The organism is Bacteroides sp. HMSC067B03 (assembly GCF_001811315.1).
Lineage (GTDB): Bacteria > Bacteroidota > Bacteroidia > Bacteroidales > Bacteroidaceae > Bacteroides > Bacteroides faecis.
Genome location: NZ_KV804509.1, coordinates 1 through 102374 on the forward strand (window position 1 = coordinate 1; position 102374 = coordinate 102374).

Annotated in this window: 88 protein-coding genes and 2 tRNA genes; 73 read left to right on the top strand and 17 right to left on the bottom strand. The window is 44.0% G+C overall.

The annotated features are described in order from the left end of the window. Positions 1-193 precede the first annotated feature (193 nt). The 5 genes from HMPREF2794_RS26385 to der all read left to right on the top strand — a co-directional run bounded on the left by HMPREF2794_RS26385 (position 194) and on the right by der (position 4393). Positions 194-772 (top strand): YceD family protein, encoded by a 579-nt coding sequence (locus HMPREF2794_RS26385; RefSeq protein ID WP_010536475.1) that lies wholly within the window; start codon positions 194-196, stop codon positions 770-772. A 12-nt stretch (positions 773-784) separates the two neighbouring features. Beyond that, the gene (gene rpmF, locus HMPREF2794_RS28275; protein WP_002562387.1) at positions 785-970 is read left to right on the top strand and encodes a 50S ribosomal protein L32; all 186 of its coding nucleotides are present in this window, start codon (positions 785-787) and stop codon (positions 968-970) included. An 86-nt stretch (positions 971-1056) separates the two neighbouring features. Then, positions 1057-2064, top strand: coding sequence for a beta-ketoacyl-ACP synthase III (locus HMPREF2794_RS26390; RefSeq protein WP_010536476.1), 1008 nt, complete (start codon positions 1057-1059; stop codon positions 2062-2064). Positions 2065-2149: 85 nt separating this feature from the next. Beyond that, positions 2150-3031, top strand: a complete 882-nt coding sequence (gene era / locus HMPREF2794_RS26395; RefSeq protein WP_008760765.1) for a GTPase Era — start codon at positions 2150-2152, stop codon at positions 3029-3031. A 48-nt stretch (positions 3032-3079) separates the two neighbouring features. Further along, positions 3080-4393, top strand: coding sequence for a ribosome biogenesis GTPase Der (gene der / locus HMPREF2794_RS26400; RefSeq protein WP_010536477.1), 1314 nt, complete (start codon positions 3080-3082; stop codon positions 4391-4393). Positions 4394-4506: 113 nt separating this feature from the next. On the opposite strand, the gene lptB is transcribed toward der, so the two are convergent. Then, positions 4507-5274, bottom strand: a complete 768-nt coding sequence (lptB, locus tag HMPREF2794_RS26405) for an LPS export ABC transporter ATP-binding protein (protein WP_010536478.1) — start codon at positions 5272-5274, stop codon at positions 4507-4509. Between the two features lie 75 nt (positions 5275-5349). On the opposite strand from lptB, the gene HMPREF2794_RS26410 reads away from it, so the two are divergent. Both HMPREF2794_RS26410 and HMPREF2794_RS26415 read left to right on the top strand, forming a co-directional pair. Next, positions 5350-6093, top strand: coding sequence for an MlaE family ABC transporter permease (locus HMPREF2794_RS26410; RefSeq protein WP_008760768.1), 744 nt, complete (start codon positions 5350-5352; stop codon positions 6091-6093). Continuing rightward, the gene (locus tag HMPREF2794_RS26415; protein WP_010536479.1) at positions 6090-6860 is read left to right on the top strand and encodes an ABC transporter ATP-binding protein; all 771 of its coding nucleotides are present in this window, start codon (positions 6090-6092) and stop codon (positions 6858-6860) included. The genes HMPREF2794_RS26410 and HMPREF2794_RS26415 overlap by 4 nt, the downstream gene beginning before the upstream one ends. 86 nt (positions 6861-6946) lie before the next feature. Here the strand turns inward: HMPREF2794_RS26415 and HMPREF2794_RS26420 are convergent, their stop codons facing one another. Further along, positions 6947-7192, bottom strand: a complete 246-nt coding sequence (locus HMPREF2794_RS26420) for an RNA recognition motif domain-containing protein (protein WP_004297160.1) — start codon at positions 7190-7192, stop codon at positions 6947-6949. A 398-nt stretch (positions 7193-7590) separates the two neighbouring features. Between HMPREF2794_RS26420 and tig the strand changes: the two genes are divergently transcribed. From tig to HMPREF2794_RS26485, 13 genes are all read left to right on the top strand, one after another. After that, positions 7591-8946 carry a trigger factor gene (tig, locus tag HMPREF2794_RS26425; RefSeq protein WP_010536480.1) on the top strand — a complete coding sequence of 452 codons (1356 nt, stop codon included), beginning with the start codon at positions 7591-7593 and terminating at the stop codon, positions 8944-8946. A 143-nt stretch (positions 8947-9089) separates the two neighbouring features. Continuing rightward, positions 9090-9752 (top strand): ATP-dependent Clp endopeptidase proteolytic subunit ClpP, encoded by a 663-nt coding sequence (clpP, locus tag HMPREF2794_RS26430; RefSeq protein WP_004297164.1) that lies wholly within the window; start codon positions 9090-9092, stop codon positions 9750-9752. 2 nt (positions 9753-9754) lie between these two features. Further along, complete coding sequence (clpX, locus tag HMPREF2794_RS26435) at positions 9755-10999, top strand: ATP-dependent Clp protease ATP-binding subunit ClpX (RefSeq protein WP_010536481.1); 1245 nt, start codon at positions 9755-9757, stop codon at positions 10997-10999. Between the two features lie 169 nt (positions 11000-11168). Continuing rightward, on the top strand, positions 11169-13349 hold the full coding sequence (gene recQ, locus HMPREF2794_RS26440; RefSeq protein ID WP_008764112.1) for a DNA helicase RecQ: 2181 nt from the start codon (positions 11169-11171) through the stop codon (positions 13347-13349). Between the two features lie 87 nt (positions 13350-13436). Next, complete coding sequence (gene guaB / locus HMPREF2794_RS26445; protein ID WP_010536489.1) at positions 13437-14915, top strand: IMP dehydrogenase; 1479 nt, start codon at positions 13437-13439, stop codon at positions 14913-14915. A gap of 97 nt (positions 14916-15012) precedes the next feature. Continuing rightward, positions 15013-16554, top strand: a complete 1542-nt coding sequence (locus tag HMPREF2794_RS26450; RefSeq protein ID WP_168166640.1) for a peptidylprolyl isomerase — start codon at positions 15013-15015, stop codon at positions 16552-16554. Between the two features lie 54 nt (positions 16555-16608). Beyond that, positions 16609-17454, top strand: coding sequence for a peptidylprolyl isomerase (locus tag HMPREF2794_RS26455; RefSeq protein ID WP_029425272.1), 846 nt, complete (start codon positions 16609-16611; stop codon positions 17452-17454). A gap of 9 nt (positions 17455-17463) precedes the next feature. After that, complete coding sequence (locus tag HMPREF2794_RS26460; protein WP_010536492.1) at positions 17464-18846, top strand: peptidylprolyl isomerase; 1383 nt, start codon at positions 17464-17466, stop codon at positions 18844-18846. 22 nt (positions 18847-18868) lie between these two features. Continuing rightward, on the top strand, positions 18869-20614 hold the full coding sequence (locus tag HMPREF2794_RS26465) for an OstA-like protein (RefSeq protein ID WP_010536493.1): 1746 nt from the start codon (positions 18869-18871) through the stop codon (positions 20612-20614). Between the two features lie 3 nt (positions 20615-20617). After that, positions 20618-20920: a hypothetical protein gene (locus HMPREF2794_RS26470; RefSeq protein WP_010536494.1), complete on the top strand. Its 303-nt coding sequence runs from the start codon at positions 20618-20620 to the stop codon at positions 20918-20920. Between the two features lie 15 nt (positions 20921-20935). Further along, positions 20936-22858 (top strand): DNA mismatch repair endonuclease MutL, encoded by a 1923-nt coding sequence (gene mutL, locus HMPREF2794_RS26475; protein WP_010536495.1) that lies wholly within the window; start codon positions 20936-20938, stop codon positions 22856-22858. A 102-nt stretch (positions 22859-22960) separates the two neighbouring features. Continuing rightward, positions 22961-24145, top strand: a complete 1185-nt coding sequence (locus tag HMPREF2794_RS26480; RefSeq protein ID WP_055271795.1) for an OmpA family protein — start codon at positions 22961-22963, stop codon at positions 24143-24145. Positions 24146-24420: 275 nt separating this feature from the next. Further along, positions 24421-26724, top strand: coding sequence for a DUF2339 domain-containing protein (locus tag HMPREF2794_RS26485; protein ID WP_070753141.1), 2304 nt, complete (start codon positions 24421-24423; stop codon positions 26722-26724). A gap of 127 nt (positions 26725-26851) precedes the next feature. On the opposite strand, the gene trpS is transcribed toward HMPREF2794_RS26485, so the two are convergent. Further along, the gene (gene trpS / locus HMPREF2794_RS26490; RefSeq protein WP_010536498.1) at positions 26852-27952 is read right to left on the bottom strand and encodes a tryptophan--tRNA ligase; all 1101 of its coding nucleotides are present in this window, start codon (positions 27950-27952) and stop codon (positions 26852-26854) included. A gap of 380 nt (positions 27953-28332) precedes the next feature. Here trpS and carB point away from each other — a divergent pair, with 380 nt between their 5' ends. Further along, positions 28333-31554: a carbamoyl-phosphate synthase (glutamine-hydrolyzing) large subunit gene (gene carB / locus HMPREF2794_RS26495; RefSeq protein ID WP_010536499.1), complete on the top strand. Its 3222-nt coding sequence runs from the start codon at positions 28333-28335 to the stop codon at positions 31552-31554. 681 nt (positions 31555-32235) lie between these two features. Here carB and HMPREF2794_RS26500 read toward each other — a convergent pair. Continuing rightward, positions 32236-34221 carry a family 20 glycosylhydrolase gene (locus HMPREF2794_RS26500; RefSeq protein WP_070753143.1) on the bottom strand — a complete coding sequence of 662 codons (1986 nt, stop codon included), beginning with the start codon at positions 34219-34221 and terminating at the stop codon, positions 32236-32238. Between the two features lie 146 nt (positions 34222-34367). Between HMPREF2794_RS26500 and yaaA the strand changes: the two genes are divergently transcribed. Together yaaA and HMPREF2794_RS26510 are read left to right on the top strand one after the other, a co-directional pair. Continuing rightward, positions 34368-35141: a peroxide stress protein YaaA gene (gene yaaA, locus HMPREF2794_RS26505; protein ID WP_070753145.1), complete on the top strand. Its 774-nt coding sequence runs from the start codon at positions 34368-34370 to the stop codon at positions 35139-35141. 5 nt (positions 35142-35146) lie between these two features. Continuing rightward, a complete protein-coding gene (locus HMPREF2794_RS26510) occupies positions 35147-35698 on the top strand; it encodes a sugar O-acetyltransferase (RefSeq protein ID WP_070753147.1) in 552 nt (183 codons plus the stop codon). Positions 35699-35707: 9 nt separating this feature from the next. Here the strand turns inward: HMPREF2794_RS26510 and HMPREF2794_RS26515 are convergent, their stop codons facing one another. Next, positions 35708-38017 carry a carboxypeptidase-like regulatory domain-containing protein gene (locus tag HMPREF2794_RS26515; RefSeq protein ID WP_070753149.1) on the bottom strand — a complete coding sequence of 770 codons (2310 nt, stop codon included), beginning with the start codon at positions 38015-38017 and terminating at the stop codon, positions 35708-35710. Positions 38018-38246: 229 nt separating this feature from the next. On the opposite strand from HMPREF2794_RS26515, the gene HMPREF2794_RS26520 reads away from it, so the two are divergent. The 12 genes from HMPREF2794_RS26520 to tsf all read left to right on the top strand — a co-directional run bounded on the left by HMPREF2794_RS26520 (position 38247) and on the right by tsf (position 47622). Then, positions 38247-38324, top strand: a tRNA-Val gene (locus HMPREF2794_RS26520). A gap of 29 nt (positions 38325-38353) precedes the next feature. Next, positions 38354-38428 (top strand) — tRNA-Val (locus HMPREF2794_RS26525). A gap of 120 nt (positions 38429-38548) precedes the next feature. Then, the gene (locus tag HMPREF2794_RS26530) at positions 38549-38989 is read left to right on the top strand and encodes an HI0074 family nucleotidyltransferase substrate-binding subunit (RefSeq protein WP_070753151.1); all 441 of its coding nucleotides are present in this window, start codon (positions 38549-38551) and stop codon (positions 38987-38989) included. Beyond that, positions 38989-39294: a nucleotidyltransferase domain-containing protein gene (locus HMPREF2794_RS26535; protein WP_070753153.1), complete on the top strand. Its 306-nt coding sequence runs from the start codon at positions 38989-38991 to the stop codon at positions 39292-39294. The genes HMPREF2794_RS26530 and HMPREF2794_RS26535 overlap by 1 nt, the downstream gene beginning before the upstream one ends. 118 nt (positions 39295-39412) lie before the next feature. After that, positions 39413-40759: an adenylosuccinate lyase gene (purB, locus tag HMPREF2794_RS26540; protein WP_070753155.1), complete on the top strand. Its 1347-nt coding sequence runs from the start codon at positions 39413-39415 to the stop codon at positions 40757-40759. Positions 40760-40833: 74 nt separating this feature from the next. Continuing rightward, positions 40834-42327, top strand: a complete 1494-nt coding sequence (locus HMPREF2794_RS26545) for a pseudouridine synthase (RefSeq protein WP_070753157.1) — start codon at positions 40834-40836, stop codon at positions 42325-42327. Positions 42328-42354: 27 nt separating this feature from the next. Next, positions 42355-43758: an asparagine--tRNA ligase gene (asnS, locus tag HMPREF2794_RS26550; protein ID WP_070753159.1), complete on the top strand. Its 1404-nt coding sequence runs from the start codon at positions 42355-42357 to the stop codon at positions 43756-43758. A gap of 140 nt (positions 43759-43898) precedes the next feature. Next, positions 43899-44390, top strand: a complete 492-nt coding sequence (locus HMPREF2794_RS26555; protein WP_010536507.1) for a DUF4488 domain-containing protein — start codon at positions 43899-43901, stop codon at positions 44388-44390. A gap of 306 nt (positions 44391-44696) precedes the next feature. Then, complete coding sequence (gene rplM / locus HMPREF2794_RS26560; RefSeq protein ID WP_008760800.1) at positions 44697-45158, top strand: 50S ribosomal protein L13; 462 nt, start codon at positions 44697-44699, stop codon at positions 45156-45158. Positions 45159-45164: 6 nt separating this feature from the next. Next, the gene (gene rpsI / locus HMPREF2794_RS26565; protein ID WP_008760801.1) at positions 45165-45551 is read left to right on the top strand and encodes a 30S ribosomal protein S9; all 387 of its coding nucleotides are present in this window, start codon (positions 45165-45167) and stop codon (positions 45549-45551) included. Between the two features lie 121 nt (positions 45552-45672). Then, complete coding sequence (gene rpsB / locus HMPREF2794_RS26570) at positions 45673-46509, top strand: 30S ribosomal protein S2 (protein ID WP_008760802.1); 837 nt, start codon at positions 45673-45675, stop codon at positions 46507-46509. A gap of 120 nt (positions 46510-46629) precedes the next feature. After that, positions 46630-47622, top strand: a complete 993-nt coding sequence (gene tsf / locus HMPREF2794_RS26575; protein ID WP_055271291.1) for a translation elongation factor Ts — start codon at positions 46630-46632, stop codon at positions 47620-47622. 59 nt (positions 47623-47681) lie between these two features. On the opposite strand, the gene HMPREF2794_RS26580 is transcribed toward tsf, so the two are convergent. Beyond that, positions 47682-48032 carry a translation initiation factor gene (locus tag HMPREF2794_RS26580; protein WP_010536509.1) on the bottom strand — a complete coding sequence of 117 codons (351 nt, stop codon included), beginning with the start codon at positions 48030-48032 and terminating at the stop codon, positions 47682-47684. A 111-nt stretch (positions 48033-48143) separates the two neighbouring features. Between HMPREF2794_RS26580 and HMPREF2794_RS26585 the strand changes: the two genes are divergently transcribed. The 5 genes from HMPREF2794_RS26585 to HMPREF2794_RS26605 all read left to right on the top strand — a co-directional run bounded on the left by HMPREF2794_RS26585 (position 48144) and on the right by HMPREF2794_RS26605 (position 53775). Next, the gene (locus HMPREF2794_RS26585) at positions 48144-50753 is read left to right on the top strand and encodes a DUF5686 and carboxypeptidase regulatory-like domain-containing protein (RefSeq protein ID WP_070753180.1); all 2610 of its coding nucleotides are present in this window, start codon (positions 48144-48146) and stop codon (positions 50751-50753) included. An 88-nt stretch (positions 50754-50841) separates the two neighbouring features. Then, complete coding sequence (locus HMPREF2794_RS26590) at positions 50842-51504, top strand: redox-sensing transcriptional repressor Rex (protein ID WP_022300870.1); 663 nt, start codon at positions 50842-50844, stop codon at positions 51502-51504. Then, positions 51504-52118, top strand: coding sequence for a fumarylacetoacetate hydrolase family protein (locus tag HMPREF2794_RS26595; protein ID WP_010536512.1), 615 nt, complete (start codon positions 51504-51506; stop codon positions 52116-52118). Before HMPREF2794_RS26590 ends, HMPREF2794_RS26595 begins: the two co-directional genes overlap by 1 nt. A gap of 39 nt (positions 52119-52157) precedes the next feature. Beyond that, complete coding sequence (ispF, locus tag HMPREF2794_RS26600; RefSeq protein ID WP_010536513.1) at positions 52158-52637, top strand: 2-C-methyl-D-erythritol 2,4-cyclodiphosphate synthase; 480 nt, start codon at positions 52158-52160, stop codon at positions 52635-52637. 130 nt (positions 52638-52767) lie between these two features. Next, the gene (locus HMPREF2794_RS26605) at positions 52768-53775 is read left to right on the top strand and encodes a metallophosphoesterase family protein (protein WP_010536514.1); all 1008 of its coding nucleotides are present in this window, start codon (positions 52768-52770) and stop codon (positions 53773-53775) included. Here HMPREF2794_RS26605 and HMPREF2794_RS26610 read toward each other — a convergent pair. Further along, positions 53750-54628, bottom strand: a complete 879-nt coding sequence (locus HMPREF2794_RS26610; RefSeq protein ID WP_010536515.1) for an exodeoxyribonuclease X C-terminal domain-containing protein — start codon at positions 54626-54628, stop codon at positions 53750-53752. The two genes, HMPREF2794_RS26605 and HMPREF2794_RS26610, sit on opposite strands and share 26 nt — an antisense overlap. A gap of 360 nt (positions 54629-54988) precedes the next feature. Here HMPREF2794_RS26610 and mnmA point away from each other — a divergent pair, with 360 nt between their 5' ends. From mnmA to HMPREF2794_RS26650, 8 genes are all read left to right on the top strand, one after another. Continuing rightward, entirely contained in the window at positions 54989-56077 is a 1089-nt protein-coding gene (gene mnmA / locus HMPREF2794_RS26615; RefSeq protein ID WP_022300866.1) for a tRNA 2-thiouridine(34) synthase MnmA, read from the top strand. Between the two features lie 24 nt (positions 56078-56101). Then, positions 56102-57457 (top strand): S8 family peptidase, encoded by a 1356-nt coding sequence (locus tag HMPREF2794_RS26620; protein ID WP_010536517.1) that lies wholly within the window; start codon positions 56102-56104, stop codon positions 57455-57457. Between the two features lie 42 nt (positions 57458-57499). Further along, entirely contained in the window at positions 57500-58735 is a 1236-nt protein-coding gene (gene xseA / locus HMPREF2794_RS26625) for an exodeoxyribonuclease VII large subunit (protein ID WP_070753161.1), read from the top strand. A 93-nt stretch (positions 58736-58828) separates the two neighbouring features. After that, entirely contained in the window at positions 58829-59038 is a 210-nt protein-coding gene (gene xseB / locus HMPREF2794_RS26630) for an exodeoxyribonuclease VII small subunit (protein ID WP_010536519.1), read from the top strand. Positions 59039-59086: 48 nt separating this feature from the next. After that, positions 59087-60106 carry a branched-chain amino acid aminotransferase gene (locus tag HMPREF2794_RS26635; RefSeq protein WP_010536520.1) on the top strand — a complete coding sequence of 340 codons (1020 nt, stop codon included), beginning with the start codon at positions 59087-59089 and terminating at the stop codon, positions 60104-60106. A 40-nt stretch (positions 60107-60146) separates the two neighbouring features. Further along, on the top strand, positions 60147-60770 hold the full coding sequence (locus HMPREF2794_RS26640) for a DUF975 family protein (RefSeq protein ID WP_055271283.1): 624 nt from the start codon (positions 60147-60149) through the stop codon (positions 60768-60770). Positions 60771-60878: 108 nt separating this feature from the next. After that, complete coding sequence (gene trmB, locus HMPREF2794_RS26645; RefSeq protein WP_010536522.1) at positions 60879-61637, top strand: tRNA (guanosine(46)-N7)-methyltransferase TrmB; 759 nt, start codon at positions 60879-60881, stop codon at positions 61635-61637. A gap of 90 nt (positions 61638-61727) precedes the next feature. Continuing rightward, on the top strand, positions 61728-62828 hold the full coding sequence (locus tag HMPREF2794_RS26650) for an Mrp/NBP35 family ATP-binding protein (protein ID WP_010536523.1): 1101 nt from the start codon (positions 61728-61730) through the stop codon (positions 62826-62828). A 120-nt stretch (positions 62829-62948) separates the two neighbouring features. Here HMPREF2794_RS26650 and HMPREF2794_RS26655 read toward each other — a convergent pair whose 3' ends face one another. The 3 genes from HMPREF2794_RS26655 to HMPREF2794_RS26665 all read right to left on the bottom strand — a co-directional run bounded on the left by HMPREF2794_RS26655 (position 62949) and on the right by HMPREF2794_RS26665 (position 67224). After that, a complete protein-coding gene (locus HMPREF2794_RS26655) occupies positions 62949-64871 on the bottom strand; it encodes a TlpA disulfide reductase family protein (RefSeq protein WP_070753163.1) in 1923 nt (640 codons plus the stop codon). 140 nt (positions 64872-65011) lie between these two features. Continuing rightward, positions 65012-66841: a M56 family metallopeptidase gene (locus HMPREF2794_RS26660; RefSeq protein WP_070753164.1), complete on the bottom strand. Its 1830-nt coding sequence runs from the start codon at positions 66839-66841 to the stop codon at positions 65012-65014. A gap of 17 nt (positions 66842-66858) precedes the next feature. Next, entirely contained in the window at positions 66859-67224 is a 366-nt protein-coding gene (locus HMPREF2794_RS26665) for a BlaI/MecI/CopY family transcriptional regulator (protein ID WP_010536526.1), read from the bottom strand. 391 nt (positions 67225-67615) lie between these two features. Between HMPREF2794_RS26665 and HMPREF2794_RS26675 the strand changes: the two genes are divergently transcribed. Further along, complete coding sequence (locus HMPREF2794_RS26675; RefSeq protein ID WP_010536527.1) at positions 67616-68176, top strand: porin family protein; 561 nt, start codon at positions 67616-67618, stop codon at positions 68174-68176. A gap of 169 nt (positions 68177-68345) precedes the next feature. On the opposite strand, the gene HMPREF2794_RS26680 is transcribed toward HMPREF2794_RS26675, so the two are convergent. From HMPREF2794_RS26680 to HMPREF2794_RS26695, 4 genes are all read right to left on the bottom strand, one after another. Next, a complete protein-coding gene (locus tag HMPREF2794_RS26680) occupies positions 68346-69605 on the bottom strand; it encodes an ABC transporter permease (RefSeq protein ID WP_010536528.1) in 1260 nt (419 codons plus the stop codon). Next, positions 69605-70786: an ABC transporter permease gene (locus tag HMPREF2794_RS26685; RefSeq protein ID WP_070753166.1), complete on the bottom strand. Its 1182-nt coding sequence runs from the start codon at positions 70784-70786 to the stop codon at positions 69605-69607. Before HMPREF2794_RS26685 ends, HMPREF2794_RS26680 begins: the two co-directional genes overlap by 1 nt. Before the next feature lie 2 nt (positions 70787-70788). After that, the gene (locus HMPREF2794_RS26690; protein WP_008764160.1) at positions 70789-71781 is read right to left on the bottom strand and encodes an HlyD family secretion protein; all 993 of its coding nucleotides are present in this window, start codon (positions 71779-71781) and stop codon (positions 70789-70791) included. A gap of 78 nt (positions 71782-71859) precedes the next feature. Beyond that, positions 71860-73314, bottom strand: coding sequence for a TolC family protein (locus tag HMPREF2794_RS26695; protein WP_010536531.1), 1455 nt, complete (start codon positions 73312-73314; stop codon positions 71860-71862). Positions 73315-73550: 236 nt separating this feature from the next. On the opposite strand from HMPREF2794_RS26695, the gene HMPREF2794_RS26700 reads away from it, so the two are divergent. Genes HMPREF2794_RS26700 through HMPREF2794_RS26720 form a run of 5 tightly spaced genes read left to right on the top strand, consistent with a single transcriptional unit; the run spans position 73551 to position 80823 of the window. Continuing rightward, positions 73551-74879 carry an SWIM zinc finger family protein gene (locus HMPREF2794_RS26700; protein WP_022300853.1) on the top strand — a complete coding sequence of 443 codons (1329 nt, stop codon included), beginning with the start codon at positions 73551-73553 and terminating at the stop codon, positions 74877-74879. Continuing rightward, positions 74866-76341: a DUF5691 domain-containing protein gene (locus tag HMPREF2794_RS26705; RefSeq protein ID WP_070753168.1), complete on the top strand. Its 1476-nt coding sequence runs from the start codon at positions 74866-74868 to the stop codon at positions 76339-76341. The genes HMPREF2794_RS26700 and HMPREF2794_RS26705 overlap by 14 nt, the downstream gene beginning before the upstream one ends. Before the next feature lie 18 nt (positions 76342-76359). Continuing rightward, on the top strand, positions 76360-77439 hold the full coding sequence (locus HMPREF2794_RS26710) for an ATP-binding protein (protein ID WP_008760828.1): 1080 nt from the start codon (positions 76360-76362) through the stop codon (positions 77437-77439). A 14-nt stretch (positions 77440-77453) separates the two neighbouring features. Next, a complete protein-coding gene (locus tag HMPREF2794_RS26715) occupies positions 77454-79682 on the top strand; it encodes a DUF5682 family protein (protein WP_070753170.1) in 2229 nt (742 codons plus the stop codon). 10 nt (positions 79683-79692) lie between these two features. After that, on the top strand, positions 79693-80823 hold the full coding sequence (locus HMPREF2794_RS26720) for a vWA domain-containing protein (protein WP_010536536.1): 1131 nt from the start codon (positions 79693-79695) through the stop codon (positions 80821-80823). A gap of 87 nt (positions 80824-80910) precedes the next feature. On the opposite strand, the gene mdh is transcribed toward HMPREF2794_RS26720, so the two are convergent. Beyond that, positions 80911-81852, bottom strand: coding sequence for a malate dehydrogenase (gene mdh, locus HMPREF2794_RS26725; RefSeq protein WP_008760830.1), 942 nt, complete (start codon positions 81850-81852; stop codon positions 80911-80913). A 183-nt stretch (positions 81853-82035) separates the two neighbouring features. On the opposite strand from mdh, the gene HMPREF2794_RS26730 reads away from it, so the two are divergent. The 5 genes from HMPREF2794_RS26730 to HMPREF2794_RS26750 all read left to right on the top strand — a co-directional run bounded on the left by HMPREF2794_RS26730 (position 82036) and on the right by HMPREF2794_RS26750 (position 86984). Further along, positions 82036-82908 (top strand): hypothetical protein, encoded by an 873-nt coding sequence (locus HMPREF2794_RS26730; protein WP_008764168.1) that lies wholly within the window; start codon positions 82036-82038, stop codon positions 82906-82908. A gap of 108 nt (positions 82909-83016) precedes the next feature. Further along, positions 83017-83592 (top strand): DUF5034 domain-containing protein, encoded by a 576-nt coding sequence (locus HMPREF2794_RS26735; RefSeq protein WP_008760832.1) that lies wholly within the window; start codon positions 83017-83019, stop codon positions 83590-83592. 11 nt (positions 83593-83603) lie between these two features. Then, positions 83604-84506 carry a hypothetical protein gene (locus HMPREF2794_RS26740; RefSeq protein WP_070753172.1) on the top strand — a complete coding sequence of 301 codons (903 nt, stop codon included), beginning with the start codon at positions 83604-83606 and terminating at the stop codon, positions 84504-84506. A gap of 782 nt (positions 84507-85288) precedes the next feature. Then, on the top strand, positions 85289-86239 hold the full coding sequence (locus HMPREF2794_RS26745) for a tyrosine-type DNA invertase cluster 3b (protein WP_008760835.1): 951 nt from the start codon (positions 85289-85291) through the stop codon (positions 86237-86239). A 553-nt stretch (positions 86240-86792) separates the two neighbouring features. Further along, a complete protein-coding gene (locus tag HMPREF2794_RS26750) occupies positions 86793-86984 on the top strand; it encodes a hypothetical protein (protein ID WP_008760836.1) in 192 nt (63 codons plus the stop codon). Between the two features lie 308 nt (positions 86985-87292). On the opposite strand, the gene HMPREF2794_RS26755 is transcribed toward HMPREF2794_RS26750, so the two are convergent. After that, entirely contained in the window at positions 87293-88201 is a 909-nt protein-coding gene (locus HMPREF2794_RS26755) for an NAD kinase (RefSeq protein ID WP_070753174.1), read from the bottom strand. A 112-nt stretch (positions 88202-88313) separates the two neighbouring features. Between HMPREF2794_RS26755 and HMPREF2794_RS26760 the strand changes: the two genes are divergently transcribed. The 14 genes from HMPREF2794_RS26760 to folE all read left to right on the top strand — a co-directional run bounded on the left by HMPREF2794_RS26760 (position 88314) and on the right by folE (position 99946). Further along, positions 88314-89027 carry a pyridoxine 5'-phosphate synthase gene (locus HMPREF2794_RS26760; protein ID WP_008760838.1) on the top strand — a complete coding sequence of 238 codons (714 nt, stop codon included), beginning with the start codon at positions 88314-88316 and terminating at the stop codon, positions 89025-89027. Continuing rightward, positions 89027-89746, top strand: coding sequence for a MotA/TolQ/ExbB proton channel family protein (locus HMPREF2794_RS26765; protein ID WP_010536542.1), 720 nt, complete (start codon positions 89027-89029; stop codon positions 89744-89746). The genes HMPREF2794_RS26760 and HMPREF2794_RS26765 overlap by 1 nt, the downstream gene beginning before the upstream one ends. A gap of 45 nt (positions 89747-89791) precedes the next feature. After that, positions 89792-90208, top strand: coding sequence for an ExbD/TolR family protein (locus tag HMPREF2794_RS26770; protein ID WP_055268523.1), 417 nt, complete (start codon positions 89792-89794; stop codon positions 90206-90208). A 42-nt stretch (positions 90209-90250) separates the two neighbouring features. Next, positions 90251-91129 carry a TonB family protein gene (locus HMPREF2794_RS26775; RefSeq protein ID WP_008760841.1) on the top strand — a complete coding sequence of 293 codons (879 nt, stop codon included), beginning with the start codon at positions 90251-90253 and terminating at the stop codon, positions 91127-91129. Positions 91130-91154: 25 nt separating this feature from the next. Further along, complete coding sequence (locus HMPREF2794_RS26780) at positions 91155-91706, top strand: DJ-1 family glyoxalase III (protein ID WP_010536543.1); 552 nt, start codon at positions 91155-91157, stop codon at positions 91704-91706. A gap of 7 nt (positions 91707-91713) precedes the next feature. Next, entirely contained in the window at positions 91714-92373 is a 660-nt protein-coding gene (locus tag HMPREF2794_RS26785; RefSeq protein ID WP_070753176.1) for a 2-C-methyl-D-erythritol 4-phosphate cytidylyltransferase, read from the top strand. Then, positions 92374-94470, top strand: a complete 2097-nt coding sequence (gene recG / locus HMPREF2794_RS26790) for an ATP-dependent DNA helicase RecG (RefSeq protein WP_070753178.1) — start codon at positions 92374-92376, stop codon at positions 94468-94470. It abuts the gene before it with no gap. A gap of 223 nt (positions 94471-94693) precedes the next feature. Continuing rightward, positions 94694-95158, top strand: coding sequence for a nucleoside-diphosphate kinase (gene ndk, locus HMPREF2794_RS26795; protein WP_008760845.1), 465 nt, complete (start codon positions 94694-94696; stop codon positions 95156-95158). 18 nt (positions 95159-95176) lie between these two features. Continuing rightward, entirely contained in the window at positions 95177-96049 is an 873-nt protein-coding gene (locus tag HMPREF2794_RS26800; RefSeq protein WP_010536546.1) for a peptidoglycan DD-metalloendopeptidase family protein, read from the top strand. Positions 96050-96157: 108 nt separating this feature from the next. Beyond that, positions 96158-96700, top strand: coding sequence for a DUF1599 domain-containing protein (locus tag HMPREF2794_RS26805; RefSeq protein ID WP_010536547.1), 543 nt, complete (start codon positions 96158-96160; stop codon positions 96698-96700). Then, positions 96690-98006 carry a BT_3928 family protein gene (locus tag HMPREF2794_RS26810; protein WP_022301369.1) on the top strand — a complete coding sequence of 439 codons (1317 nt, stop codon included), beginning with the start codon at positions 96690-96692 and terminating at the stop codon, positions 98004-98006. The genes HMPREF2794_RS26805 and HMPREF2794_RS26810 overlap by 11 nt, the downstream gene beginning before the upstream one ends. A 28-nt stretch (positions 98007-98034) precedes the next feature. Next, entirely contained in the window at positions 98035-98793 is a 759-nt protein-coding gene (gene tpiA, locus HMPREF2794_RS26815; protein WP_010536549.1) for a triose-phosphate isomerase, read from the top strand. Positions 98794-98898: 105 nt separating this feature from the next. Continuing rightward, positions 98899-99348, top strand: coding sequence for an SPOR domain-containing protein (locus tag HMPREF2794_RS26820; RefSeq protein WP_008760850.1), 450 nt, complete (start codon positions 98899-98901; stop codon positions 99346-99348). Positions 99349-99355: 7 nt separating this feature from the next. Next, a complete protein-coding gene (folE, locus tag HMPREF2794_RS26825) occupies positions 99356-99946 on the top strand; it encodes a GTP cyclohydrolase I FolE (RefSeq protein ID WP_008760851.1) in 591 nt (196 codons plus the stop codon). Positions 99947-100059: 113 nt separating this feature from the next. On the opposite strand, the gene dnaG is transcribed toward folE, so the two are convergent. Further along, positions 100060-102228, bottom strand: a complete 2169-nt coding sequence (gene dnaG / locus HMPREF2794_RS26830; RefSeq protein WP_022301368.1) for a DNA primase — start codon at positions 102226-102228, stop codon at positions 100060-100062. Positions 102229-102374: the final 146 nt, after the last annotated feature.

Below are 102374 nucleotides of genomic sequence, written 5' to 3' on the forward strand. Positions count from 1 at the left end.
ACCTGGAGGGCTTTCTTGTTTTTGATACCTTAGGGATACCTTCGGAATTTGTGGCATCATTTTTAACAGCAATAATCCTCATAATACCTATTAAAAAAGTGAATATTTACTGGTAATTTGTATGTTATGAGGATATTTATTTGTATCTTTGTCGCCCGAATTGTAATCTAACGATTAAAAAAAGAGAGAAGCTTTGGGAAAGTTTGATAAATACAAAATTGATTTGAAAGGCATGCAAACAGACTCTGCTAAGTATGAGTTTGTTTTGGATAACCTTTACTTCGCCCACATTGATGGTCCTGAAGTTCAGAAAGGAAAAGTAAATGTTACTTTGACTGTAAAAAGAACCTCTCGTGCTTTCGAATTGAGCTTTCAGACGGACGGTATGGTATGGGTACCATGCGACCGTTGTTTGGACGAAATGGAGCTACAGATCACATCATCTGATAAACTGATGGTGAAGTTTGGACATGAATATGCAGAAGAAGGTGATAACTTGATTGTAATCCCCGAAGAAGAGGGAGAAATCAATGTAGCATGGTTCATGTATGAATTTGTGGCGCTTTCCATCCCTATGAAGCATGTACATGCTCCGGGTAAGTGCAACAAAGCTGTTACTAGTAAGTTGAGTAAGCATCTCAAAACAGATGCTAATGAAGATAGCGATGAAGTCTTTGACACAGGTGGAGATGATATCGTAGTAGAGGAGGAAATGGAGGAACAAATTGATCCCCGTTGGAATGAATTAAAAAAAATATTAGATAATAATTAAAGTTTTAAGAAAATGGCACATCCTAAGAGAAGACAATCAAAAACAAGAACAGCAAAGAGAAGAACTCATGATAAGGCAGTAGCTCCTACATTGGCTATTTGTCCGAATTGCGGAGAATGGCATGTTTACCACACTGTATGTGGCGCATGTGGTTACTACAGAGGTAAGCTCGCTATCGAAAAAGAAGCAGCTGTATAATTAGTACAGTATACTCAAGACAGCCGAGGGGGAAAACTCTCCGGCTGCTTTAAGTATTATAGTATTGCTAATTTAAAATAGGTTTGATGGAAAAAATAAATGCAGTAATCACAGGAGTTGGAGGCTATGTACCCGATTATATCTTGACTAATGAAGAGATATCAAGAATGGTAGATACCAACGACGAATGGATTATGACTCGTATCGGAGTAAAGGAAAGACATATTCTGAATGAGGAAGGATTAGGTAGCTCATACATGGCACGCAAGGCTGCCAAGCAGTTGATGAAAAAGACTGGAGCCAATCCTGACGATATCGATTTGGTTATTGTTGCTACCAGTACTCCTGACTATCACTTCCCTTCTACAGCTTCTATTCTTTGCGATAAACTCGGACTGAAAAATGCGTTTGCTTTCGACTTGCAAGCTGCATGTAGTGGCTTTCTGTATCTGATGGAAACTGCTGCGAATTTCATTCGTTCGGGAAGATATAAGAAAATTATCATTGTCGGTGCCGATAAGATGTCGTCAATGGTTAACTATACAGATCGTGCTACTTGCCCTATCTTTGGTGACGGTGCTGCTGCTTTTATGCTGGAGCCCACTACGGAAGATCTGGGTATCATGGATTCGATACTGAGAACAGATGGTAAAGGTCTGCCTTTCCTCCATATGAAAGCTGGTGGTTCGGTTTGTCCTCCGTCTTATTTCACAGTAGACAATAAAATGCACTATCTGCACCAGGAAGGAAGAACAGTGTTCAAATATGCAGTTTCAAGTATGTCGGATGTATCTGCTGCAATCGCAGAAAAGAATGGTCTGACAAAAGATAACATTGACTGGGTGGTTCCCCATCAGGCGAATGTTCGTATCATCGAAGCTGTGGCTCATCGCATGGAACTCCCAATGGATAAAGTGCTGGTGAATATTGAACATTATGGTAACACAAGTGCCGCCACACTTCCCCTGTGTATCTGGGATTATGAAGATAAACTCAAGAAAGGTGATAACATTATATTTACAGCATTCGGCGCCGGATTTACATGGGGTGCGGTTTATGTAAAATGGGGTTATGACGGAAAAAAGGAATCGTAACGTAAGTTACTGAACTATAACACAAAAAACGCATCTTATTTCGATTCGATGCGTTTTTTTGTCTCAACCAATAAAATAAAGAGAAATGCATAAAGCAGGTTTTGTGAACATCGTAGGGAACCCGAATGTCGGAAAATCGACATTGATGAATGCTTTGGTGGGAGAACGTATATCAATTGCCACCTTCAAAGCACAGACTACCCGTCACCGGATTATGGGAATTTATAATACGGATGATATGCAGATTGTTTTTTCTGATACTCCGGGAGTATTGAAACCTAACTATAAGTTGCAGGAGTCGATGCTGAACTTCTCGACTTCCGCACTGACGGATGCGGATGTACTGCTTTATGTGACCGACGTGGTGGAAACGCCGGACAAGAACAACGAGTTTATGGGAAAGGTGCGTCAGATGACCGTCCCTGTCCTGTTGCTTATAAACAAAATAGACCTCACGGATCAGGAGAAGCTAATAAAGTTGGTCGAAGAGTGGAAGGAGTTGCTTCCACAGGCTGAGATTATTCCTATTTCCGCCGCATCAAAGTTCAATGTGGATTATGTGATGAAGCGTATTCAGGAATTATTGCCCGATTCTCCTCCTTACTTCGGCAAAGACCAGTGGACGGATAAGCCTGCCCGCTTCTTTGTGAATGAAATTATCCGTGAAAAGATCCTGCTATACTATGACAAAGAGATCCCCTATTCGGTGGAAGTAGTGGTAGAGGAATTTAAAGAGGAAGCGAAAAAGATCCATATCCGGGCGGTGATTTATGTGGAACGGGACTCGCAAAAAGGAATTATTATCGGCAAGCAAGGAAAAGCTCTGAAGAAAGTGGCTACCGAGGCACGCCGGGAATTGGAACGTTTCTTTGGAAAGACTATTTTCCTGGAAACCTATGTGAAGGTTGATAAAGATTGGCGCAGTTCGGATAAGGAACTGCGGAACTTTGGTTATCAGTTAGATTAAGAGTATTCATGCGACTGGGATAGTCGTGAAAAAACAAGGTATTGAGCTATGAATAATTTAGTTGCAATTGTAGGACGCCCCAATGTGGGCAAGTCTACCTTATTTAACCGTCTGACGAAAACTCGTCAGGCTATTGTGAATGAAGAAGCGGGGACGACCCGCGACAGGCAGTATGGCAAGTCCGAATGGCTGGGCCGTGAGTTCTCCGTGGTAGATACCGGCGGATGGGTGGTGAATTCTGATGATATCTTTGAAGAGGAAATCAGGAAGCAAGTATTGCTGGCAGTAGAAGAAGCGGACGTTATTCTGTTTGTAGTGGATGTGATGAACGGAGTGACGGATCTGGATATGCAGGTGGCGGCTATCTTGCGGCGTGCCAATAGTCCGGTGATTATGGTGGCCAATAAAACGGATAATAATGAATTGCAATATAACGCTCCTGAGTTTTATAAATTAGGATTGGGCGATCCGTATTGTATCTCTGCTATCACAGGAAGTGGTACAGGTGATTTGATGGACTTGATTGTCAGTAAATTCAGTAAAGAGAATTCAGAAATTCTGGACGATGATATCCCTCGCTTCGCTGTAGTGGGACGTCCGAATGCAGGAAAATCTTCTATTGTAAACGCGTTTATCGGAGAAGACCGTAACATCGTGACGGAGATTGCCGGAACAACCCGCGACTCTATCTATACACGTTACAACAAATTCGGTTTCGATTTTTATCTGGTAGATACAGCCGGTATCCGTAAAAAGAATAAGGTGAACGAGGATCTGGAATATTATTCGGTAGTTCGTTCGATTCGTTCGATTGAGAACGCGGATGTCTGTATTTTGATGCTCGATGCAACGAGAGGCGTTGAGAGCCAGGATTTGAATATCCTTTCTCTGATACAGAAAAATCAGAAAGGCTTGGTGGTTGTGATTAATAAGTGGGATCTTATAGAGGATAAAACGGCGAAAATGATGAAAGAGTTCGAGGCAACTATCCGTTCACGCTTTGCTCCGTTTGTGGATTTTCCGATTATATTTGCTTCTGCATTGACCAAACAGCGTATCCTGAAAGTGCTTGAAGAAGCTCGTAGCGTATATGAAAACCGTACAACAAAGATACCGACTGCCCGCTTGAATGAAGAAATGCTTCCGCTGATCGAGGCATATCCGCCCCCATCAAATAAAGGTAAGTATATCAAGATTAAATATATCACGCAGTTGCCGAATACCCAGGTGCCTTCTTTTGTCTATTTTGCAAATCTGCCGCAGTATGTGAAAGAACCGTACAAGCGTTTCTTGGAAAACAAAATGCGTGAGAAGTGGAATCTTACCGGTACACCGATCAATATTTATATCCGACAGAAATAAAGGTATATTCATATGAATAAAAAGAAATCGCCCGGCAGTGGAATGTTGCCGGGCGATTTATCTTTTATACTGAACAGATCTCCGTTTTGTTTTGAACCGGTGATTCGCAAAGATTATTCGTCTTTGTTTAACTGGAAATCTTTACGGCGCAATACGAAGCTGTTACTCAGATATTTCTCACGCACGATCTTGTTTTCAGCCAGCTCTTCCGGTGTGCCCTGAAACAGGATCTTTCCTTCAAACAGCAGATAAGCGCGGTCGGTGATACTTAATGTTTCCTGTACATTGTGGTCGGTAATCAGGATGCCGATATTTTTATCCTTTAGCTTCCATACAATTTGCTGGATATCTTCTACCGCGATAGGGTCGACTCCGGCAAATGGTTCATCAAGCATGATGAACTTCGGGTCGATGGCAAGACACCGGGCGATTTCCGTACGGCGGCGTTCACCTCCGGACAGTTGGTTACCTTTGTTCTTGCGTACCTTTTGAAGACGGAACTCTGCAATCAGGCTTTCGAGCTTCTCCTTCTGATAATCCTTAGGCTTATTGGTCATCTCGAGTACAGAAGCGATATTGTCTTCTACACTCATCTGACGGAATACGGAGGCTTCCTGTGCAAGGTACCCGATACCCGTCTGCGCCCGTTTGTATACTGGAAATTTGGTAATCTCAAGGTCGTCGAGGAAGATCCGGCCTTCATTAGGCGTGATCAGTCCTACGGTCATATAGAATGAAGTCGTCTTACCGGCACCGTTCGGTCCCAGCAAACCTACAATTTCACCTTGCTTCACGTCAATGGATACATGGCTTACAACGGTTCGTTTTCCGTACTTTTTAACCAGGTCTTCCGTGCGAAGCACCATCTTGCTTTCTTCCATATTCTAGTTATTTTGCGGCAAATGTAGTAAAAATAAGCTGAAATAATGTACATTTGCAGACAAATAGTGTGAGTTATGATAAAAGCATTGAGAACCGTCGGACGATATATCATGCTGATGGGACGTACTTTTTCCCGTCCCGAGCGTATGCGTATGTTTTTCCGGCAATACCTTAACGAGATGGAGCAACTGGGTGTAAACTCCATCGGTATCGTGTTGTTGATTTCGTTTTTCATCGGCGCGGTGATTACCATTCAGATTAAATTGAACATTGAAAGTCCATGGATGCCTCGCTGGACAGTGGGGTATGTGACACGTGAAATCATGTTGCTGGAATTTTCCTCTTCTATTATGTGTCTCATCTTGGCGGGAAAGGTTGGCTCGAACATCGCTTCGGAACTGGGAACGATGCGGGTGACGCAACAGATTGACGCGCTCGAGATCATGGGTATTAATTCTGCCAATTATCTGATATTACCCAAAATTACGGCAATGGTGACTGTGATTCCTGTATTGGTGACATTTAGTATTTTTGCCGGAATCATTGGAGCCTTTTGTACTTGTTGGTTTGCGGGTGTGATGAATGCAGTTGATTTGGAATATGGATTGCAGTATATGTTTGTCGAATGGTTTATCTGGGCGGGTATCATCAAATCCCTCTTCTTTGCCTTTATTATCGCGAGTGTTTCTGCCTTCTTCGGTTATACGGTAGACGGCGGTTCGATTGCCGTGGGAAAGGCTTCTACGGATGCTGTGGTAAGCAGTAGTGTGTTAATTCTGTTTGCAGATTTGGTATTAACTAAACTTTTGATGGGATGATTGACGTTAGAGGACTTTATAAATCATTTGAAGATAAGACGGTATTGAGTGATATCAATGCCTCTTTTGAGAATGGGAAGACAAACTTGATTATCGGTCAGAGTGGGTCCGGTAAAACGGTATTGATGAAATGTATCGTAGGATTACTTACTCCCGAGAAGGGGGAAGTGCTTTATGACGGACGTAATCTTGTCCTGATGGGTAAGAAGGAGAAAAAGATGCTTCGCAAGGAGATGGGGATGATTTTTCAGAGTGCTGCCCTTTTCGACTCGATGTCGGTGCTGGATAATGTGATGTTCCCGCTGAATATGTTTAGTAATGATACATTGCGCGATCGTACCAAACGTGCCATGTTCTGTCTGGAACGTGTGAATCTGACTGAAGCAAAAGATAAATTTCCGGGTGAAATCAGTGGTGGTATGCAGAAGCGTGTGGCTATTGCCCGTGCTATCGCATTGAACCCGCAGTACCTGTTCTGTGATGAGCCGAACTCCGGACTGGACCCAAAAACGTCATTAGTTATCGATGATCTCATTCATGACATTACTCAGGAGTATAATATGACGACTATTATCAATACCCATGATATGAACTCTGTGTTGGGGATTGGGGAGAAAGTGATTTATATTTATGAAGGACACAAGGAATGGGAAGGAACGAAAGATGATATCTTTACTTCTACCAATGAAAGGCTGAATAACTTTATCTTTGCTTCTGACCTGCTCCGCAAGGTGAAGGATGTGGAAGTACAGAGCATGGAAGGTTGATTGGAAATAAATAAAAGGACATAAAAAAACTTCTGTCATCAGGTGGCAGAAGTTTCTTTTTTTCTTAGCTATATTAGCGTCGGCAATTAAGCTCTGGGTCTAGCTTCTTTAACTACCATTGTACGGCCCATGTATTCAGCACCGTTCAATTCTGCGATTGCTTTAGCAGCTGCAGCGTCGTCTTCCATTTCAATGAAAGCAAATCCTTTGGATTTACCGGTTTCACGATCCATAACTACTTTAACTGATGATACTGCTCCGTAATCTTCCATCACTTGTTGCAGATCTCCTTCCTTAACACGGTAGTTAAGGTTTCCAACATAAATGTTCATAATGAAAATGATAAAAAAATAAATAAATGAATAAAACTCTCTGGATAGATGGTTACTAATAAAAAGATTAAAACGACAGAGAGTTTACAAATGCGTTTTCGAAACAGAAGTAAAAACCTTGTAATCAAATCGAGAAACTAATGGTCCATCAATCCGCAGCAAAGAAAAGAATAATTTTTGGATTGACCATCTTTTTCTTACTTTAATTTGCAGACAATGAGAAAAAAAGAAGGATGTGTGGTTAGCGAACCATTGCCTGTCATGCAATTGTCATTTATATATTCCATAATAGATGCGAAATAAATCTGCAATGTCTTTTGAAAATTGAAAGATTAGCACTAATTTTGCACCCTCGTTTGAGTTAGAACAAAGTATAAATCAAATAAATAATTGTCAGAATGAACGTTTCATTACAAAACATTGACAAAGTAAGCGCACAGCTTACTGTAAAGCTTGAGAAAGCCGACTATCAGGAGAAAGTAGACAAATCGTTGAAATCATTCCGCCAGAAGGCGCAGATGCCGGGATTCCGTAAAGGAATGGTTCCGATGAGCCTGGTTAAGAAGATGTATGGTAAATCAGTGATTGCAGAAGAAGTGAATAAAGTATTGCAAGAAGCTGTTTACAACTATATTAAAGAAAATAAGGTGAACATGCTGGGCGAACCGTTGCCTAACGAAGAAAAACAGCAGATGATCGACTTCGATACAATGGAAGAATTCGAATTTGTATTCGATATCGCTCTGGCACCTGAATTTAAAGCAGAAGTAAGTGCTAAAGATAAAGTAGATTACTATACAATCGAAGTATCGGATGAAATGATCGATAACCAGGTGAAGATGTATACTCAACGTACTGGTAAATACGATAAAGTAGACGCTTACGAAGATAACGATATGCTGAAAGGCCTGTTGGCTCAGCTGGATGAAGAAGGTAATACGAAAGAAGGCGGTATTCAGGTAGAAGGTGCAGTATTGATGCCTTCTTATATGAAGAACGACGATCAGAAAGCAATCTTCGCTAATGCAAAAGTAAACGATGTATTGGTATTCAATCCGAATGTTGCTTACGACGGACATGCTGCTGAACTTGGCTCTCTGCTGAAGATCGACAAGGAAATCGCTAAAGACGTGAAGTCTGATTTCAGTTTCCAGGTAGAAGAAATCACTCGTTTTGTACCGGGTGAACTGACTCAGGAAGTATTTGACCAGGCATTTGGTGAAGGTGTAGTGAAGACTGAAGAAGAATTCCGCGCTAAGATCAAAGAAGAAATCGCAGCAAGATTTGTGGCTGACAGTGATTATAAATTCCTGATCGACATTCGTAAAGTGATGATGGACAAAGTAGGCAAGCTGGAATTCTCTGATGCATTGCTGAAACGTATCATGTTACTGAACAACGAAGAAAAAGGTGAAGAATATGTAGCTGAGAACTACGATAAGAGCATCGAAGAACTGACTTGGCACCTGATCAAGGAACAGTTGGTAGAGGCAAACGATATCAAAGTAGAACAGGAAGATGTGCTGAAGATGGCGAAAGAAACAACGAAAGCACAGTTTGCTCAATACGGAATGTTGTCTGTACCTGAAGACGTACTTGACAACTATGCACAGGAAATGTTGAAGAAGAAAGAGACAATCAACAATCTGGTAAGCCGCGTAGTAGAAGTGAAGTTGGCTGCAGCCCTGAAAGCTCAGGTAACTTTGGAGAACAAGAGCGTTTCTATGGAAGAGTTCAATAAAATGTTTGAATAATCGTTCGGTTGAATAGAACATAAAGTCACAGAAACACAGAGTTTTTATAAAATTATAACTCTGTGTTTTTTTGTGTCTATGTGTTCTTTTTCGTTTCTTTGCACTTACGTTTATTATAAATTTAATTAGAAAGGAACCATAACATGGATGATTTTAGAAAATACGCAACCAAGCATTTAGGAATGAATGGCATGGTGCTGGACGATGTGATTAAATCGCAAGCCGGGTATTTGAATCCCTATATTCTCGAAGAGAGACAGCTGAATGTAACTCAGCTCGATGTATTCTCCCGACTGATGATGGACCGCATTATTTTTCTGGGTACACAAGTAGATGACTATACGGCAAATACGCTTCAGGCGCAGTTGCTCTATCTGGACTCTGTAGACCCGGGCAAGGATATTTCCATCTATATCAATTCTCCGGGTGGCAGTGTATATGCCGGACTGGGTATTTATGATACCATGCAGTTTATCTCAAGTGATGTTGCGACGATCTGTACAGGTATGGCAGCTTCGATGGCTGCTGTATTGCTGGTAGCTGGTGCTGAAGGTAAACGTTCGGCGTTGCCGCATTCACGCGTTATGATTCACCAGCCGATGGGAGGTGCTCAGGGACAGGCTTCGGATATTGAAATCACAGCCCGTGAGATTCAGAAATTGAAGAAAGAACTTTATACGATTATCGCCGATCATTCGCACACAGACTTCGATAAAGTATGGGCCGACTCAGACCGTGATTACTGGATGACAGCTCAGGAAGCGAAAGAATACGGTATGATTGATGAGGTATTGATTAAAAAATAAAAATGGCTGATTCAAAGACAAAGAAAAAGTGTAGCTTCTGCGGTCGGTCGGAGAATGAGGTCGGATTCCTGATTACAGGAATGAACGGCTATATCTGCGACAGCTGCGCTACTCAGGCTTATGAGATAACTCAGGAAGCACTGGGTGAAAGCAGAAAAGGCGCCGGAGCTACCAAACTCAATTTAAAAGAACTGCCCAAACCGGTAGAAATAAAGAAATTCCTCGATCAGTACGTAATTGGACAAGACGACGCGAAGCGTTTTCTTTCGGTATCGGTTTACAACCACTATAAGCGCCTTTTGCAAAAAGACAGTGGCGATGATGTAGAGATTGAAAAATCAAACATTATCATGGTGGGAAGTACCGGAACCGGAAAAACCCTCTTGGCGCGTACAATTGCCAAGTTGCTTCATGTTCCGTTTACGATTGTAGATGCTACGGTGTTGACGGAAGCCGGTTATGTGGGTGAAGATATTGAAAGCATCCTGACTCGTTTGCTTCAGGTGGCAGATTATAATGTACCGGAAGCTGAACAGGGAATTGTGTTTATTGATGAGATAGACAAGATTGCCCGTAAAGGAGATAATCCTTCCATTACCCGCGACGTAAGCGGGGAGGGAGTACAGCAGGGGTTGCTGAAATTGCTCGAAGGTTCGGTTGTGAACGTTCCCCCTCAGGGAGGCCGTAAGCATCCCGACCAGAAAATGATTCCGGTGAATACTAAAAATATTCTCTTTATCTGCGGAGGTGCTTTCGATGGCATTGAAAAGAAAATTGCCCAACGGCTGAATACACATGTGGTAGGCTATACCGCTTCACAGAAGACAGCTGTAATTGATAAGAATAATATGATGCAGTATATTGCTCCTCAGGATTTGAAGTCATTCGGACTGATTCCCGAAATTATCGGTCGTCTTCCGGTGCTGACTTATCTGAATCCGCTGGATCGTAATGCACTCCGTGCTATTCTTACCGAACCGAAAAACTCTATCATCAAACAATATATCAAATTGTTTGAAATGGATGGTATCAAGCTGACATTTGAGGATTCTGTTTTCGAATATATCGTTGACAAGGCCGTAGAATATAAGCTGGGTGCCCGTGGATTGCGTTCTATTGTGGAAACGATCATGATGGATGTCATGTTTGAAATCCCTTCAGAAAGCAAGAAAGAGTATAAGGTAACGTTGGATTATGCAAAACAACAGCTGGAAAAAGCGAATATGGCAAGGCTGCAAACTGCTTAATATCAAATAGTAAGGCTACTGGAAATGATTGTTTCTGTTTTTTCTTGAAAATATTAGTCGTATTTTGCTTGGTAATTACGAAGTTGTTTATAACTTTGTTTGGCTCTCTTGCAATAGAGGGCTTTACTTAAAGTTAAACCATGAACTGAATAAAACAACCTAAGTTAAGATGGCAGGGAAGATTAATTTAACAGATGAACTGAAAAAGTATTTCGGATTTAATAAGTTCAAGGGAAACCAGGAAGCAATCATTCAGAATTTGCTCGATGGTAAAGATACCTTTGTACTAATGCCTACCGGTGGCGGAAAATCTTTATGCTATCAGTTACCTTCGCTCTTGATGGAAGGTACGGCAATTGTTATTTCTCCGCTCATTGCGTTGATGAAGAATCAGGTGGATGCAATGCGTAATTTCAGTGAAGAGGATGGCATCGCCCATTTTATAAATTCTTCATTAAATAAAGGTGCAATAGACCAAGTCAGGTCTGACATCCTTGCCGGAAAAACAAAATTGCTATATGTGGCTCCTGAGTCGTTGACAAAGGAAGAAAATGTAGATTTTTTGCGTTCGGTGAAAATTTCGTTCTATGCGGTAGACGAAGCTCATTGTATTTCCGAATGGGGACATGACTTCCGTCCGGAGTATCGGCGGATTCGTCCGATCATTAACGAAATAGGGAAAGCTCCCTTGATTGCACTTACTGCAACAGCAACACCGAAGGTACAGCACGATATCCAGAAAAATCTGGGGATGGTGGATGCTCAGGTTTTTAAATCGTCGTTCAACCGTCCGAACCTTTATTATGAGGTACGCGCAAAGACTAATAATATTGATAAAGATATCATTAAGTTCATCAAGAATAATTCGGAAAAGTCGGGTATTATTTATTGCCTGAGCCGGAAGAAAGTAGAAGAACTTGCTGAGATTCTTCAGGCAAACGGAATCAATGCGCGTCCTTATCATGCAGGTATGGACTCTATGACGAGAACGAAGAACCAAGATGATTTCCTGATGGAAAAGGTGGAAGTGATTGTAGCTACCATCGCTTTCGGTATGGGAATTGACAAGCCGGATGTACGGTTTGTAATCCATTACGATATCCCCAAAAGTCTGGAAGGGTATTACCAGGAGACAGGACGTGCCGGCAGAGACGGCGGCGAAGGCCAGTGCCTGACTTTTTATACAAACAAAGACCTGCAGAAACTGGAAAAGTTCATGCAGGGAAAACCTGTGGCAGAACAGGAAATAGGCAAGCAGCTTCTGTTGGAAACCGCTGCTTATGCCGAATCTTCCGTGTGCCGGCGCAAGACATTGCTGCATTATTTCGGTGAAGAATATACGGAAGAAAATTGTGGAAATTGTGACAACTGTTTAAACCCTAAAAAACAAGTGGAGGCTCAAGAGTTATTGTGTGCCGTGATTGAAGCGATTATCGCGGTGAAAGAAAATTTTAAGGCAGATTATATCATAGACATACTACAAGGTAGAGAAACGTCGGAAGTACAGGCTCATTTGCACGAAGATCTGGAAGTATTCGGTTCGGGTATGGGCGAAGAAGACAAAACATGGAATGCGGTGATTCGACAAGCGTTGATTGGCGGTTACTTGAGCAAAGATGTGGAGAATTATGGTCTACTGAAGGTAACGGAAGAAGGACACAAATTCCTGAAGAAACCAAAATCATTCAAGATTACTGAAGATAATGATTTTGAAGAAACGGAAGAAGAAGTACCGGCACGTGGCGGTGGTTCTTGTGCGGTGGACCCGGCTCTTTACTCAATGCTGAAGGACTTGCGGAAGAAGCTTTCCAAGAAGCTGGAGGTTCCTCCATATGTTATTTTCCAGGATCCGTCGTTGGAAGCAATGGCTACCATCTATCCGGTGACACTGGATGAACTGCAGAATATCCCGGGCGTAGGTGCCGGAAAAGCAAAACGCTATGGTGAAGAGTTTTGTAAACTGATCAAGCGTCATTGCGAAGAGAATGAAATTGAACGTCCGGAAGATTTGCGTGTACGTACGGTTGCTAATAAATCGAAAATGAAAGTGGCTATCATTCAGGCTATTGATCGTAAAGTGGCATTGGACGATATCGCTCTTTCCAAAGGAATTGAGTTTGGTGAGCTATTGGATGAGGTGGAAGCGATCGTTTACTCCGGAACCAAACTGAATATTGATTACTTCCTGGAAGAAATTATGGATGAAGACCATATGCTCGATATCTATGATTATTTCAAGGAATCTACGACAGACAAAATTGATGATGCTCTTGATGAACTGGGTGATGAATTTACCGAAGAGGAAGTCCGACTGGTGAGAATCAAGTTCATCTCTGAAATGGCTAATTAAAAAAGCGAAAAAAATAGGCGTGCAGGTATGCTGTTTTGAATAAAAACCGTATATTTGCACGCAATAAATTTTTAAACGCACAGCCCTATGTCATTTATTGCTGATAAGATTGTAATGGATGGGTTAACTTACGACGACGTATTGTTGATCCCCGCTTATTCTGAAGTTTTACCGCGCACTGTCGATCTCTCGACAAAGTTTTCAAGAAACATTGAGTTAAAAATTCCTTTTGTGACGGCTGCCATGGATACGGTTACCGAAGCGAAAATGGCTATTGCCATTGCCCGTGAAGGTGGTATCGGTGTGATTCACAAGAATATGTCTATTGAGGAGCAGGCAAGACAAGTTGCCATTGTAAAGCGTGCTGAAAATGGTATGATTTACGATCCTGTTACTATTAAGAGAGGTTCTACTGTTAGCGATGCTTTGGGAATTATGGCTGAATATAAAATCGGCGGTATTCCTGTGGTGGATGATGAAGGTTATCTGGTAGGTATCGTTACCAACAGAGATTTGCGTTTCGAAAGAGACATGACCAAACATATTGATCTGGTTATGACTCCCAAAGAAAGATTGGTGACTACCAATCAGTCTACAGATTTGGAGTCTGCAGCACAGATTCTTCAGAAACATAAGATCGAGAAATTGCCGATTGTCGGAATGGATGGGAAATTGATCGGTCTTGTTACTTATAAAGATATAACAAAGGCAAAAGATAAACCGATGGCTTGTAAGGATGCCAAAGGTCGTCTGCGTGTAGCTGCAGGTGTGGGCGTTACTGCCGATACGCTGGATCGCATGCAGGCATTGGTAGATGCCGGTGCGGATGCTATCGTGATCGATACAGCTCACGGACATTCTATGTTCGTTATTGAAAAACTGAAAGAAGCAAAGAAACGCTTCCCGAATATTGATATTGTAGTAGGTAATATTGCTACCGGCGAAGCTGCGAAGGCTTTGGCGGAAGCTGGTGCTGATGCAGTGAAAGTAGGTATCGGTCCGGGTTCTATCTGTACGACTCGTGTTGTTGCAGGTGTGGGTGTTCCTCAGTTATCGGCTGTATATGATGTAGCCAAAGCACTGAAAGGTACAGGTGTTCCTTTGATTGCTGATGGTGGATTACGTTACTCCGGTGATGTGGTAAAAGCATTGGCTGCCGGTGGATATTGTGTGATGATCGGATCATTGGTTGCCGGAACTGAAGAGTCTCCGGGTGATACTATTATCTTTAACGGACGTAAGTTCAAGTCATATCGTGGTATGGGCTCATTGGAAGCGATGGAAAATGGTTCGAAGGACCGTTACTTCCAGAGCGGAACTGCCGATGTGAAGAAGTTGGTACCGGAAGGTATTGCTGCACGTGTTCCTTATAAAGGTACGCTTTATGAAGTAGTTTATCAGCTGTCCGGCGGTTTGCGTGCAGGTATGGGATATTGCGGTGCTGCTAATATTGAAAAACTGCATGATGCGAAGTTTACTCGTATCACAAATGCCGGAGTGATGGAAAGTCATCCGCATGACGTGACGATTACCAGTGAATCGCCTAACTATAGCCGTCCGGAATAATTTATATAAACGGTAAACGATTAGCGGTGAACGGTGAACAGGCTGTATGGCACATGTTCGTTGTTCACCGTTTGTCGTTTTAAACAAAGAATCAATGATGAAAAGAAGTCTGCTTTTAGGATGGATAAGTCTCTTCGGAATATGGGTTTCCGCTCAGGAAGATCCCGTAGTAATGCGGATTAACGGAAAGGAAATACCTCGTTCGGAGTTTGAATATTCCTATCGCCGTCATGTGGATGGTGAGGGTGAGAAATTGTCTCCTAAAGAATATGCGGAGCTTTTCATTCAGGCTAAGTTGAAAGTGGAAGCGTCCAGAGCGGCAGGGCTCGATACTACTTCGGCTTTTCGTAAGCAACAGGAAGCTTATCGGACAAAGTTGTTGAGGTCTTATCTGCCGGGCAGCCAGGAAATGGATGGCAATGCCCGTATTCTATATCAGAAGATGAAAGGAAATGTACGTAACGGACAAGTACAGGTACAGCAGATTTTCAAATATCTGCCTCAAACCATTACTTCCAGGCATTTGCAAGAGGAGCAAGCACGTATGGATTCTATTTATCAGGTGATACAGAATCAGCCAAGTATTGATTTTACCAGTTTGGTGGACCGGTTTTCAGATGATAAACGTTGTGTGTGGATCGAAAACTTACAGACAACTTCCGAGTTTGAGGATGTCGCTTTTTCTTTGGCGAAGGGTGAAATATCGAAACCTTTCTTTACACCGGAGGGGCTTCATATTCTGCAAGTTGTTGACCGGAAAGAAGTATCTGCGTATGAGATAGTTAGTGATAGCCTTTTGAATCGTTTACGGCGTCAGCCACTGGATAAAGGAACGGAAGCAATAGTGGAGCAATTGAAAAAAGAATACCAATATGTTCCGAATACGGAGGCTTTGGAGGAATTGCTGCAGAAAGGTGAAACAGATAGAACTTTGTTTACTGTCAATGGGCAGACATATACGGGAGAGATGTTTAAGTGGTTTGCTTCATCCCATCCCCAGGCTGTAAAACGTCAGCTGAATGGTTTTATAGCCAAATCTTTGCTGGATTACGAGAATCGGCATGTGGAAAAAAAGCATCCGGAACTTCGTTATACTTTGCAGGAGTATGCTGAAAAATGTCTGGTTGCGGAGATCACGCGTCAGAAAGTAGATTTACCGGCTGTTAACGATCGGGCAGGATTGGCTACTTATTTTAAGTTTCATTCATCGGATTACCGCTGGGAACATCCTCGGTATAAAGGAGTGGTATTGCATTGTGTGGATAAAAAGACTGCCAAACAGGCTAAAAAGCTGCTGAAGAAAGTACCGGAGAAGGAATGGGAAGACATACTTCGCAAAACTTTTAATACATCCGGTGACGAAAAAATTAAAATCGAACAGGGGATTTTTGCCGACGGAGATAATAAATATATAGATAAATTGGTCTTTAAGAAGGGTGGTTTTGAGTCTGTAATGTCGTATCCTTTTACTATTGTTGCTGGCAAAAAACAGAAGGGTCCGGATGATTACAGAGAGGTAATTGAGCAGGTGAGAAAAGATTATAGAAACTATCTTAACGCATATTGGGAGCGGGAATTGGAGGAGTCAGGTAAGGTTGAAATAAACCAAGAGGTTTTAAAAACAGTTAATAATAACTGATGTAACCGATTATTCACTATCTTCGTACCTTAAATAAGTAGATTTGAATTGACGATGCGAATATTAGTCCTCTTACTAATTACCCTTCTTTGTTGTGGAGCGTGCAAAGAGCAGTACGACCACAAAGGCAAGACTGCATTAGTGGAGGTAGATGGTAACTTTTTATATAAAGAAGATTTGATGTCTGTGCTACCGGTCGGATTGTCAAAAGATGATAGTATTCTTTTCGCCGAGCATTACATTCGTAGCTGGGCGGAGGAGATTTTGTTGTATGAAAAAGCAGCGAATAATATCCCGGATAATGTGGATGTAGATAAGCTGGTGGAGAATTACCGGAAAGCTTTGATCATGCATACTTATCAGCAGGAACTGATAAACCAGAAACTGACGAGTGATATTTCGGAGCAGGAGATTGCGGATTATTATGAGAAAAACAAGGATTTGTTTAAACTGGAATCTCCGCTGATTAAGGGACTGTTTATTAAAGTTCCGTTGACAGCACCTCAGCTGAACAATGTTCGCAGATGGTATAAGACTGAGAAACAGGACGCTGTGGAGAGCCTGGAAAAATATAGTTTGCAGAATGCGGTGAAGTATGAATACTTTTACAATAAATGGGTTCCGGTAACGGATGTGCTGGATCTGATTCCATTGAAAGAGGCGGCACCGGAAGAATACATAAACAAGCATCGGCAAGTGGAGCTGAAAGATACGGCATTTTGTTATTTCCTCAATGTGAGCGATTATCGCGGAGCAGGCGAAGAAAAACCGTATGAGTTTGCACGGTCGGAAGTGAAGGATTTACTGGTCAATCAGAAACGGGTGAACTTTATGGAACAAGTGAAGAACGACCTGTATCAGCAGGCTGTGAACAAAAAGAAGATTATATACAATTATTAAATACAAAGAATGAAGAAGTTTGTGAACTTTAGATTTATTGTTACCCTTGTCCTGGCAGTATTTGCCAACGTGGTAACTTATGCACAGGACAATGTAATTGATGAGGTAGTTTGGGTAGTAGGTGACGAAGCTATTTTGAAATCAGATGTGGAAGAGGCACGCATGGATGCCCTGTATAATGGACGCAGATTTGAAGGCGATCCTTATTGTGTAATACCCGAAGAAATCGCTGTGCAGAAATTATTCCTGCATCAGGCAAAGCTGGACAGTATCGAAGTTTCCGAAGCGGAAATCATTCAGCGCGTAGATATGATGACCAATATGTATATTCAGCAGATTGGTTCTAAAGAGAAGATGGAGGAATACTTCAATAAGACTGCCACTCAAATTCGTGAAACGTTGCGCGAAAATGCCCGGGATGGATTGACGGTACAGAAAATGCAGCAGAAACTGGTAGGAGAAATCAAGGTGACTCCGGCAGAAGTACGCCGCTATTTCAAAGATCTTCCTCAGGACAGTATCCCTTATATTCCCACTCAGGTAGAAGTGCAGATTATCACCCTGCAACCTAAAATTCCTATTGCGGAAATAGAAGACGTAAAGAGACGTTTACGTGATTATACGGATCGTGTGACAAAAGGGGAGATTGATTTCTCTACGCTGGCACGTCTGTATTCTGAAGATAAGGCTTCTGCTATCAAGGGTGGTGAACTTGATTTTATGGGACGTGGTATGCTTGACCCGGCTTATGCCAATGTAGCATTCAGTCTTCAAGACCCGAAGAAGGTTTCCAAGATTGTAGAATCGGAATTTGGTTATCATATTATTCAGCTGATCGAGAAGCGCGGTGACCGTGTGAATACCCGTCACATTCTGTTGCGCCCGAAAGTTTCTGAAAAGGAATTGACAGAGGCTTGTGCCCGTCTGGACTCTATCGGTGATGATATTCGTCAGAATAAGTTTACGTTTGATGATGCTGCTTCTGTGATTTCACAAGATAAAGATACTCGTAATAATCACGGTATTATGGTGAATACGAATGAGCGTACTGGCATCACTACTTCTAAATTCCAGATGCAGGATTTGCCGCAGGATGTTGCGAAAGTAGTGGATAAGATGAATGTGGGTGAAATATCCAAAGCCTTTACGATGATCAACGAGAAAGATGGAAAAGAAGTTTGTGCCATTGTAAAACTGAAAGCAAAGATCAACGGTCATAAAGCTACCATTGCGGAAGACTATCAGGATTTGAAGGAAATAGTGATGGATAAGCGTCGGGAAGAGATGTTGCAGAAATGGATTTTGAACAAACAGAAACATACGTATGTACGTATTGATCCGAACTGGCAGAAGTGTGACTTCAAGTATCCGGGTTGGGTAAGGAATGATTGATGTTTAAACAGCTTGACTTTATATGCTGAAACAAAACAAGAAAGATAAACAGCAAGACGGGCATAGATGGCTTCTTATAGGCTTTCTATGCCTGTTTGCCGTATGCCTTGTGGCGCAGGTGAAGCCCACCGGACAGAATAAAAAGACGGAGACCCCGGCTGTAAAACCTGAGGATGGAACAAAGCAAACTGCCAAAGGTACAAAGAAAGAACCGGAAAATAAAAAGACGAAAGTGTATTTGTTGCATGCAAACCAAGGACAGGCTGACAAGCTTGCCCGACCGGATGTTCAAGTGTTGATCGGAAATGTAAAGCTGCGTCATGACAGTATGTATATGTTTTGTGACAGTGCTTTGATTTACGAGAAAACCAATTCGGTAGAAGCATTCAGTAATGTACGTATGGAGCAGGGAGACACTCTGTTCATCTATGGTGATTATCTTTACTATGATGGAATGACGCAGATTGCGCAGATTCGTGAGAACGTAAAAATGATCAACCGGAACACGACACTGCTGACTGACAGTCTGAATTATGACCGTCTTTATGATCTCGGTTATTATTTTGAGGGAGGGACTTTGATGGATGAAGAGAATGTATTAACCTCAGACTGGGGAGAATACAGTCCGGCTACCAAACAATCGGTGTTCAATCATGATGTGAAATTGGTGAATCCTAAGTTTGTATTGACATCGGATACATTGAAATATAATACCTTCTCTAAGATTGCTACCATTCTCGGTCCTTCGAATATTGTGAGTGATAATAATCATATCTATTCAGAACGAGGCTTTTATAATACATTGAGTGAACAGGCAGAATTGTTGGATCGTTCTATTCTGACGAATGACGGAAAGAAGTTGATTGGTGACAGCTTGTTTTATGACCGGAAAGTGGGATATGGTGAAGCGTTCGATAATATACGAATGACAGATACCATCAATAAAAATATGCTGACGGGCAATTATTGTTTCTATAATGAATTGACCGATTCTGCTTTTGCCACCAAACGTGCCGTTGCTATTGACTATTCACAAGGTGACAGCCTCTTTATGCATGGAGATACGTTGCAGCTTGTTTCCTATAATCTGAATACGGACTCAGTATTCCGCCTGATGAAAGCTTATCATAAGGTCCGTATGTATCGTACTGATGTGCAAGGTGTTTGCGACTCACTGGTCTATAATTCAAAAGATTCTTGCCTGACCATGTATACGGACCCGATTCTTTGGAATGAAGGTCAGCAACTGCTCGGTGAGGAGATCAAGATTTATATGAATGACAGTACCATTAACTGGGCGCACATTATCAACCAGGCACTGACGGTAGAGATGAAAGATTCCATTCACTATAACCAGGTGTCCGGTAAAGAAATGAAAGCCTATTTCGAAAACGGTGATATGCGGCATATTGAAGTGATAGGTAATGTGATGACTGCTTTCTATCCGGAAGAAAAAGACAGTACAATGACCGGTTTTAATAACATGGAAGGAAGTGTACTTCATCTTTATCTGAAAGAAAAGAAGATGGAAAAGGGTATGTTTGTTGGTAAGTCCAACGGAACATTATATCCAATGGATCAGATACCTCCCGATAAGCTGAGGCTGTCTACATTTGCCTGGTTTGACTATGTCCGTCCTTTAAATAAAGAGGATATTTTCAATTGGAGAGGCAAGAAGGAAGGGGAGACACTGAAACCTACCACCGACCGGCGGCCAAAGACTGATAGGCGAAAGTTAATTAATATGGATTTTCCTGATTTGAAATAGCGTATGGGAATGTTTTTTAATTCGATGAGGAAACCTCGGGGCTTTAATCATCAATACATTTATGTGAACGAGCGGAAAGAGAAGCTCGATAAGATGGAGGAGAAAGCGAAGCGTGAATTGGGAATGCTTCCTGAGAAAGAGTTCAGTCCCGAAGATATTCGCGGTAAGTTTGTCGAAGGAACTACGCATCTGAAGCGCAGAAAGGCAAGCGGACGTAAACCTGTATCCTTTGGAATCATATTGATAATCATAGCTTTCCTTTTATATTTGTGGCATTATTTGGCGACGGGAAGCTGGTCATTTTAACTACTTAAGTAAACTATGAGCGATATTATTCATTTGTTGCCTGATTCGGTAGCTAATCAGATTGCTGCCGGTGAAGTGATACAACGTCCGGCATCTGTTATTAAAGAGCTAGTGGAAAATGCAATCGATGCAGATGCTCAAAATATACATGTACTCGTCACGGATGCTGGTAAGACCTGCATCCAGATTATAGACGATGGAAAAGGAATGTCCGAAACGGATGCACGACTTGCTTTCGAACGTCATGCGACTTCTAAAATTCGCGAGGCATCGGATTTGTTTGCTCTGCGTACGATGGGATTTCGTGGGGAAGCACTGGCTTCCATCGCAGCTGTGGCGCAGGTTGAATTGAAAACACGGCTGGAATCCGAAGAATTGGGAACCAGATTGGTGATTGCAGGTTCTAAAGTAGAAAGCCAGGAAGCTGTTTCCTGCTCAAAGGGAAGTAACTTTTCTGTGAAGAATTTATTCTTTAATGTGCCTGCCCGTCGTAAGTTCCTAAAAGCTAATTCAACAGAACTAAGTAATATTCTGGCTGAATTTGAACGCATTGCTCTGGTTCATCCTGAGGTATCCTTTTCACTTTACAGCAATGATTCCGAATTGTTCAATCTGCCTGTATCTCCTTTGCGGCAACGTATTCTTGCTATCTTTGGCAAGAAACTGAATCAACAGTTGTTGAATATCGAGGTGAATACTACGATGGTGAAAATCTCGGGCTACATAGCAAAGCCGGAAACGGCCCGTAAGAAAGGTGCACATCAATACTTCTTTGTCAACGGACGCTATATGCGCCATCCTTATTTTCATAGGGCAGTGATGGAAGCTTATGAACAGTTGATCCCTGTTGGCGAGCAAGTTTCCTATTTTATTTACTTTGAAGTAGACCCGGCTAATATTGATGTGAATATCCATCCTACAAAGACGGAAATCAAGTTTGAGAATGAACAGGCCATTTGGCAAATACTTTCGGCATCAGTAAAAGAGTCATTGGGTAAGTTCAGTGCCATTCCTTCCATTGATTTCGACACGGAAGACATGCCGGAGATTCCTGCATTTGAGCAGAATCTTCCTCCTGCACCTCCGAAAGTTAACTATAACTCAGATTTTAATCCGTTCAAAGTATCCTCCGGAGGAAGTGGCGGTGGGTCATATACTCGTCCGAAAGTGGAATGGGAAGGATTGTATGGTGGATTGACTAAGGCAAGTAAGATAAATGAACCTCAGCAAGAGCCGGAAATGGACTGGGAGAATTCTCCTTTCGAAGAAGAATCGGTGGTTGCTGAAGAGAAAACTATTTCGGCTGTATCTGCCGCTTCATCCACTTTTTCATCCGCTTCATCTACATTATATGCTAATGAGCCTGTGATTGAAAAGGGAAATCTGCATCTGCAGTTTAAAGGCCGCTTTATTCTGACTTCAGTGAAATCCGGATTGATGCTGATTGACCAGCATCGTGCGCATATCCGCGTACTTTTTGATCGCTATATGGTGCAGATAAAACAAAAGCAAGGCGTTTCACAGGGAGTGCTTTTTCCCGAAATATTGCAGTTGCCTGCTTCAGAAGCTGCTGTCTTGCAAGGAATCATGGATGATTTATCGGCAGTTGGTTTTGATTTGAGTGATTTGGGTGGCGGTAGCTATGCTATCAACGGTATTCCTTCGGGGATAGAAGGACTGAATCCGGTTGAGTTGGTACGGAATATGCTACATACAGCTATGGAAAAAGGAAATGATGTAAAGGAGGAGATCCAGCATATCTTAGCTTTAACATTGGCGCGTGCTGCAGCGATTGTATATGGTCAGGTGTTGAGTAATGAGGAAATGGTAAGTCTTGTAGACAGTCTTTTTGCCTGTCCTTCACCTAATTACACTCCGGATGGCAAAACAGTCTTGACTACAATAAAGGAAGAGGACATCGAAAAATTATTCAAATAAAACAAATAAAATCATCATTTTATAAAACCTTTTAGTTCAGTTCGTGTTATTTAAATAGTTCAACAAAGAAAAGATTATAATAACCACTTAACTATTAGGTATATGAAAAAGATTCTAATGTTGCTGGCTTTTGCCGGCGTTGCGTCTGCCGCTTCTGCGCAGCAAACCGTGACTGTAACTGAATACGAGGTTGTTCAGGTACAAGATAAATATCAGGTAATAACTAACCCATTCTGGAGTAACTGGTTCTTCTCAGTAGGAGGTGGTGCACAGGTATTATTTGGTAATAATGACCATATCGGAAAATTCAGAGACCGTATTGCCCCCACATTGAATGTATCAGTTGGTAAATGGGTAACACCCGGTTTTGGAGTGCGTATGCAATACAGTGGACTACAATCTAAAGGATTCACTACTAACGAATCTGCAAATTATGTAGTCGGTGGTCCGAGAGAAGATGGCTCTTACAAGCAGAGATGGGACTATATGAACTTGCATGGTGATTTGATGATCAACCTGAATGCGCTTTTCGGTGGATACAACCCGGATCGCGTATATGAAATTATCCCGTATATCGGTGCCGGCTGGGCTCATTCATATTCCAAACCTCATACCAATGCTGCTACTTTCAATGCAGGTATTATCAATCGTTTCCGTTTGTCAAATGCTGTTGATTTGAATCTTGAATTGAGTGCAACTGGTCTGGAAGGTAAGTTTGACGGTGAACATGGTGGTAAACCCGATTATGACGGTATTTTAGGTGCTACTCTCGGTGTAACTTATTACTTCCCGACCCGTGGATTCCAACGCCCTGTTCCACAGATTATCTCTGAACTGGAATTGAGACAGATGCGTGATCAGATGAATGCTATGGCAGCCGCTAATATGCAGTTGCAGCAACAGTTGGCTAATGCACAGCAACCTGTAGTGGAAGAAGCTGAAGAAGTTGTTGTAACAGATGCTAACATCGCACCGCGTACAGTATTCTTCAAGATTGGTTCAGACAAGTTGTCTCCACAAGAAGAAATGAACTTATCTTATCTTGCCAGCAAGATGAAAGAATTCCCGAACATGACATATACAATCAACGGATATGCAGACTCTGCAACCGGTACTCCGTCTATCAACCAGAAGTTGAGTATGGAACGTGCACAGGCTGTTAAAGACTTGTTGGTTAAGAAGTACGGCATCTCTGCAGACAGATTAACCGTTGCAGCAGGTGGTGGTGTCGATAAGTTCGGTCAACCGATTTTGAACCGTGTTGTATTGGTAGAATCAGCTCAGTAATACGCTCATCTAGCTCGGTATATATTTTGTATAGGCTGGATTAGTTTAATAAAACATAGTCTCCTTATTTTCTTGCTTCCTTATTTTATGGATAAGGCGGGAAAATAAGGAGACTTTTTTGAATACATAAAACTTCTTCTTTATCGTTCTAATATATTATATGAATCAGCCGATTTTATAAATTAACTCTTTTACAGCATCATTCTCAGACAAACATCCATTCTATGTAATAAAGTTTTGTATATTTGTAATACATAACTCAAATCTAAGACATTATGGGTGATTTTTATGGCGTATGTGCATTACTTGCTGCACTGATGTTCTTCGTCTTGATACAAAAGTTTGATAAGAAGTTTGGGAAGGTAGAGAAAGAACTGGACGAAATAAAGAAACGAATGGATGCTTTTCTCAAAGCTCAGGAGAGAATAGCTTCCGATCATGTACAATCGAAGGAAAATGTATCGGCTGAAGCCGTGGAAGACACATGCATCCCGCCTCATGCGGCAAATGAAATCCCTGTTCCGAAAAAAGAACTGTTGCGGAAAGAAGAACAGCTTGAAGCTCCTCAGGGTATGATGGCAGAGAATAATGTAACTTCTGAAATACCTGTCGTCACACCGTCTGTACGGAAACAGAAGAAAGTTAACTATGAGAAGTTTATCGGTGAAAATCTGTTTGGCAAGATTGGTATTCTTGTATTCGTAATTGGTGTTGGCTTCTTTGTGAAATATGCCATTGATAAAGACTGGATTAACGAGACATTACGTACTGTACTCGGTTTCCTGACCGGCTCTGCATTGCTGGTTGTTGCCGAACGTCTGCAAAAGAAGTACCGTACATTCAGTTCCTTGCTTGCGGGTGGAGCTTTCGCTGTCTTTTATCTTACGGTAGCTATTGCCTTTCATTTTTATCATCTCTTCCCTCAGACTGTCGCCTTTATTATTCTGATAGTTATAACGCTGTTCATGTCGATTCTGTCTGTCCTGTACGACAGGCGCGAACTGGCCATCATTTCATTGGTCGGAGGATTCCTGGCACCTTTTATCGTCAGCAGTGGCGATGGTAACTATATGGTACTGTTCACTTATATAAGTATATTGAATCTTGGGATGTTCGGACTTTCTATCTATAAGAAATGGGGAGAACTTCCGGTGATAGCCTTTGTCTTTACCTACCTAGTGATGGGACTATTCCTGCTGACCGGCTATTCTACCGGAACGGCAATCATTTCCGTACATCTGTTCGCATTTGCCACCTTGTTCTATTTTATATTCCTATTGCCGATCTTATCGATACTCCGGATAGAAGCCATAAAGAAGAACAGGGGATTATTACTGGTTATCATAACCAATAACTTCATTTATCTGTTATTGGGAATCCTGTTCCTGCGAAATATGGAACTGGCATTTAAGTCCGAAGGTTTGCTGAGCTTGTTCATTGCAATCATCAATTTAGTTTTGGTTATCTGGCTGCGAATGAGTAAGAAAGATTATAAGTTCCTTATTTATGCCATGTTGGGACTTGTACTGACATTTGTTTCCATCACCATACCTATTCAACTGGACGGAAACTATATAACCTTATTCTGGGCAGCGGAAATGGTACTGCTGTTATGGCTTTATGTCAAATCGAAGATCTGGATATATGAACGTGCTACCTTGGTATTGATGGGGCTGACACTTATTTCATATCTGATGGATGTATCTGCCGTGATATTATCCTCTCCTTCCTCCGATACAATTTTCCTGAACAGTTCTTTTGCGACTTCCCTGTTTGTCGGTTTGGCTGCGGGCGCATTTGCTTTGATGATGGGACATTACCGCTCTCTTTTCTCTGAAGCCCGCTGCCTGAGATATGTTCCTTGGAATCCGGTCATGCTTCTTACATCTGCTGCTATACTCTATTATACATTCATGGCAGAGTTTTCCTTGCATCTGGCAGGAGCTACAAGGAGCGGGATGATGCTGGTATTTACTTCCGCTGCCATCCTTATCCTCAGCTATGCTTTCAAGAAGCGTTTCCCGATAGAGCAATGTACGATTCCTTATCTGGCAGGTCTTGGAGTTAATGTCTTGATATATGCGATCAATATATGGGGAGACCAATGGGCGCACATGAGTCTGCCTCCTGTTTTACTCCGATGGCTGGCGGCAGCATTTATTATAGTTAACCTATACTACGTTGCCCGTCAATACTATACTATTATAGGACTGAAAATTCACTTCACTGTCTATTTGAATGTGCTGGCACTTCTCCTTTGGCTGACGATGGCGCGTTCTTTCCTCTGGCAGGCGGGAGTCGAAGATTTCGATGCCGGTTTCTCCGTTTCATTGAGCATTGCGGGATTTGTCCAGATGGCATTGGGGATGCGTCTGCACCAGAAAGTGTTACGTATCATTAGTCTTTCAACTTTTGGAATCGTTCTGCTGAAACTGATTCTGAAGGACTTATGGGCAATGCCTACTATCGGTAAGATCATTGTGTTTATCATTTTGGGCTTGATATTGCTGGTACTTTCTTTCCTTTACCAGAAGCTGAAAGGAGTGCTCTTCAAAAATGATGAAGATGAAACGGATTGAGCCGGTCATGCAATAAAACTCTCTTTATATAAATACAAATAAGAAAGCACCCGCGTTACAGTTGTCTGTGGCGCAGGTGCTTTCTTATTTATAAAGGATGTGTCGTACACCCTATTTTTTATTCTGTTTATTCCTGCGAAGAGGCAAAGCGTTTCACTTGTTCTTCAATCAGTTCTTTATCATCGAAGTAGTTGATCTTCATCGCTTTCTTTACATCTGCCAATGTTTCGGCAGCGGCAGCTCTGGCTACTTCGCATCCTTCCTGCAACATTTTGTAAATAGCAGGAATATCTTTACTGAATTCTTTGCGACGGTTGCGGATCGGTTCCAATGTTTCCTGCATAATAGCGTTCAGGAAGCGTTTTACTTTTACGTCGCCCAGTCCGCCACGCTGATAGTGAGCTTTCAGTTCTTCCAGATTCGGATAATCCGGCAAGTAACGTTCGAAATGTTCCGGACGGCAGAAAGCGTCCAGATAAGTAAATACGGTATTACCCTCTATCTTACCCGGATCTTGTACGCGGAGGTGTCCCGGATCGGTGTACATACTCATGATCTTCTTCTGGATTTCTTCCGGTTCTTCGGACAGATAGATGCAGTTTCCGAGTGATTTACTCATTTTAGCCTTTCCGTCAGTTCCCGGCAGACGAAGGCAGGCAGCATTGTCCGGCAACAGGATTTCCGGTTCTACCAGCGTTTCACCATAAATATAGTTGAAGCGACGAACGATTTCGCGCGCCTGTTCCAGCATCGGTTCCTGGTCTTCACCTACCGGAACAGTAGTGGCACGGAAAGCAGTAATGTCCGCAGCCTGGCTGATAGGATAAGTGAAAAAGCCTACAGGGATGCTTGCTTCGAAGTTACGCATCTGAATTTCAGACTTCACAGTCGGATTGCGTTGCAAACGGGATACGCTTACAAGGTCCATATAATAGAAGCTAAGTTCGCACAATTCCGGTATTTGCGATTGGATGAAGATAGTGGCTTTGGTCGGATCAATGCCGCATGCCAGATAGTCGAGGGCAACTTCAATCACATTCTGACGTACCTTTTCAGGATTGTCTATATTGTCCGTCAACGCCTGTGAATCGGCAATGAAGATAAACATTTTACTATAGTCACCTGCATCTTGCAAGTCCACTCTGCGTTTCAACGAACCTACATAATGTCCGATATGGAGTCTTCCGGTAGGACGGTCACCCGTCAATATGATTTTCTCTTTTTTCATTGTTATAGCCTTATTATAATAGATTTAGCGACAAAGATAAGGATAAAAAATGAAAGATGCGTCAAAATGAAGCCTCTTCGTTATTTATGCTTACTTTTCTCGACTTTTAGTATAAAAAGAGAATATTCTTCTTCAAATTCTTTGTAATTTTAGAAATATGTCGTTACTTTGCACAAATTTTGAAATCGACAATGAATCAACAAGAAATTAGAAGTAAGTATTATCTACATTCGGATGTTTTTCACCCGGAATCAACAGGCTTCTTCTTTTTTCTCCAAAAACGATATTTTAGTTCTTTGGTAATGCGTTAATCCTTTTACGAGGGTAACGCATTTTTTTTATAGACGAAACTTAGAAAACTTATTATAACAACAAAAGAAATGGAAAAGGAAATCAAGAAAGTTCTCGTTTTGGGTTCTGGAGCACTCAAAATCGGACAAGCCGGAGAATTTGACTACTCAGGCTCACAAGCACTGAAAGCTTTGAAAGAAGAAGGTATCAGCTCAGTATTGGTAAACCCGAACATCGCAACCATTCAGACTTCTGAAGGAATTGCCGATAAAGTGTATTTCCTTCCCGTAACTACTTATTTCGTAGAAGAGATTATCAAGAAAGAACGTCCGGACGGTATCCTGCTGGCTTTCGGCGGACAGACTGCATTGAACTGCGGTGCCGAACTGTACACACAAGGTGTTCTTGATAAGTATGGAGTGAAAGTACTGGGTACATCGGTAGAAGCTATCATGTACACAGAAGACCGTGACCTGTTCGTGAAGAAACTGGATGAGATTCAGATGAAGACTCCGGTGAGCCAGGCTGTAGAAAGCATGGAAGATGCTATCGCTGCTGCCCGTAAGATCGGTTATCCGGTGATGGTGCGTTCGGCTTATGCCTTGGGAGGTCTTGGTAGCGGTATCTGTGCTAACGAAGAAGAATTCCTGAAACTGGCTGAAAGTTCTTTCGCTTTCTCTAAGCAGATTCTGGTAGAAGAATCTCTGAAAGGTTGGAAAGAAATCGAGTTTGAGGTGATTCGTGATGCCAACGACCACTGCTTTACAGTGGCCAGCATGGAAAACTTCGACCCGCTGGGCATCCATACCGGTGAATCCATCGTTGTAGCTCCTACTTGCTCATTGGATGACAAAGAACTGAAGTTGTTGCAGGAACTGTCTACGAAGTGCATCCGTCACCTCGGCATCGTAGGTGAATGTAACATCCAGTATGCGTTCAACTCTGATACGGACGACTATCGTGTGATTGAAGTAAATGCCCGTCTGAGCCGTTCTTCCGCACTGGCATCCAAAGCTACCGGTTATCCGCTGGCATTCGTGGCCGCTAAGATTGCATTGGGGTACTCACTCGACCAGATCGGTGAGATGGGAACTCCGAACTCTGCTTATCTTGCTCCGCAACTTGATTACTATATCTGTAAAATCCCTCGCTGGGACTTGACGAAGTTTGCCGGTGTATCCCGTGAAATCGGTTCAAGCATGAAGTCGGTAGGTGAAATCATGTCTATCGGTCGCTCTTTCGAAGAAATCATTCAGAAAGGTCTTCGCATGATCGGTCAGGGTATGCACGGTTTTGTAGGTAACGACGATGTACACTTCGACGACCTCGATAAAGAACTTTCACGTCCGACTGACTTGCGTATCTTCTCCATCGCACAAGCTATGGAAGAAGGATACAGCATCGACCGTATCCACGAACTGACTAAGATCGATCCCTGGTTCCTCGGCAAGCTGAAGAACATTGTAGACTATAAAGCCAAATTGTCTACCTATAACAAGGTGGAAGATATCCCGGCTGACGTAATGCGTGAAGCTAAGGTTCTTGGTTTCTCTGACTTCCAGATTGCCCGCTTCGTTCTGAATCCGACCGGAAACATGGAAAAAGAAAACCTTGCAGTACGTGCTCACCGTAAAGCCTTAGGTATTCTTCCGGCTGTAAAACGCATCAATACTATCGCTTCCGAACATCCGGAACTGACTAACTACCTGTATATGACTTATGCAGTGGAAGGTTACGACGTAAACTATTATAAGAATGAGAAATCAGTAGTAGTACTGGGGTCGGGCGCTTACCGCATCGGTAGCTCGGTTGAATTTGACTGGTGCTCGGTGAATGCGGTTCAGACTGCCCGCAAGCTGGGTTACAAGTCTATCATGATCAACTACAATCCTGAAACAGTTTCTACTGACTACGATATGTGCGACCGTCTGTACTTCGACGAACTTTCTTTCGAACGTGTGCTTGACGTGATCGACCTTGAACAACCGCGTGGTGTGATCGTATCCGTAGGCGGACAGATTCCGAACAACCTGGCTATGAAGCTGTATCGCCAGTCGGTACCTGTACTGGGTACTTCGCCGGTTTCTATCGACCGTGCCGAAAACCGTAACAAGTTCTCTGCAATGCTCGATCAGCTCGGTATCGACCAACCGGCATGGATGGAACTTACCAGCCTCGAAGAAGTGAAAGGATTCGTAGAAAAAGTAGGTTATCCGGTATTGGTTCGTCCTTCATACGTACTCTCGGGTGCTGCAATGAACGTTTGCTACGATGACGAAGAACTGGAAAACTTTTTGAAGATGGCTGCTGAAGTATCTAAGGAGTATCCGGTAGTTGTTTCTCAGTTCCTTGAAAATACAAAGGAGATAGAGTTTGACGCTGTAGCTCAGAACGGTGAAGTGGTTGAATACGCTATTTCCGAACACGTAGAGTTTGCCGGTGTACACTCCGGTGACGCTACTCTGGTATTCCCGGCACAGAAGATTTATTTTGCAACTGCCCGCCGCATCAAGAAGATCAGCCGTCAGATTGCTAAAGAACTGAATATCTCCGGTCCGTTCAACATCCAGTTCCTTGCCCGCAACAACGAAGTGAAGGTAATTGAATGTAACCTGCGTGCTTCTCGTAGCTTCCCGTTTGTATCTAAGGTGCTGAAACGCAACTTCATCGAAACGGCTACCCGCATCATGCTGGATGCTCCGTATAGCCAACCGGACAAAACTGCGTTCGACATCGACTGGATTGGCGTAAAAGCCTCTCAGTTCTCTTTCTCCCGTCTTCACAAGGCTGACCCTGTTTTGGGTGTGGACATGTCTTCTACCGGTGAAGTAGGTTGTATCGGTGATGATTTCTCTGAAGCATTGCTGAATGCGATGATCGCTACAGGCTTCAAGATTCCGGAAAAGGCAGTGATGTTCTCTTCGGGTGCAATGAAGTCTAAGGTTGACTTGCTGGATGCAAGCCGCATGTTGTTTGCCAAAGGATATCAGATTTACGCTACTGCCGGAACCGCTGCATTCCTGAATGCTCATGGTGTAGAAACGACTCCGGTTTACTGGCCGGATGAAAAACCGGGAGCAGAAAACAATGTGATGAAGATGATCGCTGATCATAAGTTCGATTTGATCGTTAACATTCCGAAGAACCACAGCAAGCGTGAGTTGACGAATGGTTACCGTATCCGTCGTGGCGCTATCGATCATAATATTCCGTTGATTACGAATGCTCGTCTGGCAAGTGCTTTCATTGAAGCATTCTGTGAACTGAAACTGAGCGATATTCAGATTAAGAGCTGGCAGGAATATAAATAAACTGCTTTATATATAATAAGGAGACTCTCTCTTTGGCATACCAAGGAGAGAGTCTCTTTTTTTATGTATGGCTTGGTTTATTTTCTCTCTTTATTTCTCTCTCTGTGAATCAACATACGTTTTGCTCTCATGCTCTCACTTTTTGCCTGTATCGCTTTATCCATCGTAGTTACAGCTATGGTAGCAAGTGTGGTAGCAGTGTGGTAGCAAGCGTTTGCTCTCACTTTTTATCCATTCGCAATCCGTTTTTTCTTTCTGTTATGGTCTTATATTCAGTACGTTAACATCTGAGCTGTCAACTGTTAATGATTGTCGTTTCATCTATTAATAATTGAGAATTCAGGTATTAATGGCTGATACCTCCTCTGTTATTGCCTGATCAATGCTTTGTTCTGACTTATCGCCAGGTGTTTCAAACGGGTTTCCATCGCTTGAAACCACAGTTTCCATTACTTGAAACTAGAGTTCCCATTACTTGAAACTTTAGTTTCATACGCTCGAAACTTTTGGTTTCAAGCCTTTGGAACTACAGTTTCACACCGATGAAACTAGAGTTCCAAGCTGTGGAAACTGCGGTTCCAAATGGAGAGAATGTTAAACTCTCAGGTAGAGGGTTCTAAGACTATTAATTGCTCTCTTACATCCTAAGTGAAATAACTGATAGTGAATGGTACCTGTATTTTATGGCTTACTCACGCAATAATTGTAGACTTTCAGATTCTGTACCTTACTGTTGAAGTTTCCAGCCTTTTCCAGCGGGAAGACTAGTGTACGTACATAACTCATCGAATCTTTCCCTGCGTTAAAGTAGAGTTTCTGCGTATTCATTTCTTCAACCACCTTTCCGTTGACCCTCAGCGTAGTGCTTCGGTTGTTTCCTTCTATCTGAATAGTTGCTTTTTCTCCCGGATTCACTTTGTAGGGGAAGGTATTCAGGTAACCGTCGCGGGCAAATCCCATCATTCCCCGGATGGGGTCGGACAGGTAGAATACAGCATTAGGAGAACGGAATAATTCGGTTCCTTCGTTCTCTTCTGCTCCGGTGATGTCGAAGCTCACAGTGTAGTTATAACCGATTTCCGGATAATCGGAAGTGCTGCCGGGGGCAACCGTGGAACGTTCGTATACTAATCCCGGCTTTGTGCCGATTCTCGCCAGCTGATTGACTCCGGGTGCTTCGCTGAGGAGCGCTCGTTTCTCATTAAATGTTTCATAAGGAATACCCGTTTGGGCACCTGTCCACATTTTTACGGACAGAGTCTGCAAAGGTGAGAATATACGGTGATGGATGTCTTTTACTGAAATTCCGTTGCCGGCATGGTCGTTCCAGATAGCAAACATACCGCCGAGAATGGAAGGGTGCTTTTCTTCAAATACCGATTTTCCGATATGGGCTGGAGTCCATTCCTTATATAAGTATGGCTCGTTGAGGTAGTCCTGATAATACTCGGCTACCGGAACGATATAGACCATTCCGTCCGGAATACAGATTAACTTGTATCCGTCTTTTATCATGGTTGCCGGGTCGGCATACCCGTTGTACCAGGCATTCATGATGACGTTTTCTGATTTGACAGGGGTATCACCTTTGGCATGGCTGAGAGCGCCCCATACCACTGCTTGCTTGCCAAAACCTTCGACAAAACGAATGTAATGATCGGTGAAAGCCCGGAATTTTTCTATCACGTCTTTCTTTGCATTCGAGTATTCGTCTGTACCGATATGTACCCGTTTGCCAACAAACACCGGATTGTCGCCTTCCAGATATTCTTTGAACAGAGCATCTACAAATTCATACGTTTCCGGCTTGAATAAGTCGAGATGATCCATTCCATACTCTTTGCTGCCGATTTCCGGTTTGTAATGAGTAAGTGCCAGTGAATGGGCAGGAACATCAATCTCCGGAATGATTTCCACGAAGTTGGATGCTGCCTGTTTCTGGAAGTCGATGAACTCTTTCTTGGAATAAGAGCCGTCACGGGCAGCCAATCCCGGATAAGTATCCGACTCCAGACGGAAAGCAGCATACGTCTTATCCCAGTTGTGCTCGAAATATTGCTTGAATCCGTTATCGTTCAGATGAACTTGCAGCGTATTCATTTTGTAGTAAGCCATGATTTTTACCAGGTCTTGCAGATAAGACATCGGTATGAACTTACGACCGCAGTCTATCATGAAGCCGCGAAGCGGATAGTCGGGATAATCTCGGATTACTCCTTGCGGGAGTGAACGTTCCTGATTCTGCTCCGCCAGTTGCAGGAGGGTGCGTGTGCTCCAGTAAAGGCCGGTTGTGGTAGGGGCGGAGGCAGCTACGCGGTCGGTTATCTTAATGGCATAACCTTCTTCGCCTAATTTCTTGTCTGTCGATAATGCTAAGACAAAATCGCCGGAGGCAGCCTTGCCTTGTACTACGCTTAATGTCTGCCCGAACATCTGCCGATAATCGTCGGCAAACATCTTGGCTATTCGCAGTAATTCGGGATTTTGGGAGGTACAGACAATCCGGGCATCTTTTCCCGGAATAAAGTTGCCGTCTTTTCCCGTCCATTGTTTGAGTTCGGGAATAACGAACGGTTTCGGGTTGACAGCGGCACGGGATAAACTACCCGTCAGACAAAAGATGACCAATAAGGCCAAAGCTTTCAGCGATACAAACTTGTTTCTCATAAGGGGGATTTTTGTGTTTTTGTTAATTAATAAATGATTATAGTTAATTATTGGGTGAAAGTAGGCATAATTTGGATATCTGTCAACAAGTAAAGCTATTTATTTTTTATTTTTGTGATTTCCAAAATGATAAAAACCGATTAAGAATGTTAGTACTTCTATCTTGCGCCAAGACGATGAGTGCGGTGTCGAAGGTGAAAGTTCCTTTGACTACGAGCCCCCGCTTTCAGAAGGAAGCGGCGGAAATAGCGTTGCAGATGTCTCAGTTTTCTGTTGACGAATTGGAACGTTTACTGCGTGTCAACGCTAAGATTGCTGTGGAGAATTATAAGCGTTACCAAGCTTTTCATGCGGAGGCTACTCCGGAATTACCGGCTTTGCTGGCTTATACCGGAATCGTATTCAAGCGCCTCAATCCGAAAGATTTCTCTGTGGAGGACTTTGAATATGCGCAGGAACACTTGCGGCTGACTTCGTTCTGTTATGGGCTGTTGCGCCCTTTGGATGTAATTCGTCCTTATCGTCTGGAGGGAGATGTCGTGTTGCCGGAATTAGGGAATCAGACAATGTTTTCCTACTGGCAGTCGCGTTTGACGGATGTGTTTATACAGAATATCCGGCAGGCAGGAGGAATCTTGTGTAACCTTGCCAGCGATGAGATGAAAAGTCTGTTTGACTGGAAACGGGTGGAGAAGGAGGTGCGTGTGGTAACTCCCGAATTTCATGTCTGGAAGAATGGAAAACTGGCTACGATTGTGGTCTATACCAAAATGTCTCGTGGCGAAATGACACGTTTTATCTTGAAGAATAAGGTCGGGAATCCGGATGACCTGAAGGGATTCTCGTGGGAAGGGTTCGAATTTGACGAATCCCTTTCGGATGAAAGAAAATTTGTATTTACGAATGGTAAGGGGGAATAAGGAATATGACAGAAGTCGAGAAGATGCGTAGCAGCCAGTTGGCTGATATGTCTGCACCGGAGTTGCAGGAACGTTTTGAACATGCAAAGAAGTTGCTGGCTGTCATGCGTGGATTGAGCACGTATGATGACGGTTACAGGGAATTGTTGGAAGAGTTGGTGCCGGGTATTCCTGAAACTTCGGTGATCTGCCCTCCTTTCCATTGCGACCACGGAGACGGGATCAGGTTGGGCGAACATGTATTTGTCAATGCCAATTGTACTTTTTTGGATGGAGGATACATTACAATCGGTGCTCATACGCTGGTAGGGCCTTGCGTGCAGATTTATACGTCGCATCATCCGATGAATTATCTGGAACGTCGCGGTTCGAAAGAATATGCCTATCCGGTTACGGTCGGTGAAGATTGCTGGATTGGTGGCGGAGCAATCATCTGTCCCGGTGTGACGATTGGCAACCGATGTGTGATAGGAGCGGGAAGTGTCGTAACGAAAGATATTCCCGACGACAGTGTCGTAGTCGGGAATCCGGCCCGTGTGGTCCGCAAACAGGTTTAACCGGGAAATTTATTTCCCGGATTTGAGTGTTCCCGCATTGTTGTCTTCGTTATGAAGGCGTCTTTCGGCGGACTCGTATTTGCGTCCGAAACTGAAATTCCACGAAAGTGTGAGAGCGAATACTCTGGAACTTTCTTTGATGTACATCCAGTTTTTGGAAGGAGCTAACGGACTGAAGTTCTCACTCCCTATTCTGTAGTTACTGCCGAAAGGGTTGAGAGACATGACTCCTACATTCAGCTGCTTGTAGCGGTAGCTGACGCTTAAAAGATGGTAGTTCTCTCCGTAACTCAGAGTCTCTCCGTAAAAATCATTTCGGTGGTTCCGTATCTCGAAATACGCGCTCCATTTTTTATAGGCTGCCGTTGCGCTGGCACAATAGTACCAGTTGGTATAAGTGTGATGATAGTTGTGTCCGCGGCTGTCGAAATAGTTGATACCTGTCGATATGGACAAACTTAAGATATCTTTTATAGGGCCTACCTTGATTTCTACTTCCGGATTGAGCTTTTGCCAGCTCCGCTGGTTGGCGGTGGTGCGCACAAAAAGTTCGCCTTCTCTGAATGTTTCTTCCATATTGGGCTTGTGCTGATACTGATACAGGAGATAAAGGCTGCTGCTGAATAGTCCTTTACGGAAGTCTACGTTCAGCGTATTGTTGTAGACCGTTGACATTTTCAGGGTCGGATTTCCCCGGCGTATTTGTAAGGAGTCAATCAGTTGCTCTACGTTGCTCAGATCGGAGAGGGCGGGGGTGCTTCTGGAAATCTGTCCCTGGTAGCGGATAAAAGCTTGGTCCGAGAAATTGTAGGTAAGCCGTATACGGGGTAAGACTGAATATTTCTGATATCCTTCACCTTCTTGGTTGAACCATGAGCGGCTGCCCTGTACCCCGACGGAATAATTAAACCTTTTTATTTTGCTGCTGTATTCTATATAAGTGGAAGTGTGTGCTTCCTGCATCCGCGTTTCCGCCGAAGAAGTGCCGGCGTACTTGTTCTCCGTCAGTGATTGCTGGTGGCGGATACCTGCACTGAGCTTGCTGTTGGTGAATTTCTTTTCGTAGATGCCTTCGCCGATAAATGAGTATTTCTTTCCGCGGATAGCCGAATAAATATCGGTAGCAAGGATGGAATGCTTCTTTTCTTCGTAGGTGCGGTCGTCATAAGTATGTATATAAGTGCCTACCGTGTTCAGGATGATGGCCTGGTTGTTTTTGAGGTTACGTTGCAGATAGATATCGATGGAGGGAGATTTGCTGTCTGAGGCCGTGTGGTCTTTCATGGCTACACTATTATCCGGATTGTCGATGGGGTATAATGTGCTTTGGGTGTTCAGTTTGTTATAACGGAAACTTCCCCGAAGGGCTACACTGACGAACCACTTTTCGGCTTCCTGGTAGCTGTAATTCATTGTCAGATAATCCCAGCGCATTTTCATTTTGTCAGGGACACCGTCTTCCAGTCTTGTAAAAGAAGGCTTGTCCGAGAAATGAAACGTTTCGGAATTCTCCCGCCAGTAGTTCTTGAATGAGCGATAACCTTCATGGTAATTGATTCCCCATTCGGAATTTTTATGGTTGATTTTGGCTGTTGCATTGTTGTTTCCCAAAAGTGTGTTGACTGATGTACTTGTGTCAAATCCTACGTAGCCACCTGTCTGATGACGGCGGACGATATAGTCTATGACAGCCGCTGCGTTATCTCCATACCGTAAACCCGGTTCGTCATGGTATTCGATGCGGATCACGTCTTCCGGCTGCAAAGCCAGTATCTCCTGTATCTCCACTTTCGCTCCGTTGATACGTAGCTGTACGTCTCCCTGATTGGAAGAAGTAATCGTTTGCCGGATGGGGTCGACTTGTATGCGGCTGAGTTGTAAACGTTGTAACAGGCTAAGCCCGTTCGTTGAAGTTTTTAGCTGACGGGCACTGGGAAGAATGATCTTCCGGTCGGGCTGGTTGATAACAGGATTGGCGGTAATGGTCACTTCTTCCAGTGCGATGGCTGCCGAATCAATGGAGATCGACCCCAAGTCGAGTGTGGTTGTAAAATCATTCAGGTTGATTTGTTGTGTTTGATAGCCTAGCCCGGATATCCGTAATTGATAATTTCCTTTTTGTAAGTTGTTCATGTTGAATCGTCCCCGTTGGTCGGTAATGCCTCCGGAGATGAAAATAGAATCTTTTGTCTGTAAAATGACATTGGCAAATTCTACCGGCTCTTTGCCGGATACGATTCTTCCTCTTAACTGTAAGTCTTGTGCAATAAGCAACATACACAGACATAGAAATGCTGTGGTTGTAGTGATTCGTTTCATATCTTATTATTAATGGCAGAGAAAGAGTCGCGACTGTCTTTATCTTGTTGTGTTTATTAGACGGACCTAGAGAAGTGAAAGTTGCATGAAAAAAAACTTTTTTCATTATTTGCTGATAATCAGATAATTTCTGATTGTGATAAAAACTTTCTTGAAAAATAATACATGAAATGTTTGGAGGTTTCGAAAAAAGCCGTACCTTTGCATCGCTTTTGAAACGGAAGTGTACGGGCGCTTAGCTCAGCTGGTTCAGAGCATCTGGTTTACACCCAGAGGGTCGGGGGTTCGAATCCCTCAGCGCCCACCATAAAAACCGAAACACTTCCGCCAACAAAAGGGCGCTTAGCTCAGCTGGTTCAGAGCATCTGGTTTACACCCAGAGGGTCGGGGGTTCGAATCCCTCAGCGCCCACAGAAATGGAAGTCTTGCGAAGAAATTCGTGAGACTTTTTTTGTTCTTGCTGCTTTTTATTTAACTTTGCAGTACGATCGGATGTTAAATAGAAAAAGTAACCCCTTTATATATTAGGTGATGGAAGAGGATGTTCGTTGGCTGCAACGTTTGGATAGTTTCCGAAAAGCTTGTCGGAGAGTGCTTGAGATTACAGAGTCGGATAAAGAACCGGATGATTTGTCTGAACTGGAGCAAGAAGGGCTTGTTCAGCGTTTCGAGTATACGTATGAGTTGGCATGGAAAGTGATGCAGGACTTCTTGAAGTATAAAGGGTATGACTTTGCGCTGGGGCCGAACGGTACACTGCAAAAAGCTTTTGAAGACGGGCTGATATCCAATCATGATGCGTGGAGAAGGATGAATAAAGCCCGGGGAACCACGTCTCATACGTATAATGAAGGTGATGCATTGGAGATTGTAGAGAATATTTATACTGAATATTCAGGGTTGCTGAAAATGTTGGCTATAAAGCTGGAACAAGAAAAACTTAAACTTGAAACAGGAAATTTGTTTTCGTGATGTTTGGATTGAGCGATGAGGTGATACAGGATATTTGTGGCGTTTTTGAGCGACATAGCAATATTGATGAAGTGGTACTGTTCGGTTCGCGTGCCAAAGGAAACTATTTGGAAGGTTCTGATATAGACTTGGCGGCTAAAGGAAACGGGTTGACTTTTAATCAATTGATGGACATAAATGTCCAAATAGAAGACCTCGGGATCTTATATAAAGTGGATGTCGTTGATTATAACAAGAATATAGGCACTCCTCTTGTAGCACATATCGATAGGGTTGGTAAAGTGTTCTATAAAAAGAGATACTAAGAATATTAAATGGATTTTTTGTTTCTTACCGCTTTTATACAAACTTTCTTTGTCCTTTTGGCTTATAACTCAGGAAAAAGAGTTAATTTTGCAGTCTGATAATTATCTAAGAAAACGTATGGAACTTGATGTATTAACGGCCATATCTCCGATTGATGGTCGATATAGAGGCAAAACTAAAGCTTTGGCAGCTTATTTCTCTGAATTTGCACTGATTAAATACCGTGTACAGGTAGAGGTGGAATACTTTATCACCTTGTGTGAACTTCCTTTGCCGCAGTTGAAAGGAATCGATAACAGCGTGTTTGAAACTTTACGGAATATCTACCGTAATTTTTCGGAAGCAGATGCGCAACGTATTAAAGATATCGAGAGTGTAACCAACCATGATGTAAAAGCTGTAGAATATTTCCTGAAAGAAGAATTTGACAAGCTGGGTGGAATGGATGACTATAAAGAATTCATTCACTTCGGACTGACTTCGCAGGATATTAACAATACGTCTGTGCCTCTTTCTATCAAAGAAGCGTTGGATAAAGTTTATTATCCGTTGATTGAGGAACTGATTGCACAGTTGAAAACTTATGCAACGGAGTGGGCTGACATCCCGATGCTTGCTAAAACTCATGGACAGCCGGCTTCTCCGACTCGCCTGGGTAAAGAGGTGATGGTATTCGTTTACCGTCTGGAACGCCAGCTGGCTATGCTGAAGGCATGTCCGATCACTGCTAAATTTGGTGGGGCTACCGGTAATTACAATGCTCATCATGTTGCATATCCTCAATATGACTGGAAACAATTCGGCAATCGTTTTGTTGCAGAGAAACTGGGACTGGAACGCGAAGAATATACCACTCAGATTTCGAACTACGATAACTTATCTGCTATCTTTGACGCGATGAAACGTATCAATACCGTGATGGTAGATATGAACCGTGACTTCTGGCAGTATATTTCTATGGAATACTTCAAACAGAAAATCAAGGCCGGAGAAGTCGGATCAAGCGCAATGCCGCACAAGGTAAATCCGATTGACTTTGAAAATGCGGAAGGTAATCTGGGTATCGCGACATCTATTCTGGAACACTTGGCTGTGAAACTTCCTGTTTCCCGCTTGCAGCGTGACCTGACAGATTCTACAGTACTCCGTAATGTCGGTGTGCCTTTCGGACATATCGTGATTGCCATTCAGAGTTCACTGAAAGGACTTCGCAAGTTGCTGCTGAACGAACCGGCTATTTACCGTGACCTGGATAATTGCTGGAGCGTAGTGGCTGAGGCTATCCAGACTATTTTACGCCGCGAGGCTTACCCGCATCCGTATGAAGCTTTGAAAGCTTTGACCCGGACAAACCAGGCTATTACAGAAAGTTCTATTAAAGAGTTTATCGAAGGCTTGAATGTAAGCGAAGATATTAAAAAAGAGTTAAGAGCAATTACTCCGCATACTTATACGGGACTTTAATTGTTTACTTATACAATAAACGTGTTTTTTAAATAGGCCGTGAGGCCAAAGTCTAATTTTATTCGAATAAAAAAATGAGCACAGAAAACGAAGAATGGCGCGAAAATTCTTTCAATGAGGAGAATACAGGTGCCGGCCGTGATGGTAACAAGTCTTACAACAGAGAAGGTGGAGAACGTCCGTATCGTCCTTCTTACAACCGTGAAGGTGGGGATCGTCCGTATCGCCCGCGATTTAATACCAACAATGAAGGTGGAGAACGCCCGCAGCGTTCTTATGGTGACCGCTCTTATGGCGATCGTCCGCAACGTCCTTCTTATAATCGTGAAGGTGGAGACCGTCCGTATCGCCCTCGCTTCAATAGCAATAATGAAGGAGGCGAACGTCCGCAACGTCCTTACAACCGCGAAGGTGGAGAGCGTTCTTATGATCGTCCTCAACGTCCTTCTTACAACCGTGAAGGTGGTGACCGTCCGTACCGTCCGAGATTTAACCCGAATGGCGAAGGAGGCGATCGTCCGCAGCGTCCTTACAATCGTGAAGGCGGCGAACAACGTTCTTATGGCGATCGTCCGTACCGTCCCCGTTTCAACAGTGGTGAAGGTGGTGACCGTCCTCAGCGTCCTTACAACCGCGATGGTGGTGATCGTCCGTATCGTCCTCGCTTCAATAGTGGCGAAGGTGGCGGCTATCGTAATAACAATGCTGGCGGCGGCTATCGTCCGAGATTTAACAATGACCGTTCGCAGGGGGGCTATCGTCCGCGTCCGCGTACCAGTGACTATGATCCGAATGCTAAATATAGCATCAAGAAACAGATTGAGTACAAGGAACAGTTTGTTGACCCGAATGAACCGATTCGTCTGAATAAGTTCCTGGCTAATGCCGGTGTTTGCTCACGTCGCGAGGCTGATGAGTTTATCACAGCAGGTGTGGTTTCTGTAAACGGTGAAGTCGTAACTGAATTGGGTACAAAGATCAAGCGTTCGGATGTTGTGAAGTTCCATGATGAACCGGTTAGCATTGAACGCAAGGTATACGTACTGTTGAATAAGCCGAAAGATACGGTTACTACATCGGATGATCCGCAGGAACGCCGTACGGTAATGGACCTGGTAAAAGGCGCTTGCAACGAGCGTATTTATCCGGTAGGACGTCTTGACCGCAACACGACTGGTGTACTTCTGCTGACCAATGACGGTGACTTGGCTTCAAAGCTGACACATCCGAAATTCTTGAAGAAGAAAATTTATCATGTTCATCTGGATAAGAACCTGACAAAAGCGGATATGGATCAGATTGCAGCTGGTGTACAGTTGGAAGATGGTGAAATCCATGCAGATGCTATCAGCTACACAGATGATTTCAAGAAAGACCAGGTAGGTATCGAAATTCACTCCGGCAAGAACCGTATCGTTCGCCGTATTTTCGAATCACTGGGATATAAAGTAGTAAAACTCGACCGTGTATTCTTTGCCGGATTGACCAAGAAAGGTCTGCGCCGCGGAGACTGGCGTTATCTGTCGGAAGCAGAAGTAAACTACCTCCGCATGGGTTCATTTGAGTAATATATAATATTGTATTAAAAAAGTTTTATGGAAAAGATTGGTAGAACAAAAATTGTTGATCTGTTGAAGCGCGAAGATTTTGGCGCTATGGTCAATGTGAAAGGATGGGTTCGCACCCGTAGAGGTAGCAAACAAGTTAACTTTATCGCACTGAATGACGGTTCTACAATAAATAATGTGCAGATCGTAGTGGATCTGGCTAATTTCGATGAAGAGATGCTGAAACTGATTACTACCGGAGCTTGTATAAGCGTGAACGGGGTAATGGTGGAATCGGTAGGTTCCGGTCAGAAAGTAGAAGTGCAGGCTAAAGAAATCGAAGTGCTGGGTACTTGCGACAATACATATCCATTGCAGAAAAAAGGTCACTCCATGGAATTCTTGCGCGAAATCGCTCACTTGCGTCCGCGTACCAATACCTTTGGTGCAGTGTTCCGCATTCGTCACAATATGGCGATTGCTATTCACAAGTTTTTCCATGAAAAGGGATTTTTCTATTTCCATACACCGATTATTACAGGGTCTGACTGTGAAGGTGCCGGACAGATGTTCCAGGTAACTACCATGAATCTGTATGACTTGAAGAAAGACGAAAGAGGTTCTATCTCTTATGATGACGACTTCTTCGGCAAGCAGACAAGTCTGACTGTATCCGGCCAGCTGGAAGGTGAACTGGCTGCTACGGCGATGGGTGCTATCTATACATTCGGTCCTACATTCCGTGCTGAAAACTCCAATACTCCCCGCCACTTGGCAGAGTTCTGGATGATTGAGCCGGAAGTGGCTTTCAACGACATTGCTGACAATATGGACTTGGCAGAAGAGTTCATTAAATATTGTGTGAAATGGGCGTTGGATAACTGTGCGGATGATGTGAAGTTCCTGAACGATATGTTCGACAAGGGCTTGATTGAACGTCTGCAAGGTGTGTTGAAGGATGATTTCGTTCGTCTGCCTTATACAGAGGGTATCAAGATTCTGGAAGATGCTGTTGCCAAAGGACACAAGTTTGAGTTTCCGGTTTACTGGGGAGTAGACTTGGCTTCCGAACACGAACGTTATCTGGTGGAAGAGCACTTTAAACGTCCGGTGATTCTGACTGATTATCCGAAGGAGATCAAGGCCTTCTATATGAAGCAGAATGAGGATGGGAAGACAGTGCGTGCAATGGATGTTCTTTTCCCGAAAATCGGTGAAATCATTGGTGGTTCTGAACGTGAAGCGGACTATAACAAATTGATGACTCGTATTGAAGAGATGCATATCCCGATGAAGGATATGTGGTGGTATCTGGATACACGTAAGTTCGGTACTTGTCCTCACTCCGGTTTTGGACTCGGTTTTGAGCGTCTGTTGCTGTTTGTGACAGGTATGTCAAATATCCGTGACGTGATACCGTTCCCGCGTACACCGAGAAATGCTGAATTCTAATATTTTGGTATATTTATGTAAAACTCGCATAATCTTTCGATTGTGCGAGTTTTTTTTATTCCTTTGATTGTTATTTTCTCAAAATAAATCTTTATATTTGGACATACGCATTCAAGAGTGTTAACTAAAATCATATTGTCATGAAAAAACTCTATTTCTTTACCATGCTTTCAATTATGTTGTTAGCGGTAACAGGTGCGATGGCCCAGAAGAAAACTAAGTTTAAACCGGCCGATTTAAAAGGGATTTGGCAGTTGTGCCATTATGTATCAGAATCTCCCGATGTTCCGGGATCGTTGAAACCCAGTAATACATTTAAGGTATTGAGTGATGACGGCAGAATCGTGAATTTTACCATTATTCCCGGTTCTGATGCGATTATTACCGGATATGGTACCTATAAACAGTTGACTGATGATTCTTATAAGGAGAGTATCGAGAAGAACATCCACCTTCCGATGCTCGATAATCAGGACAATATTCTGGAATTTGAGATTAAAGATAATGATTACCTGCATTTGAAATACTTCATCAAGAACGATTTGAACGGAAATGAGTTGAATGCTTGGTATTATGAAACCTGGAAACGGGTGGAAATGCCGGCTAAGTTTCCGGAGGATATTGTGAGATAAATGAGATTGTAATATAGATTCTTTGTTGTTTTTTTGACCTCCCCGGTATAAATCCGGAGGAGGTCTTTTTATTTTCTTCACCTTATCTGTAAATATAGTAAGTTCCCCTTGTCATTCAACCCGATAAATCCAAAAAAAGCTAGAAATAGTTTGCCATTTCAAAGAAAAGCCGTACTTTTGCAAGCCGATTATTATCACAAAATGATAAGAGATTAATTCATAGCAAGTTAGTCCTCCTTTGTCCGGGGAGGTTAATATGTGGTGAAGAAAATTTTTAGTAGTAACATTTAAAAAACAAATTTAAGAGTGGATACTTTAAGTTACAAGACCATTTCTGCAAACAAAGCGACTGTAACCAAAGAATGGGTTATCGTTGACGCTACAGACCAAACACTAGGTCGTCTGGGAGCAAAAGTTGCAAAATTGCTGAGAGGAAAGTACAAACCGAACTTTACTCCTCACGTAGACTGCGGTGATAACGTTATCATCATCAATGCAGACAAAGTAAAACTGACTGGTAACAAATGGAATGACAGAGTTTATTTGTCATACACAGGTTATCCTGGTGGTCAGAGAGAAATGACTCCTGCCCGTTTGATCACTAAACCGAACGGTGAAGAGAGATTACTGAAAAAAGTAGTGAAAGGCATGCTGCCCAAGAATATTCTGGGAGCTAAATTGCTGGGTAACTTGTATGTTTACGCTGGTAGCGAACACAAACACGAAGCTCAGAGCCCGAAAATGATTGATATTAATTCATATAAATAAGATATAATGGAAGTAGTAAATGCATTAGGCAGACGTAAACGTGCAATCGCACGTGTATTCGTAAGCGAAGGTACAGGAAAGATTACTATTAACAAGAGAGACCTTGCAGAGTACTTTCCATCAACTATACTTCAGTATGTTGTAAAACAACCATTGAACAAGCTGGGTGCTGCTGAGAAGTATGACATCAAGGTTAACTTGTGTGGTGGTGGTTTCACTGGTCAGTCTCAGGCATTGCGTTTGGCAATCGCTCGTGCATTGGTTAAGATGAACGCTGAAGATAAGGCTGCACTTCGTGCTGAAGGCTTCATGACTCGTGACCCACGTTCTGTAGAACGTAAGAAACCGGGACAGCCGAAAGCTCGTAGAAGATTCCAGTTCAGCAAGCGTTAATGTGCTGCCTGACCGAGGAATATGTTTAGTATCTAAACTACTGGGACTCTGTTCATAGACTACCCGGCGGTTGGTTTAGAAAAAACAAAAAAGAAAGTAAACGATTTAAAGAAAAAACAAGATGTCAAGAACAAATTTTGATACTTTATTGGAAGCCGGTTGCCACTTCGGACACCTTAAGAGAAAGTGGAACCCTGCAATGGCTCCTTATATTTTCATGGAACGCAATGGTATTCACATCATTGACCTCCACAAAACAGTTGCAAAAGTAGACGAAGCTGCTGAAGCTTTGAAACAGATTGCCAAATCAGGCAAGAAAGTTCTTTTTGTTGCTACTAAAAAACAAGCTAAACAAGTTGTAGCTGAGAAAGCTCAATCTGTTAATATGCCTTATGTAATCGAGCGCTGGCCGGGTGGTATGTTGACCAACTTCCCGACTATCCGTAAGGCTGTGAAGAAGATGGCTACTATCGATAAATTGACTAACGATGGTACATATTCTAACCTTTCTAAGAGAGAAGTTCTTCAGATCTCTCGTCAACGTGCAAAATTGGACAAGACTTTGGGCTCTATCGCTGACCTGACTCGTCTGCCGTCTGCATTGTTCGTTATCGACGTAATGAAAGAAAATATCGCAGTTCGTGAAGCTAACCGTCTGGGTATCCCTGTATTTGGTATCGTTGATACTAACTCTGATCCTACAAACGTTGACTTCGTAATTCCTGCTAACGATGACGCTACTAAGTCAGTAGAGGTTATCCTTGACGCTTGCTGTGCTGCAATGATCGAAGGCTTGGAAGAAAGAAAAGCTGAAAAGATCGACATGGAAGCAGCTGGTGAAGCTCCTGCTAACAAAGGCAAGAAAAAATCAGTGAAAGCAAGACTTGACAAGTCTGACGAAGAAGCTATCAATGCAGCGAAAGCTGCTGCCTTCATCAAGGAAGACGAAGAGGCTTAATTATATAATGTGCCAATTTGCTAATGTGCAAGAGTATGCTTATACACTTGCATCTTGATTGGCAGATTGGCACATTTTTTGTTTTGAAAATTATTATTCATTTAAATAAAGGAAATTATTATGGCTGTAACTATGGCTGATATTACCAAGCTGCGTAAAATGACCGGAGCTGGTATGATGGACTGTAAGAATGCATTGACAGAAGCTGAAGGCGATTACGACAAGGCAATGGAAATTATCCGTAAGAAAGGACAAGCTGTTGCTGCTAAGCGTTCAGAACGTGATGCTTCTGAAGGTTGTGTTTTGGCTAAGACTACTGGTGAATATGCCGTTGTCATTGCTTTGAAGTGTGAAACTGACTTTGTTGCTCAGAATGCTGATTTTGTGAAACTGACTCAGGACATTCTGGACCTTGCTGTGGCTAACAAATGCAAGACATTGGACGAAGTAAAAGCATTGCCGATGGGTAACGGTACTGTACAGGATGCAGTGGTTGACCGTAGCGGTATTACTGGTGAGAAAATGGAGCTTGATGGTTACATGACTGTAGAGGGAGTAAGCACTGCTGTTTACAATCACATGAACAGAAACGGTCTCTGCACAATCGTTGCTTTCAACAAGAACGTTGACGAGCAGTTGGCTAAACAAGTAGCTATGCAGATTGCTGCAATGAACCCGATCGCTATTGATGAAGATGGTGTTTCTGAAGAAGTAAAAGAAAAGGAAATTGCTGTTGCTATCGAGAAAACAAAAGCAGAACAGGTACAGAAAGCTGTAGAAGCTGCTCTGAAGAAAGCCAACATCAACCCTGCTCATGTAGATAGCGAAGAGCACATGGAAAGTAATATGGCTAAGGGCTGGATTACAGCTGAAGATATAGCTAAGGCAAAGGAAATCATTGCTACCGTTTCTGCTGAAAAGGCTGCACACCTGCCGGAACAAATGATTCAGAACATCGCTAAGGGTCGTCTGGGTAAGTTCTTGAAAGAAGTTTGTCTGCTGAATCAGGAAGATATCATGGATGCTAAGAAGACTGTAAGAGAAGTATTGGCAGCTGCTGATCCTGAACTGAAGGTTCTTGACTTCAAGCGTTTCACTTTGAAAGCTGAATAATCTATCTCAAAAAGATAACAAGATAAGGGCGGAAATCATTAGAATTCCGCCCTTTGTCATTATCCTCCGACACCTTTGGTCTTTGTATATCCTTCTTTTATTAACAGGTCTATTACTTTCTGCTTGAAATCTCCTTGTACGATGATTTCTCCGTCTTTGGCCGAACCTCCGACTCCACATTTGCTTTTCAGAAGTTTTCCAAGTTCTTTCTGGTCATTCTCCGTACCTACGAATCCGGTGATGAGTGTAACGACTTTACCTCCACGATTTTTTCTGTCGAGAGAAACCCGAAGATTTTGTTTGTTTTTATCCAGCGTCACTTGTTCCTGATCATCATCCATATCATAGTTAAAATCAGGATTTGTAGAATAAACTACATTCAGCCTATCTTTCCAATCATTATTTTTCATATTCTTCTGCTTTTATTGTGTCAAAAGTAATATTTTGTGGGGAACCTTGCAATCTTTTGTCTATTTTGCCGTCTAATAATAAAACGAAATAAGACTAATAAACCGAAAATGATGAAACGATATATAGCGTTTGTTCTTATATGTTCTTTTACTATCTCTCTTTGGGCACAAACATTTAAAGGCAGAGTGGTTGACTTTGCGGGAAATCCGATACCCTACGCGGCACTTTATCTGAAAGAACTTAAAACAGGCTTTACTACCGATGATAATGGTTGTTTTCAGACTTCGCTCCAACCGGGACAATATACTTGTGAGGTTTCTTCTTTGGGATTCGCAGGACAAACGTTTTCCTTCTCCATATCTACCGGAGATTTGGAAAAGAATATCGTACTCTCGGAGCAGGTATACAGTTTGCGGGAAGTCAATGTAGTAAAAGGGGCGGAAGACCCTGCCTGTTCTGTGATGCGCAAAGCGATTGCCAATGCTCCTTATTACCGTACGCAGGTGAAAGGATTTAGAGCCGGTACTTATCTGAAAGGTACGGGGAAAATGAAGACCATTCCCGCTATTTTAAAGCTGTCAAAGGAAGTCAGGAAAGAGTCGAAGGAGCTTTTGGGTAAGTTGTTTGTGATGGAGGAACAGAGAGTGGTAACTTTCAAAGCTCCCTCTACCTGGGAGAATCAGGTAAAGGCTTATTCCAATTCTTTTCCGGAAGAGATGGAGGTCAGAATTGGTCTGACTACAATCAACTTTTACGAACCTGTTATTTTTGATAAGGTATCACCATTGAGTGCCGGAGCTTTTTCCTATTACCGTTTTAAGTTGGAAGGGTGTTATAGTGAAGGCAACTACTTGATCAATAAGATAAAAGTCATCCCTAAACAAGACAGCCCACGTCTGGTATCCGGAGATTTGTACATTGTGGAAGACCTTTGGTGTGTTTCTGCGGCTGAGCTTTCTATTCATATGGGTGGTTTAAAGGCTAAGGTTAAGGTTACTTGTAAAGAAGTTCAGCCCGCTGTTTTTCTTGCTACTTCCACAAGTATGTCTTGTGAAATCAAGATGATGGGATTTTCGGCAGAGGCTTCTTATCTGGCGGCGGTACATTATACGAATGTAGAAGTTGCAGACCGTCAGCAGGTAATGAATAGGGGGCTGTCTTCTTCTGATACTTCACTGAAGCAAAACCGAAAGCAGCAGAAGCTTGCAAGGCAGATAGAAGAACTGGCGGCAAAAGATGATTTGACTTTGAAAGAAGCCTATAAATTATCTAAGCTGATGGAAAAGAACATAGCTGAATCCGACTCTACACGTTCTTCGCATAAATATGAGCGCAAAGTGAGAAAAAGAGAGGTGAATGTGAAGACTGATTCGCTGGCAGGTGAAAAGGATTCGCTTTATTGGGCGGCTGTCAGGAGTGTTCCTTTGCGCCCGGAAGAAATACAGAGTTATGTTTATAAGGAAAAGTTATCCCTTTCCAAAGATTCACTTCAAGAGGATGATTCGATAAAGACATCCGTTGGAAGAAAGATCATTCAGACATTTCTTATGGGGAAAACTTTTCGTAGTCCTAATAAAAATGCATGGATCTCTTGGACCGGCCTGCCTTCCTATGTGCCTGAATATAATTTTGTAGATGGTTTTTGGCTGGGAGCCAAGTTTGAAACAGGACTGAAACTATCGGAAGCCTCTGTTTTACAATTTACTCCATCTGCATACTATACCTCTGCCCGTAAAGCGTTGGCAGGACAAGGTGAACTCTCTCTGAGCTATGCTCCGAGGCGACGAGGGTATATGGTACTGTCCGGTGGAATGCTTTCTGCCGATTATAATGGAGAAAGTGGAGAATCACGTCTGATAAATGGCGTTGCTTCTTCTTTCTTCGGACGAAATGATGTGAAACTTTATGAGAAACGTTTCCTGTCCTTACATCATCAGATTGAATTGGCAAACAGTTTGTTGTTTTCTACCTCACTTTCCTGGCAGCGTCGGCAGATGTTGGAGAATCATATACACCGGAGTTGGTTTAAGAAAGAGGCAGAACCGAATATTCCGGATAGCCGGGCATTCTATCCGATGCCTGAAAATGAACTGTTAAAAGCTTCGTTTGCTTTGGAATATACTCCGGTCCATTATTACCGGATGCAGAAAGGGAAAAAAGTGTATGAAGAATCCAGGTATCCTACTTTTACATTACGTTATGACCGGGCTTTCCCTTTGAAAGGTACGTTGTCTTCTCCATCCTATCATTTAGCGGAATTTTCCGCCAGACAGAACATAGAGTTCGGAATGTTTAATACGTTGGACTGGGCCGTTAATGCCGGAACTTTTTGGGATAAGAAAGGTATGCAGTTCCCCGATTTCAAACATTTTGCGACAACTGGTTTACCGGTGACCGAGCGCTCGTTTGACACAGGATTTTCTTTGTTGGATAATTATGCATACTCTACCAATACCCGATGGGTACAAGCTAATATTTCCTGGTACACTCCCTATTTATTGCTGAAATTTCTACCTTTCCTGAAAAAGAAGAATCTGGATGAAGCATTGCATCTCCGTACGCTTGCAGGATATGACCGGCGTCCCTATTCGGAAATCGGTTACTCCATCGGATTCCTGAAACTGGCACGGTTAGGCGTCTTCGTTGGCTTCGAGAGTCTGAAATACCGTTCGACCGGAGTTTCCGTCAGCATTCCTTTGTCAATGTTTGCAGGAGAGTAGCACCTGTGTAGAAATAGTATGAATCATTCTTGCAATTCCGAAAAAAAACGTATTTTTGTCAATCTTATAACCTGAATAAATAAAAGAAATGGCCGAGAACCAAAAGATACAGCAGATAGATTGTACGAAAGTGCCGGAGCCTACTTTGCGCAGGCTGCCTTGGTACTTGTCGAATGTCAAGTTGCTGAAGCAAAGAGGCGAACGCTTTGTCTCTTCTACGCAGATATCTAAGGAAATAAATATTGACGCTTCACAGATAGCAAAAGACTTGTCGTATGTGAATATCTCCGGACGTACACGTGTGGGGTACGAGGTTGATGCGCTCATCAGGGTTTTAGAGCACTTCCTGGGGTTTACGGAGATACATAAGGCTTTTCTTTTTGGAGTCGGTAGTCTGGGAGGCGCACTTTTGCAAGACTCCGGTCTGAAGCATTTCGGACTTGAGATTGTGGCTGCTTTCGATATTGACCCGACGTTGGTCGGTACTCACCTGAACGGAATTCCTGTTTACCATTCGGACGACTTTCTGAAGAAGATGGAAGAATATGACGTACAGATCGGTGTGTTGACTGTTCCTATCGAGATTGCCCAGTGTATCACGGATATGATGGTGGACGGAGGAATCAAGGCTGTCTGGAATTTTACCCCTTTCCGTATCCGTGTTCCGGAAGATATCGTGGTACAGAATACATCCCTTTATGCTCATCTGGCGGTTATGTTCAATCGCCTTAATTTTAACGAAATCAAATAATGAAGATTATTGCCGTAGGAATGAACTATGCCCTGCACAATCAGGAGCTGGGACATACATCTATAAATAAAGAACCGGTTATTTTCATGAAGCCCGATTCGGCTATTCTGAAAGATGGCAAACCGTTCTTTATCCCTGATTTTTCGAATGAAGTACATTATGAGACGGAGCTTGTTGTACGCATCAACCGTCTTGGAAAGAATATTTCTCCCCGTTTTGCCCATCGATATTATGACGCATTGACAGTTGGCATTGACTTTACCGCTCGTGATCTTCAGCGTAAATTTCGTGAAGCTGGTAATCCGTGGGAACTTTGCAAAGGTTTCGACTCTTCTGCCGCTATCGGCACTTTTGTTCCGGTAGAGCGCTATAAAGACATTCAGAATCTGAATTTCAATCTGATGATTGATGGCAAGGAGGTGCAACGTGGTTGTACAGCGGATATGCTCTTTAAAGTGGATGATATCATTGCTTACGTCAGCCAGTTCGTAACACTCAAAATAGGAGATTTACTATTCACGGGGACACCTGCCGGGGTAGGTCCGGTTAGTATCGGCCAGCATTTGCAGGGATATCTGGAAGGAGAAAAGTTGCTGGACTTCTATATACGTTGATCCGTATATTCTTTATTTGACTCATTTATTAAATAGTTTATGAAAATAAGAGTAGGTTTTGGCTTCGACGTACATCAGTTGGTCGAAGGCCGTGAATTGTGGTTGGGTGGTATTCGTCTGGAGCATGCTAAAGGATTGCTGGGACATTCGGATGCTGATGTATTACTGCATACGGTTTGCGACGCTTTGTTGGGAGCCGCTAATATGCGCGACATCGGCTATCATTTTCCGGATACTGCCGGAGAGTATAAAAATATCGATAGCAAGATTCTTTTGAAAAAGACAGTAGAACTGATTGCGACCAAAGGATACCGTGTCGGGAATATTGATGCGACTATTTGTGCGGAACGTCCCAAGCTGAAAGCTCATATTCCGTTGATGCAGGAGACGATGGCAGCCGTAATGGGTATCGATGCGGAGGACATCTCGATTAAAGCGACTACAACCGAAAAGCTGGGCTTTACCGGACGTGAAGAAGGTATTTCCGCTTATGCTACCGTGCTGATAGAGAAGGACTGATAAGAATTGCAGAACTTCTGAATGGCTGGCTATATGGGTCCGCTGATAGGTGAGCTTTCGTGCATTTGCTGTCTGTTTATGGTCAGTCCGTTATAAAGAAGATTACTAACCCCCTAAAACAATAAATAGTATGAACCGATCTTTAAAATTGTTCTTGGCACTGGTTTCTTTGTGTATGACCACCTTCTGTTTCGCTCAAAAGAGTGAATTACAGTTTAACAAAGATGGCAAGTTTAAAATAGTACAGTTCACTGACGTCCATTTTAAATATAAGAATCCCGCTTCCGACATAGCGCTGGAACGTATCAATCAGGTACTCGATGAAGAACAGCCTGATTTTGTAATCTTTACCGGTGATGTGGTTTATTCTGCTCCGGCAGACAAAGGCATGTTGCAGGTATTGGAACAGGTATCGAAGCGTAAACTACCTTTTGTAGTCACTTTCGGCAATCATGATAATGAGCAGGGAATGACACGGGAGCAATTATACGATATCATCCGTCAGGTACCGGGCAATCTGATGCCGGACCGGGGCTCGGCCCTTTCTCCGGATTATGTATTGACAGTAAAAGCATTTTCCGATGCAAAGAAGGACGCGGCTGTTCTCTATTGCATGGACTCCCATTCTTATTCTCCGTTGAAGGATGTGAAAGGTTACGCATGGCTTACGTTCGACCAAATCAATTGGTATCGTCAGCAGAGTGCTGCTTATACCGCACAGAACGGTGGGCAACCATTGCCGGCGCTTGCTTTTTTCCACATTCCTCTGCCGGAATATAATGAAGCGGCTTCTGATGAAAATGCCATTTTGCGCGGAACCCGTATGGAAGAAGCATGTGCGCCCAAACTGAATACGGGTATGTTTGCTGCAATGAAAGAGTCGGGTGATGTGATGGGAATGTTTGTTGGTCACGATCATGATAATGATTATGCGGTGATGTGGAAAGGAATCCTGTTGGCTTATGGTCGTTTTACTGGTGGAAATACAGAATATAATCACCTGCCGAATGGTGCCCGTATCATAGTGCTTGATGAAGGTGCCCGTACTTTCACTTCCTGGATTCGCCAGAAAGACGGTATCGTTGATAAGGTTAGCTATCCGGCAAGTTTCGTTAAGGACGATTGGACCAAACGTTAGCGATAGCCAGTTTCACATTGCTGAGGCGGGTATATTTGGAACCGTAGCTTTCGAACAGGCGTGATACCCGCGCCGATGCAACATATATAATTTCTCCCGGTCGATATTCATGCTCTATTCCGGATAGGGTACATGATATCGCACTGGGAGTTTTTGATGGGATGCTCATTGTCACTAGGTTGCCGCTGGCATCGTTTAACGTCAGTATTTGCTTCACGAAGAATTGCGGAGTTGTTCCATTTATTCTTGTCTTGTAGGGGTCATCTTCCAAACGCACCCGCATGACTTTCAGCTTTAAGTCTGTCAGCTTCTCGTTCACTTCTCCCAAATAGCGACTCGCCCGGCGTGTCTCTTTCGTTTTCCGCAGCATTATGTCCAGATGTACCGAATGGTAGGCCTGTGCTATTTTGACGAAACGTTCCTGTTTGGGAATCTTCGGGGTAAACTTGTAGGCGATCCAGCTCAGATAGGCGGGATCGATCTTTAGGATTTCGTGCAGGAAGTGTCCCCTGTATTTGCCGAAAAAGATGAGATCGTCACCATTGCTCTGCATTCTTTTCTCATTATAATCTACAAGAATGAGGCACCGTCGCGAATAATAAAATAGGGTGCTGGCCATTCGCAGAGACTCATTGATATCCGGAGACAAATCATGTATATAGAGAATCGATTGCTTTTCGGGCAGGGGAGAGTAGAGCCAAAGGGAGTAGTTGGGTTTTCCCGGTCGGGGCAACACCACCAGATAAACTCCTGCCTCTTTGAAAGAGGATCTGCCTCGGTTGTATTCATTCAGTTTGGCATACAATAAGGCTTGCTCGCTTTCGGAAATTCCCGGTAATTTTGGGTTAGCCATAATTGTTCTCGCTTTTGGTATAATTCAAATATACGGATTTTCTTTCAAAGAAGCAAGTCTCTCTGCTGTATAGATAGGGCTGTTAACGATCTTTTTTGTTTCTTTCTGTACGGATTTGAATGAAGAATTCCTGATTTCAATATCAGTTTCAACCGTTGAAACACTTTGTTTCATGCCTTGAAACTAAAAGTTTCATTGCTTGAAACCATTTGTTCCAAGGCATGAAACTAAAAGTATCAAGCGGTTCTTATGATTGAAAAAGCAGATTCTTTCGGCTATAAAAGAAGGAAGTGGAGGAATTAATTTATTTTCTCTTTGAAATCTTGTACATTTGTATTCTTGTAATTATAGGAAATTCGGATGAAAGAACGGAATAAAAGAGTATTAGTCGGTATGAGTGGCGGTATAGATAGCACTGCTACTTGTCTGATGCTACAGGAACAGGGATATGAAATAGTAGGAGTCACGATGCGTGTTTGGGGAGATGAGCCTCAGGATGCACGCGAGCTTGCCGCACGGATGGGAATTGAACATTATGTGGCTGATGAACGTATACCTTTCAAGGAGACTATTGTGCGGAATTTTATCGATGAGTACAAGCAAGGGCGTACCCCGAATCCGTGTGTGATGTGTAACCCCTTATTTAAATTCCGTGTATTGGCAGAATGGGCTGATAAACTGAATTGTGCTTACATTGCGACCGGACACTACTCTCGTTTGGAAGAGCGGAACGGGCACATTTATATTGTAGCGGGAGACGATGATAAAAAAGACCAGTCGTACTTCCTTTGGCAGTTGGGACAAGATGTGCTGAGGCGGTGTATCTTTCCATTAGGAGACTACACGAAAATAAAGGTGCGTGAGTATCTGGCAGAAAAAGGATATGAAGCGAAATCCAAAGAAGGTGAAAGCATGGAAGTCTGTTTCATCCAAGGAGATTACCGTGACTTTCTGCGCGAACAGTGTCCGGAATTGGATACAGAGATCGGCCCCGGGTGGTTTGTCAGTTCCGAAGGGGTGAAGCTGGGACAACACAAGGGAGCACCTTATTACACAATCGGCCAGCGGAAAGGGCTGGAGATTGCTTTGGGTAAGCCTGCTTATGTGTTGAAAATCAATCCGCAGAAGAATACCGTGATGTTGGGTGATGCCGAACAATTACAGACGGAATACATGCTTGCGGAACGAGACCGCATAGTAGATGAACAAGAGCTACTAGCTTGTGAAAGCCTTGCGGTGAGAATCCGTTATCGCAGCCGTCCGATACCTTGTCGGGTGAAGCGTCTGGAAGATGGACGCTTGTTTGTGCATTTCCGTGAGATAGCTTCGGCGGTGGCTCCCGGTCAGTCGGCGGTATTTTATGATGGACGGCGGGTGCTTGGCGGCGCGTTTATCGCTTCGCAACGCGGGATTGGTTTGGTGATCATAGAGAATAAGGATGAATTGTAGAATAAAATAAACAGAGAGATTCAGATGAAAAGATTAGTATTAGCAGCATTGATCCTGACTACAGCGGTGGGAGCATCTGCTCAATTTACCTCTACCGATACCTTGAAGTATCGGATCAGCCTCACAGATAAGGCTGCAACCACATATTCCATCAGGCAACCGGAGAAATTTCTTTCCAAGAAATCAATCGACCGCAGATTGAGACAGAAATTGGCTATTGACTCTACCGACTTGCCGGTCTGTAAGAAGTATGTAGATGCCATACGCAAGAAAGGCGTCCATATTCTCGTTACTGGGAAGTGGGACAATTTTGTGACAGTTTCCTGCAATGACAGTATGCTGATCCACCAAATAGCCAAACTGCCTTTTGTCCGTTCCATTGAGCAAGTATGGCAAGGCAAAGTGACGGCAGCTACAAAAAGAGATTCGTTGATTAATAATCCGCAGCGTTCGGACAGTCTGTATGGTCCTGCTATTACCCAAATAGAAATGAGCCGTGCGAACCTTCTCCACGATGCCGGATTTAAGGGGCAAGGCATGACCATTGCCGTGATTGATGCCGGATTTCATAATGCGGACAAAATCGAAGCGATGAAGAATATCCGTGTGCTTGGGACACGTGACTTTGTGAATCCCGAAGCGGACATTTATGCTGAAAGCAACCACGGTATGTCGGTACTGTCTTGTATGGCAATGAATCAGCCGAATGTCATGATCGGTACAGCGCCGGAAGCCTCCTACTGGCTACTCCGTAGTGAGGATGAATCTTCTGAACACTTGGTAGAACAGGATTATTGGGCGGCAGCCATCGAATTTGCCGATAGCGTGGGCGTGGACGTTGTGAATACGTCACTGGGGTATTACACTTTTGACGATCCGACAAAAAATTATCGCTACCGTGATTTGAACGGACACTATGCACTGATGTCACGGGAAGCTTCGAAAGCGGCTGATAAGGGTATGATCGTTGTTTGCAGTGCCGGAAACTCCGGTGGTGGTTCGTGGAAGAAGATTACTCCTCCGGGTGATGCGGAGAATGTGCTGACTGTGGGAGCTATTGATAAAAAGAAGTTGCTGGCTTCTTTCTCTTCTATCGGCAATACAGCCGACGGACGCGTAAAACCGGACGTAGTAGCCGTCGGTTCCAAAGCAGACATCATAGGTACAGACGGTAATCTTCGTCTGGCAAACGGGACTTCTTTTTCTTCGCCTATCATGTGTGGAATGGTAACTTGTCTTTGGCAGGCTTGTCCGAACTTGACTGCAAAAGAAGTGATCGAACTGGTCCGCAGTGTAGGCGACAGATCCGATTTCCCGGACAATATTTACGGTTATGGCATTCCGGACCTTTGGAAAGCTTATCAAATGAACAAGGAATAACGCTTATTCTTTATTCATTATTCATCATACTTCATTCAAACTATGGATTCTCTTTCCCTTTTAGAACTAAATGCGCTTGTCAGGCGAAGTCTGGAACAATGTCTTCCCGACGAATATTGGATACAGGCAGAATTGAGCGATGTCCGTTCCAATACTACGGGACATTGTTATCTGGAGTTTGTGCAGAAAGACTCTCGCAGCAATAATCTTGTAGCCAAGGCGCGCGGCATGATATGGAGCAATATCTATCGTTTGCTGAAACCTTACTTTGAGGAAACTACCGGACAGTTGTTTACTTCCGGCATTAAAGTACTGGTGAAGGTTACGGTTCAGTTCCACGAACTTTATGGTTATAGTCTGACTGTGCTCGATATTGATCCTGCCTATACATTAGGAGATATGGCTCGCCGCCGTCGCGAGATACTGTTGCAGCTGGAAGAAGAAGGGGTGCTGACATTGAATAAAGAACTGGAAATGCCGCTTCTGCCTCAACGTATTGCAGTCATTTCCTCTGCTACCGCAGCAGGATACGGAGATTTTTGTCATCAGTTGCAGCACAATCCCGGCGGATTCTTTTTCTATACCGAACTATTTCCGGCTTTGATGCAGGGCAATCAAGTGGAAGAATCAGTACTGGCAGCATTGGATCGTATTAATGACCGGATTCATGAATTTGATGTAGTTGTCATTATACGGGGTGGAGGGGCGACCTCGGACTTGTCCGGTTTTGATACATACCTGCTGGCAGCTGCGTGTGCGCAGTTTCCGTTGCCCATCATTACCGGTATCGGTCATGAACGGGATGATACGGTACTCGACTCTGTAGCACATACGCGGGTGAAAACACCGACGGCTGCTGCTGAACTTCTGATCCACCGCATCACCGAGTCGGCAGAACGTCTGGAAGAGTTATCCGCCCGTCTGCAACAAGGGGCATATTCCCTGCTCGAGCAGGAGTGGCGGAGGCTGGAAATGATTCATTCCCGTATCCCGAGCCTTGTTCATCGGAAACTTACGGATGCCCGTTTCACTTTGCTGACAGTCCAAAAGGATTTGTCGCAAGGGGTGCAGGCTCTGTTGTCCCGCCATCATCATCGGTTGGAACTGTTACAGCAGCGTGTAGCGGACGCCTCCCCCGACAAACTGCTGAGTCGTGGATATAGCATCACGCTGAAAGATGGAAAAGCGGTCACGGATGCCGCTTCATTGCTCCCCGGAGATCAGCTGGTTACTCGTCTGGCTAAAGGAAGTTTCACTTCTGAAGTCCGGCACCGATGAAGCCACCCTCCGGCACCGATGAAGACGCCCTTCGGCACCGATGAGCGACGCCTGCCCCACCGAGCATTATTATTCATCTTAAATACAATAAATATGGTAGCTAAAAAAGAAACATACTCCCAAGCGATGGAACGTCTTGAAAAGATAGTTCGCCAGATAGACAACAATGAACTGGATATCGACATTTTGAGCGAAAAAATCAAAGAAGCCAATGAAATTATTGCCTTTTGTACCGAAAAACTGACGAAAGCGGATCGGGAGGTCGAAAAATTGTTGCAAGAAAAGCGGCAGTCTGAAGAATAAAAGTTATTTTTGCGAATCAAAGCGTAAAATAAACTAATACATAACGATATGAAAGAAATAGACTGGGCGAATCTGTCGTTCGGATACATGAAGACAGATTACAATGTGAGAATTAATTTCCGCAACGGTGCATGGGGTGAACTGGAAGTTAGCAGTGAAGAATACCTCAACCTGCACATGGCGGCTACTTGCCTGCACTATGGACAGGAAGCTTTTGAAGGATTGAAAGCTTTCCGCGGCAAAGACGGCAAAGTGCGTATTTTCCGTTTGGAAGAAAATGCGGCACGTCTGCAATCCACTTGTCAGGGGATCTTGATGGCTGAGTTGCCGACCGAACGTTTTAAGGAAGCTATTCTGAAAGTTGTGAAATTGAACGAGCGTTTCATTCCTCCTTATGAGACCGGTGCTTCTCTCTATATTCGTCCGTTGTTGATCGGAACAAGTGCTCAGGTAGGTGTGCACCCTGCTGACGAGTATATGTTTGTCGTATTTGTAACTCCGGTAGGTCCTTACTTCAAAGGAGGTTTCTCTACCAATCCGTACGTTATTATTCGCGAATTCGACCGTGCAGCTCCTCATGGAACAGGTATCTATAAAGTGGGTGGTAACTATGCAGCCAGTCTGCGTGCCAACAAGAAGGCGCATGATTTGGGCTATTCTTGCGAATTCTATCTGGATGCCAAAGAAAAGAAATATATCGATGAGTGTGGCGCGGCCAACTTTTTCGGAATTAAAGATAATACTTACATTACTCCGAAATCATCTTCTATCTTGCCTTCTATCACCAACAAGAGTCTGATGCAGTTGGCAGAAGATATGGGTATTAAAGTAGAACGCCGTCCGATACCGGAAGAAGAACTGGAAACGTTTGAAGAAGCGGGCGCTTGCGGTACTGCTGCGGTGATCAGCCCGATTCAGCGTATCGATGATTTGGAGAATGGAAAATCATACGTTATCTCTAAAGATGGCAAGCCGGGACCGATTTGTACGAAACTATATAATAAGTTACGTGGTATTCAGTATGGTGACGAACCGGATACACATGGCTGGGTGACGATTGTAGAATAATTGATTTTTAAGTATAATCTCTTTTAATTGCGTAATTACTATGTTAAAACAAAATTCAGAATTGCGTGCCCAGGCACGTGAAGCCCTTCGGGGTAAGTGGCCTATGGCAGCCGTTGCTGCTCTTATTTATTCGGCTATTGCCGGTGGTCTGTCTTCTATTCCTTTTATTGGATGGATAGGTTCGTTACTGGTCGGTCTGCCTGTTGCGTATGGCTTTGCTGTTTTAATGCTTGGCGTGTTCAGAGGAGCGGAAGAAGTTGATCTGGGAGTACTGTTTGCAGGATTTCAGGAATACAGCCGTATCTTGAGTACTAAGCTGCTGCAAGCCGTTTATACCTTCCTGTGGTCATTATTGCTTCTGATTCCGGGTATTATTAAGTATTATTCTTATGGAATGACAGACTATATCCTGAAAGATGAACCTGAATTGTGTAACAATGCTGCAATTGAAAGAAGTATGGCGATGATGGAAGGCAACAAGATGAAATTGTTCCTGCTCGATTTGAGCTTTATCGGTTGGGCTATCCTTTGCCTCTTTACTTTTGGTCTCGGATTCTTTGTTCTGCAACCTTATATGCAAGTAGCCCGTGCTGCTTTCTATGAAGATCTGAAAGCTCAGCAGGGCGGTTTCAATATCAATGTCGAAGTGAATATCGAAAGTTGATAAACGAATAAATATCATCATGAAGAATGGAGTACGGAGCAATCTGTACTCCATTTATTTTTGTTGTTTACGAAAAGTAAGTACCTTTGCATCCTAATCAGTAATGAGATGGGAAAGAATAAATTAGAGAAGTTTGCCGATATGGCGAGTTACCCGCATGTATTCGAATATCCTTATTCGGCGGTGGATAATGTGCCTTTTGACATGAAGGGAAAATGGCATCAGGAATTTTTCGGAAACGATCATCCGATAGTGCTCGAACTTGGTTGCGGACGGGGTGAATATACCGTCGGGCTGGGCAAAATGTTTCCCGACAAGAACTTTATAGCTGTTGATATCAAAGGCTCCCGGATGTGGACCGGTGCGACGGAATCCCTGCAGGCAGGAATGAAGAATGTTGCTTTTCTTCGCACAAATATTGAGATCATCGAACGCTTTTTTGCAGCAGGTGAAGTCAGTGAGATTTGGCTGACCTTCTCTGATCCGCAGATGAAAAAGGCTACCAAGCGGCTGACCTCCACTTATTTTATGGAGCGTTATCGTAAGTTTTTGAAGCCGGATGGAATCATCCATCTGAAGACCGACAGCAACTTCATGTTTACTTATACGAAATACATGATAGAGGCAAATAATCTTCCGATAGAATTTATGACGGAAGACTTATATCATTCCGGCTTAGTGGATGACATTCTTGGAATCAAGACTTATTATGAACAACAATGGCTTGATCGTGGTTTAAATATTAAGTATATTAAATTCCGGCTTCCGCAGGAAGGTCAATTGCAGGAACCGGATGTAGAAATAGAACTTGATCCCTATCGTAGCTACAACCGTAGCAAGCGTAGCGGATTAACCACAAGCAAGTAGCTTGTCAGCATAATCACCGTAAAGTGAACAGCCAACTGACCGAACGGTGAATTTAAATAGTAAATAGTAAATAGTCAAATAGTAATTAAAATGACCCTTTATCCGAAATTAATATTGGATGCACTGGCAACGGTGCGTTATCCCGGTACGGGAAAGAATCTGGTGGAAGCGGAGATGGTTGCAGACAACCTGCGTATTGACGGTATGACAGTCAGTTTTTCTTTAATCTTTGAGAAGCCGACCGATCCGTTTATGAAATCAATGCTGAAGGCTGCGGAAACAGCCATTCATACCTATGTATCACCGGATGTACAGGTAACTATTACAACAGAAAGTAAACAGGCTGCTCGTCCGGAAGTGGGCAAACTGCTTCCGCAGGTGAAGAATATTATCGGCATTTCTTCCGGCAAAGGAGGGGTGGGTAAGTCTACCGTTTCTGCAAATCTGGCAGTTGCTTTGGCTAAGTTGGGCTACAAAGTCGGTCTGCTTGATGCCGATATCTTCGGTCCTTCCATGCCGAAGATGTTTCAGGTGGAAGATGCCCGTCCGTATGCGGAGAAGATTGATGGACGTGATCTGATTATTCCGGTAGAGAAATACGGTGTGAAACTGCTTTCTATCGGTTTCTTCGTTGATCCTGATCAGGCTACACTTTGGCGCGGCGGTATGGCGAGCAATGCATTAAAACAGCTGATTGGTGATGCTGACTGGGGTGATCTTGATTATTTTCTGATTGATCTTCCTCCCGGTACAAGTGACATTCATCTGACCGTTGTTCAGACATTGGCTATGACGGGAGCGATTGTCGTCAGCACTCCGCAGGCTGTTGCACTGGCGGATGCCCGTAAAGGAATCAACATGTTCACGAACGATAAAGTGAATGTACCTATTCTGGGATTGGTTGAGAATATGGCTTGGTTTACGCCTGCCGAACTGCCGGAGAATAAGTACTATATCTTCGGTAAAGAAGGGGCTAAGAAATTGGCTGAAGAAATGAATGTACCTTTACTTGGCCAGATCCCTATTGTGCAAAGCATCTGTGAAGGTGGGGACAATGGGACTCCGGTAGCGTTGGATGAAGATACGGTAACGGGACGTGCTTTCTTGTCTTTGGCAGCCAGCGTCGTTCGTCAGGTAGATCGTCGGAATATAGAGATGGCTCCGACCAAGATTGTAGAGATGCATAAATAAATGTTCTGATACTGAACTTACGCTGAATATAAAACCTCCCGATGAGATGTGTCTTGCTTCATCATCGGGAGGTTGTTTCATTGATTGGTATAGCTTTGGGTTACTTTGTGATGAATACCCTTATTTCTCCAATGCTTTCATTAATTGTTCTTTCATGGCATCTACCCCGGGAAATCCTGTTTGTTTATAAGTGATATTTCCTTCTTTGTCCACAACAAAGTAAGTAGGGACACCCCGGATGTTGAGTTTCTCACCCAGATAACTCCATTGTTCTTTTGTCACACGGAAATGCTCTCCGTGAATATCAGGAATCATGTTCTTCCAAGTTCCCAATGGAGACGTTTCACCTGTAATGTAAAGGTAGATGATATCTTTGTCTTTCAGTTCTTCTTTCATAGGGAGGATTTCTTTGTTGGCAGAACGGCATGGACCGCACCAGGTTGCCCAAAAATCGACTAGCAAGGTATGGCCGCGAAATTTGGAGATAATAGATGGAAATAAATCTTCGTTAGATACTTCTCCGGCGTCATTGATGGTAAATCCTGTTTTCTTTTTATTTATTTCTATTTGCTTCAGTAGGTCACTGTTCATAACCAGAACCACTTCATTGTATGCTGAAGGCATGGTAACTAATTCTGCCTTTTGTTCATCGTTGAGTGGATTGAGGTCTCTCATGGAAACTCCGATCATATGTGCCTTTAAATTTTGGGTCAGGAAACCGGCTGCTGTATGACTATCCAGGTGCTTAAGTATTTTATCATTGATGCCTACACGGCGTATGATGTCAAACAATGCAGGATATCTGCTGTTGTAGCACGCTTTGGGCGAAAGAATAGATGTGAAGTCCAGAAGCCCTTCATAATATCCTTGGGGAATGTTTATCTGAGTTTCAGCATAATATTTGTTTGCTTTCTCTCCTTCCAGTCCATTAGCCATGATATAGGCTAATTTCAGGTTCCTTTCGGTTTCGATCACCTTTAGTGCGGCAGACAATTCGAGATCAGTGTTGATTATCTCTTTATAGGCAGGGCTGCCTTTCGACTGCATGATTTGTTTTTTGAATTCGGGCAGCCGGGCAAGTATTTGAGCCTTGTACTCTTCGGCTGTTTTCCCGTTCAGTTGTTTTATTTGTTGTTGATAGTCCTCGTAGCTGTTGCCTTCAGTAAAACTGAAACTCATGGGATTATCCGCTAGTTCTTGCTGCAATCCGGCTAAGTATCCTCCATAATAGACTTCTTTTCCGTATGGCTTTTCTGCTTGGCGAAGGTGAGATTGCTTTCGGGCGTTTTCGCGGAGATTGATGACAATAGAAGTGGTTTCTCCCGGTGCCAGTAAGTACTCGATGGTTCCAAAAGGAAACATGATCGTACACGGAGTAATCATGAAAACATTCATTTCATGATAAAATGTTCCATCGTCCTGAATTCGAATTTTTCCTTCCTGGGCTCCTTCCCTTATGACATCCTGGTAGTAAAGACTACCTTTGTCGGGCATTCCTTTTTGGTAGTCAAGGATTCTTCCTTTCAGAATAGCCTTGTCGTATTTGACAATGGGATCGGGCAGCGTCATTTTATGGTCTGCTTTTGGAACTATAACATCCTTAGGTAATTTGAATTTGCCGAATGACTTCTTGTCCAATTGTATCCCCCATATTTTATATGCCCCTTCAAAGTCTCCTTCGGAGAAATCCAGCCGGGTCACATTCTGAGGAATAGGTGGAAAAGTTAGTTGGAACTCGGCTTCGCCGGATTCCGGCATCCAGAATTCTTTGTCCAGTGTAATACCTATTCCTTTCCGGATGGGGTATAAGATACCGTTATTATCTTTCAAAACACTGCCGGTTGCAATCTTTATCCAGTATTTAGGGCGATAGAAAGCCTTGATATATACCGTTGTGACTGTGTCACTCATCACTATTTTGTCTATCTCTATACTTGAGGAGTTTTGAGCTAAAAAGGGAGGACGTTCTACGATTCTGTCTTTAGCTTGTGCCATGCAAAGCATACCTAGCAGCATACTTATTATTAATGCGGATCTTTTCATATGAATAGGTTTTATCTCCAACAAATGTAATCATATTATTGTAATTTATTTATGTAATTATAGAAAAAAGGAGCAGAATCGCATGCGATTGCTCCTTTTTCTGTTATTTGTCAAGAGAATAATGCTATTTCCGGTTTAGCTTATTGGAGTCGGAATGTGATAGGGAATGTATATTCCACGGCAACGGCTTGGCCGTTCTGTTTGCCCGGTTCCCATTTCGGCATACCCCGCACCACGCGAATCGCTTCAGCATCCAGCCAAGCTGACGCACCTTTTAATATTTTTATATTTGACACGTTACCGTCTTTGTCAATGACAATTTGGACGAGTACTTTTCCTTGTTCCTTGTTCTGCTGGGCCATAGTTGGGTACTTTATATTTCTGGCTAAGTAGCGCATTAATCCTTCCTGTCCTCCGGGAAATTTAGGCATTTCATCTACGACTTTGAAAGTCGGCTCATTATTGGGCACCTCTTCTTTAGGTCCATAGCCTACCACTACAACCTCTTCAAACTTTTCTATTGCTACTGCCTCGGGAGTTTCTGCTGGTTTTGCAGGTTCCGGACCAGACAAACGGAAAGTTACGGGAACGGTGAATCTTACGTTCACAGCTTGTCCTCTTTGTTTGCCGGGTTTCCAATGGGGCATGGCGGCAATCACACGTTCTGCTTCCTTGTCGAGATAGGGATCTACGCCCCGAACAGTTTTAACGTCGGAAATGCTACCGTCTTTTTTGACTACAAACATCACAATCACACGTCCTTGCTTTCCATTTTCATGGGCTGTTGCCGGATATTTGATATTCTTGGCAAGATATTCCATCAGTGCCGATTGTCCACCAGGGAAGTCGGGCATCTCTTCTACCACTTCAAATACGACAGAATCGTTTACAGTAGCACTTTTAACGGGTGCCGGAGGGGGAGGAGGAGCTACCTCTTTTGTTTTCTGCGTTCCTTTCTTATCCTGTAATGTCGCTACTTCCGTCATTCCGTCGGGAAGTTCCGGACCATTGGCGAGTTCAGCTTGAGAAACACTTTGCTCTGTCGGTGTTCCCATCACTTCCTTAGCAAATTCTTTCGTTGTGCGGGCTACTACTTCGATGTTGCTGATAATCATCAACAGGGCAGCCAAGGGAAGGAACATCAGATACTTAGTCCTTCCTATTTCTTTGGTTCTTCGTTTATTCATCATTTTGATACGATTTTTAAGTGGTAAAACATTGAAACTATTAGATAAATTTGCTGCAGCCTTGTGATGTGCCAGTCCCAACAAGTGGTACTGGTATGATTTACTATCATGCCCCGTCTCCAATACGCGGTGATCTGCCATGTATTCCAGATTTCCTCTGACTTCTCGTTTCATTAGCCAGATGAAGGGATTGAACCAGCAGAAAATGCACATAAACTCACTGATAAGTACGTCTGCTGAGTGGTATTGACGGGCATGGGTTTCTTCATGCGTGATTATTTCGCTGATTTCGGATTCCGTATGCGATTCCGGGTGTATGAATATCCAGTGAAAGAAAGAAAAAGGTCCTGTGCCTGTCTTTAATATATGTACGCGTGATCCCTGTATCGTGCTTTTCGGACATAGGAAATGCAACCGTATGATACTGCCTAGCTGGATTAAAAAGCGTATGGCAAGGAGCAATACACCACTCCAGTAGATAACTTCCAGAATTTGTGGGATTAGTTCCTGCCAGGTGACGGTTGTTTCCTGTGGTGCCTCAATGATTTGCTCCGGAAGAATGATTGTGGCATAAAGATCCGCCATTGCCACCATAGGCTCCTGTTCCTTTATCCACTCTTGAATATTCAATAAGGGATAAAGCAGGGAAATGCCGAAGAAGCATAACAAAGCGGTTCGTCGCCAGTGAAAGAAGGTGTCTTTATGAAAAAACAACCGATAGAAAGCGTAAAACAATGCGATTGCTACGTTTATCTTTAGGAAATAGGCTAGTTCCGGAGTCATATCGATAAAGTTTCAGTTTATTTTTCTTTTCCTTTCTCTATCAGTTCGATAATGTCTTTAAGGTCATCAGTGGATATCTTTTGATCTTTTGCAAAGAAAGAAACCATTTCCTTATAAGAATTCTCGAAATAGTTGCGGACTACTCCACTCATGAAGTGGCGTTTGTATTCATTTTCACGAATTGCGGGAGTATATTGATAGGTATTTCCTATATGTTTCGATTTTACGTATCCTTTCCGCTCGAGATTTTTCACGATGGACGCAACGGTAGTATAAGGTGGCGCCGGTTGCGGATACTTAGATACGATGTCCTTTACGAAACAGTCCTGTAACTCCCAAATGTAGATCATTACTTCTTCTTCTTGTATAGTTAACTTTTCCATGGAGATGATGTTTAATTACGATTCTTTCGCAAAGCTACGAATATTTCGTAATAAAGCAATAGTTAGATGGTTAAATGTTGTAAATGCCTATAGGAAAGGTGTCTGTTTGCGGGTAAACTCCCTTTGGCTTACGTGGTATGAAAATAATGTGGATAAAAGTTATTTTCGTCCAAATAAGCAATCTTTCGGACATTTAGGTGAACAAAACTGCTTTCATCTTTTTTTATATAAAATAAATGAAATACTTTTGTAGAGCATAAAACGAATGTTAATAAAAGAAGGGTGCGTTTCAATACAAATCAATGTTTGGAAAGATTCCCCGTACTCAATAAAGAAACTATTAACTATGCAGCCCAGAGGGAGGAGGGAGGCGAACTAAAAAATGACAGATATGAAAAAAGGTTTGATTTTTGTGCTGTTTGCACTTGTTTCTATCGTTTCTTATTCTCAGATTTCCTGGAATGCTAAGGTAGGTATGAACATGAGTAATTTCACAGGAGACGCTGATACGGATATGAGAGTAGGTTTTAATCTTGGAGTTGGAATGGAGTATCAGTTTACTGATATGTGGTCTCTTCAGCCTTCTTTGATGTTTACTCAGAAAGGTGCCAAATTAGGCGATATGAAGGCTAATCCGATGTATCTGGAATTGCCGGTAATGGCTGCTGCAAGATTTGCTGTAGTAGATGGACAAAACGTAGTTGTAAAGGCCGGTCCGTATCTGGCATGCGGTATTGCAGGCAAATACAAGATAGCTGGTGTGAAAGAAGATTTCTTTGGTGATAATGGTGGTGGCAAAAGATTTGATTTTGGACTTGGAGTAGGTGTTGCTTACGAAATCAACAGATTCTTTGTCGATCTGACAGGAGAATTTGGCTTGACTAAAGTCTATGATGCCAGCGGTTCTCCTAAAAATCTGAACTTCTCCATCGGAGTAGGTTACAAATTCTAATTGAATCATATCCTCTTTATAATACCATTCATAAAGTCCCCTGCCCAATCGATGGAGCGGGGGACTTTTCTATTTCTTCTCCATAAAGAAACTCTCTCTTCCTATAAAGAAAAACGATGTATACCTCCGCAGAAGAATACATCGTATTTAACTCTCTCTCTTAATAGTCTCAATCGCTGATCTGTTTGGCCAGATTCGCTTTTTCTTTTAGTTCTTTATATCGTTCTATTGCATGTTTCCGACTCATCAGTATCTGCCAGCGATATACCCAGCAAGTGGTAAGGAAATAAACACCTGCTTGTATCCACAAGGCTTTATATTCAAAGGCGACTTCACTGAGTGTAGCTCCCATATTATTGATTTTCACAAAGCCATTGATACCGAATGTAGACGGGAAGATGTAAGATACATATTTCCAGAACGGAGGAATTGCCGCTCCCGGCCATGAGATGCCGGAAATAAACAGCAACGGTACGGAGGTGAATACAAAAATCAGCATACAGGTTTCCCGGTTGCGAATGGCAATGGAGGTAGTCATTGCAAAGAAAATGCAGGCTGCCAGATAGGGGACAACGAATAGTATCAGTGAACCGGGTTGTCCGATCTGGTTGAGGCTGAATAGTCTTGGCACGATATACAGCACGTAAAACGATACCAGTACGTATACAAGGAAATAACTCAATCCTTTGCCAAGCACAATTCGTAGTGTACCGTTATAATGTCGGTTGATGGGCACAAGATCCTTAAACCGGTTATTTTCACGGGCGGTTCCCGCTGCAAGTCCGATGCCGAGCAATAATGTTTGCTGTATAATCAATACCAGTACGGCAGGAATCAGGAAGGCTGCAAAACCTGCTGTGGGGTTGAATATGGAAATCTCTTCATATTCTATCGGGTAGCCGGTGATTTCATCCTGTCGTTCGGTCGTGTTACCGCTACGCGCGATCTTTATATCTTTATTCATATCCAGTGAAACTGCTGTATTGGCGATCAGCATGGATTTATAATACAACAATCCGCTCATATCGCAGTAGATGCTGACTTGTGTCTGCTTCCCTTTGGCAATGTTGTCACTAAAATCTGAAGGTATATAGATAATGCCATAGGCGAGGCGGTTCTTCAGCATCTGCTTGGCTTCCTCCATATCGGCACAATAGGCAATGATCTGAACGTCCGGTGTAGCATCCACTTTTCTGAGATATTCGCGACTCAGGGATGAATGCGAGTCATCGACTACAACGGCAGGAACTTCGCGTACTACTTCATTGTCATAGATAAAGCTGTACAATAACGGATAACCGAGTGGGACGAGAATAAAGAAAATCAGTACCCCCTGGTCACGGAAAGTTGTCTGGAACTCCCGCTTCCAGATATAAAACAGGTCGTTGATGCCTTGGGCTATCTTATCTTTAAATTTTATATCTTTCATTAGGGTATGTATTTATAGTAAACCAATGCTTCTTTCAAGCGGTGGACCACAAAGAAAGGAAGCATCATGAATATTAGTAATGCCATATAGTTGGACCATGAATAGGCCATACTGTACCCGTTGAGCGCCTGATCTACGTAAATCAGGAAATAATGACGTAACGGAAACAGATTACTCAGAGCCTGCAAGACAGGATTCATCGCCATCACCGGAAAAGAAAAACCGGAGATAGAGAATGAAATCACTCCCCACAAGGAGGCGAAACTTAATCCGAGGCGGAGTGTAGGCAGTGTACCTATCATGACAATACCGCAGCACTGGGATGCCAAGACGAGGCAGAGTGTGGCGAATATCATCGGAAAAATGCCGCTGTTGCAAGGGAAATGCAGAAAGCCATACAGGTATACATTATAGAATATTCCCATTATGAAGAAGACTACCGTATGCGGGAGCAGTTTGCCTGCCAGTGCGATGTAAATGGAATTGTTGCTCATCCGCAACCATTCACGGGCGGTACGGTCTTTGATTTCTACACCAATAGAATAAACGGTGACCATAAAAATAAGCAGCATGAGTACTCCCGGTATCAGTGTGTTACACAGGTATACCGAATAATTCAGCCATGGATTGTTCAGTGGATGCGTGTCTATTACGATTGGTTGCAGGAAACCCATTGCCTGATCTTCCGTAGCTCCTTTGGCATACAGTATACTTCTGGCAGCAGAGCCGGCAGTAAGTTCTCCCATCATTTTCATATCTCTGAATAGCAAAGAGCCCGCAATCAGATAGGAGTAATTGGTATAGAAAGAGATTTTGGGTTGCCGCTGGCTTTGTGCTTCTGCCGACAAGCCTTTCGGGATATAGAAGAAACCGTAAATTTTTCCTTCCTGCACAGCGATGCGCGCATCCGTAACATTGCTGTAATGAGCTATGACACCTGTTTGCGAGAAAGCATCCAGATTGCGGACAATGTTGCGTGAAGTAGACGAGTCGTCCATGTCTACCACGCCCGCCGGAAGATTCTGCGGAAGTCCCGAATCCATCAGGGTCGTGAAAAATAGGTAGCAGAACAATGGAGCGATGACCATGCAAAAGAGATAGAGCGGGCGTGATACTAACCGCCTGCACTCCCTCTGCATGACTTGCCATAAGGCTACATATTTCTTCTTTCTCTCTTTCATGATTATTTGTTAATGATGACGGACATACCCGGACGAAGATTTTCCACTTTTTCCATCGGAGAAGCTTTGACTTCAAATGTCTTCAGGTCGAACTGACCGGTAGTTTTGGTTGCTTTCCAGGCGGCGTAAGTACCTAAGTCTTTCAGATAGTATACTTTGAGTCTGACTGTTTTATTATCCAGCGCGGGAACAACAGCTTCAAATTCTGCTCCCATAGTCAGGTTTTTGAGCAAGTCTTCGCGTACGTTGAAAGTCACCCACATATCATTGAGTTCGGCTATGTTCATGATAGGAGCACCTGTGCCTACCAATTCGCCTACTTTCGGGAAAATCTCGGAAACTTCTCCGGCAGCCGGAGCAATCAGATAGGTTTCCTTAATGTAAGATTCTACTTCGGCAACAGCTCCTTTGGCACGGTTCACCAACGCTTCGGCAGCCATCTTGTCTTCACGTTCCGCACCGTTCTTTGCCATAGTATATTGTGCTTTGGCAGCTTTCTCAGTAGCGATGGCAGCGTCGCGTTGTGCGGTTACTTCGTCCAGCTTTTGTGCGGGCATCACTCCTTGTTCATACAGGTTCTTGACTCTCTTGTATGATTTCTCGGCAATTGTAACACCGGCCTGAGCTTTCTGCCACATTTCATAGGCTGCCTGAATCTGTTCCTCACGTGCACCTTTGATTGCTTTTTCGTTTTGTGCCTGAGCGGCAGCTTCGGCGGCACGTGCCTGCTCCATTTTAGCCACTACATCGGGGGCTTCCAGAATAGCCAGTGTATCTCCGGCATTTACGCTTTGTCCTTCTTTCACACGAAATTCCAGTATACGTCCCGGAACTTTGCTTGAAACGCGGTATTCGGTAACTTCAGCCTGCCCCTGAATAATTTCAGGACCTTTGCGGAGCATGAAAAAGCCAACGACTGCAACGATTGCAATAACTCCCAGTAAAGTAAGAAATGCAAGCAGCATATTGCTGTTTTGTGATTTTATAGGTGCCATATTATTGATGAATTATAAATTACGAATAATAAATTGATTGAATACCTCAGTCTTTAATTGTCAATAGTCAACTGTCCATTATTTCAGCGTTCCCAAAGACTTCTTCAGATAAATCTCCGTCAGCTTCACGTCGATTTGTGCGTCAATCTTTTCCGATTGGGCGGACAGCCATGCCGTTTGTGCTTCCAGGACATTGCTGGTGGCAATGACCCCTTCTTTGAAGCCTAAGGTGGCATAACGGAGATTTTCGTCAGCCTTTTCCATATTCTTGGTTGCCATTACCAGTTTTTTGCTGGCTTCCTTTACTTTAAAAGCGGATTGGTTAACTTGCAATTCGATCTTTTCTCTCGCATCCTGAAGCTGATATTGTGCGATTCGTGCTTCTGCCTTGGCGGCTTTGGTCTTGTAAATGCCTTCCCCCCAATGCCAGATAGGTATCTGTACCATAACGCCCACATTCCACATTCCTTTGAATTTATTCTCAAAGCTGTTGAATACGGAAGGATTGGTCACCATATAATTTCCCATCAACGCAATGGACGGAAGATGTTCGGCGCGGGTAACATTTATTTTCTGTTTATAAATCTGAGTAGCCAGTTCAAGGCTGCGTATCTCCGGACGGTTGGCGTAAGCGGTGGACATGTCGAAGTGGGTCTCCGGTGTGAGCAGTGGAATGTCCTCCATATTTTCGTCTGCCAACGTGATAGGAGAGCTGAGATCAATGCCACATAGTTGACACAACAACATTCGGGCCAGGCTTAATCCGTCTTCCACTTTAGTCAGTGTCATTTCCGCTTCGTTGACTTTCACACGCACGGACAAACCGTCGGCTTTTGTGGCAACTCCTTCGGCAATCATCTTTTCCACATCGCTGTCCAGCTGCTGCAAAAGTTTGAGATAGCCTTCGGCCAGTTTCTTCTTGTTCACTAAGGATATGACTTGCCAGTAAGCCTGGTCAGTGCTCATGATAACCTCCTGCATGCCTCCTTGATGTTGCTGTTGCGCTAATTCTTCGGCATACTTTGTGATTTTATTATATGCACGGATTTTGCCGCCCATGTATAATGGCTGTGTCAGCGTGATGGCACCTGCATATACATTTCTCGTATCGGTGCGGAGTGCATCGACCAGTGAACTTCCGGCTTCATTAAAAGCCGAAGTCAGGCTAGCGCCCAAGGCTGGAATCTGGGATGCAATTTCCGGATGTAATTGAGCGATAATTCCTGCGGCTTGTTGTAATGGACCGGCCAGATTAGTCCCCAATCCCGAAAGCGCCGCTTTCTGGTCATTGTTCAATAATGAAAATTCTTTTTGATTTCTCATGTAAGTTCCCGTAGCCGAGAAACTGGGCAGGTAGTTGGTAAATGCAGCTTTGTGCTGATAATGAGCGGCATTTATTTTTTCATTGCTTATCAACAGATCTTTGTTGTTGGCAAGAGCTAATGCGCGGCAACTATCTAGGCTTAGGAAGCTTTGCGCTTTTACTATAAAAGTCAGGCTCAACAGAATTGTCAGAAGAAATAGTTTTTTCATCGCATCTTACATATTAATAAGGTGATACTTCTTTTTTAAATAACCCCGTTATCATATAAATTGTTTATTGAAATAGTTCATTTTTTTGTACTTGTTGACTTAAACAATAATTGCATAAACAACGATGCAAATGTATGTGCTTTCTGTGAAAACGCAAAATGAATTAGCTTTTTTTAAATGCTTCTCTTTGGAAAATATGCTATACTTGTATTTTGAAACATGATAAACATACTATAATGTTATTAAATCTGACAGAAGAACAAATCACTCAACTCGCTCCGGACGCTGCGTCTGTCAAAGCAGGAAAAGGGTTGGCGAACCGGACTAAGTGGGTACTTCTGGAGCATAGTGACCGCGCCATCTGGGGACACTGCCAAGGAAGTGGAAAAACGCCTTATCAAACAGTAGTTGATACAAAGAATATTGCATTCAAATGTTCTTGTCCCAGCCGTAAGTTTCCGTGTAAACATGGGTTGGGGCTTTTATTTATGTATGCTTCCCATGCTGATCTTTTCAAGGAAGCGGAGGAACCGGACTGGGTAACGGCATGGCTCTCCAAACGTGAAGAGAAGGCGGAGAAGAAAGAACAGAAAGAGAAATCGGAAACTCCGGTGGATGAAGCGGCACAGGCCAAGAGGCAGGCCGTGCGCCATCAGAAGGTACTGGCCGGAATTGATGATCTTCAGATCTGGATGAAAGACTTGCTCCGCAACGGGCTGCTGAATATCCCGGAAAGAGCATATACACTATTTGAACCCATATCCCGCAGGATGATTGATGCGCAGGCCGGTGGATTGGCGGGCAGGTTACGATCGCTACAGGAAATCAATTACTATACGGACAGTTGGAAATATGAGCTTACCGACAAATTGAGTAAACTGTATCTTCTGACAGAAAGTTATAAGAATTTGGATTCTCTTTCTGCTGAGTGGCAAACGGAAATCCGTACTCAGGTAGGATATCCGCAGGCGAAGGAAGAAGTGATGTCCGGCGTGCCGGTGGCAGACCAATGGATCGTTTTGCATACCAGAAGCCGGAAAATAAATGAGCTGCGGACAGAAACTTTCTGGTTGTACGGGAAGTCCAGTCACCGTATGGCCCTCTATTTAAACTTTCTGGCTCCCGGAGCGTTGCCGGAATTTAATATGGTTCCCGGTGGCGTCTATGAAGGAGAGTTGTATTTTTATCAGGGCGTTGCTGCCTTGCGTGCCCTGCCCCAAAACATGAAATGGCTGGATAGTACCTTCCTGCCTTCATTGTGTTCCGATATACCGGTTGCCATGCAATCTTACAGAACGGTTATGCAGACTCATCCGTTTGCGGAGGAAGTTCCTCTCTTGGTGGACAATGTCAGACTGGTAACAAGCGGAAATACGCACTATCTACAGGATGCCGCAGGTATGGCCGTTACGGTGCATATCGAAGAGACTGCACGTGTTGACATACTGGCTATAACAGGCGGAAAACCCTTCTCGGCTTTTTTGCTGGCAGACGCCGTTTCCTGTGAATTGAAAACAATCTGGTATCAATCTGAATTTTATTTTTGGAAAGATGAACTTAACTGATCATATCATCAATGTGGCATTGCTTGGCACTGCCACCCGTGAACTGATAACGACTGATTTTCCGGAAGAGTTGCAAGAAACTCTCCGCGACATTCAGGCGAAAGCAGAGGATGCGGAAGCTCTCTTCTATCAGCAGTCCGCTTTGGGCTTTGCCTTTGCGCGTGCCGGAGTGGAGGCGCAATCCATTGCAGGAGTTGCAAATGTGACAGAAGCTCCGGAAGAAGACAAACCTTACTTCCTCCGTGAAGTGGGAGAGTTGCTTACTTCCCTGTATCTCAATAAAAATCAGTATCTTTTGCTGTATGCTTACCGGAAAGCTGCCGACAAAGGAAAATTGATCCCTCCTGCCTATCTGCAAACTTTATTGCGAAGAGCTTTTGACCGGAATAATCCCTACAGGTATGAGGAACAGCACTGGCTGTCTCTGCTGACAGGGCAAAGAGGACGTTGGCTTCTTCCGCAAATGGGATTTCCTGTATGGGGAGAATCCGGCAACGAAACTTGGGAAACCGCCTCTCACGAAGAACGGAAACGAATGTTGACTAACCTGCGGAAAAATAGTCCGGAGCAGGGGCTTGCCTTATTGCAGACCGAACTGAAGAATGAGTCGGCTGCCCATCGGGATGAACTGATTCAGTGTTTGCGGTGGGGGTTGAGTAAATCAGACGAAGCATTCCTGCAAGAGATCGTGGCGACTGACCGGAGCAGTAATGTCAAAGAAACGGCCCGGCGATTATTGTGTAGCCTGCCGGACTCCGAACTGGTGAAAATATACGAAGAATTATTGCGGGGGAAATTACATTTCAATTTCCTTTTGGGATGGTCGTATGATAAGATTGAATTTACCCCTGAAATGAAGAAACTGGGACTTGAAGAGGTGAGTTCCAATAAAAACGAGAAGGATGATCGTTTCTTGTTACGCCAGTTGGCGGAACGTGTTCCATTAAGTTTCTGGAGTGAGTTTTATGACTGTCCGCCGGAGAAGGCTGCCAGCAAACTGGCGAAGAACCCTCCTTTTCAGAAACTGTTCGACCTGTCGAAACCGATCCTGAATTTCAGCGACTCCGGTTGGGCATATCATACCTTGAAGGAGAATGCGGATGAAAAAATGGCGGACGCGTTGATGGGGTTATTGCCTTCCTCCCAACGGGAGGAAATAGCTTTTCAGTCAGAGAGAGGCGGCTATATTCCGGATAGCTGGTTCAACGAAGACGGCATCGGATGGGGAATGAAATTCTCCACCCGTGTATTCCAGCGGATGCTTCGGAATAATTACTATCTCCCTAAGGAGACAGCCGAACGACTGGCATTATACTTCCCGTCCGAGATGAGAAAACCCATCGAACAGACAGCGCTTTCAATGGCCGCACAAGAGAATAATACCTCCACCCGTTTTTCCCGGTTGATGATGGAATACATGGATTTGAAGCAGAGAATAGATACCTTATTAAATAATGACTAATAAAAACAGAAAGAAGATATGAGCACTTTATTAAGACAACATGCTGAACAGCAATTTGCAGAAGAACTTCACGAATTGAAACAGAATGAAACAAATCCCGTTCCGGAGAATTGGGAGATGTCTCCGCAGTCAGTGGTTACCTACCTGATGGGCGGTAAATTGAAAAACGGATTTGAAGTTTCTCCTAAATATATAGGTAACCGTCGTCTGATGGAAATAGCTGTGGCAACCCTTGTCACCGACCGTGCGCTACTGCTTTACGGACTGCCCGGAACTGCGAAAAGCTGGGTGAGCGAGCATATTGCCGCTGCTATTTCCGGTGATTCCACTTTGATAGTGCAGGGTACGGCCGGCACCGGTGAAGAAGCGATCCGTTATGGGTGGAACTATGCCCGTTTGCTGGCGGAAGGTCCGAGTGTGGGAGCATTGGTGCAAACTCCGGTTATGAAAGCTATGCAGGAAGGTAAGATAGGCCGTATTGAGGAGCTGACACGCATCGGTTCCGATGTGCAGGATACACTGATCACCATTCTTTCTGAAAAGACATTGCCCATCCCGGAGCTGAATACAGAAGTACAGGCAATCCGCGGTTTCAATATCATCGCTACTGCTAATAATCGGGATAAGGGAGTCAATGATCTGTCAAGCGCCTTGAAACGCCGTTTCAATACGGTCATTCTTCCCTTGCCGGATTCTATTGATGAAGAAATAGATATTGTGCGCCGACGGGTAGAGAGCTTTGAGAAAGTAATGCAGCTCCCGGCTGAAAAGCCTGCTTTGGAGGAGATTCGCCGTGTCGTTACTATCTTCCGTGAACTTCGTCAGGGCGCCACTGCCGACGGTAAGACGAAACTGAAGACTCCGAGCGGAACGCTTAGCACGGCAGAGGCTATTTCGGTGGTAAACAATGGACTGGCGATGGCAGGTTATTTCGGTGACGGAGAAATTCATGCCGAAGATCTCGTATCCGGTATTTTGGGTGCAGTGGTCAAAGACCCCGTACAGGATAAAGTCGTTTGGCAGGAATATATGGAAACGGTCGTGAAGAATCGGGACGGCTGGAAAGATATTTACCGTGCTTCAAGGGATATGATTTAAAAAGAAAGGAAGAAATGGCTATTCATTTACTAGGCATCAGGCATCACGGTCCCGGCTCGTGCCGCAATGTGCTGAACTACTTGCAGGAACTGCAACCGGATCTGATTCTGGTAGAAGGTCCGGCAGAAGCCGAAGCGCTGCTGGCCTGTGTGGAAAATTCGCAGATGACGCCTCCGGTAGCTTTGCTGGCATACCAGCCGGACGAGCCTCAGAATGCAGTGTTCTACCCTTTTGCGGAGTTCTCGCCCGAGTGGCAGGCGATGCGTTATGCCGTACAGAACCGGATACCTTTCCGCTTTTTCGACTTGCCTCTGGTCTATTCGCTGGCTCTTCGGGCACAAAAGACCTCTGAACAGGAGACGGAAACGACCGCTGAAGTCGCAGAAGCCGGCGACCCGTTCGACTGGCTAGCTCATGCCGCAGGATTTACTGATGGTGAATCCTGGTGGGAAACTATGATTGAACACCGGCAAGAACCTGCCGATATCTTTCAGGCGGTACAAGAGGCTGTGACTGCTCTTCGGGAAGAACTTCCGGGGCACACCTCTCCGCGTGACCTGATACGTGAAGCGTGGATGCGTAAAATGATACGTGCGGCACAGAAGGAGAATTTCGAACGCATTGTCGTCGTCTGTGGTGCATGGCATGTACCCGCACTGGACGATATGCCCAAAGTAAAGGACGATAATGAACTACTGAAGGGACTTCCCAAAGTAAAGGTAGAATGTACATGGATTCCGTGGACGTATGACCGGCTTGCTTTCCGCAGCGGGTACGGTGCGGGAATCGAATCTCCGGGCTGGTATCATTATCTCTGGCATCATCCGGAGGATGATGGCACGCTTTGGGTGAGCCGGATCGCCTCTCTGTTGCGGCAGAAGAATATGGATATCTCGGTAGCCCATGTTATTGAAACCGTCCGTTTGGCACAGGTGACGGCTGCTTTGAGAGATCTGCCTTATCCTTCTCTGAATGAATATAACGAAGCCGTCACTACGGTGATGGGCTTCGGAGATGATATTTTGTTGCAGATTATCAAAGAAGAACTGATCATCAGCAACCGTTTGGGAAGTGTACCTGATGACGTTCCCAAAGTACCTCTGCTGGTAGACGTGGAGAAAATACAAAAACGTCTGCGTGTTCCGTTCACCGCCGAGATCAAAGAACTGATATTAGACCTCCGCAAGCCGAATGATCTGGAGCGAAGTATCTTCTTCCATCGCCTGCAACTGCTGGGCATCGACTGGACTATCCTCGGACGGATAGACGGGAAAGGTACTTTCAAGGAAAAATGGACCTTGTATCACAAACCGGAACAAATCATCCAAATCATTGAACGGGCTATCTGGGGAAACACGTTGATGGAAGCTACGCAGAAATATCTGCTGAAACAGATGGCGGAGATTCAGCATATCCCGGAACTGACAGCTTTGTTGAGTACGGTCCTCCCCGCCGATCTTCCGGTGCTGGTAGAAGCGATGACCGTACAGTTGGACCGTCTTTCGGCTGCTTCCACCGATATTCTGGAAATGATGGAGGCGGTCCCCGATCTGGTGAATATCGTCCGTTACGGAAACGTGCGTGATCTTGATTTCTCGAAGGTCGGTGATATGCTCGAAGCCATGATTGCTCGTATTCTTGCGGGTGGTGTATTGGTGTGTATCAATATCGATGAAGAGGCTGCCGGTGATCTTCTGAATAAATTGGTTGCCACGGACTATGCGCTCTCCATTCTGAATCGGGAAGAACTGAACCTGATGTGGCGCAATTTCATCGGTCAGGTACGTTCTTCTGCCAATGTGCATCCGTTGTTGTCCGGTTATGCTACCCGTCTGCTGAATGACAAAGGGGAAATCTCCGCAGAGGAGATGGAGACGACACTTAGTTTTTATTCTTCTGTAGGCAATGCTCCGGCAGATATGGCATACTGGTTCGAAGGCTTTTTGCGTTCATCCGGTTCGATCCTGTTGCTGGACGACCGTCTCTGGAATTTGGTGAATAACTGGGTATGTTCGCAGGACAAAGACACATTTATGGAGCTGTTGCCTGTATTGAGGCGTACTTTCAGCGAATTTACCTCTGCCGAACGCCGTAAGCTGGGTGAGAAAGCCCGTCGTACGGATTCTACGGGCACATCATCTGCCGTAGGAGCTTCGGTAACGGAGAATGAGTGTCTGAATCGGGAAGAAGCAAAGAAGGTAATCCCCGTGATTCGTCAATTATTGGGACTGGAAACAAAGTAAAGGAAAGAAGATGGAAGAAGAATTACTGAAAAGGTGGCGTCTGATACTGGGCGGCGATGAGGCTGACGGTACAGGCGTGACATTGAATCTGGAAGAACAGCGGATAGACCATTCTCTGGAAGCTGTATATGATAGTGACAGAAGAGGGGGGCTGGGTTCCTCGGCTCCCAAAGTAAGCCGATGGCTTGGAGATATCCGTGAGTTCTTTCCGCAGACAGTGGTACAAGTGATTCAGCGGGATGCTATAAAACGTCTGAATCTGACCAGTCTGCTTACCGAAAAAGAAATGCTGGAAACGGTCGTTCCCGATGTTCATCTGGTTGCTACTCTGATGTCATTAAGCCGGGTGATTCCCGAAAAGAATAAGGAGATGGCACGCCAGGTAGTCCGCAAGGTGGTTGAGGAGTTGCTTCGCAAACTGTCGGCTCCTACGCAACAAGCGGTAACCGGTGCTTTGAACCGTTCCAGCCGTCGCAGGAACCCGCGTTACAATGAAATAGACTGGAAAACGACCATTACCAAGAACCTGAAAAACTACCAACCGGACTATAAGACGATTATTCCCGAAATCCGTATTGGCTACGGGCGTAAGCGGAAAGCGATGAAAGACATTATCCTGTGTCTGGATCAAAGCGGTTCTATGGGGACGTCGGTCATTTATTCCGGCATATTCGGTTCTGTGTTGGCATCCATTCCGGCGGTATCTACCCGTATGGTGGTTTTTGATACGGCAGTCGTTGATCTGACGGATGATTTGCAAGATCCCGTGGATCTGCTTTTCGGGGTACAGCTTGGGGGAGGAACCGATATAGCCCGTGCGCTGACTTATTGTCAGGGAGTCATTACCCGTCCGCAGGACACGGTGATGGTGTTGGTGACTGACCTTTACGAAGGAGGAGACTCCAGAGAAATGAGAAAGAAATTTGTCTCGTTGGTCAATAGCGGTGTGCAGTTGATTGTTCTTCCGGCGTTGAACGATGACGGTGCTCCGTCCTACGACAAGGGGCATGCTGAGTTTCTCGCTTCCATAGGAGTGCCGACATTTGCCTGTACTCCGGATAAGTTTCCGGACCTTATGGCGGCTGCTTTGAGTAAACAGGACATTGGAATGTGGGTTTCTCAGAATGTAAAGAGTGAATGACAGCTATTGGATAGAAAAGAAAGAAGGCTGTCCCTCATAGTGGAGGACAGCCTTTCTTAGCTTATATAAATGTAAGGGGATTGCTAATTACAGAGCACCTACTTCTTTCAAAGCAGCGTTTGTTCCGTGAACAGCTTTTGCGCTGGCAGCGAACTTAGCTTTTTCGTCAGCGTTCAGATCCAGTTCAACGATCTTTTCGATACCGTTCTTGCCAAGGATTACAGGAACACCGATGCAAATGTCTGATTCACCGTATTCTCCTTCCAGATATACTGAACAAGGGATCATCTTCTTTTGGTCGTGAAGGATAGATTCAACTACGAATGCTCCTGCTGCCCCCGGTGCATACCATGCAGAAGTACCCAGCAACTTAGTCAGAGTAGCACCACCTACCATAGTAGCAGCAGCCACTTCGTTCAGTTTTTCTTCAGAGATGAAGTTAGTTACAGGCATACCTTTGTAAGTAGCGAAGCGAGTCAAAGGAATCATAGTAGTATCACCGTGACCACCGATAACCATACCTTCTACTTCGTTGGCGTTGCAGCCCAAAGCCTGAGACAAGAAATATTTGAAACGAGAGCTGTCCAGTGCGCCACCCATACCGATGATGCGGTTCTTCGGCAAGCCCAGAGCTTTCAATGACAGGTAAGTCATTGTATCCATCGGGTTAGAGATAACAACAAGGATTGCATTGGGAGAATATTTCAAGATGTTTTCTGCCACTGATTTAACGATACCAGCGTTTACACCGATCAGTTCTTCGCGAGTCATACCCGGTTTACGAGGAATACCTGAAGTAATTACAACAACGTCAGAGTTAGCAGTCTGAGCATAGTCGTTAGTGCAGCCTACTACAGTTGTGTCGAAACCCAACAGTTGAGCTGTCTGCATCATATCCATTGCTTTACCTTCTGAAACGCCTTCTTTAACGTCCAGCATTACTACTTCGTCTGCCACTTCATTGAAAGCAAGTACATTTGCACATGTAGCACCTACGTTACCTGCGCCTACTACGGTTACTTTTGACATAATACTATATATTTAAAAAGTTGATAATTTATTTCATGCTTTTTAGCGCGACAAAATTACAACGATAATCCTATTTAAAGAAATTTTTCCGTAATAATTTTCGTTAAAGAAAATGCCCAAGACTATGTTACTCTGTTACGAAATGATTACTTTTGTGCCCGTTATCGATTAACAATTGGAACTATGAACAAAAAAAGCCTTCTTATTGCAGCTGTAGCTGTTTTGGTGATAGCGATTATCGGCATCACTTATTTGTTGTTTACTGAAAAGAAAGCCAATCGCGAGCTGGTACAGGAATTTCAGTTGGATAAGGAAGATTTGGAGAATGAGTATAGCCAGTTTGTGCAAAAGTATGATGAGTTAAAGTTTACGGTAACTAATGACTCTCTCGCACTGTTGCTGGAGCAGGAACAATTGAAAACTCAACGATTGCTCGAAGAACTCCGTACCGTGAAAAGCTCGAATGCAACGGAAATCCGTCGTTTGAAAAAGGAGCTTGCCACTTTGCGTAAGATATTGGTAGGCTACGTCAATCAGATAGACTCACTGGACAGAATCAATAAACGCCAACAACAGGTGATTGCAGACGTTACGCAGAAATACAACACTGCTTCACAGCAAATCAGTACACTTTCCAAAGAGAAGGAGAATCTGGATAAGAAGGTGACACTGGCTGCCCAGCTCGATGTGACCAATATCCGTATCGAACCGCGCAATAAACGGGGGAAGGTTGCAAAGAAAGTGAAAGACATCGTGAAGCTGGCTATCAGCTTTACAGTCGTGAAGAATATTACGGCAGAGAATGGCGAACGTACCATCTATATACGTATCACCAAACCGGATAATGACGCACTGACCAAGAGTGCATCCAACACTTTCTCTTACGAAAACCGTACACTGACTTACTCCATCAAAAAGTATATCGAATACAACGGTGAGGAACAGAACGTGAATGTATTCTGGGATGTGGAAGAGTTTTTGTATGCCGGAAACTATCGTTTGGATATCTTCGAGGGCGGAAATCTGATCGGCTCTCAGAAGTTTACGCTGGACTAACCGATATAAATTCAAGAAAAAAATGCGCCAATAAGCAGTAAAAGGCTTTTTGGCGCATTTTTCTATTAGAAAAAGGTTAACTTTGTGAAAACTAATAGAATAATACGTATGAAAAAGCACTTGACTCAGCTACTGCTATCATTACTGTTTCTGGTGGTGACAGCCATGACTTGCGATGAACAGGATTTGGCTGAACCGATAGACATCTCCTGTACTTTGAAAGAAGTGGAGTTATATCATTGGGATAATGCAGGTGAGAAACCTAAGGAGGCTCTTGATAACAAAGTTCTCAAAGAAGCTTATATGATGGAGATTCGTTTGCTGACAGATGCGGGGGAAAAAGATCCGGAATCTTATGACGCCGATCATTATCTTCGCCATGTATTATCGGATGGCATCAAAAAGATTCAGATATTTACGGAAACAGCTTTTAATGAAGAATTTCCCGCAGGAGCAGAAGTCACTTCCTGCTTTTATGACTATCCAAAGACGTTTGTTAAAGATCAGCAGACAGATTATACTGTTAATGGAGGGGTTATATCCATGATAGATGAAGTAAACAAGATATATAAGGCGTTATTGACCATTCCCCAATCAGGCGGAGAGTTCCGTTTTCGTGTAGTGCTGACAATGGAAAGCGGTGAAACGGTTGAACGGCTGAGCGATCCGGTTACTTTCTATTAAATCTGCTGTCTATGAAGAAAATACATTTATTAGCCATGCTATTGTTTACTGCATGTGTTGTGCCTGTATCGCAGGCGCAGGAAAGCCTGTTTCTTAAAGATCCATCTACCAAGAATAAGTTGCTACAGTTAGACTTGGATGTGGGAACCTGTTTTGACCTGGCTTATCGGGGGAAGGGAAATATGTACACTGCAATGTCGGACCGGAAATCTGTGTTTCCTGCTATCAACCTTCGTTTGCAACATTTCTTTTCGCGTAAATGGGGATGGTATACGAATATCCGTTTGGGGATTCCCGTGAAATATAGGCGGGATTGTTATACTGAATTAGTCCATGCAGTCGAAGCGGATTACTATGTGAATAATCTCATACCGGGAACGCAAAAACCGGACGTTAATCCCTGTCTGGATTTTGGTGTTGCTTATCGCTTTGAAAATTCCCATTGGGCTTTTTATCCTCGTTTGGGGATTGGTGTGAATAGCATTTCCTATCAGCGTGTTTGTGCGGAACTAAAGAAAAAAGGAGGAAATGAATTATATAAGATAGAGTATAGAGGGGATGATGAAAGTAACTATGGTAGTGAGAGTATCGATGCTTTTATTCTTTCGGCAGGTATTACCGCCAACTATAAGCTCAGTCGAAATTGTTTTTTACTGTTGAATGTCAATTATATACAGCCATTGGGGAGATTTACTTATCGTAAATATGTAACAGACTTTTATACGGGAGAAAAGGTGGAGAGAGGAGTCTATAAAAGTTCTACATTCGCCCGTGATCTGAATGTAAGTGTCGGATTCGGATTCCCTTTTTATCTGGGAAGAAAGACTAATAGAAAATCACCGCATAGAGAAAGAACCAGGCAGCTAATGGAACAGAAACGGAAAACATACGGGTTGTTTCCGGGAAATAAGTAGCCATTTAATCATTTCTTTGCAATGATGAGCGAATAGAATTTAGCCTTTATACAAAGTTTGAAAAAGAAAAAACTCTGCCATTCACAACAATTGGATTAACATTCTTATGATATACTTACGTGTCAGCTAGTCTCTCTATAAAAATAAAAACTATAAATTGCTGTCATCTGTCACTTTGTTGGGTATAATATCTTGAATATGAGTGATTAATGAGGTGACGGCAGTAGGTGACGGCAGTGTGACGGCAAATTTTGCTGTCACACTGCCTTGTTTTCAATGGTTCCTTATGGTCTGTTTGTAGTTCTATATAGAGCTTTTTAGTTTCTCCCGTTTGAAACTTTTGTTTCTTCAGCTTGGAACTAAAGTTTCATCGGCTTGAAACTAAAGTTTCAAAGCCTTGAAACCAAAGTTTCGGACGCTTGAAAACATTGGTTCCAGCGTATGGAAACTAGTTATACTAGAGTGTATGATGTCAAAAGTCAATAGTAGCGAGTTCAGTGTAGTCGATGTGCGTGTGACGGCAATAGTTGTCATCACCGTGCCGTCACCTGTTGCCGTCACAGCGTTAAGCCTTGACTATGAGTGTGTTATTTGTGTTTTTGTGATGGGTGACAGCAGTAATTGGATAAACAATACATAGAGAGAGAAGCCGGTTGATACATCTATTATGATAGGATTTATCAGATTGATAATCGTTTAAGAGCTTTTTAGGTGCCTTAACAACAAAACAAGTGGCTGATTGTGTTATATTCCCTAAGTAACCAAATAAAAATAACAAGATTATGAAACAGAAAAGAGCTAAAATTGGATTTACCGGATGTGCCAAAGCGTATATCCGGAGTTTGCAGGAAGAAGGGCGCTATTCTACGGCACATGTGTATAAGAATGCGGTTCTTTCATTTACGAGATTTCATGGCAGTACGTATATTGCATTCGAGCAGATCACTCGCGAGTCTTTGCGACGTTACGGACAATACCTGTACGATTGCAAACTGAAACTCAATACGATCTCTACCTATATGCGAATGCTGCGCTGTATTTACAATCGTGGTGTGGAAGCTGGTATCGCCCGTTTTATCCCCCGATTGTTTCGTGATGTATATACCGGTGTGGATGTCCGGCAGAAAAAGGCAATACCTGTAAAGGAACTGCATACACTTCTTTATAAAACACCCCAGTCTAAGCACTTGCGGCGTACTCAGGAGATTGCCCGACTGATGTTCCAGTTCTGCGGAATGCCTTTTGCGGATTTTGCGCATTTGGAAAAGTCGGCATTGGCACAAGGGGTATTGAGATATAACCGTATCAAGACAGGCACTTCTGTTAGTCTTGAGGTGCTGGAGTCATCTCTGCCCACGATCAGTAAACTTCGCAATAATGACCCTGTTCGGGAAGATGGAACGAATTATTTATTCAGTATTCTGAGAGGGAATAAAAGCCCCAAAGGTGAAAGCATGTATAAAGAATACCAGTCGGCGCTTCGTCGGTTCAATAATCAGCTGAAAAGTCTTTCAAGGGAACTTCACTTAAAGTCGGCTGTCACCTCATATACCATCCGTCATTCTTGGGCAACGAATGCCAAATACCAGGGTATACCTATTGAAATGATCAGTGAATCATTGGGACACAAATCTATTAAGACGACTCAAATCTACCTGAAAGGTTTTGAACTGGAAAAGAGAACAGAAGCAAATCGGTTGAATTGTTTTTACGTTGAAAACTGCAATAATTAGAATAGAATATAATCAGAGTGCTGGCTATTAGTGTGTTATCATGTCTATTACTTCTTAGGTAACGGAAATAAATACGACGCAAAGATATATAAAAAGAATCTCATATCCCAAACTTATTATACATTATTTTATTTCTCTGACTTAAGAAAATAAAATAACACTATGAGAACACGAATACCACTGACTTCATGTTCCGAACCCTTATTGTTTGTCATCCGACAAAATCTCCTTCATAACCCTTTTATACAGTGCTTCTCGCAAAGGCCGCTGCCTTTTTCGCTTCTTTTCCCCTATGTGTAAAGTCCGGTAATGGACTTCCGTTACCTAAGAAGTAATAGATAAATGTAAGTAGTAAATTGTGACACGCAATTCAAACAACAAGCTCATTTTGCATGCCTTCTATTTACTTTGGTTCTGAATTTATCCATTGGGATATATGCTTGTAAAGGTACACACACACACAGTGACAAAATAAAGAGAATGAACATTGCTTCGATGTGGGCAATGTCTTAAAAAGGGTTTTTAGTTTACTTATTTAAAAGTAAAAGAAGAAATGGAAAGTTTATGGAAAGTCTGGTTCTCCAGAAGGAGAAAAGTGTATGTTCGGATAGCCCGTCGATATGGTTCCACTCCGTGGCGGGTGTATTATTTAGGACATGGAGGCAGGTGCAGGTCGCTCAAAGACATGCAGATATTGGAAGCGTTACAGCGGCAGGGAGTTATTTCGCATATTTACCCTTGGTGATAATTGACTGAAAAATACTTGGACATATTTAATTATGTGTCCGAAAGAAATATGAACTATTATAAAATATGGGGTGAGATGTTTTTCTAAAAAGGTTACTGTGAAGTACCCGAACGGGGATAAACCCTTTATAGCATGTGTATGTTTCCCACAACATGCTTATTGCTTATATAAACGGAGTCTCTTGGATGTCCGTTTTATATAATTGTTTGTTTTTGTTTAAGTACATTCTGTCCTGGTGAGGAAGGATGTACTTTTTTATGTCCGAAAGTCCGGAATCAGATAGTTACGAAGGTCCGGTCGGAAGATCAGCGCCTTCCGTCCGCTCCCCACATCATCTTGCTGCGGAGGGTATCGAAGAAAATATGATTGAACCGTTTCACTACTTTTATACTGTAGTCTGCCCGGCGAATGGTCAGTTGAGTTGTCTCCTTGCACGTTTCGCTGCTGCCGTCGATGGCAACGAGGAAGTTATGGCTGCGGCTTTCTACGTCCAGCGTGATTTCCCAGTCGTCACGAATGACGATAGGACGGACGTTGAGGCTGTGCGGAGCTACCGGGGTAATGGCGATCGTATTGGAATGAGGAACGATGATCGGGCCGCCTACGCTTAATGAATACGCAGTAGAGCCGGTAGGAGTGGCAATCACCAGTCCGTCTGCCTGATAAGTATTCAGATAAGCACCGTTGATCGCAGTGCGGATGCTGATCATGGAAGAACTGTCCCGCTTGAGCACCGCAATTTCGTTGAGGGCATAAGGCGATTCCTGGAGATTTCTGTCATTGCAGATAAGCTGCAACACACTTCGTTCCTCCACACTGTATCTGCCTGCCTGAATCTCTTCGAAAGTCACCTCCATCTCTTCGGGTGAAACATCGGCAAGAAATCCCAGCCGCCCTGTGTTGATGCCTAGAATGGGGATTTGTTTTCTACCCACCCGGCGGGCAGCTTTCAGAAATGTGCCGTCACCTCCGATGCTGATAACCATATCGGCTGTGAAGTCGTTGCCTTCGAGCAGGGCGTCGACAGGCACTTCCATTTTTAAATCTGCCGTCAGGAACTGGTAAAACTCCCGGCACATACAGATTTCCGCTCCCTGCTTCTTGAGAAGCTCGAACAGTCTGAGTGCATGCAAAAACTTTTTAGGCTGATACGTATTTCCGAAAATGGCAAATTTCATAAGCTGTTTCATTAGTTTCGGTTGCAAAATTGGCATTTTTTCTTGGATTTCTACTTTAAATAACCAAAAAAGAACTGAGAATGCGTTTCGTATTATTAGGCAACTAATAATAATATTTGTATTTTTGCGGCAAATATTGCGTAAAACTATGACTAAATTAAGTGTAAACATAAACAAGGTTGCTACATTGAGAAATGCACGCGGAGGGGATACCCCCAATGTGGTGAAGGTAGCACTTGATTGTGAAGCTTTCGGGGCTGACGGTATTACTGTTCATCCCCGTCCCGACGAACGCCACATCCGCCGGGCAGATGTATATGATCTGCGTCCGTTGTTGCGGACTGAATTCAATATCGAGGGCTACCCGTCGCCGGAGTTTATAGACCTGGTATTGAAAGTGAAACCTCATCAGGTGACGCTGGTTCCTGACGATCCTTCGCAGATTACTTCCAACTCCGGTTGGGATACAAAAGCAAATCTGGAATTTCTGTCGGAAGTTCTCGATCAGTTCAACAGCGCAGGCATCCGTACTTCCGTCTTTGTTGCCGCCGATCCGGAGATGGTGGAATATGCGGCAAAAGCAGGTGCCGACCGTGTGGAACTTTATACGGAACCCTATGCTACGGCATATCCGAAGAATCCGGAAGCGGCTGTTGCCCCATTTGTGGAAGCAGCCAAAACAGCCCGCAAACTGGGTATCGGCTTGAACGCCGGACACGACTTGAGTCTTGTGAATTTAAACTATTTCTATAAAAACATTCCTTGGGTGGACGAAGTATCCATAGGTCATGCCTTGATCAGCGACGCATTGTATCTGGGACTGGAACGTACTATTCAGGAATATAAAAACTGTCTACGCTAATGAATGTATTGATGTTATTGGCCCAGGGTGCCATGAATATGGCCGACTCGCTGGCAACTGCCAACCCGGTGCTGACTCCGGTCAGCGCTCCCGAGATGAATATGCTTGATATGGCTGTCAAGGGTGGTTGGATTATGATTGTACTGGGTGTACTGTCTGTAGTCTGTTTCTACATCTTATTTGAACGTAACTATATGATCCGTAAAGCGGGAAAAGAAGACCCGATGTTCATGGAACGGATCAAGGACTATATCCATAGCGGTGAAATCAAAGCGGCCATCCAGTATTGCCGCACGATGAACACTCCTTCGGCACGCATGATAGAAAAAGGAATCAGCCGTCTGGGGCGTCCTATCAACGATGTGCAGGTTGCCATTGAAAATGTCGGTAACATCGAAGTGGCCAAACTGGAAAAAGGACTGACGGTGATGGCAACCATTTCCGGTGGTGCTCCGATGCTCGGATTCCTCGGTACGGTGACCGGTATGGTACGCGCATTCTACGAAATGGCGAATGCGGGAAGCGGAAATATTGATATCACACTGCTTTCCGGCGGTATCTACGAAGCTATGATCACCACCGTAGGCGGTCTGATCGTGGGTATCATTGCCATGTTTGCTTACAACTACCTGGTGATGCTGGTAGACCGTGTAGTAAACAAAATGGAAGCTCGTACGATGGAATTTATGGATCTCTTGAACGAGCCTGCCCAAAAGTAACCCTGAGACGTTAATCACTATCATTAACCACTAATCAATAATAAAGTGGGATTAAAAAGAAGAAATAGAGTATCGCCCAATTTCAGTATGGCATCCATGACGGACGTCATCTTCCTGCTGCTGATATTCTTTATGATTACCTCTACGGTGGTGTCGCCCAATGCCATAAAGGTGTTGTTGCCGCAAGGCAAACAGCAGACTTCGGCCAAACCGCTGACAAGAGTCGTGATCGATAAAGACCTGAACTTCTACGCTGCTTTCGGCAATGAGAAGGAAAAGCCGCTGTCGTTGGACGAACTGACTCCGTTCCTGCAAAGTTGCGCGGAGAAAGAACCGGAGATGTATGTGGCATTGTATGCAGATGAGTCGGTGCCTTACCGTGAAATCGTGCGGGTGCTGAACATTGCGAATGAGAATCATTTTAAAATGGTGCTGGCTACACGCCCGCCGGAAAACAAATAAAGTAAGTAGTTGCTACTTAACTACTAAAAAAAAGAAACAATTATGGACGACAGAAGAAAAAAGGGTGAATTCGTCGGCGCGCTGGGTGCACTGTTGGTACACGTGGCAGTGATAGCTCTTTTGATTCTGGTGAGCTTTACGGTTCCCCAGCCGGATGAAGACGCAGGCGGCGTACCTGTGATGCTGGGAAATGTGGAGTCTGCCCGAGGCTTTGACGACCCTTCGCTGGTGGACGTGGATATACTGCCCGAAGAACCGGAAGCACCTGCACCCGCGGAAACGCAGCCGGAACTGCCCTCGGAACAGGATCTGCTGACACAGACCGAAGAAGAAACGGTAGTGCTGAAACCGAAAACGGAACCTAAAAAGGAGACCGTGAAACCCAAAGAGGTAGTGAAGCCCAAAGAACCGGTGAAGAAACCCGAAAAGACGGAGGCAGAGAAAGCTGCCGAAGCGAAACGTCTTGCCGAAGAAAAAGCGGAACGTGAACGGAAAGCCGCCGAAGAAGCTGCGAAGAAAAAGGTTGCCAACGCTTTCGGAAAGGGAGCGCAGATGGGAGGCAGCAAAGGTACTTCCGCCAGCGGCACGGGAACGGAGGGCAGCAAGGACGGTAATTCATCCACCGGAGCGAAGACCGGAACCGGAGGTTACGGAACATTTGACCTCGGCGGACGTTCTTTAGGTACGGGCAGTCTGCCAAAGCCTGCCTATAATGTGCCCGAAGAAGGACGTGTGGTAGTCAATATCACCGTCAATCCGGCGGGAGTAGTCATTGGAACCAGTATCAATCCTCAAACGAACACCGTGAACTCCACCCTGCGGAAGGCAGCGGAAGACGCGGCGAAGAAGGCTCGCTTCAACACCGTGGAAGGACCGAACAACCAGACTGGAACCATCACTTATTATTTTAACCTGAGATAGTATCACTAATCAAAAATATAGGATTATGGGAACTGTATATGCTTTTTTTGCAGATGGCTTTGAAGAAATAGAAGCCTTTACTGCTGTCGACACTTTGAGACGTGCCGGACTGAATGTGCAAATTGTATCTGTCACTCCGGATGAAATTGTAATGGGCGCTCACGATGTGTCATTGCTCTGTGATATAAACTTTGAGAACTGCGATTTTTTTGATGCCGATCTGCTGTTGTTGCCGGGAGGAATGCCGGGGGCAGCTACGCTCGACAAACATGAAGGACTGCGAAAACTGCTTCTTGACTTTGCTGCCAAAGGAAAACCGATCGCAGCGATCTGTGCGGCTCCGATGGTATTGGGCAAATTAGGTTTGCTGAAAGGAAAGAAAGCAACTTGCTATCCCGGCTTCGAACAATATCTGGAAGGTGCGGAATGTGTCAGTGAACCCGTAGTTCGTGACGGAAGCATTATTACAGGTATGGGACCGGGGGCTGCTATGGAGTTTGCTTTGGCTATCGTAGATATGCTGGTAGGCAAAGAAAAAGTAGACGAACTGGTAGAAGCGATGTGCGTAAAACGCTAAGCTGTCTATGAAACAATCTGTGATTATTGTCGCCGGTGGAAAGGGCTTGCGAATGGGAAGTGATCTTCCCAAACAATTTCTTCCTGTCGGTGGCAAACCTGTGTTGATGCATACGCTGGAAGCATTCCGCAAGTACGATGCGATGCTTCAGATTATTCTGGTACTTCCCCGCGAACAGCAGGACTTTTGGAAACAGCTTTGCGAAGAACATCATTTTTCGGTGGAACACCTCATTGCGGATGGTGGCGAGACCCGCTTTCATTCGGTGAAGAATGGGCTGGCACTCGTGGAGGCTCCCGGTCTGGTAGGAGTGCACGACGGAGTTCGTCCGTTTGTAACCCTTGAAGTGATTCGCCGGTGTTACAAGCTGGCGGAACAGTATAGGGCGGTAATTCCGGTAGTAGATGTGGTAGAAACACTGCGTCATCTGACGGATGCCGGAAGCGAGACGGTGAGCCGTACTGAATATAAGTTAGTGCAGACTCCTCAGGTTTTTGAAGTGGATTTGCTGAAACAAGCTTATGCGCAGGAATTTACTCCGTTCTTTACAGATGACGCTTCGGTGGTCGAAGCGATGGGTATCCCCGTACATCTTGCGGAAGGAAATCGCGAAAACATAAAAATAACAACTCCCTTTGACCTGAAAGTCGGGAGTGCTCTCTTGTAAATGTTCGATTTAACCACACGCGACATAAAATTTATCTCCGGTGTAGGACCTCAGAAGGCCGCTGTATTGAACAAGGAATTGGAAATCTACTCGTTGTACGATCTGATTTATTATTTCCCTTATAAATATGTTGACCGGAGCCGCATCTATTACATTCACGAAATAGATGGCAACATGCCGTATATCCAGTTGAAAGGAGAAATTCTCGGCTTCGAGACGATAGGAGAAGGACGGCAGCGACGCCTGACTGCTCATTTCTCAGACGGTACGGGAGTCGTCGACCTTGTGTGGTTTCAAGGCATCAAGTATATATTAGGTAAGTACAAACTTCACGAAGAATATATCATTTTCGGTAAGCCTACCGTTTTTAACGGTCGTATCAATGTAGCGCATCCCGATATAGACAAGTCGGATGATCTGAAACTATCTTCCGTCGGCCTGCAACCTTATTATAATACGACGGAGAAAATGAAACGGAGTTTTCTCAATTCGCATGCGATTGAGAAGATGATGGCTACGGTGATCCAGCAGATACAGGAACCGTTGCCGGAAACGCTTTCTCCCAAGATTTTGTCGGACCATCATCTGATGCCTCTGACAGAAGCACTACGGAATATTCATTTCCCTACCAATCCCGATTTGCTGCGCAGAGCTCAGTATCGTCTGAAATTCGAAGAACTGTTTTATGTGCAGTTGAATATTCTCCGCTATGCGAAAGACCGGCAAAGAAGATATCGCGGATACATCTTTGAACGGGTGGGGGATATTTTCAATACATTTTATTCGCAGAATCTTCCTTTTCAGTTGACCGGTGCTCAGAAACGGGTACTGAAAGAAATCAGGAATGATGTGGGAAGCGGCAGGCAGATGAATCGCCTGCTTCAAGGAGATGTCGGCAGCGGTAAAACGCTGGTGGCATTGATGAGTATGCTGCTTGCTTTGGATAACGGTTTTCAGGCATGTATGATGGCTCCCACCGAAATTCTGGCCAATCAGCATTACGAAACAATCAGGGAATTGCTTTTCGGTATGGATATCCGTGTCGAACTGCTGACCGGGTCTGTCAAAGGAAAGAAGCGGGAGGCGATTCTGTCCGGACTGCTGACGGGAGACGTGAAGATCCTGATAGGTACGCACGCGGTCATTGAAGACACGGTGAACTTCTCTTCCTTGGGACTGGTGGTTATTGACGAACAACACCGTTTCGGTGTGGCACAGCGTGCCCGTCTTTGGACAAAGAATGTGCAGCCGCCACATGTGCTGGTGATGACCGCCACGCCTATTCCGCGTACATTGGCCATGACGTTATATGGTGATCTGGATGTTTCTGTCATTGATGAACTGCCGCCGGGCCGAAAACCGATAACGACCATCCATCAGTTTGATAACCGCAGGGAAAGTATGTATCGCTCGGTACGCAAACAAATAGAAGAAGGGCGTCAGGTGTACATCGTTTATCCTTTAATAAAGGAAAGCGAGAAAATCGACCTCAAGAATCTGGAGGAAGGCTATCAGCATATTCTGGAAGAATTTCCCGGCTGCACCGTTGCCAAAGTTCACGGCAAGATGAAGTCTGCGGAGAAAGATGAGCAGATGCAGCTTTTTATTTCCGGGGAAGCTCAGATTATGGTTGCCACCACCGTTATCGAAGTCGGAGTGAATGTACCCAATGCTTCTGTAATGATTATTGAGAATGCCGAACGTTTCGGACTTTCACAACTCCATCAGTTGCGTGGCCGGGTGGGACGTGGTGCTGAACAGTCTTATTGTATCCTTGTGACGAACTACAAACTGACTGAAGACACGCGGAAACGGCTGGAAATAATGGTGCGCACCAATGACGGCTTTGAAATAGCGGAAGCGGATTTGAAACTGCGAGGTCCCGGTGATCTGGAGGGTACGCAGCAAAGCGGCATTGCCTTCGATCTGAAGATTGCGGACATCGCCCGTGACGGTCAGCTGTTGCAATATGTCCGTTCGATAGCCGAAGAGATCGTAGATAACGACCCGTCAGCTCAGCATCCGGAGAACGAAATCCTGTGGCGGCAACTGAAATCTCTTCGGAAAACGAATGTTAACTGGGCGGCTATAAGTTGAAAAACGGTTAAACATGCAGTTTATTTGCGGAAATGTGTTGCAAAACATATTTCATTCTTATCCCTCCTATTTATAGGGCTTTAACGTCGCTTATTCTGTCCTTTTCATCTCTGTACTTCTGAAAAATAGTTAATGACTTACTTGCCCTTTCGTCGGAAAATACTATCTTTGGGGGAATTTTTTATAGTAAGTGTATAGTTTAATCTTTTGAAAGTCACACATCATGATCGAAAAAACGCTGGTTATTTTGAAGCCGTGTACCCTTCAACGGGGATTGGTTGGTGAGATTACTCATCTCTTTGAACGTAAAGGACTACGGTTGGCCGGCATGAAAATGATGCAACTGACGGATGAATTATTAAGCGAACATTATGCCCACCTGAGCAGCAAGCCTTTCTTTCAGCGCGTGAAAGATTCGATGATGGCAACTCCTGTCATTGTTTGTTGTTATGAGGGTGTGGATGCTATTCAAGCAGTCCGTACGTTGGCGGGACCAACTAATGGACGTCTGGCTGCGCCGGGAACCATTCGTGGGGATTATAGTATGAGTTTTCAAGAAAACATCGTTCATACTTCCGATTCTCCGGAAACTGCGGCTATCGAATTAACGAGATTTTTTAAACCTGAAGAAATATTCGACTACAAACAGGCGACTTTTGATTACCTGTATGCGAATGACGAGTATTAATTGAATTGACAAGAACGAATGAATTTCAATTGCATTATTAAAACAGGATTGGTAGCTGTAGCAGCTATGGTCAGCCTGAGCTCTTTCTCTCAAGACCTGATTGCCCGCCAAGCTCCGATAGACAAGAAATTAAAAACCGTAGACTCTTTGGCACTGCAGAAACAGATCCGTGCCGAACAGTCGGAATATCCCGCCTTAAGTCTTTATCCGAACTGGAACAACCAGTATGCGCATTCTTATGGAAATGCCATTATTCCGGATACTTACACCATCGACTTGACAGGTTTCCATATGCCGACTCCGAGTACGAAGATTACTTCACCTTTCGGACCCCGTTGGAGAAGAATGCACAACGGCCTCGACTTGAAAGTTAATATCGGTGATACGATTGTTGCTGCTTTCGATGGTAAAGTGCGTATCGTGAAATATGAACGCAGAGGATATGGAAAATATGTGGTGATACGTCATGACAATGGATTGGAAACCATATACGGACACTTGTCCAAACAACTCGTTGAAGAAAATCAATTGGTAAAAGCCGGCGAAGTGATCGGTCTGGGTGGTAACACCGGACGTTCAACCGGTTCTCATCTTCATTTCGAAACCCGCTTCCTGGGAATTGCAATCAACCCGATTTATATGTTCGACTTCCCGAAACAGGATATCGTAGCCGATACTTATACTTTCCGCAAAACGAAAGGGGTGCGTAGTGCCGGTTCTCATGACACTCAGGTAGCTGACGGAACAATCCGTTACCATAAAGTGAAGAGTGGAGATACATTGTCACGTATCGCTAAAGTACGTGGAGTATCAGTCAGCACACTGTGTAAGCTGAACCGTATCAAGCCGACGACTACATTGCGTATCGGACAAGTTTTACGCTGTTCATAAAGATGTAATACAAGATAGCTTTAGAAGAGGGCACTTTAATATAATTTAGAGTGCCCTCTTTCTGTTTTTACTTAATTATTGTTACCTTTGCGCACTATTTGGAATAAGATGAAAGATACCAAGCAACAATTTGAACATGTCATCGCATTGTGCCGTGACTTATTTTCCAAGAAGCTGCACGATTACGGGCCTGCGTGGCGTATCCTGCGTCCGGCTTCGGTTACTGACCAGATTTTTATCAAAGCTAACAGGATTCGCAGTATCGAAACCAAAGGGGTGACTCTGGTTGACGAAGGAATCCGTTCGGAATTTATTGCGATTGTCAATTATGGTATTGTCGGACTGATTCAGCTGGAACTGGGTTATGCCGAATCTGCCGATATCAGCAATGAAGAGGCGATGTCTTTGTACGATAAGTATGCGAAGGAAGCACTGGAGTTGATGCTTGCCAAAAATCACGACTATGATGAAGCTTGGCGCAGCATGCGTGTGAGTTCCTACACAGACTTGATTCTGATGAAGATATACCGTACCAAGCAGATTGAAAGTCTGGCGGGAAATACGTTGGTTTCGGAAGGTATCGACGCCAACTATATGGATATGATTAATTATTCTGTTTTCGGATTGATCAAGATAGAATTTGAAGGATAAGAACTTACATATCATCCAGAAGATAGGAGCGAACGTTTGTCGTTTTCTCTTAGCAGCCTCGTTTATCTTTTCCGGCTTTGTGAAAGCTGTTGACCCGCTGGGTTTTCAGTATAAGATACAGGACTATCTGGCTGCTTTCGGAATGACTTCCTGGTTCCCTTCTTTCTTCCCGTTATTGGGAGGTATCCTATTATCCGCTGCTGAATTCTCAATTGGTATCTTCCTGTTTTTCGGCATCAAGAGAACACTTTCCACCACATTGGCATTGATGCTGATGATTTTCATGACACCGCTGACGTTGTATCTGGCGATTTTCGATCCGGTGTCAGACTGTGGTTGTTTCGGTGACGCATGGGTGTTGACTAACTGGGAGACATTCGCCAAGAATATAGTACTGCTGATTGCAGCAATCGCTGTATTCCAATGGAGGAAAATGCTGGTCAGATTCGTGACTCTGAAGATGGAATGGCTGATTTCTCTGTACACGATATTCTTTGTATTCACATTGTCGTTCTACTGTCTGGATCGTCTGCCGGTCCTCGATTTTCGTCCTTACAAGATCGGACAGAATATCATGCAGGGCATGAGTATCCCCGACGGTGCGAAGCCGAGTGTATATGAGAGTGTCTTTATTCTGGAAAAGAATGGCGAAAAGAAGGAGTTTACGCTGGAGAATTATCCGGATAGTACGTGGACCTTTGTCGATACCCGTACCGTTCTGAAAGAAAAAGGATACGAGCCTTCGATTCACGATTTCTCCATGATGGAGCTGAGTACGGGCGATGATATCACCGAGGATGTGCTGACGGATATGGGGTATACTTTCCTGCTGGTGGCGCATCGTATCGAAGAAGCGGACGATAGTAACATCGACTTGATTAATGAAATATATGATTATTCGGTAGAGCATGGCTATAAATTCTACTGTCTTACTTCCTCACCGGAAGAGCAGATAGAGTTGTGGAAGGATAAGACCGGTGCGGAATATCCTTTCTGCCAGATGGACGACATCACATTGAAGACGATGATCCGCTCTAATCCGGGACTGATGCTGATAAAGAATGGTACGATTCTGAACAAATGGAGTGATGAAGACATTCCTGATGAATACGTCCTGACTGACAAACTGGAAAATATTCAGCTTGGTCAGCAGAAGGTTCGAAGTGATATACATACGATCGGGTATGTATTCTTGTGGTTTGTGATTCCGTTGGTACTGGTGCTGGGAGTGGATATCCTGATTATCCGCCGCCGCGAACGGAAGCGGGAAAAGCGGAAACAGCAACAGGAAATGAAAGAACAGTAATTTATTAACCCTTTAAATAAAGAACAAAATGAGAAAGAACATTGTTGCAGGAAACTGGAAAATGAACAAAACCCTTCAAGAGGGTATCGCTTTGGCAAAAGAACTGAACGAAGCATTGGCTAACGAAAAGCCTAACTGTGATGTAATCATCTGTACTCCGTTTATTCACCTCGCTTCTGTAACTCCGTTGGTAGATGCAGCTAAGATCGGTGTAGGTGCGGAAAACTGTGCAGACAAAGCATCCGGTGCATATACCGGTGAAGTTTCTGCTGAAATGGTAGCTTCTACAGGTGCAAAATATGTAATCCTGGGTCACTCAGAACGCCGTGCTTACTATGGTGAAACTGTTGCTATCCTTGAAGAAAAAGTAAAATTGGCTTTGGCTAACGGTCTGACTCCGATCTTCTGTATCGGTGAAGTGCTGGAAGAACGCGAAGCTAACAAGCAGAACGAAGTAGTAGCTGCTCAGATGGAATCTGTATTCTCTCTGTCTGCTGAAGACTTCTCTAAGATCATCCTTGCTTACGAACCGGTTTGGGCTATCGGTACAGGTAAAACTGCTACTCCTGAACAAGCTCAGGAAATCCACGCTTTCATCCGTTCAATCGTAGCTGACAAATATGGCAAGGAAATCGCTGACAACACTTCTATCCTTTACGGTGGTAGCTGCAAGCCTTCTAATGCGAAAGAACTGTTCTCTAACCCCGACGTAGACGGTGGACTGATTGGTGGTGCTGCTCTGAAAGTTTCTGACTTCAAGGGTATCATCGATGCGTTCAATGCATAATTATAATTTTTAGGCACGGATGACACGGATGACACGGATTTAAAGACTGTGCGCAGCTAACCGTGAAATCCGTGTAATCCGTGCCTGAAATTAAACTTTTATCGAATGAGAAAACTAGGTTTACTTTTATGGATGCTGGCTTTTACCGCTGTTGGTGCACAGGCGCAGAACATCATCAAGAGTCTGGAGCGTACAGTGCCGGGACAGGGAAAGGTGACGATTCATCAAGACCCTAAGATAGAGGCATTGATAGGCGTGGAACGTCCTTCTATGGGCGAACAGAAAGTGTTGAAGGCAGCCGGATTCAGAATACAGGCGTATGCCGGCAATAATACCCGTGAGGCAAAGAATGATGCTTATCGTGTAGCTTCCCGCATCAAAGAGTATTTCCCCGAACTGACGATTTACACTTCGTTCAATCCTCCCCGCTGGCTCTGTCGTGTGGGTGATTTCCGGAGCATTGAAGAGGCGGACGCGATGATGCGTAAACTCAAGGCAACCGGTGTATTCAAAGAGGTCTCTATCGTCAAAGACCAGATCAATATTCCTTTATAATTGTATCATGTTAGAAAAAGAAGAAATTGTCTCTCCGAATCTGGAGGAGTTGAAAAGTCATTATCACAGTATTATAACTTTGTTGGGTGAAGATGCCGGAAGGGAAGGCTTGCTGAAGACTCCCGAACGTGTTGCGAAGGCTATGCTGAGTCTGACGAAAGGTTATCACATGGACCCTCATGAAGTGTTGCGTTCGGCTAAGTTTCAGGAAGAATACAGTCAGATGGTGATAGTGAAAGACATCGATTTCTTCTCTCTCTGCGAACACCACATGTTGCCGTTCTACGGAAAAGCACACGTGGCATATATCCCTAACGGCTACATCACGGGATTGAGCAAGATTGCCCGGGTAGTCGATATCTTTTCCCATCGCCTGCAAGTGCAGGAACGCATGACGCTGCAAATCAAAGATTGCATCCAGGAAACACTGAACCCATTGGGAGTGATGGTGGTAGTGGAGGCAAAGCATATGTGTATGCAGATGCGCGGCGTGGAAAAACAGAATTCTATTACTACTACTTCAGACTTTACAGGAGCTTTCAATCAGGCCAAGACTCGTGAAGAGTTTATGAATCTGATTCAGCACGGCAGGGTGTAATACGCTTTACAAAATGTGGACGATGTAGTTCCCCACCGATGAGGGCTGTCTCCGGCACCGGGGAAGGAGTGCTTCGGCACCGATGAGGAGGGGGAGCGGCACCGATGAGGAATTTAGCGTAATACAACACGGTCGCCCAGGCGTTTCGCCATTAGACTTTGTACTTCCCGCAATTCATTGTAACGTTGCATCAGCGAATTACATTTCTCATTGTCATGGGCTAATGCCGGATCTTGCAGTGCATAAAGCATGTGCTTTAACTCTTCCGTAACGATCGCATATTTGAAATTGATCATCAGCATCGGGACGAGTTCGTAGAGACGCTCTTCGTCTGTTACGAGTTTCTGTGATTTCGAGTGATATTTACTTAGCTGGTAACGTACATTGATCAGATCCACGCTCAATCTGCTGATGGTCTGGTCGGGATGTGCCAGAAAGTAGCGTTCTGCGATGAATCCGGCATCGTGTATATGCGTAGCGGCTTCTGTCAGAATCTGCCGGTGTAACGGATTATGGAAAGCTAAATCATCTTCTTTCAGGTCATTAATCACGTATTCGATAACGGTTACCGGAACTTCATTTCCTTCCTCGTCAGTAAGGTTGCACATGATCTTTTCACCATAACGGACCACTGCTTGTAAGATCAGTCGCTCGAACTTGTAAAACTCCTGGCCCTCTTTTCCTTCCTGCGGAATAAAAGAGGTATAAGAATCGCTGGAAACAGCTGTATTAGTGGAAGGAGAAACCTCTCCGGGAGGAAATCCTGTTACGCCTTCTGAAGCGGCAGGCATCGGATCTGCAAAGGATACGATATTACCTTGATCATCATAAACGGGTTCCGGTGGCATTCCGGTACCGTAAGGACCTGAACCGCCGGGATAACCCGGAGTATCGGATACATTAGAAGCCTCGGAACTGCTGTTGGCGGTTGAAGTTGTATTGTTGTAGCTGGGGCGGTTCGCTTTTTCGGCTTGCGCCTCTCTTAACTTGGCCACTTCCGCTACCAGTAACTTTTCTTCGATGCGCAGGTGCTGACTACATTCCTTGATGTAGACATCTCGTATAATGGCTTCCGGTATGACGGAAATACTTCGTACGATATTAGATATCAGTTCCGCTCGTTTGATCGGATCTTTACCCGCATCTTCCATCAGAAGATCCGTCTTGAAGCGGATAAAGTCTTTTTCGTGTTCACGGATGAATGTCTGAAACTCCTCCGAATTATGTTTGCGGGCAAAAGAGTCCGGGTCGTCTCCGTCCGGCAACAGACATACTTTGATATTCATGCCTTCTTCCAGCAGCATGTCAATCCCTCGGATAGAGGCTTTGATGCCTGCTACGTCACCGTCATAGAGTACGGTAATGTTGTTGGTGAAACGATGAATCAGACGAATCTGCCCCGGAGTCAGTGCGGTTCCCGAAGAGGCGACTACGTTTTCTATGCCCGATTGGTGCATAGAGATAACGTCCGTGTATCCCTCGACCAGGAAACATCTGTCTTGCTTGACAATAGCCTGTTTGGCAAAATAGATTCCGTATAGCTCGTTACTCTTGTGGTAGATTTCCGATTCGGGAGAGTTGACGTATTTTACTTTCACCCCTTTGGTGGCAGTACTTAATACACGTCCGCCGAATGCGACCACTTTCCCCGAGAGCGTATGAACAGGGAAAATCACACGTCCCCAGAAGCGGTCACGAAGACGATGGTCGTCCGTCTCGTAGCAGATGCCTGTTTTTACAAGGAACTCTTTTTTGTAGCCTTTGCGCAATGCTTCTTGTGACATGGCATCGTGGCTTTCCGTACAGTAGCCTAACTGGAATTTTTCGATGATGTCATCACGGAATCCACGCTGGCGGAAATAAGCCAAACCGATGCTGCGACCGTCTACATGATTCTTTAAGATATTCTGGAAGTAATCACGGGCGAAGTTATTGACAATGAACATACTTTCACGCGTTGTCTGCGCTTGTTTCTCTTCATTGGTCAGTTCCCGTTCTTTGATTTCGATGTTGTATTTCTTGGCAAGATATTTCAGTGCCTCGTAATACGACATCTGTTCGTGCTCCATGATGAAGTGGACTGAGTTTCCACCTTTGCCGCAGCTGAAACATTTACAAAGTCCTTTGGCTGGAGAGACACTGAATGACGGAGTCTTTTCGTTGTGGAACGGGCACAGACCTACATAATTCACTCCGCGTTTGCGCAGCGTGACAAACTCAGATACTACATCTACAATCTGTGCGGCATCTAAAATACGGTCTATGGTGGTTTGATCTATCATTCTTCTTTTCTCCTGTCATTCCGTTTTTGCGGATACAAAGGTACATATAAAAAAATCCCCTGCAAAGAACTTTTTTGCAGGGGATCGTTAAATCTTATCTAATGCGGGATCGATCCGAAACCCCGGTTGTTTTCAGTTTGTTTCTT

Bases quoted from the DNA above. Each gene is read 5' to 3' on its own strand.
- rpmF (WP_002562387.1), top strand. From the start codon at position 785: ATGGCACATCCTAAGAGAAGACAATCAAAAACAAGAACAGCAAAGAGA.
- HMPREF2794_RS26390 (WP_010536476.1), top strand. From the start codon at position 1,057: ATGGAAAAAATAAATGCAGTAATCACAGGAGTTGGAGGCTATGTACCC.
- era (WP_008760765.1), top strand. From the start codon at position 2,150: ATGCATAAAGCAGGTTTTGTGAACATCGTAGGGAACCCGAATGTCGGA.
- der (WP_010536477.1), top strand. From the start codon at position 3,080: ATGAATAATTTAGTTGCAATTGTAGGACGCCCCAATGTGGGCAAGTCT.
- lptB (WP_010536478.1), bottom strand. From the start codon at position 5,274: ATGGAAGAAAGCAAGATGGTGCTTCGCACGGAAGACCTGGTTAAAAAG.
- HMPREF2794_RS26410 (WP_008760768.1), top strand. From the start codon at position 5,350: ATGATAAAAGCATTGAGAACCGTCGGACGATATATCATGCTGATGGGA.
- HMPREF2794_RS26415 (WP_010536479.1), top strand. From the start codon at position 6,090: ATGATTGACGTTAGAGGACTTTATAAATCATTTGAAGATAAGACGGTA.
- HMPREF2794_RS26420 (WP_004297160.1), bottom strand. From the start codon at position 7,192: ATGAACATTTATGTTGGAAACCTTAACTACCGTGTTAAGGAAGGAGAT.
- tig (WP_010536480.1), top strand. From the start codon at position 7,591: ATGAACGTTTCATTACAAAACATTGACAAAGTAAGCGCACAGCTTACT.
- clpP (WP_004297164.1), top strand. From the start codon at position 9,090: ATGGATGATTTTAGAAAATACGCAACCAAGCATTTAGGAATGAATGGC.
- clpX (WP_010536481.1), top strand. From the start codon at position 9,755: ATGGCTGATTCAAAGACAAAGAAAAAGTGTAGCTTCTGCGGTCGGTCG.
- recQ (WP_008764112.1), top strand. From the start codon at position 11,169: ATGGCAGGGAAGATTAATTTAACAGATGAACTGAAAAAGTATTTCGGA.
- guaB (WP_010536489.1), top strand. From the start codon at position 13,437: ATGTCATTTATTGCTGATAAGATTGTAATGGATGGGTTAACTTACGAC.
- HMPREF2794_RS26450 (WP_168166640.1), top strand. From the start codon at position 15,013: ATGAAAAGAAGTCTGCTTTTAGGATGGATAAGTCTCTTCGGAATATGG.
- HMPREF2794_RS26455 (WP_029425272.1), top strand. From the start codon at position 16,609: ATGCGAATATTAGTCCTCTTACTAATTACCCTTCTTTGTTGTGGAGCG.
- HMPREF2794_RS26460 (WP_010536492.1), top strand. From the start codon at position 17,464: ATGAAGAAGTTTGTGAACTTTAGATTTATTGTTACCCTTGTCCTGGCA.
- HMPREF2794_RS26465 (WP_010536493.1), top strand. From the start codon at position 18,869: ATGCTGAAACAAAACAAGAAAGATAAACAGCAAGACGGGCATAGATGG.
- HMPREF2794_RS26470 (WP_010536494.1), top strand. From the start codon at position 20,618: ATGGGAATGTTTTTTAATTCGATGAGGAAACCTCGGGGCTTTAATCAT.
- mutL (WP_010536495.1), top strand. From the start codon at position 20,936: ATGAGCGATATTATTCATTTGTTGCCTGATTCGGTAGCTAATCAGATT.
- HMPREF2794_RS26480 (WP_055271795.1), top strand. From the start codon at position 22,961: ATGAAAAAGATTCTAATGTTGCTGGCTTTTGCCGGCGTTGCGTCTGCC.
- HMPREF2794_RS26485 (WP_070753141.1), top strand. From the start codon at position 24,421: ATGGGTGATTTTTATGGCGTATGTGCATTACTTGCTGCACTGATGTTC.
- trpS (WP_010536498.1), bottom strand. From the start codon at position 27,952: ATGAAAAAAGAGAAAATCATATTGACGGGTGACCGTCCTACCGGAAGA.
- carB (WP_010536499.1), top strand. From the start codon at position 28,333: ATGGAAAAGGAAATCAAGAAAGTTCTCGTTTTGGGTTCTGGAGCACTC.
- HMPREF2794_RS26500 (WP_070753143.1), bottom strand. From the start codon at position 34,221: ATGAGAAACAAGTTTGTATCGCTGAAAGCTTTGGCCTTATTGGTCATC.
- yaaA (WP_070753145.1), top strand. From the start codon at position 34,368: ATGTTAGTACTTCTATCTTGCGCCAAGACGATGAGTGCGGTGTCGAAG.
- HMPREF2794_RS26510 (WP_070753147.1), top strand. From the start codon at position 35,147: ATGACAGAAGTCGAGAAGATGCGTAGCAGCCAGTTGGCTGATATGTCT.
- HMPREF2794_RS26515 (WP_070753149.1), bottom strand. From the start codon at position 38,017: ATGAAACGAATCACTACAACCACAGCATTTCTATGTCTGTGTATGTTG.
- HMPREF2794_RS26530 (WP_070753151.1), top strand. From the start codon at position 38,549: ATGGAAGAGGATGTTCGTTGGCTGCAACGTTTGGATAGTTTCCGAAAA.
- HMPREF2794_RS26535 (WP_070753153.1), top strand. From the start codon at position 38,989: ATGTTTGGATTGAGCGATGAGGTGATACAGGATATTTGTGGCGTTTTT.
- purB (WP_070753155.1), top strand. From the start codon at position 39,413: ATGGAACTTGATGTATTAACGGCCATATCTCCGATTGATGGTCGATAT.
- HMPREF2794_RS26545 (WP_070753157.1), top strand. From the start codon at position 40,834: ATGAGCACAGAAAACGAAGAATGGCGCGAAAATTCTTTCAATGAGGAG.
- asnS (WP_070753159.1), top strand. From the start codon at position 42,355: ATGGAAAAGATTGGTAGAACAAAAATTGTTGATCTGTTGAAGCGCGAA.
- HMPREF2794_RS26555 (WP_010536507.1), top strand. From the start codon at position 43,899: ATGAAAAAACTCTATTTCTTTACCATGCTTTCAATTATGTTGTTAGCG.
- rpsI (WP_008760801.1), top strand. From the start codon at position 45,165: ATGGAAGTAGTAAATGCATTAGGCAGACGTAAACGTGCAATCGCACGT.
- rpsB (WP_008760802.1), top strand. From the start codon at position 45,673: ATGTCAAGAACAAATTTTGATACTTTATTGGAAGCCGGTTGCCACTTC.
- tsf (WP_055271291.1), top strand. From the start codon at position 46,630: ATGGCTGTAACTATGGCTGATATTACCAAGCTGCGTAAAATGACCGGA.
- HMPREF2794_RS26580 (WP_010536509.1), bottom strand. From the start codon at position 48,032: ATGAAAAATAATGATTGGAAAGATAGGCTGAATGTAGTTTATTCTACA.
- HMPREF2794_RS26585 (WP_070753180.1), top strand. From the start codon at position 48,144: ATGAAACGATATATAGCGTTTGTTCTTATATGTTCTTTTACTATCTCT.
- HMPREF2794_RS26590 (WP_022300870.1), top strand. From the start codon at position 50,842: ATGGCCGAGAACCAAAAGATACAGCAGATAGATTGTACGAAAGTGCCG.
- HMPREF2794_RS26595 (WP_010536512.1), top strand. From the start codon at position 51,504: ATGAAGATTATTGCCGTAGGAATGAACTATGCCCTGCACAATCAGGAG.
- ispF (WP_010536513.1), top strand. From the start codon at position 52,158: ATGAAAATAAGAGTAGGTTTTGGCTTCGACGTACATCAGTTGGTCGAA.
- HMPREF2794_RS26605 (WP_010536514.1), top strand. From the start codon at position 52,768: ATGAACCGATCTTTAAAATTGTTCTTGGCACTGGTTTCTTTGTGTATG.
- HMPREF2794_RS26610 (WP_010536515.1), bottom strand. From the start codon at position 54,628: ATGGCTAACCCAAAATTACCGGGAATTTCCGAAAGCGAGCAAGCCTTA.
- mnmA (WP_022300866.1), top strand. From the start codon at position 54,989: ATGAAAGAACGGAATAAAAGAGTATTAGTCGGTATGAGTGGCGGTATA.
- HMPREF2794_RS26620 (WP_010536517.1), top strand. From the start codon at position 56,102: ATGAAAAGATTAGTATTAGCAGCATTGATCCTGACTACAGCGGTGGGA.
- xseA (WP_070753161.1), top strand. From the start codon at position 57,500: ATGGATTCTCTTTCCCTTTTAGAACTAAATGCGCTTGTCAGGCGAAGT.
- xseB (WP_010536519.1), top strand. From the start codon at position 58,829: ATGGTAGCTAAAAAAGAAACATACTCCCAAGCGATGGAACGTCTTGAA.
- HMPREF2794_RS26635 (WP_010536520.1), top strand. From the start codon at position 59,087: ATGAAAGAAATAGACTGGGCGAATCTGTCGTTCGGATACATGAAGACA.
- HMPREF2794_RS26640 (WP_055271283.1), top strand. From the start codon at position 60,147: ATGTTAAAACAAAATTCAGAATTGCGTGCCCAGGCACGTGAAGCCCTT.
- trmB (WP_010536522.1), top strand. From the start codon at position 60,879: ATGGGAAAGAATAAATTAGAGAAGTTTGCCGATATGGCGAGTTACCCG.
- HMPREF2794_RS26650 (WP_010536523.1), top strand. From the start codon at position 61,728: ATGACCCTTTATCCGAAATTAATATTGGATGCACTGGCAACGGTGCGT.
- HMPREF2794_RS26655 (WP_070753163.1), bottom strand. From the start codon at position 64,871: ATGAAAAGATCCGCATTAATAATAAGTATGCTGCTAGGTATGCTTTGC.
- HMPREF2794_RS26660 (WP_070753164.1), bottom strand. From the start codon at position 66,841: ATGACTCCGGAACTAGCCTATTTCCTAAAGATAAACGTAGCAATCGCA.
- HMPREF2794_RS26665 (WP_010536526.1), bottom strand. From the start codon at position 67,224: ATGGAAAAGTTAACTATACAAGAAGAAGAAGTAATGATCTACATTTGG.
- HMPREF2794_RS26675 (WP_010536527.1), top strand. From the start codon at position 67,616: ATGAAAAAAGGTTTGATTTTTGTGCTGTTTGCACTTGTTTCTATCGTT.
- HMPREF2794_RS26680 (WP_010536528.1), bottom strand. From the start codon at position 69,605: ATGAAAGATATAAAATTTAAAGATAAGATAGCCCAAGGCATCAACGAC.
- HMPREF2794_RS26685 (WP_070753166.1), bottom strand. From the start codon at position 70,786: ATGAAAGAGAGAAAGAAGAAATATGTAGCCTTATGGCAAGTCATGCAG.
- HMPREF2794_RS26690 (WP_008764160.1), bottom strand. From the start codon at position 71,781: ATGGCACCTATAAAATCACAAAACAGCAATATGCTGCTTGCATTTCTT.
- HMPREF2794_RS26695 (WP_010536531.1), bottom strand. From the start codon at position 73,314: ATGAAAAAACTATTTCTTCTGACAATTCTGTTGAGCCTGACTTTTATA.
- HMPREF2794_RS26700 (WP_022300853.1), top strand. From the start codon at position 73,551: ATGTTATTAAATCTGACAGAAGAACAAATCACTCAACTCGCTCCGGAC.
- HMPREF2794_RS26705 (WP_070753168.1), top strand. From the start codon at position 74,866: ATGAACTTAACTGATCATATCATCAATGTGGCATTGCTTGGCACTGCC.
- HMPREF2794_RS26710 (WP_008760828.1), top strand. From the start codon at position 76,360: ATGAGCACTTTATTAAGACAACATGCTGAACAGCAATTTGCAGAAGAA.
- HMPREF2794_RS26715 (WP_070753170.1), top strand. From the start codon at position 77,454: ATGGCTATTCATTTACTAGGCATCAGGCATCACGGTCCCGGCTCGTGC.
- HMPREF2794_RS26720 (WP_010536536.1), top strand. From the start codon at position 79,693: ATGGAAGAAGAATTACTGAAAAGGTGGCGTCTGATACTGGGCGGCGAT.
- mdh (WP_008760830.1), bottom strand. From the start codon at position 81,852: ATGTCAAAAGTAACCGTAGTAGGCGCAGGTAACGTAGGTGCTACATGT.
- HMPREF2794_RS26730 (WP_008764168.1), top strand. From the start codon at position 82,036: ATGAACAAAAAAAGCCTTCTTATTGCAGCTGTAGCTGTTTTGGTGATA.
- HMPREF2794_RS26735 (WP_008760832.1), top strand. From the start codon at position 83,017: ATGAAAAAGCACTTGACTCAGCTACTGCTATCATTACTGTTTCTGGTG.
- HMPREF2794_RS26740 (WP_070753172.1), top strand. From the start codon at position 83,604: ATGAAGAAAATACATTTATTAGCCATGCTATTGTTTACTGCATGTGTT.
- HMPREF2794_RS26745 (WP_008760835.1), top strand. From the start codon at position 85,289: ATGAAACAGAAAAGAGCTAAAATTGGATTTACCGGATGTGCCAAAGCG.
- HMPREF2794_RS26750 (WP_008760836.1), top strand. From the start codon at position 86,793: ATGGAAAGTTTATGGAAAGTCTGGTTCTCCAGAAGGAGAAAAGTGTAT.
- HMPREF2794_RS26755 (WP_070753174.1), bottom strand. From the start codon at position 88,201: ATGCCAATTTTGCAACCGAAACTAATGAAACAGCTTATGAAATTTGCC.
- HMPREF2794_RS26760 (WP_008760838.1), top strand. From the start codon at position 88,314: ATGACTAAATTAAGTGTAAACATAAACAAGGTTGCTACATTGAGAAAT.
- HMPREF2794_RS26765 (WP_010536542.1), top strand. From the start codon at position 89,027: ATGAATGTATTGATGTTATTGGCCCAGGGTGCCATGAATATGGCCGAC.
- HMPREF2794_RS26775 (WP_008760841.1), top strand. From the start codon at position 90,251: ATGGACGACAGAAGAAAAAAGGGTGAATTCGTCGGCGCGCTGGGTGCA.
- HMPREF2794_RS26780 (WP_010536543.1), top strand. From the start codon at position 91,155: ATGGGAACTGTATATGCTTTTTTTGCAGATGGCTTTGAAGAAATAGAA.
- HMPREF2794_RS26785 (WP_070753176.1), top strand. From the start codon at position 91,714: ATGAAACAATCTGTGATTATTGTCGCCGGTGGAAAGGGCTTGCGAATG.
- recG (WP_070753178.1), top strand. From the start codon at position 92,374: ATGTTCGATTTAACCACACGCGACATAAAATTTATCTCCGGTGTAGGA.
- ndk (WP_008760845.1), top strand. From the start codon at position 94,694: ATGATCGAAAAAACGCTGGTTATTTTGAAGCCGTGTACCCTTCAACGG.
- HMPREF2794_RS26800 (WP_010536546.1), top strand. From the start codon at position 95,177: ATGAATTTCAATTGCATTATTAAAACAGGATTGGTAGCTGTAGCAGCT.
- HMPREF2794_RS26805 (WP_010536547.1), top strand. From the start codon at position 96,158: ATGAAAGATACCAAGCAACAATTTGAACATGTCATCGCATTGTGCCGT.
- tpiA (WP_010536549.1), top strand. From the start codon at position 98,035: ATGAGAAAGAACATTGTTGCAGGAAACTGGAAAATGAACAAAACCCTT.
- HMPREF2794_RS26820 (WP_008760850.1), top strand. From the start codon at position 98,899: ATGAGAAAACTAGGTTTACTTTTATGGATGCTGGCTTTTACCGCTGTT.
- folE (WP_008760851.1), top strand. From the start codon at position 99,356: ATGTTAGAAAAAGAAGAAATTGTCTCTCCGAATCTGGAGGAGTTGAAA.
- dnaG (WP_022301368.1), bottom strand. From the start codon at position 102,228: ATGATAGATCAAACCACCATAGACCGTATTTTAGATGCCGCACAGATT.